Annotated in this window: 89 protein-coding genes and 2 tRNA genes; 70 read left to right on the forward strand and 21 right to left on the reverse strand. The window is 42.3% G+C overall.

The features are described from left to right. Positions 1-867 (forward strand): IS256 family transposase (locus tag EI161_RS01130; RefSeq protein ID WP_192528797.1); only part of this gene is annotated, 867 nt, incomplete at its 5' end. 7 nt (positions 868-874) lie between these two features. Here EI161_RS01130 and EI161_RS01135 read toward each other — a convergent pair. The 4 genes from EI161_RS01135 to EI161_RS01150 all read right to left on the reverse strand — a co-directional run bounded on the left by EI161_RS01135 (position 875) and on the right by EI161_RS01150 (position 5,346). Further along, the gene (locus tag EI161_RS01135) at positions 875-1,285 is read right to left on the reverse strand and encodes a hypothetical protein (RefSeq protein WP_192528798.1); all 411 of its coding nucleotides are present in this window, start codon (positions 1,283-1,285) and stop codon (positions 875-877) included. Continuing rightward, on the reverse strand, positions 1,285-3,834 hold the full coding sequence (locus EI161_RS01140; protein WP_192528799.1) for a hypothetical protein: 2,550 nt from the start codon (positions 3,832-3,834) through the stop codon (positions 1,285-1,287). Before EI161_RS01140 ends, EI161_RS01135 begins: the two co-directional genes overlap by 1 nt. Before the next feature lie 118 nt (positions 3,835-3,952). Beyond that, entirely contained in the window at positions 3,953-5,128 is a 1,176-nt protein-coding gene (locus EI161_RS01145) for an Arm DNA-binding domain-containing protein (RefSeq protein WP_192528800.1), read from the reverse strand. 2 nt (positions 5,129-5,130) lie between these two features. Then, positions 5,131-5,346, reverse strand: a complete 216-nt coding sequence (locus tag EI161_RS01150; protein WP_147221161.1) for a hypothetical protein — start codon at positions 5,344-5,346, stop codon at positions 5,131-5,133. 124 nt (positions 5,347-5,470) lie between these two features. On the opposite strand from EI161_RS01150, the gene EI161_RS01155 reads away from it, so the two are divergent. From EI161_RS01155 to EI161_RS01170, 4 genes are all read left to right on the forward strand, one after another. Beyond that, positions 5,471-5,692 (forward strand): helix-turn-helix domain-containing protein, encoded by a 222-nt coding sequence (locus EI161_RS01155; RefSeq protein ID WP_225735171.1) that lies wholly within the window; start codon positions 5,471-5,473, stop codon positions 5,690-5,692. Positions 5,693-5,917: 225 nt separating this feature from the next. Then, positions 5,918-6,196, forward strand: coding sequence for a hypothetical protein (locus tag EI161_RS01160; protein ID WP_192528801.1), 279 nt, complete (start codon positions 5,918-5,920; stop codon positions 6,194-6,196). Positions 6,197-6,227: 31 nt separating this feature from the next. Further along, a complete protein-coding gene (locus EI161_RS01165; protein WP_192528802.1) occupies positions 6,228-6,551 on the forward strand; it encodes a hypothetical protein in 324 nt (107 codons plus the stop codon). 137 nt (positions 6,552-6,688) lie between these two features. After that, the gene (locus EI161_RS01170; RefSeq protein ID WP_192528803.1) at positions 6,689-11,377 is read left to right on the forward strand and encodes a hypothetical protein; all 4,689 of its coding nucleotides are present in this window, start codon (positions 6,689-6,691) and stop codon (positions 11,375-11,377) included. Between the two features lie 297 nt (positions 11,378-11,674). Here the strand turns inward: EI161_RS01170 and EI161_RS01175 are convergent. After that, positions 11,675-11,751, reverse strand: a tRNA-Arg gene (locus tag EI161_RS01175). Between the two features lie 378 nt (positions 11,752-12,129). Here EI161_RS01175 and EI161_RS01180 point away from each other — a divergent pair. The 4 genes from EI161_RS01180 (at position 12,130) to queF (ending at position 15,900) form a co-directional block, all read left to right on the forward strand. Further along, the gene (locus EI161_RS01180; protein WP_192528804.1) at positions 12,130-12,807 is read left to right on the forward strand and encodes a c-type cytochrome; all 678 of its coding nucleotides are present in this window, start codon (positions 12,130-12,132) and stop codon (positions 12,805-12,807) included. A 317-nt stretch (positions 12,808-13,124) separates the two neighbouring features. After that, positions 13,125-14,072, forward strand: coding sequence for an ABC transporter ATP-binding protein (locus tag EI161_RS01185; protein WP_192522883.1), 948 nt, complete (start codon positions 13,125-13,127; stop codon positions 14,070-14,072). A gap of 160 nt (positions 14,073-14,232) precedes the next feature. Next, complete coding sequence (locus EI161_RS01190; protein ID WP_192522882.1) at positions 14,233-15,006, forward strand: ABC transporter permease; 774 nt, start codon at positions 14,233-14,235, stop codon at positions 15,004-15,006. Between the two features lie 27 nt (positions 15,007-15,033). After that, positions 15,034-15,900 carry an NADPH-dependent 7-cyano-7-deazaguanine reductase QueF gene (gene queF / locus EI161_RS01195; protein ID WP_192528805.1) on the forward strand — a complete coding sequence of 289 codons (867 nt, stop codon included), beginning with the start codon at positions 15,034-15,036 and terminating at the stop codon, positions 15,898-15,900. A 192-nt stretch (positions 15,901-16,092) separates the two neighbouring features. Here the strand turns inward: queF and EI161_RS01200 are convergent, their stop codons facing one another. Beyond that, the gene (locus tag EI161_RS01200) at positions 16,093-17,811 is read right to left on the reverse strand and encodes a proline--tRNA ligase (protein ID WP_192528806.1); all 1,719 of its coding nucleotides are present in this window, start codon (positions 17,809-17,811) and stop codon (positions 16,093-16,095) included. A 600-nt stretch (positions 17,812-18,411) separates the two neighbouring features. Here EI161_RS01200 and EI161_RS01205 point away from each other — a divergent pair. Then, positions 18,412-19,161 (forward strand): DUF4230 domain-containing protein, encoded by a 750-nt coding sequence (locus EI161_RS01205; protein ID WP_192528807.1) that lies wholly within the window; start codon positions 18,412-18,414, stop codon positions 19,159-19,161. Between the two features lie 64 nt (positions 19,162-19,225). Here the strand turns inward: EI161_RS01205 and EI161_RS01210 are convergent, their stop codons facing one another. Further along, entirely contained in the window at positions 19,226-20,881 is a 1,656-nt protein-coding gene (locus tag EI161_RS01210) for a cryptochrome/photolyase family protein (protein ID WP_192528808.1), read from the reverse strand. Between the two features lie 230 nt (positions 20,882-21,111). Between EI161_RS01210 and EI161_RS01215 the strand changes: the two genes are divergently transcribed. The 9 genes from EI161_RS01215 (at position 21,112) to EI161_RS01255 (ending at position 32,531) form a co-directional block, all read left to right on the forward strand. Then, the gene (locus tag EI161_RS01215) at positions 21,112-21,783 is read left to right on the forward strand and encodes a phosphoribosylanthranilate isomerase (RefSeq protein WP_192528809.1); all 672 of its coding nucleotides are present in this window, start codon (positions 21,112-21,114) and stop codon (positions 21,781-21,783) included. Between the two features lie 163 nt (positions 21,784-21,946). Continuing rightward, the gene (gene trpB, locus EI161_RS01220; RefSeq protein WP_225735172.1) at positions 21,947-23,221 is read left to right on the forward strand and encodes a tryptophan synthase subunit beta; all 1,275 of its coding nucleotides are present in this window, start codon (positions 21,947-21,949) and stop codon (positions 23,219-23,221) included. A 132-nt stretch (positions 23,222-23,353) separates the two neighbouring features. Further along, positions 23,354-24,172, forward strand: a complete 819-nt coding sequence (trpA, locus tag EI161_RS01225) for a tryptophan synthase subunit alpha (protein ID WP_192528810.1) — start codon at positions 23,354-23,356, stop codon at positions 24,170-24,172. Positions 24,173-24,435: 263 nt separating this feature from the next. Then, a complete protein-coding gene (accD, locus tag EI161_RS01230; RefSeq protein WP_192522874.1) occupies positions 24,436-25,389 on the forward strand; it encodes an acetyl-CoA carboxylase, carboxyltransferase subunit beta in 954 nt (317 codons plus the stop codon). A 357-nt stretch (positions 25,390-25,746) separates the two neighbouring features. Beyond that, positions 25,747-27,123 (forward strand): bifunctional tetrahydrofolate synthase/dihydrofolate synthase, encoded by a 1,377-nt coding sequence (folC, locus tag EI161_RS01235; protein ID WP_192523448.1) that lies wholly within the window; start codon positions 25,747-25,749, stop codon positions 27,121-27,123. A gap of 248 nt (positions 27,124-27,371) precedes the next feature. After that, entirely contained in the window at positions 27,372-28,601 is a 1,230-nt protein-coding gene (locus tag EI161_RS01240) for an SPOR and LysM peptidoglycan-binding domain-containing protein (RefSeq protein ID WP_192528811.1), read from the forward strand. Between the two features lie 297 nt (positions 28,602-28,898). After that, positions 28,899-29,429 (forward strand): DUF2726 domain-containing protein, encoded by a 531-nt coding sequence (locus EI161_RS01245; protein ID WP_192523450.1) that lies wholly within the window; start codon positions 28,899-28,901, stop codon positions 29,427-29,429. Between the two features lie 260 nt (positions 29,430-29,689). Beyond that, entirely contained in the window at positions 29,690-31,147 is a 1,458-nt protein-coding gene (locus EI161_RS01250) for a hypothetical protein (RefSeq protein WP_192528812.1), read from the forward strand. Positions 31,148-31,268: 121 nt separating this feature from the next. Beyond that, positions 31,269-32,531, forward strand: coding sequence for a hypothetical protein (locus EI161_RS01255; RefSeq protein ID WP_192528813.1), 1,263 nt, complete (start codon positions 31,269-31,271; stop codon positions 32,529-32,531). A gap of 54 nt (positions 32,532-32,585) precedes the next feature. On the opposite strand, the gene EI161_RS01260 is transcribed toward EI161_RS01255, so the two are convergent. The 5 genes from EI161_RS01260 to gatC form a co-directional block, all read right to left on the reverse strand. Further along, positions 32,586-33,554, reverse strand: coding sequence for a DUF1853 family protein (locus EI161_RS01260; RefSeq protein ID WP_192528814.1), 969 nt, complete (start codon positions 33,552-33,554; stop codon positions 32,586-32,588). 168 nt (positions 33,555-33,722) lie between these two features. Next, a tRNA-Pro gene (locus EI161_RS01265) sits at positions 33,723-33,799 on the reverse strand. 114 nt (positions 33,800-33,913) lie between these two features. Continuing rightward, on the reverse strand, positions 33,914-35,443 hold the full coding sequence (gene gatB, locus EI161_RS01270) for an Asp-tRNA(Asn)/Glu-tRNA(Gln) amidotransferase subunit GatB (protein ID WP_192528815.1): 1,530 nt from the start codon (positions 35,441-35,443) through the stop codon (positions 33,914-33,916). Next, positions 35,443-36,939, reverse strand: coding sequence for an Asp-tRNA(Asn)/Glu-tRNA(Gln) amidotransferase subunit GatA (gatA, locus tag EI161_RS01275; protein WP_192528816.1), 1,497 nt, complete (start codon positions 36,937-36,939; stop codon positions 35,443-35,445). The genes gatB and gatA overlap by 1 nt, the downstream gene beginning before the upstream one ends. A 71-nt stretch (positions 36,940-37,010) precedes the next feature. Next, entirely contained in the window at positions 37,011-37,325 is a 315-nt protein-coding gene (gene gatC / locus EI161_RS01280; protein WP_192523456.1) for an Asp-tRNA(Asn)/Glu-tRNA(Gln) amidotransferase subunit GatC, read from the reverse strand. Between the two features lie 596 nt (positions 37,326-37,921). Between gatC and EI161_RS01285 the strand changes: the two genes are divergently transcribed. The 33 genes from EI161_RS01285 to rplQ all read left to right on the forward strand — a co-directional run bounded on the left by EI161_RS01285 (position 37,922) and on the right by rplQ (position 57,862). Then, positions 37,922-38,950, forward strand: a complete 1,029-nt coding sequence (locus EI161_RS01285) for a rod shape-determining protein (RefSeq protein WP_192523478.1) — start codon at positions 37,922-37,924, stop codon at positions 38,948-38,950. Between the two features lie 174 nt (positions 38,951-39,124). Then, positions 39,125-39,985: a rod shape-determining protein MreC gene (mreC, locus tag EI161_RS01290; protein WP_192523457.1), complete on the forward strand. Its 861-nt coding sequence runs from the start codon at positions 39,125-39,127 to the stop codon at positions 39,983-39,985. A 137-nt stretch (positions 39,986-40,122) separates the two neighbouring features. Beyond that, positions 40,123-40,608 (forward strand): rod shape-determining protein MreD, encoded by a 486-nt coding sequence (gene mreD / locus EI161_RS01295; RefSeq protein WP_192523458.1) that lies wholly within the window; start codon positions 40,123-40,125, stop codon positions 40,606-40,608. 193 nt (positions 40,609-40,801) lie between these two features. Then, positions 40,802-41,485: a Maf family protein gene (locus EI161_RS01300; RefSeq protein ID WP_192528817.1), complete on the forward strand. Its 684-nt coding sequence runs from the start codon at positions 40,802-40,804 to the stop codon at positions 41,483-41,485. Positions 41,486-41,645: 160 nt separating this feature from the next. Continuing rightward, a complete protein-coding gene (locus EI161_RS01305; RefSeq protein ID WP_192523460.1) occupies positions 41,646-43,247 on the forward strand; it encodes an Rne/Rng family ribonuclease in 1,602 nt (533 codons plus the stop codon). Positions 43,248-43,692: 445 nt separating this feature from the next. Next, positions 43,693-44,004 (forward strand): 30S ribosomal protein S10, encoded by a 312-nt coding sequence (gene rpsJ, locus EI161_RS01310; protein ID WP_169393475.1) that lies wholly within the window; start codon positions 43,693-43,695, stop codon positions 44,002-44,004. A 49-nt stretch (positions 44,005-44,053) separates the two neighbouring features. Further along, positions 44,054-44,692, forward strand: coding sequence for a 50S ribosomal protein L3 (gene rplC / locus EI161_RS01315; RefSeq protein WP_192528818.1), 639 nt, complete (start codon positions 44,054-44,056; stop codon positions 44,690-44,692). Positions 44,693-44,706: 14 nt separating this feature from the next. Beyond that, positions 44,707-45,309, forward strand: coding sequence for a 50S ribosomal protein L4 (gene rplD / locus EI161_RS01320; RefSeq protein ID WP_192523462.1), 603 nt, complete (start codon positions 44,707-44,709; stop codon positions 45,307-45,309). Continuing rightward, entirely contained in the window at positions 45,306-45,656 is a 351-nt protein-coding gene (gene rplW, locus EI161_RS01325; RefSeq protein WP_192523463.1) for a 50S ribosomal protein L23, read from the forward strand. The genes rplD and rplW overlap by 4 nt, the downstream gene beginning before the upstream one ends. 11 nt (positions 45,657-45,667) lie before the next feature. After that, on the forward strand, positions 45,668-46,498 hold the full coding sequence (gene rplB, locus EI161_RS01330; protein ID WP_192523464.1) for a 50S ribosomal protein L2: 831 nt from the start codon (positions 45,668-45,670) through the stop codon (positions 46,496-46,498). 12 nt (positions 46,499-46,510) lie between these two features. Next, positions 46,511-46,786: a 30S ribosomal protein S19 gene (gene rpsS / locus EI161_RS01335; protein WP_192523465.1), complete on the forward strand. Its 276-nt coding sequence runs from the start codon at positions 46,511-46,513 to the stop codon at positions 46,784-46,786. Between the two features lie 10 nt (positions 46,787-46,796). Beyond that, positions 46,797-47,126 carry a 50S ribosomal protein L22 gene (rplV, locus tag EI161_RS01340; protein WP_192523466.1) on the forward strand — a complete coding sequence of 110 codons (330 nt, stop codon included), beginning with the start codon at positions 46,797-46,799 and terminating at the stop codon, positions 47,124-47,126. Positions 47,127-47,129: 3 nt separating this feature from the next. After that, entirely contained in the window at positions 47,130-47,858 is a 729-nt protein-coding gene (gene rpsC / locus EI161_RS01345) for a 30S ribosomal protein S3 (protein WP_192523467.1), read from the forward strand. A 3-nt stretch (positions 47,859-47,861) separates the two neighbouring features. Next, a complete protein-coding gene (rplP, locus tag EI161_RS01350) occupies positions 47,862-48,275 on the forward strand; it encodes a 50S ribosomal protein L16 (RefSeq protein ID WP_192523468.1) in 414 nt (137 codons plus the stop codon). After that, on the forward strand, positions 48,275-48,472 hold the full coding sequence (gene rpmC, locus EI161_RS01355) for a 50S ribosomal protein L29 (protein WP_110923946.1): 198 nt from the start codon (positions 48,275-48,277) through the stop codon (positions 48,470-48,472). The genes rplP and rpmC overlap by 1 nt, the downstream gene beginning before the upstream one ends. After that, a complete protein-coding gene (rpsQ, locus tag EI161_RS01360; RefSeq protein ID WP_010196699.1) occupies positions 48,469-48,741 on the forward strand; it encodes a 30S ribosomal protein S17 in 273 nt (90 codons plus the stop codon). Before rpmC ends, rpsQ begins: the two co-directional genes overlap by 4 nt. A 182-nt stretch (positions 48,742-48,923) precedes the next feature. Beyond that, positions 48,924-49,292 (forward strand): 50S ribosomal protein L14, encoded by a 369-nt coding sequence (rplN, locus tag EI161_RS01365; protein ID WP_010196702.1) that lies wholly within the window; start codon positions 48,924-48,926, stop codon positions 49,290-49,292. An 8-nt stretch (positions 49,293-49,300) separates the two neighbouring features. Continuing rightward, the gene (gene rplX / locus EI161_RS01370; RefSeq protein WP_192523469.1) at positions 49,301-49,618 is read left to right on the forward strand and encodes a 50S ribosomal protein L24; all 318 of its coding nucleotides are present in this window, start codon (positions 49,301-49,303) and stop codon (positions 49,616-49,618) included. 21 nt (positions 49,619-49,639) lie between these two features. Beyond that, entirely contained in the window at positions 49,640-50,176 is a 537-nt protein-coding gene (gene rplE, locus EI161_RS01375) for a 50S ribosomal protein L5 (protein ID WP_192523470.1), read from the forward strand. A gap of 12 nt (positions 50,177-50,188) precedes the next feature. Further along, complete coding sequence (gene rpsN / locus EI161_RS01380; RefSeq protein WP_010196705.1) at positions 50,189-50,494, forward strand: 30S ribosomal protein S14; 306 nt, start codon at positions 50,189-50,191, stop codon at positions 50,492-50,494. A gap of 11 nt (positions 50,495-50,505) precedes the next feature. Beyond that, positions 50,506-50,904 carry a 30S ribosomal protein S8 gene (gene rpsH / locus EI161_RS01385; protein ID WP_192523471.1) on the forward strand — a complete coding sequence of 133 codons (399 nt, stop codon included), beginning with the start codon at positions 50,506-50,508 and terminating at the stop codon, positions 50,902-50,904. A gap of 226 nt (positions 50,905-51,130) precedes the next feature. Beyond that, positions 51,131-51,664: a 50S ribosomal protein L6 gene (rplF, locus tag EI161_RS01390; protein WP_192523472.1), complete on the forward strand. Its 534-nt coding sequence runs from the start codon at positions 51,131-51,133 to the stop codon at positions 51,662-51,664. Positions 51,665-51,675: 11 nt separating this feature from the next. Next, on the forward strand, positions 51,676-52,026 hold the full coding sequence (rplR, locus tag EI161_RS01395; RefSeq protein ID WP_192523473.1) for a 50S ribosomal protein L18: 351 nt from the start codon (positions 51,676-51,678) through the stop codon (positions 52,024-52,026). A 2-nt stretch (positions 52,027-52,028) separates the two neighbouring features. Further along, a complete protein-coding gene (gene rpsE, locus EI161_RS01400; protein WP_192523474.1) occupies positions 52,029-52,544 on the forward strand; it encodes a 30S ribosomal protein S5 in 516 nt (171 codons plus the stop codon). Positions 52,545-52,564: 20 nt separating this feature from the next. Beyond that, the gene (gene rpmD / locus EI161_RS01405) at positions 52,565-52,744 is read left to right on the forward strand and encodes a 50S ribosomal protein L30 (protein WP_010196714.1); all 180 of its coding nucleotides are present in this window, start codon (positions 52,565-52,567) and stop codon (positions 52,742-52,744) included. Next, complete coding sequence (gene rplO, locus EI161_RS01410; RefSeq protein WP_192523475.1) at positions 52,744-53,184, forward strand: 50S ribosomal protein L15; 441 nt, start codon at positions 52,744-52,746, stop codon at positions 53,182-53,184. The genes rpmD and rplO overlap by 1 nt, the downstream gene beginning before the upstream one ends. A 19-nt stretch (positions 53,185-53,203) precedes the next feature. Next, entirely contained in the window at positions 53,204-54,535 is a 1,332-nt protein-coding gene (gene secY, locus EI161_RS01415) for a preprotein translocase subunit SecY (RefSeq protein ID WP_192523479.1), read from the forward strand. A 32-nt stretch (positions 54,536-54,567) separates the two neighbouring features. Further along, entirely contained in the window at positions 54,568-54,684 is a 117-nt protein-coding gene (gene rpmJ / locus EI161_RS01420; RefSeq protein WP_010196721.1) for a 50S ribosomal protein L36, read from the forward strand. A gap of 254 nt (positions 54,685-54,938) precedes the next feature. Beyond that, positions 54,939-55,295, forward strand: a complete 357-nt coding sequence (rpsM, locus tag EI161_RS01425) for a 30S ribosomal protein S13 (protein ID WP_021813384.1) — start codon at positions 54,939-54,941, stop codon at positions 55,293-55,295. 20 nt (positions 55,296-55,315) lie between these two features. Beyond that, positions 55,316-55,705: a 30S ribosomal protein S11 gene (gene rpsK / locus EI161_RS01430; protein WP_058368279.1), complete on the forward strand. Its 390-nt coding sequence runs from the start codon at positions 55,316-55,318 to the stop codon at positions 55,703-55,705. Between the two features lie 48 nt (positions 55,706-55,753). Next, positions 55,754-56,395 carry a 30S ribosomal protein S4 gene (gene rpsD, locus EI161_RS01435; RefSeq protein ID WP_192523476.1) on the forward strand — a complete coding sequence of 214 codons (642 nt, stop codon included), beginning with the start codon at positions 55,754-55,756 and terminating at the stop codon, positions 56,393-56,395. Positions 56,396-56,475: 80 nt separating this feature from the next. After that, complete coding sequence (locus tag EI161_RS01440) at positions 56,476-57,483, forward strand: DNA-directed RNA polymerase subunit alpha (protein ID WP_087040762.1); 1,008 nt, start codon at positions 56,476-56,478, stop codon at positions 57,481-57,483. A 19-nt stretch (positions 57,484-57,502) separates the two neighbouring features. After that, positions 57,503-57,862 (forward strand): 50S ribosomal protein L17, encoded by a 360-nt coding sequence (gene rplQ, locus EI161_RS01445; protein WP_010196736.1) that lies wholly within the window; start codon positions 57,503-57,505, stop codon positions 57,860-57,862. Between the two features lie 77 nt (positions 57,863-57,939). Here the strand turns inward: rplQ and EI161_RS01450 are convergent, their stop codons facing one another. Together EI161_RS01450 and EI161_RS01455 are read right to left on the reverse strand one after the other, a co-directional pair. Continuing rightward, on the reverse strand, positions 57,940-58,560 hold the full coding sequence (locus tag EI161_RS01450) for an L-threonylcarbamoyladenylate synthase (protein ID WP_192528819.1): 621 nt from the start codon (positions 58,558-58,560) through the stop codon (positions 57,940-57,942). 146 nt (positions 58,561-58,706) lie between these two features. Then, positions 58,707-59,423, reverse strand: coding sequence for an elongation factor P hydroxylase (locus EI161_RS01455; protein ID WP_192523671.1), 717 nt, complete (start codon positions 59,421-59,423; stop codon positions 58,707-58,709). A gap of 194 nt (positions 59,424-59,617) precedes the next feature. Between EI161_RS01455 and EI161_RS01460 the strand changes: the two genes are divergently transcribed. The 6 genes from EI161_RS01460 to lysM all read left to right on the forward strand — a co-directional run bounded on the left by EI161_RS01460 (position 59,618) and on the right by lysM (position 64,231). Continuing rightward, positions 59,618-60,211, forward strand: coding sequence for a YceD family protein (locus EI161_RS01460; protein ID WP_192528820.1), 594 nt, complete (start codon positions 59,618-59,620; stop codon positions 60,209-60,211). A gap of 330 nt (positions 60,212-60,541) precedes the next feature. After that, positions 60,542-60,724, forward strand: a complete 183-nt coding sequence (rpmF, locus tag EI161_RS01465) for a 50S ribosomal protein L32 (protein WP_010196743.1) — start codon at positions 60,542-60,544, stop codon at positions 60,722-60,724. Between the two features lie 508 nt (positions 60,725-61,232). Continuing rightward, the gene (gene fabD, locus EI161_RS01470) at positions 61,233-62,201 is read left to right on the forward strand and encodes an ACP S-malonyltransferase (protein ID WP_192528821.1); all 969 of its coding nucleotides are present in this window, start codon (positions 61,233-61,235) and stop codon (positions 62,199-62,201) included. Continuing rightward, complete coding sequence (gene fabG, locus EI161_RS01475; RefSeq protein WP_192523675.1) at positions 62,198-62,926, forward strand: 3-oxoacyl-ACP reductase FabG; 729 nt, start codon at positions 62,198-62,200, stop codon at positions 62,924-62,926. Before fabD ends, fabG begins: the two co-directional genes overlap by 4 nt. Before the next feature lie 268 nt (positions 62,927-63,194). After that, positions 63,195-63,431 carry an acyl carrier protein gene (gene acpP, locus EI161_RS01480; protein ID WP_025652201.1) on the forward strand — a complete coding sequence of 79 codons (237 nt, stop codon included), beginning with the start codon at positions 63,195-63,197 and terminating at the stop codon, positions 63,429-63,431. Positions 63,432-63,721: 290 nt separating this feature from the next. Continuing rightward, positions 63,722-64,231, forward strand: coding sequence for a peptidoglycan-binding protein LysM (gene lysM / locus EI161_RS01485; protein ID WP_192523676.1), 510 nt, complete (start codon positions 63,722-63,724; stop codon positions 64,229-64,231). A gap of 114 nt (positions 64,232-64,345) precedes the next feature. Here the strand turns inward: lysM and queG are convergent, their stop codons facing one another. Further along, complete coding sequence (queG, locus tag EI161_RS01490) at positions 64,346-65,545, reverse strand: tRNA epoxyqueuosine(34) reductase QueG (RefSeq protein WP_192528822.1); 1,200 nt, start codon at positions 65,543-65,545, stop codon at positions 64,346-64,348. Positions 65,546-65,740: 195 nt separating this feature from the next. Between queG and EI161_RS01495 the strand changes: the two genes are divergently transcribed. Continuing rightward, positions 65,741-67,501 (forward strand): NAD(P)H-hydrate dehydratase, encoded by a 1,761-nt coding sequence (locus EI161_RS01495; RefSeq protein ID WP_192528823.1) that lies wholly within the window; start codon positions 65,741-65,743, stop codon positions 67,499-67,501. Positions 67,502-67,507: 6 nt separating this feature from the next. On the opposite strand, the gene EI161_RS01500 is transcribed toward EI161_RS01495, so the two are convergent. Then, entirely contained in the window at positions 67,508-68,011 is a 504-nt protein-coding gene (locus EI161_RS01500; protein WP_192523679.1) for a DUF4124 domain-containing protein, read from the reverse strand. Between the two features lie 972 nt (positions 68,012-68,983). On the opposite strand from EI161_RS01500, the gene EI161_RS01505 reads away from it, so the two are divergent. The 8 genes from EI161_RS01505 to EI161_RS01540 all read left to right on the forward strand — a co-directional run bounded on the left by EI161_RS01505 (position 68,984) and on the right by EI161_RS01540 (position 76,868). Continuing rightward, entirely contained in the window at positions 68,984-70,696 is a 1,713-nt protein-coding gene (locus EI161_RS01505; RefSeq protein WP_225735175.1) for an acetolactate synthase 3 large subunit, read from the forward strand. Beyond that, complete coding sequence (gene ilvN / locus EI161_RS01510; protein ID WP_192523681.1) at positions 70,696-71,193, forward strand: acetolactate synthase small subunit; 498 nt, start codon at positions 70,696-70,698, stop codon at positions 71,191-71,193. The genes EI161_RS01505 and ilvN overlap by 1 nt, the downstream gene beginning before the upstream one ends. 173 nt (positions 71,194-71,366) lie before the next feature. Continuing rightward, on the forward strand, positions 71,367-72,383 hold the full coding sequence (ilvC, locus tag EI161_RS01515) for a ketol-acid reductoisomerase (RefSeq protein ID WP_192523682.1): 1,017 nt from the start codon (positions 71,367-71,369) through the stop codon (positions 72,381-72,383). A gap of 276 nt (positions 72,384-72,659) precedes the next feature. Then, entirely contained in the window at positions 72,660-73,085 is a 426-nt protein-coding gene (locus tag EI161_RS01520; protein ID WP_192523683.1) for a hypothetical protein, read from the forward strand. A gap of 376 nt (positions 73,086-73,461) precedes the next feature. After that, positions 73,462-73,674 (forward strand): cold-shock protein, encoded by a 213-nt coding sequence (locus EI161_RS01525; RefSeq protein WP_057758834.1) that lies wholly within the window; start codon positions 73,462-73,464, stop codon positions 73,672-73,674. Positions 73,675-74,008: 334 nt separating this feature from the next. Next, positions 74,009-74,569, forward strand: a complete 561-nt coding sequence (locus EI161_RS01530; RefSeq protein WP_192523684.1) for a DUF421 domain-containing protein — start codon at positions 74,009-74,011, stop codon at positions 74,567-74,569. A gap of 486 nt (positions 74,570-75,055) precedes the next feature. Continuing rightward, on the forward strand, positions 75,056-75,805 hold the full coding sequence (locus EI161_RS01535; protein WP_192523685.1) for an electron transfer flavoprotein subunit beta/FixA family protein: 750 nt from the start codon (positions 75,056-75,058) through the stop codon (positions 75,803-75,805). Between the two features lie 130 nt (positions 75,806-75,935). Then, entirely contained in the window at positions 75,936-76,868 is a 933-nt protein-coding gene (locus EI161_RS01540) for an electron transfer flavoprotein subunit alpha/FixB family protein (protein WP_192523686.1), read from the forward strand. Between the two features lie 222 nt (positions 76,869-77,090). Here the strand turns inward: EI161_RS01540 and EI161_RS01545 are convergent, their stop codons facing one another. Both EI161_RS01545 and EI161_RS01550 read right to left on the reverse strand, forming a co-directional pair. Next, positions 77,091-77,888: a TrmH family RNA methyltransferase gene (locus EI161_RS01545; RefSeq protein WP_192523687.1), complete on the reverse strand. Its 798-nt coding sequence runs from the start codon at positions 77,886-77,888 to the stop codon at positions 77,091-77,093. Between the two features lie 102 nt (positions 77,889-77,990). Continuing rightward, positions 77,991-78,974 (reverse strand): class 1 fructose-bisphosphatase, encoded by a 984-nt coding sequence (locus tag EI161_RS01550; protein WP_192528824.1) that lies wholly within the window; start codon positions 78,972-78,974, stop codon positions 77,991-77,993. Positions 78,975-79,366: 392 nt separating this feature from the next. Between EI161_RS01550 and EI161_RS01555 the strand changes: the two genes are divergently transcribed. The 3 genes from EI161_RS01555 to EI161_RS01565 all read left to right on the forward strand — a co-directional run bounded on the left by EI161_RS01555 (position 79,367) and on the right by EI161_RS01565 (position 82,262). After that, positions 79,367-80,440, forward strand: a complete 1,074-nt coding sequence (locus EI161_RS01555; RefSeq protein WP_192528825.1) for an aspartate carbamoyltransferase catalytic subunit — start codon at positions 79,367-79,369, stop codon at positions 80,438-80,440. 72 nt (positions 80,441-80,512) lie between these two features. Then, on the forward strand, positions 80,513-81,724 hold the full coding sequence (locus EI161_RS01560) for a dihydroorotase (RefSeq protein ID WP_192528826.1): 1,212 nt from the start codon (positions 80,513-80,515) through the stop codon (positions 81,722-81,724). Between the two features lie 34 nt (positions 81,725-81,758). After that, positions 81,759-82,262, forward strand: a complete 504-nt coding sequence (locus EI161_RS01565) for a DUF2127 domain-containing protein (protein ID WP_413038492.1) — start codon at positions 81,759-81,761, stop codon at positions 82,260-82,262. A gap of 246 nt (positions 82,263-82,508) precedes the next feature. Here EI161_RS01565 and EI161_RS01570 read toward each other — a convergent pair whose 3' ends face one another. The 3 genes from EI161_RS01570 to EI161_RS01580 form a co-directional block, all read right to left on the reverse strand. Beyond that, complete coding sequence (locus tag EI161_RS01570) at positions 82,509-83,783, reverse strand: cation:proton antiporter (RefSeq protein ID WP_192528828.1); 1,275 nt, start codon at positions 83,781-83,783, stop codon at positions 82,509-82,511. 136 nt (positions 83,784-83,919) lie between these two features. Further along, positions 83,920-85,530: a DUF2254 domain-containing protein gene (locus EI161_RS01575; RefSeq protein ID WP_225735174.1), complete on the reverse strand. Its 1,611-nt coding sequence runs from the start codon at positions 85,528-85,530 to the stop codon at positions 83,920-83,922. Positions 85,531-85,932: 402 nt separating this feature from the next. Further along, entirely contained in the window at positions 85,933-86,424 is a 492-nt protein-coding gene (locus EI161_RS01580) for an RICIN domain-containing protein (RefSeq protein ID WP_318779355.1), read from the reverse strand. Positions 86,425-86,502 lie beyond the last annotated feature (78 nt).

The following is an 86,502-nucleotide window of genomic DNA, read 5'->3' on the forward strand; positions in this document are numbered from 1 at the left end:
ACCACTACTGAGATTGTCGAAACCATCAAGGACATCTACGACGTCGACATCTCAAGCAGCTTGGTTTCCAGAGTCACTGACAACATCTTGGATGACATCACCGCTTGGCAGAACCGGCCACTGAGCAGCGTCTATCCTATCGTCTACTTAGACTGCATTGTCGTCAAAGTTCGTCAGGACAAGCAGATCATCAACAAAGCTATCTATCTGGCCTTAGGTGTTGCTCTTGATGGTAAAAAAGAGCTGCTTGGCATGTGGCTCTCAGAGAATGAAGGCGCCAAGTTCTGGCTTGGTGTTCTCACTGAGCTACAAAACCGCGGGGTTCAAGATATTCTTATTGCCTGTGTAGACGGCCTAAAAGGCTTCCCTGATGCCATCAATACGGTCTACCCTAACGCTCAGGTTCAGCTGTGTATCGTGCATATGGTGCGCTATTCGATGAAGTTCGTACCTTGGACGGACAAGAAGGCCGTAGCAGCTGATTTAAAGGCCATCTACGGTGCTGATACGCTTGAGATGGCAGAGGCCAACCTTGAGCACTTTGATGAAGTATGGGGCAAAGAGTACCCGCATGTCATCAAGTCTTGGCGCAATAACTGGGAGGGCTTAACGGTGTTCTTTGGTTATCCTAAAGACATCAGAAGAGTGATCTATACCACCAATGCGATAGAGTCGCTAAACAGTGTGATTCGAACGGCGGTGAATAAGCGTAAGGTATTTCCCTCTGATCAGGCAGCGTTTAAAGTGGTATATCTAGCAACACAGCAGGCATCCAAAAAGTGGTCGATGCCTATTCGTAACTGGACGTCTGCTCTGAATCGCTTTATGATTATGTTTGATGATCGTATTAGTAAGCATTTAATCTAAATGGCAGTTACACAGAATCTGGGATGGTCTCCATCCAATATAAATAAAAATCTAATATTTGTTGGTTTTCAGAAAAGCTCACTTCATTTCTAAAGGACTTTGGACGGGATGAGATAACAATAAGTTTTGGAAAACCAATATCAATGTTTTTATCTTCAATATGATCTTGACAGCAATTTACTGCTTGGTTATATCCTTCGACATAACCAAGATAGCCCTGAAAGTGTTTGTTTTCCGATAATCTCTTATCAAGCTGCTCCCACATAGCATTGAATGTTGTTTGCGGATCGTTTGAGGCAATGATTTTGTCAAAATCTATAGAATCTTTGACCATTCGTTTAGACAGTTTTTCACGCTTCAAGGTTTCTTTGATTCTATTCTCTGCACGCTGATCGATAGCTGATTTACGCTGAGCCATTATATATTCTCTAAAATTATGACTCTAAAGCCGTTATACATAAGTATTTTATCTAGCTCATCAGAGAAGCGGCGCAACTCGCTCCTTCTAAGGCCACTATGTTTATCGTAGTAGTCGAATCCAAGCTCATCAGCATGCCCCATCCATGCGCCAATCACATCATGACCGAAGCCATCAGATAGCGATGAATTACTTTTAGCAGAAAAGATTCCAACTTCTGGACTTTTATAAGATCGTATAAAGTGACGATGCCAGTTTGATGGGAGCTCTAAAATTTTAGACAGTCTTCCGTGAATAAATGTTTTGGTAAGACTGACTTCAGTAATAGTGTTGGTGTTTTCATCTAACTTTAAATAAGTAATAAGTCCGATATTACCAGTAAGAATATTCGAATAAATATCACCTAAACTATTATCAAGATTATTTAAAATAAAAACATTTGTCTTTAAATACTGGATGTACTGCATAATCTGTTGATTTGCTATATCAGGTAGATAAATAGATCTGCCTCGAGTATGTTGACGGTTTTCCTTGTCACTAATAAAATATTTTTTAGTTCTAACATCTATATGTGCAAGCCTACCAAAAGGTTCACGTACAGGACGATAACCGCTTGAGACCGAAAGTAGAATATATAAATAATCAGTAAAAGTATTATGTAGGTCAACTATAGATCTAGGATTTAGAGTGTTTTTATCCAAAAGGGCAGAGTTGATCTGAGTGATTAAATCACTGACTATAGTTTCTAATTGATCTTCTTGTACGGCTAAAACACTACCTATTTGTTTGTCCCAATATCCTGTAACCCTTTCGTCAGGTAATTCAAAAAATTGATATTCTTCATTGCATTCGGATTCATCGCTGACTGTATTGAATGCTATGCCATACAAATGCTCATTAAAATCATATAGGCATAAGAATAGATCTAGTTGGCTAACATTAAAGTAAGGAAGTGCTGAAGAATGGTGTATTGGTTTGCTAATCAGAACATTAACTAAAGCTTGATCTCGCCCGCTCTGTATGAGGTAATGTTCTAAATAGTTCTTAACTTTATTAAAAGTTAATCTAGTTTTGCTCTTCTTATTTATAGCCTTTAAATTCTTACTAGCCTTTTGTTTGATCTCCTCTAAAGCTTTTGTACTTATGTTATGTAAAAGATGAGAATATATATTGCCAACTGCAATAGGGTAGAAAAGACTAAGGATAAGACTATTGTCTGCGCATAGTTTAGAGTCCCAGCTTTCTTGAACTTTACTACGAGTAGGTGCAAATTTTAGGGGATATTGGTAGTACAAGTCACTCTTCTTCAAATTATCAGAAACAAGTAGTTCAGGTCTACCTGTCATTAAAATTATTAATAAATATAAGGAAGCTTGATGGTCGAGATCACATTCAATATTTAAATTGTCTTGGTCATCATTGTCATCATTGTCATCATCATTTATCTTTCTGAGATTTAAACTCATCAAACTACTGATTAAGTATTTCACTAAAATCTGTATTTCATCAGTATGCGCAACATGTACATCAGTTACCTGACTTAAAGTCCGTTGGTGTCTACAGTTGACTTGCTGTTCAGCTCTAATTATATCTAGATAGTAGTTTGTAGGCTGCTCGAAACTGACTTGTTCAAATGATTGCTCTTCATCGTCTTGTCGTTCTTGATCTTCAAATCCACCTTCTTCGCTAGCATTTTCTGATATGTAGGTAAGATCGCTAACGGTATTACCAGTGATATCATCTTTATCCTGTAAGATACTTATAATTTTATAAGTCTCGGTCGTCACGCGAGTAATGCCGGACTCATTTTTAAAATAATTTTCTATCGGTAGGATGTATTCATAAAGATATCTAGCTATACGCTCGTTGACTTCAAATTGAGCTTCACCAGACGATAGCGATATTTCTTTACTCAATAACCTATTCTTATACTTCTGTATCTCAAGGTCAAAAGTTAGGGGACGCTCATCAAACCATCTGGTATAGTTATCATTTTGTTGAGCTTCAATAAGGTATTCTTCAATGTCCTTTAAACTCTTCAATTCTGTTATATCAGGTAAAAACTGGACTAAAAATTCGCGAGTTTTGTTCGTTAAGAATCTGCATTCATCGAGCGTAGTTTCAATCCGGCTATCATAGTCAGTTAACTCAACCATCCTTAAGCATAGAAAAAAGTAGACAGCACGGATGGTATTTATCTTATATGAATTTGCTCTATGGACTAAAAAGGTAATAAGATATAGTTCTTTTAAATATAGATGACGCTCTCTGATACTTTCTAAAAATACTTTATAATCTATTCCATTTTCGTATATCTGTAATTCATTTAACTTCGTTAAACTACTATCTACCTCTAGTGTTTTTATCCACTCAGCCAATGCTTGATACTCATCGTTTAATCCTGATCTAAATTGCTCAGGCAAAGTATCCTTTAAAAATTTTAGCTCAATAAGTAAGCTTCCAACCTCATTGCTATTAGCGAAATCAAGAAGATTAAGCTTTAACCAATCTCTAATATTATTAGAGTTATTATTATCTTCATCAGTCATTATTCTGCCACCGTTACAAGCCATACAAATAACTGTAGCTCCATTTATCCAAAGCAGCCAGCTATAAAACAAAAAAAAGACATCTATTTGGATGTCTTTTTGTTAAACATAGGTATTTTCATGGATTTTGTATTATACCTCGCTCTATCAGTAGCTTATCTAAAGCACTCCCATCCTGACGAGTTAAATTAGGCACATAACGTGAATACACTGTGAATAACATTGTAGTGCTGCTATGCCCCATTTGCGCAGCAATCCACTCAGGAGACTCGCCTGCAGCAAGCCAAAGAGTGGCAGCCGTATGTCTACTTTGATAGGGATTACGTATATCAAGCTCCAGATATCGCAATAACGGATACCAAACTCTCTTTGTCACATTGCGATGACTCAAAGGAGTACCTGCTTTTGTACTAAAAACAAACTCACTTCGATGTTTAGTCAAGCTCTGCTGCTCAATCAACGCATCATAAACCAATTGGTTCATATGAATAATACGGTTAGAGCCGGAAGTCTTAGTATCACCTATAACACCTGCAACGACTGCTTGATCAATAATGATTTGTCGACGCCCAAAGTCAATATTTTTCCAAGGTAAACCGTCAATTTCACCTGTACGCATGCCTGTAAAAAATCGTACCGTAAAGTATGGCTTATAATCTACTCTGACGTTGTCAATGATAAGCATAACTTCCTCTAAGGTAAAAGGACTAACACTACTTTTAGGTACACTTAGTGGCTTTATGTTTTTCCAAGGGTTCTCAAAATCAAAGCGCTCAGATGCTTCTGTAATCACCATACGTAATGGCGTCATAATGTGGTTGATTCGAGATGCTGATAAAAGTCGTCCATTATTTCCTTCCTTGACTAGATTACCCCTAAAAGCCATTATTTTAGCCTTGCCAATGGTATTGAGAGGCATATTGCCAAAATGGGGGAGTAGGTAAATTCTAAATATATTCGCTACATTAGTTGTTTGAGAGTTCCGCCATTCCGGCTTTTTCTCCTCTAACCAAACTTTGCTAAAACTATCAAAGCCTGAGCTTGAGTCCTTATGACTATTCGTTGACTTCATAAGCTCTAAGCTTTGAAACTGCTCAAGCTTTTTACTTTGCGGAAAATAGTTTTCATATCGAAAACTACCTAATTGAATGTCTGCCTCCATTTTGCTAACGAAATTTTCTAGACGCTTTCGATTAGGCTTAGTGTCTGCCAGTAAGGTTTGCTCTCTACAACGTTGACCTATGTATCGGAAATCTACATACAGGTTGCCATTACGGCTATTGATACTCGCCATGATTATGCTCCCGCTACAAATGGAATGGTATCGTCGTAGCCTGTCAGCATCAGCTCTTCAATCTTTTGCCATATAAAAAGGATTTTTCTACCCCCAAATGGTTTGATGTAATGAACGCCCTCAATGAATACCGCATCTTTAAGCTGGTTGCGTATAGTCTTGCTGTCATATTTAATGCGTTGTGACAGCTCTTCGGTTGTTAAGTAGGTATAACTCATAGTAAAATCCTTACTAAAGATTAAAGTGTTATTATCTGATAGCTTTATGACCTGCTATAGAACATAATTTACGCTAAAAATAATCTTTTGCAAGACATTTTTATCTACAGTAGGTTATTTTATTATGGAGGAGGTTATGGTGAAATGTAATTTATCTAGAATTATGGGCGAAAAAAGACTTAAGATTGCCGACGTGTCTAGAGATACAGATGTCAACAGAGGCACAATCACACGTATGTATAACGAAGAAGCAACCAGAGTGGATCTAGAGGTAGTAGAAAAGCTATGCTTATATTTGGATATTGAAGTGGGCGACCTTTATGAGCTAGTTAAGGAAGAAGAATAAATTTTCCTCCTTTTAAAATTCAAGATAGTGCTGCGCTTATCAGTTATTACACCAAGTAATACGCAGCAATATAGTTTCTCAAATGAGTTAAATGTTCTATTAAGTAATAAAAAGTTCTATAGAAGGTTATTTTGAGTTGCAATAGCTCAAAATGTATGTATAATTTCAACTGTAGGAAGTCATTAAGACCAACAGAAAGAAATATTGATCTATAGGAGATTATACATGAACACATTTATTAAACCGCCGCATGCTTCAATTTGGTTAAGCGCCGAAGCGATATCGCTATCTACTAAGCTTATGGTAAACCTGCAAATACAACAGGGTTCACAGTTAGCAAAGATGCTAGGCGTTAATCCGATATTTTATAATGATGAGGCGATTAGGATATGGGTGCAACGAGAGCTAAATGAAGGATTAGCGCTGAATCGTTATACCTTAGCGAATCTTGAAACCAAATTTTTGGCCATTATGAATCATTACGAGATTTCTTATTCGTTGTGATTAACGTTAATTATTTGGTTTGGAGATAATCATGAGCTTAAAACTTATTTTTAGCGCTAATGCAGATCAGTCCGACATACAACTATGTGAAGACTATTGGGCATACAGGCATAATGGACGGTATGTAGAGCATATAGAAATACTTTGTAGACAATACTATATCGATTATCATATTCTATTTGGTGTGTTAGCGGAGTGTCAGGCTTACTTGGACGATGTGCACTGTGAGTACTGTGGACGCCCATATCAACTTGATGTACCAGCGGATGTTCCTTATATCAGAAAACAGTCATCTTGGTTCTGCGAATCATGTATCAGTTTTTCTGGCGGGCAGCTTACCGTTGGTAGGTTATAACTCGAAGAGTACTTAATAACCAGATCGCATATGCTATCTGGTTTTTTTGTGATTGAAGATTTTTATATTTATATTCTCTGAACTTTCTTTCATGCTACTATTTTCAATATATTGATATTAGTGAAGGTAGTTCAGCTATGGCATTAGAAGGTGGTGGGTTTGCAGATAAATTTGGTAATAGCTACGAAGAAATTTGGGTTGCTAAGCAATTATTGAGGCTAGCGAAAGAGGAAGTGAGGTCTGTCACTATCGAGCCTTTAGGAGAAGATGAGACAGGTGTTGATTTAATTGTCGAAGGTTTAAATGGGCAGAGAGAGTTTCATCAATGCAAATCTAGCCATAAGTATGCCGATGTATGGAGCTTATCCAGACTTGATGAAGCTGGAGTATTAGAAAAAGCATATAAACAAATTTGTAGAACAGGTTGTGTTTTTAAGATTGTATCCCCGTTCTCATTTACACAGTTATCTCAGCTCAGTTTGAGCGCCAATAATACAACAGATAGTCCTGAAGAGTTTGTAGAACATCAAATTAATCAAAGCAAAGAACGTCTTAAGTTCTTTGAAGACTTGTGCGCACGATTAATACTGTACAGTGACGAAAATTTCAACATCATAAATGCAATTAATTTTTTAAAGCATTTTGAAGTTATTAACTTTTCTTCTAATTCTGAATCACGAAGAGATATCATTGATAAGGTTAATAAAGAATTCAGTAGTAATCCTGAAGATATCATTAATTTTCTAGAAAATTATCCTATAAGCTCTAATAAACTACGTTTGCCGATCACAGCATCTCAATTACTGAATGATATGCAAATGCGTGGGTTTAATTTAAGGGTTTATGAAAATGATGAAAGAATATTTTCCAAGATACAAAGGATCAATTATGACTTTCAATCAACTATAAAACCTTTCCTCATTGAGGATAGCTTAATTAAACGCCCAGAACTTGACGAATGCCTTGAATCTATGAATAGCTATCCTATTACCTTAATCAAAGCAGAAGCAGGTATGGGTAAAAGTGCTTTTCTACTGCAGCTTTGTGATTATCTTAAAGAGCAAGAATACATATCTTTGCCTATACGGCTAGATAGAAATCGCCCCGAAAAAAACGCAGACGCCTTTGGGCATGATTTAGGATTAACTCATTCACCTGTATTTTGCTTAAATGCTTTTGCAGGTGATACAAAAGCAGTTATCATTTTAGACCAGTTGGATGCTATACGTTGGACAGCGAATCACTCTAGTAATGCGCTGCAAGTATGTCAGGAGATTGCCAGACAGGTCATTCAATTAAGAGTAAGCAATCATAATATCTCTTTGGTACTTGCCTGTAGAGACTTTGACCTAAAAGAAGACCCACAGTTGCAACATTGGATATCAGAGCTCAAGGACAAGGACAAGGTTGCTCATATAGAATTATCAGAGTTACCTGCTGAGCAAGTCAGAGAAATTTTAAATCCTTACGAGAACTATGACTCTTTATCACCCATTAAGCAGTCTATTTTGAGAATTCCAATATGGTTAAGTTTATATTTACGAATTATCAAAGATAACTATAGCAATCCAGACTTTACCAGTAAGATAGACCTTATTAGCTTATATTGGGAAGATAGAATAAGACAGTTAGATAAAACATTAACTGATACGAGTTTAGCTAATTCTATTGTTGATAATTTTGTAGAAAAAGCAAGCCAAAACATGCAGTTTTCTATACCTATAAGTTTACTTAGCAATCCTAATCCTAATGCATTAGAGGCACTAATCTCTGTAGGTATACTGCATAAGCATGAGAATCAAATCAGCTTCCAGCATCAAGCACTATTCGATTACCACTTGGGAAAACGCCTTTTTGATATTGCTCGACAGTCAAGCGACGATTTTCTTAGAGAAATTGGTTCTACATCTGAACAAACACTAACGCGAAGAGAGCATATTAAATATGCCTTAAAACTATTAGCGCAATCTAAACAATCAGTGTTTTGCCAAAATGTTTCAGCACTTTTTAATAGCACTAATATTCGATTTCACATTAAATATTTAGCTATTAATGTGATCAGAGAGATTACAGTTATTAAAGCACCTTTGCGTAATTTAATTACGAACCTCATAAATAACTCAGAACTAGGCCAACCTTTTATCGATCATGCTTGTTTTGGACATCCACAAATAGTCGAAGTGCTCTCAGAACAAGATGTAATTTCTAGATGGCTAAATGGGTCTGACTTGCAAATTGATTTATCTATTCGATTGTTAAGCTCTATAGCTGATAAATTACCTGATATTGTCATAAAGGAGATTGAGCCATTTATCGGTGTATCTGAGCAATGGAATAACAGATGCTACTCCGCTTTGAGCTGGAACATTCAAAGTGATTCAGAAAAGATGTTTGAAGTACGCAAAAAGCTTTTACAACTAGGTTGTGTAGTCAATTACATTGATTGGAATGAGTTAGCAAAAAGCTATCCGAGAAAGGCGATTGATTTAATACAGTTAATTTTAGAAAGTTATAGAGAAGAATTAACAGAGTCAAGCCTTGAGATAAGAGAATCCGAAGAGTCAACTAAGCCTTTGCATCGAAAGGTATGGCAAGAAGGTCAGATCGAAGACTTAGAAAATATTTCAGAAGCTTTGCCTCACGATGTTCTTGAGGAATTAATACCTCAGGTCTTCGAAATAATTAATAGCTCAATTGATAAAAGCTCTTATACAAGAATATGGCTCTATAGAGCAAGACATTCATTTAATGAACATAGAGATTCTTTAGTAAAAGGTGTATTAGGTATCATTTTTGAAGCAGGTAAACAACATATTGATAAACCAAATGAGCTCTTCAATTTACTGACATTATATTTAACGAATAAGCATCCTGTTGTAGAGCACATTATGGCGAATCTGCTGCTCAATCTACCCATTGGGTATTCTGATCAAATTATTAAATGGCTCCTCGATAACTCAACTACTAGGATGGCTTGTGGTAATAATTATGAAGAGCCAAGATGGGTACTGGCTGGAAAATTGATCGAGAAATTTTCACCATATTGTGAGGACGAGATTTTTAATTGCCTTGAAATTGTAATATCAGGTATCGGGCTTAGTAAAGATCTTGAGAGTATAGAGTATGCATTGGAAATGAGAAGAAAATTTGGAAACTTTTGGACAAGTTATTGGGGAGAAGCTCAATATTTCTTACTTAATAAACTTGATGATAATCGTATCAGCAAAAAATCCATAGACTTATATAATGTTTTACAAAGAAGATTTAAAGGTTGTAGCGATACTTATTTTTATTCATATGATTCTTCATATGGTGGTGCAGTTGTTTCACCTTTACCACAAGCGAATAAATTATCTGATAGAGCATGGACAAAGCTTATACTCACAAACGAAGAACGTTTCAGTACTTGGAAGATGAAACCTTTAGATAGTGGGACTATTACAGAATCCAGTATACGCGCATTTTCTAATAGTCTAAGTACAGCTGTAAAAAATGAGCCTGAGAGGTTCGCAAAACTATCATTAACACTGCCGAAAAATATCAATGAGAAGTTTATTGAGAATATTTACTATGGGCTGGCAGATAACAATTCATCTAATTTAGCGGAAGATTTTAAAGAAAGCTGGCAACCTTGCCCATTAGACCTTCGTTACAAAGTTGTTAGACATTTTGAAGGTTTTGATGAGAGTCAAGCACTGACAAGATTATTAACAGATACTCCAAAGATTATAGATCATCCTGATATGCTAGATAAGCTTATTGATATCGCTCTTCACTCATCCAATCCTAACAATAACAAGCTCAATGTATATGACCCTCAAGAGGGAGAAGGTGCTGAGCAAACTACTGCTGAGAGTCTAATGCAAAATTCTATAAACTGTTATAGAGGGATTGCATACGGTGGTATTGCCAAAATATTTTGGGATAATGAAGAGTATGCACGGGATAATCTGAGTTTGATTGACTCTGCTATAAATGATCCTCATCCAGCTGTAAAAATAGTAGCAGTCAGATTATTGACTCCTTTCTTAAATTACGACATAAATTATGCATTGCAAAGGTTTCTAGATTTATGTAAATCTGACTTAAGAATGAGCTGTGCTTATGAATCTTATCATTTTTTTAATTCAGCTTTCATAGATAAATTTAAAGATCAGTATATGGATTTAGTTAGACTTATGCTTACTTCTGAGTACGAAGAGGTTCGTAGGCAGGCTGGCACACAAATTTTCGCCCGTTACTTCTTTAACGATTTATTTGCAAAAGAAATATTATCTGTTTTAACGGCTGATGAGTCAGTTAAGCTAGGTGTTGCTCAAGTTTTAGTTCAACTTCTGACCACGGATGATTATGCAGAACAAGAACATAAACTAGTTGAAGTATATAGGTCCTTACTTAACGATGATTCACAGAAAGTAAGAGAAAATTTGCTATCTTGTATTCGAGAAAAGAACTTTTGGAATAAAGGTATTACTGAAGAACTAGTTGATATATATATGAACTCTCAAGTAGTGAACAAAAAGCTATACCATTTGTTTTACGCTTTAGAAAACCATGTTTTATGTTTAAGTGATTTTAAAAGTATGTTATTACAGTTATTTATTGAAATAGCTACAGCCAGTCTATCTGATGAAACTAAACCAATTGTTTACAGTGAAATGGACAAATTAACCAAAATATTGCAGAGAATATATGATGAAGCGGTCGATGATGAGGATGATGTTACTCTGAGTCTATGCTTAGATGTTTGGGATAATTTATTAAAGTCAGATAGCTATGAGGTGAAGCGAGCAACTAGGTATATTGAAAATGGGTTGCTAAGTTAGCGATTAACTACCTCGACAATGGAATCGATAACCATCACCAACCTTCAACAACCTTGGTCACAAAATGGTCACCGTTTGGTCACCGAGCAGGTGGTCACCAATTTTTAAAGGGTAGAGTGCATGCCCGCAAACTTATCGCGATTATGTTATTAAAGAGTAGACCGCTTCTTAAGGGTTGATGAAGACACAATAGCTAGGCTTTATAGATAAAGGTTTTAAGAGAGGTTCAGACACAAAAAAACCTCAAACAATATAATGTTTGAGGCGAAACTTGACTAAAACTTAAGTTTAAAATTATGGTGCGCTCGGCGGGAATCGAACCCACGACCCTCGGCTTCGGAGACCGATACTCTATCCAACTGAGCTACGAGCGCATAATAACGGATTGGCTTTATTTAGTGTGCAAATGAGCACAGTAAGCAGTACTACTTAACGACATGAGGTTTCGAGAAGTAAAACATCGAAAAATAAAGACCGCTTAGTCTAACAAATAAAAGCCATAATGCCAATGAATGGAGGCGGTTATTGAGGTTTTTTAAGAAAAAACACCATAGTCGACAAACAAGCATGGCAATCTACCTGCCTTTTCCCTTATAATGTCAGGGAGAATTCATATTTATATTCACCGATTACAAGTGTGCTTGCATGTGGGATGGCTGTTTGCTATTGATAACCGCTTGGTTATCAAAGGAGGACAGACAGAATGTCCAAGTCGTGCAAGCCTTTGTACATGTAATAAGAGAACGTGACGAATGAGAAAAGTAGTTATGTTATCGGCAGCTGCCATTCTAGGAATCGCTAGTATCGCGGTGAGCCAAGCTGAAGATGTCGCAGATACCCCTGTGACCGTTTCTGATGTTGCAGAAGGGCAAGAGGTTGTTGAAAACGCACCTGAAAAACTAGGTGACGACACCCAGGCTGCTGCAGATACCACCGATGGTGCTGCACCTGCTGACGAAACAGCAGACGCAGAAGCCACGGCAGAAGATGCTGAAGTCGAAGAAACGGCTTCTGCCGCGCCTGCCACTGAAGAAGAACCCATTCCAGAAGATACGCCACAAGTGCAAAAGCTGATTGCTTTGTATCCTAACTTGATTGCTCGTATTCAACCGGTTGGCAAAGTATGTTTTGAAGATGACGAAGTTTGTGACGTTACCGCCCGCTCTTCTGGTCCGTCAGCGGGTGATGGTCCTCGTGACGGTAAAGCGGTTTATAACGCAGTATGTCAAACTTGTCACGGGTCAGGTTTACTTGGCTCACCAAAATTTGGGGACGCAGCCTCTTGGGCTCCACATATTGCTAAGGGTGAAGCTACCTTATATGACCATGCTATCAACGGCTTTAACGCTATGCCAGCTAAAGGCGGTGCGGATATTCCTGATGAAGAAGTCCAAAACGCGGTAGATTACATGGTTGCTGAATCCAGTTAGTATCTGCTATTTAATCTAAAATAGTAATTGGTTAGTATGTTCATGTATCAAAAGCTTAAGAGTCGATAAAATATTTATTGGCTCTTATCTTGCTTCTAGATTAGAAAGATAAAAAGCGTCTATCTCATTAAATGTGATAGACGCTTTTTTGTGGCTGATGATTGGTATTACTAATATCGTACTTATAGCATGCTGACGTTGAAATCTCTCAGCACTAGCCTCACATTAAGACACGAGACCAACCATTATAAGAATTAATTTTTCCAAATTTGCTTTCTACATTTTTATGTAGATTCATCATTAATAAAGAGGTATTCATGTCTGAGGTGCCAGCGCTATCTATTCAGAACTTATCTAAAACCTATGGTAACGGGTTTTCGGCATTAAAAGATGTCAGCCTCACGGTGCCGCAAGGAGGATTTTTTGCGCTACTTGGGCCAAATGGTGCCGGTAAATCAACGATGATTGGTATTATTAGCTCCCTATTTAAGCCGACAGCGGGTAGTGTGCATATCTTTGGTACAGACTTGTTGGCTGAACCTTCAAAAGCGAAGCAGTTTTTGGGTATAGTGCCGCAAGAGTTTAACTTTAATCAGTTCGAAAAGGTTGAAGACATTCTTATCACCCAAGCAGGCTATTTCGGTATTGCGGCTAAGGAATCTAAACCGCGTGCAGAGAGATTGCTTAAAGCATTGGGCTTATGGGACAAGCGTGATAATAAAGCTCGTGAACTATCGGGCGGTATGAAGCGTCGACTAATGATTGCGCGCGCTCTGATTCACAAGCCTCGGCTATTAATATTAGATGAGCCGACCGCTGGGGTTGATATTGAGCTGCGCCGCTCGATGTGGGAGTTCATGCAGCAGATTAATATTGAAGAAAAAACCACTATTATCCTAACCACGCATTATCTTGAAGAGGCTGAGCAGCTCTGTAAACGTATCGCTATTTTGGATCATGGCGAAATCCGTATTAATACGGAAATGAAGGATTTACTGGCGCAGTTGTTGGTCGAAACCTTTGTTTTCGATTTGGCGACCCCGTTGACCCATCAAATAACCCTAGCGGGAGTGACCGATACGCTACAGCCAGATGATCTGACGCTTGAAGTGACACTGACAGAAGGCGAATCACTGAACGGTGTCTTTGAGCAGCTATCTAAACAAGGTATCACCGTTGCCAGTATGCGCAACAAAGCCAACCGCTTAGAAGAGCTGTTTATGCGTCTGGTAGATAAAAGCCTGCACGAACCTTTGTCCTCATAGTAGATATTTATAGGTTTTGCTCCTTATAAATAACTCACTTTTATATCTAAAAACGCTTTGAAATATTATTAACGATAAATATAGTAACTATATAGGCAACACTGGGCGCAATAGGCAGGGCTTTGACTCTGGCGCACAGAATGCTTAGGAGAGATAACGCATGAACTTCGCACAACGCTGGATTGCTTTTCGCACCCTGCTGATTAAAGAAATTCGCCGAATACTACGAATCTGGCCACAGACATTACTGCCACCAGTCATTACGATGAGCCTATATTTTGTCATCTTTGGTAAGATGATAGGCCCGCGTGTGGGAGAGATGGGCGGTGTGCCATATATGCAATTCATCGTGCCTGGCCTGATTATGATGGCGATTATTACTAATAGCTATTCTAACGTGGTATCCAGTTTCTTTAGTGCTAAGTTTCATTCGAGCATTGAGGAGCTGCTGGTTTCGCCAATCTCTAAACATGCTATTTTGACCGGTTATATCAGTGGCGGTATTTTCCGAGGATTGGCAGTTGGGGTCATTGTCTTTATCGTGGCACTGTTCTTTACCAAATTGGGTATTGAGCACTTATTCATTACTTTATTTACGGTCATTGGTACCTCAGTTCTATTCTCACTTGGTGGCTTTATCAACGCCGTATTTGCCCGCTCATTTGATGATATTTCTATCATTCCAAGCTTTGTATTGACGCCTTTAACCTATCTTGGTGGGGTGTTTTATTCGATGGAAAACTTATCATCATTTTGGCAAAATATCTCGTTATTGAATCCTATTGTTTATATGGTCAACTCGTTCCGTTATGGAATTCTCGGCTATTCTGATGTCAATGTTTGGTATTCGATGGCAGCTATATTTGCGTTCTGTGTCATATTTTACACCATTGCCTATCGCTTACTGAGTGATGGTTCGCGTATTCGTTTATAAATTCAATCTTAATATTAGGAATTACTTATGAGTATCCACGGTATTTTAGGCGAACAAACCACTGACTATCCAACCGAGTATAGCCCAGAAACCTTATATCCAATTGCCCGCAGTATGGGGCGCGATGTCATTGGCTGGCAAGATGATAAGCTAGAAGTTGGCGTCGACTGGTGGCATGCTTTTGAGTTGTCATGGTTAAATCAGCAAGGCATCTCGCAGGTTGCTATTGCGCGCTTTGGGATTCCGGCAAGCTCGCCTTTTATCGTCGAATCAAAATCACTCAAACTGTATTTAAATAGTATTAACTTTACCGAATTTGATAGCTGGGAAGTTGTGCAAACGCTGATTGCTAAAGATTTATCAACCTGCGTCCAAGCAGAAGTAACAGTTGAGTTGTTTGGCTTAGATGACGATTTTCATGACAAGGTGTCAGGATTGTTGATTGCTCAGCCTGATGGTATTTGTATTGACGATGCGCTTGCAAGTAGCAGCGAGAAGGTCGCGTTATGTGAGCACCCCGATGCGTCATTATTAAATAGCATTGAGGCGAATAGTACTAACCAACAGCAGCCCTATACTTTCTACTCTAACTTGCTACGTAGTAATTGTCCGGTGACCAACCAGCCAGACTGGGGTACGTTGGCGGTGTCGATTACTAGTGATAAAGCGATTGATGAAGAGAGTATGCTACGTTATATATTGAGCTTCCGTCAGCATAATGGCTTTCATGAGCAATGCGTCGAGCAAATATTTGCTGATTTGAGTCAGTATTATCAGCCAAGTGAGCTGATGGTTCGTGCATGGTATACGCGCCGCGGCGGTATTGACATCAATCCTTGCCGCGTTAGTGATATAAGCTTGCTACCAGAGCCAAGTCGTTTGATTCGTCAGTAGATTAATATTTATACCAAACCTAAAAAGTAAGATTAGCTGTGTCAAACTCGTTTAGTCTACAAGATGTAGTACTTGCACTCATTTTCCTTGCTACTCTAATTTTTGTGAATGGTATTATTTCGTCAGTCATAAAAAAGCGCCTATCTCATAAATGAAATAGGCGCTTTTGCTTGTAACGTCTTTTTTATAAAACTATTTTTTACTTACTTTGGCCAATACTTCTGCACGGCTAAGCATTTGTTTTTCTACTTCACGGCGATTGACGTATTCATACTTGTCTTCAGCAAGGTTGCGGTCAGAAACCACGATACGATGCGGAATACCAATCAATTCAAGATCGGCAAACTTGACGCCTGGACGTTCGTTACGGTCATCAAGTAGCACATTAACACCTTGAGCCTTTAACTCTTCATACAGGGCTGTTGCCGTCTCCATAACCGTGTCTTCTTTAGACTTCATCGGTATGATAGCCACTTCAAATGGTGCGATAGAGTCATCAACATTGGGTGTAATTGGCCACATAACGCCATTTTCATCGTTGTTCTGCTCGATAGCAGCAGCGATAATACGGCTAATACCAATACCATAACAGCCCATCATCAAGGTAACTGGTTTGCCATCTTCACCCGAAACTTTGCAGTTCATAGCTTGCGAGTATTTATCACCCAGTTGGAAGATATGACCGACTTCGATACCGCGTTTGATTTTTAAGCTACCTTTGCCATCGGGAGACGGATCGCCTTCTTGCACGTTACGCACATCGACGATACGTGTGATACGGGTATCACGTGCCCAGTTCATGCCAATGGTATGTTTATTGACTTCATTGGCACCCGTCACAAAGTCTGACAGGGTGGCTGCTGAGCGGTCAACGAAAACAGGCATGTCTAAATCAACACCGATATAGCCTTTATGCAAACCAGCAGCTTTTAGCTCTTCATCAGAAGCTAACGTCAGAGGCACATCGGCCTCTTCGATTTTTTCGGCTTTGATGGTGTTTAGCTGATGGTCGCCACGTAGTACCACTGCAATCAGTTGTGGTTCTTCGTCTTCTGTATGACCGTGGACGATTAGCGTTTTAACCGTCGTCGCCAGTGGCACGTCTAAATGCTCAGCAACCATTTTGCAACTGGTCATACCTTCGGTTAAGACGTCCTCACGCTCCATTTTTGGTGACTGACGTTCAGCGATGCTCACTGATTCAGCAAGCTCAACGTTGGCAGCATAATCAGAAGAATCAGAGAAGGCGATATCGTCTTCACCACTGTCTGCTAATACATGAAACTCGTGCGAGGCAAATCCACCAATAGAACCAGTATCTGCTTGTACCGCGCGGAAATCTAAACCCAAACGGGTAAAGATGCGGGTATAGGCGTCATACATATCATGGTAAGTCTTGGCCAAAGACGCTTGGTCAACATGGAAAGAGTAGGCATCTTTCATGGTGAATTCACGCGCACGCATCACCCCAAAACGTGGACGAATCTCATCGCGGAATTTATTTTGAATCTGAAAGAAAGTAATCGGTAGCTGTTTATAGCTACGCAGCTCACCCTGGGCGAGGTTAGTGATGACTTCTTCGTGGGTGGGACCCAGCACAAAATCACGGTCATGACGGTCTTTAAAACGTAATAGCTCAGGGCCATAGTCGTCAAAACGCCCAGTGATCTGCCAAAGCTCGGCAGGTTGGGTCATCGGCATGAGCACTTCTTGGGCTCCGACGTTTTGCATCTCTTCGCGAACGATGCGCTCAACCTTTTGTAAAATACGTAGCCCCATGGGCAGCCAAATATATAACCCAGAAGCGATTTTACGAATAAGACCGGCGCGCACCATCAATTGGCTTGAGGCGATATCGGCATCACTTGGGGTTTCTTTTAGGGTGGCAAATAAAAATTGACTGGCTTTCATAAATAAAGCGTAACCTTATCAACGATAAAAAAATAAGAAATAGTAGGATGTTGAGCGTATGGCTAATCGTTTCATTGCCGCCGCAAGCTTACCTTTATTACTTCGCATTAACCTAGGAGATATCCTAGCAACTAAACTACTTATCAACTAAAGTGCTTATAAAAAGCAGATAAACAAAACCGTTCTCTAACAAGGGAAGGGTTTTTGATTGACTTATCAATATATCGAGCGGTTAAATAGATAAGTGTCAGGGCAAAGTGCCTGATAAATATATCTATACTGACCTTTTATCAATACAATCTGTCTATGTTAGGTAAAGTTGCTCTAAGACGCAATGACTTTTTGTTTTTTCAGTCTAAAGGCGCTTGAAACCTATCAATATCACTGTAAATACTTATTCAGCTTGTTCTAAGAAGACTTTGATAAAAAAGCTGATATAAGTTAATAGCGTGTTTGTTCATTTAGGATGTAGAGGGAGCTTTGTGCAAACAGATGTGTGGATAAATGGTAGTAACTACTTGAAATTGCAGTAAAGAAATATCATTAAGTACTTAGGAAGTACGCATTTTATGCTAATAATAAAACAATAAGGTAGTTTACATGGCTAATCCTAATAACCGCCCTCCGATGAGTGATAACTCAGTTAATCGCCAGCAAGCGAAAAAACCTGTGGCCATGATGTCGTGGGTGGTATTGCTTATCGGTCTGGTTGCTATCGTCTTTGCGATTTATAGTGTGCAAAATGGTACCAAAGAAGAACCGATAGAAACCATCACTCGTGAGGGTGTGGTGATGCAGATTCAAAAGTTGAATCGCTTAGAAACGGTCGCTTTTAGCGTAGATACGGTTATTACTAGTCAGCGCCCAGGGAGCTGGATGAAGCTGTGGCAAGATGAGCAAAAAGGGTTGTTTATCGCCCGTGGGCGCGTGGAGGCGGGTATCGATTTGAGTGCATTAACGCCTGATATGGTGCAAGTGGTACAACCTGCTGAGTCTGATGTAGACAATGCCGCGACTGCTGATGCTAATAATCCCATTTCTATCATGCCGAAAATCAATATTACTTTACCGCCATCAGAGGTGTTTTCGGTTTATCTAGATGATATTGAGATTTATGATTGGCAAACGGGCGCTTTTGGTATGATGCAAGTTGATCCAAAAATTTTGCAACAAGCCCAAAGCATGGCCAAAAAAGAAGTGCTTGAGCGTGCGTGTCGTGGCGATGTAATGAATATGGCATTACAAAACGCACAAACTCAGTTGCAACAACTATTTTCATTAACTGGTGCGGTGGTTACCGTAACCACTCAAGGTGCTGGCGCGTGCCAGATGCCAACCACAAACTCATAATTCTGATGAGTATTTATACAACAGGCTTTATATCGAATCCAATCGTATAAAGCCTTTTTGATGCTTACTTTTTAAACTCAGCAATCGCCAATTGCCGTGCGACCTTATGCTCGACTATAGGGACAGGGTAGTTGAGCTTACCAAATAGATCATTGTTGGACTCATTGCTTTCAATAAGTGCTTTACGCAGTTTGTCTTCTGAGTGCAGTATTTTGCTAGGAACATCTTTTAATTCCGGAAGCCAGGTTTTAATAAACTCGCCATCAGGATCATGGCTTTTGGCTTGGCTAAAGGGGTTCATAATACGGAAGTAGGGCGCAGCATCGGTGCCAGTTGAAGCACTCCACTGCCAGCCACCATTATTTGAAGCAAAGTCACCGTCTATCAGCTGCTGCATAAAGTAACGCTCACCTAAGCGCCAATCAATCAATAAATCCTTGGTCAAAAACATCGCTGTGACCATGCGTAGGCGATTGTGCATAAATCCTGTGGCATTGAGACAGCGCATTGCCGCATCGACTAATGGCACGCCTGTCTTACCTGTACACCACGCCTCAAAGTCATCCTGATTATATGACCAATTAATTTTGGCGTCGGTTTCATGTTTATAGGCTTGATGGCGAATCAGCTCAGGTTTATTCACTAGCACATGACGATAAAAGTCTCGCCAAGCCAGCTCACTTATCCAGCGGTTGATGTCATTGTTATTAACGCTATCAGAATTATTAAGGGTGCCGCTATCATTGCTATGTGATTTTTCCAACGCTTTGGTGGCTTGTAAATAGCAAAGTCTGGGACTAATCGACCCAATAGTAAGATAAGCAGATAACTGACTGGTCGCTTGCAAGCTTGGTACATCACGACTGATATCATAGTTATTGATATCTTCAGCGATAAACTGGTCTAATCGATGACAAGCAGCCACTTCACCAGCAGGATACGTTTCTTGTGCGTGATTCAGCTGAGCATCCCTATCAATATGCTGGTAGGCTTTATTATTCTGTAGTGGTTTTTGATAGTCATTGACTACTATGTTACTGATACTTTCTATTTCTTTGATAGTGTTTGCGCTGGCTGTTGTTAATTTTATATTAACTTTATGATCCTTATTTACTACTGACGCTTTATGGGTTTGAATGCTACCAACATCCAAGGTATGACGCCATTTGTTATAAAAAGGCGTAAATACTTGATACATGCTGTCATCATTGGTAGTGATGGTTTGCGGCGGCAAGATACATTGGTCGTGGCAGCGGATAAATTCGATATCGGATCTTGCCAGTTGTTTAGTTAGTTCTTCGTCTCGTGCAATCTCATTGCCTTCATACTCATGATTGGCCATTACGCAGCTGATATTATTTGCGGTACATAATGCGCTTAGCGACTCCACGCAATCAGCAAAACGCTCGCAGACCTGTACACTCAAGGTGATATTTAATTGTTTTTGCAGAGATTTCGCTAGGATAGGTAGCGTACGCGCGATATGATCAAGCTGGGTCGACGACATGTCATGGGCTTGCCATTGCTTGGGAGTGAGAAAGAAAACAGCACTTACCAAAGCATTATTATCATTTGCGCGCTCGCACAGTGCCGCCAATGCGGTATTATCATGTAGCCTCAAGTCACGGCGAAACCACATCAGATAATGCGGTGGACTTGCGCTGGTATTTTTATTATGGCTGTTGGTATTATTAATCGCTGTCGACGTGGTTTTAGACATTCATAAGTCCCTATATTAATCAATCGCAATCATAAACAAAACTATGAATAAAAGTATGCTAGGATAAGTTTTTGGAAGCAATTGATTTGCTGTTCCATTAACAAATTATCATCATATAGAATGTTTAGCTTTGGCAATTAGCACTTGGTCTCACTCAGTTTAGCAAAGCCGATATAACCATATCATTAATTTAACCATTTCATATTAAGTATCATATCTAAGGTCATATCATGCACGTTAAGTTTTGCGGGTTTACCCAGCCTAGTGATATTAAAACTGCTGCCCAGTTGGGCGTCGATGCGGTTGGCTTAGTGTTTTACCCTCCCAGTCCGCGCGCTGTCACCATCGAGCAGGCGCAATTGCTAAGCGCTTCTTTGCCGGCATTTATAAGTGTGGTGGCTTTAGTAGTGAATATGTCACGAGCAGAGCTGATAGAGCTCGCAAACCGTGTGTCTTTTGATATCATTCAATTCCACGGTGATGAAACGCCTGAACAATGCCAGCAGTTGGCAAGTGCGGTCAATAAACGCTGGATAAAAGCGTTGCGTATTAATACTGAACAGCATACTGCTGCTAGTGTCAGTGCCCAGATTAATGAGTTTGCTGCCGCCGGAGCGAACAGTATCTTGTTGGATGCTTACCATCCCCATAAATATGGCGGCACAGGTGCGCGTTTTGATTGGAGTCTATTACCGCAAGACAGCTCGCTACCGATTATTTTAGCGGGTGGACTTGATGCCGATAATGTCGCTGCTACATTAGAGCTGCCTGTTTATGCCGTCGATGTCAGTGGCGGGATTGAGCTTGAGAAAGGTAAAAAAGATGCGGAAAAAATGCGCGCTTTTATGAAGGCTGTAAAACGTGACCGATGGCAAAACGAGACGGTCACTGACGCCCTCTAAGCTATTTGCTATATTCAGATATTATTTGGTCGTTATTCCGATATTCTGCTTAACCCTTATATTTATTGCTATCCCTGTATTGCTGTATCTATAAATTGTTATACCCATAATTTCATCCCCTTATTTATTCTAAAAAATACCACTTATTATAGTAGGAATTACCATGAGTCATGTCGCTAATAAAGATTTAACTGCCGCTGCAAAAGCGATCAACAGCTTTACCAACCCAGAAGACGTCCAAGACTTTAACCAGTATCCCGATGCTCGTGGACATTTTGGTGTGCACGGTGGACGTTTTGTTTCTGAAACGCTGATGGCAGCATTAGAAGAGCTAGAAGCGCTCTATACCAAAGTCAAAGCCGATCCAGCGTTTTGGGAAGAATATCACAATGATTTGGTCAATTATGTCGGTCGGCCAACCCCACTTTATCATGCCAAGCGTCTCAGTGATGAGATTGGCGGGGCGCAGATTTATTTTAAACGTGAAGATTTAAACCATACTGGCGCCCATAAAGTGAATAACACCATCGGCCAAGCCTTACTGGCTAAAATGTGCGGTAAAAAACGCATCATCGCCGAGACTGGCGCAGGACAGCATGGCGTAGCGACTGCAACCATTGCCGCACGTTTGGGACTTGAGTGTATCGTTTATATGGGTGCTGACGATGTCGAACGCCAAAAGATGAACGTCTATCGTATGCGCTTACTTGGTGCAACTGTCGTACCTGTCACATCGGGTTCGCGTACGCTTAAAGACGCGATGAACGAAGCGATGCGTGATTGGGTGACCAATGTCGATACTACCTATTATATTATTGGCACCGTTGCTGGCCCGCATCCTTATCCGCTACTAGTGCGTGATTTCCAAGCGATTATCGGTAAAGAAGCACGTATTCAGCATTTAGAAAAAACCGGTAAATTACCAGATGCCTTGGTCGCTTGTGTCGGCGGTGGCTCGAACGCTATTGGCTTATTCTTTGATTTCTTAAATGATACTGAGGTCAAAATGTATGGCGTTGAAGCAACCGGTGACGGCATTGAAACAGGTCGCCATTCAGCGCCATTAGCCGCTGGTCGTATCGGTGTCTTACACGGCAACCGTACTTACCTCATGGCAGACGACGAAGGTCAAATCCAAGAAACCCATTCTATTTCAGCTGGTCTTGATTACCCTGGTGTCGGTCCTGAGCACAGCTTCTTAAAAGATATGAAACGTGTCGAATATGTTGGCTGTACCGATAAAGAGTCGTTAGAAGGTTTTCATGAAGTGACGCGTAAAGAGGGCATCATCCCTGCACTCGAATCTGCTCATGCCGTTGCTTATGCATTGAAGCTGGCTAAGACAATGACCCCAGATCAGACCATTATCGTTAATATGTCAGGTCGCGGCGATAAAGATTTGCACTCGGTGATGAAGGCAGAAGGGATTGAGTTGTAATCACAACCATCTCTACCTGTTTGTTTAATGATTCCTAATAAGAAAAACGGCTTAGCGCCTTTTAATATTTAATGCAAATTATTTAATAAGGGTAGCATAAGCCAGTTTATAATAATTAATTAAGAGACCACTATGACCCGTATTGAAAGCACTTTTGAAACGCTAAAAGCACAAAATAAAAAAGCCCTGATTCCTTATGTCATGGCAGGCGATCCTAACCCTAGTAACTTCGTTGGTTTGCTGCATGATTTAGTCAAGCACGGCGCCGATATGATCGAGGTTGGCTTGCCGTTTTCTGACCCAATGGCAGACGGTCCAACTGTTGCGCTGGCAGGTGAGCGCGCATTAGCAGCCGGTACCAGTACGCGTGATGCGCTAAAGATGGTTGAAGAGTTCCGCAAACAAGACACACAAACGCCAATTATCCTCATGGGCTATCTCAACCCCGTTGAAATTATCGGCTATGATAATTTTGTCGCCTTATGTGAGCAATCAGGTGTCGATGGCATTTTGATGGTTGATTTGCCGCCAGCAGAGGCCGGTAGTTTTACTCAGCATTTGACAGACCATGCGATGAACGAGATTTTCTTATTATCGCCAACCACCTTGCCTGAGCGCCGTGAGCAAGTATTGACCCATTGCGGCGGTTATATCTACTACGTGTCTTTAAAAGGTGTGACCGGTTCGGCAACGCTTGATACCGACGATGTCGCAACCCAAGTACAAGCGATTAAAGCAGAGACAGATTTACCAGTGTGTGTGGGTTTTGGTATACGTGATGCAGCGTCAGCCAAAGCAATCGGTGCCCATGCCGACGGTATTATTGTTGGTAGTGCCTTGGTACAGAACTTTGCCGATATCGATGCCAGTGATACTACGGCAGTGGCTAACGCGCAGCAAAAAATCATGGCTAAGATGGATGAGTTACGTGGCGCACTTGATAGTTTATAATCGTCCGCCCAAATAAATCGGCAAGTTATCGTCACAATATTTAGTACCGTATTTATAACAATGTTTATAAAGACATGGGTAAATGGCTTTGCTAAAGTTAGTTTACGTGTGTAAACTAACATCACATATAAATTGTTACAGTTACGCATAACCGCTCTTTATAACTGATGATGTTATAAGGGTATGTGACTTTTAAATTGACTTTTATAAACGGACTTCTTAGGGACAGGTAACTAAGCCAACTTGTCGATAAGCCTTAGATAATGGCGAATAATATGACTGATACGATAACAAAACCAGATACGAATAACGATGGTGCTACGAGCGCTCAGCAAAGTGGCAATACGGCTGGGCAGTCGTGGTTTAATCGCCCGATACCGGGTATTAAGCAGCAATTAACGGCACCTCTGACGGCGGTAGAAACCGAGCCGTCAACGAAATGTAGCAACTGTCATTCGATGATTACCAATACCGCGCTGATTTTTAACTGCTATGTTTGCCCACATTGTGACCATCATTTACCAATGAGCGCTCGTGAGCGTTTGAACTGGCTGCTTGAGCAAGTAGATGGCGAGCTTGGGCAAGAGTTTGTTGCCAAAGACCCGTTAAAATTTGTGGACAGTAAGCCGTATCCACAGCGTATGACAGAAGCCCAAGAGAAAACAGGTGAGTCTGAGGCGCTGATTGTGATGTATGGTAAATTGCGCAATCTTGATGTGGTGGCTTGTGCCTTTGACTTCCGCTTTATGGGTGGCTCTATGGGGTCGGTGGTTGGCGACCGTTTTGTCCAAGCTGCTGAAAAAGCGCTGGAAGATAAAGTACCTTTGGTATGCTTTGCAGCCTCTGGCGGTGCGCGTATGCAAGAAGGCTTATTGTCATTGATGCAAATGGCAAGAACTGGCGCGGCGATTGAACGTTTAAGAATCGCGGGTATACCCTATATCGTGGTGCTGACCAATCCTGTATATGGCGGTGTCACCGCATCGCTTGCCATGCTCGGTGATATTCATTTAGCAGAGCCAAAAGCGATGATTGGCTTTGCTGGCAAGCGGGTGATTGAACAAACGGTACGTGAGACGTTAGAAGAACCATTCCAGCGTGCTGAGTTCTTATTAGAACATGGCGTGGTTGATGAAGTGGTACACCGTCATCAGCTAATCGATACTATTTATCGTTTGTTAGCAAAACTATGCCATGTACCTAATGTCGATGCTTAAAATTGGTAATTGAGAGATGTAATCAAAGATTAATCGGTCTCTTATTAGCTATATAACGCTTTAACAGCGTGCTAATATCTACCAATTATGCAAAACTAACGAATAGCATTTATCGTCAATCACGGTAAATGCTATTTTTGCTTTTTGGTCAGGCAGTTGTATATAGTTAAAATACTTTAAAAACGCTACGATACTGCGGGTATAGTTTTTTTGTAGCCTCTGTCTGCGTAGGCACAGCAAGCAAGAAAAAACGGTACCTGCAGTACGTGATGTATCGATTTTACGTTTCACTGACTATACTGTCTTATTTTTTAAACGTCTGCTTTCTATTCGAATATTCTAATATAGGTTCTACCCATGTCTGACTCTTTACTTGCCAACCCTAATACTCCCACTGAGCACTCTAACTTGACAGAATGGCTTGATTATATGCAGCAGATTCATGTCTCGGCGATAGATATGGGGTTGTCTAGAGTACTGCCAGTGGCTGAGGCGTTAGGCGTAGTAAAGTCAGCGAAAGACGACGCCTATGTATTTACTGTGGCGGGCACCAATGGTAAAGGCTCGACGACGGCTGTTATCGCCCAAATGTGTCAAGCAGCAGGTTATAAAACGGCTTTATATCAATCACCGCATTTAAGTGTTTTTAATGAGCGCGTGCGTATTAATGGCGAAATGGTCAGTGATGCAACCTTAATTAACGCCTTTAACAAAGTAGAAGCAGCGCGTCTAAAATGTGATTTAACGTTATCGTTTTTTGAGATGACGACGCTAGCTGCATTACTGATATTTGCGGAAGCGGATTGTGATGTTTGGGTATTAGAAGTTGGTTTGGGCGGTCGCTTGGATGTGGTCAATATTATTGATCCTGATACGGCAGTGATTACCAATATAGCTATCGATCATGTCGATTGGTTGGGTGATAATGTCGAAGCTATTGGTGCCGAAAAAGCAGGTATTTTACGTGATGATATTACCGTGGTTTATGGCGCTACTGAAATGCCATCTAGCGTACAACAGGCTATCGATTCCCATCAGGCGACTTGTTATCAAGTGGGTGTGGATTTTAGTTACCGTGAAATGAATGCAACTACTTGGCAATATAGTAATGCCGCTGTCACTATGCAGCTGCCACGACCAGCATTATCGTTAACCAATACTGCCAATGCGTTATCAGCGGTACTCGCAAGTCCGTTAAACGTTGATACCAATGCTATCGAGCAAGCTTTGCAAACCACTAAGCTCGCTGGACGATTTGATTATCGCGAGATGCATAATCGTCATTGGTTGTTTGATGTGGCGCATAACGAGCAAGGCGTTGAGTTCTTATTGGCACAATTATTACCACTTTGGCAGCAGCATTTAACCAAGCAAAACACCACTGATGCCCCAAATCAAAACAACAACCAAGCTAACAATAAACCTGCCAGTATTAAAATGCTGTTTTCCATGCTGGGCGACAAAGATATTAATAAAGTCGTCCAACGTTTGACCGCCGCAGGGTTACCCATTAGTGATTGGTTCATTGCTGAAATTGACTATCCACGCGCAGCCAGTACTGAGCAGCTGCAAGATATATTAGTAACTTATGTCGATGGTGCTCAAATACATACGTTTGAACATTTACCAGAGGCGACCCAAGCGGTTATCAAGGCTAGTCAGCCGCAAGACTTAATTGTGGTATGCGGCTCGTTTCATACCATTGGTGAGGCGCTAGCGGCATTAAGAATGTGATAATTTAGGTTAAAACAGCAACAGTTTAATGTTAATCTTAGTAATTGCGTGATGGCAGACAGCATGAAAAATATGCTTTATAATCAAGATGATTTAGAGCGCTGATATTAGAAGCTCTGCATACGATTTGAAAATCGATGAACGTAACTGGCGGCAATGTTTGTTTAGCAACGCTATCTATATTAGAGTTTTGAGACAATAGCTGCGCCGCTCAATCAACCTTATTACCAACTAAGAGACGTAAACGGATGAACTTTTCGAGACAAGCCTTATTGGGCATTGGGATGATTATCGGCGGTAGTGTGATGCTATACGCCATGGTGCAACAAATTGGGGATAGTAATAAATCACAGCCAACGTCAGTTATGGTCGATAAACCAAGTACTGAGCAAAAAGTGTCTCAGCCACTCACGACTGATATCGAAACTGAAAAACGTATCTTGGCCCAAAAACAAAAAGAGCGAGCCGCGCGTGTTGCCGAACAAGAAAAGCGTGCTAAGCAGTTCTTAACCGAACAAGAAGCCGCTGAAGCACAGGCATTGGCAAAAGCACGTGCTGAAAGTCAGCAGTATTTGGCAAGCAGTAAGCCTACTACTAACGATAAAGACAGCGAAGAGAAAAAAGACACACTTGAAACACCAACCACAAAACCTACAAGTGATAATACAGCAACGACGACTGCTGAGACTGACACTGACTCGAATGCTAGCGAGCAGAAAAAAGCGGCCGAGGCACAACAGGAAGCCCAGCGCCAAGCTGCTGTTGAAGAACAAGCGGCCGCTAAAAAGCTAGCGGAGAGTAAAAAAGAGGCGGAAGCAAAAAGGCAGGCTGAGGCTAAAAAACAAGCCGCTGCGAAAAAACAGGCTGAAGCCCAAGCTTTGGCTGAGAAAAAGAGAAAGGCCGAAGAAGCAGCTAAAAAAGAGCCACCAAAATCACCTTCTGATTATCAAGTCAAAAGAGGCGACGGGCTGATTAAGCTGGCTAGACAATACAATATGCCGGTAGAGGTGTTGGCACAGGCTAATAATATCTCACCAAAGGCATCACTACAGCTGGGTCAAAACATAACCATCCCATCTCGTAAGCAAGTACAACGTCTAGAGCGTGAAGCGGCAGCTGCCGAAAAAGCGCGTGAAGACAAGCGTCAAAAAGAAGAAGCATTGGCTAAGAAAACGGCTGATGCCAAGCGTGAAGCCCAACAAAAACTTAGTGAAGCTCGTAAAGAGGTGAAAGAGACTGATGCCAAAGGTAGCTTTGGGGTGCAAGTAGCATTGGCGAATAATCAGACCAAAGCCGACGAGATGGCAAAGACATTTCAGGAAGCTGGCTATCAAGTGAAGACCAGTCGCACCAGTCGCGGTGTCCGTGTCATAGTGGGGCCTGAGCGTGGGAAAGTAGCGGCTTTGGCATTAAAAGACAAGATTAATAGTGATCCTAAGGTCAATACTACCGGTGCTTGGGTTTTATACTGGCGCTAGGTATTTTTTAGTCTGTTTTCAGGTAATAATCTTCAACCAAACATTATTACTTGAACCAAGTTGGCTTAGATTCTCATTGCTTACTACCATTCATATTAAAACACGACACCTACTGTCGTGTTTTTTGTTTTAGTGTTTGCCGATTGCTATCAGCTTAGCTACGATGAGCGCCGTTCATCCTTTCTCTGTATAACCTGTCAGCCTATAAAGGCTGCCTTGTAGCGGTCAGATATGGTTGATGACTTGAATCATTCATCAACCATAATCGTCTGCTTTAATCATGTATAAGGTAAAACCATGTCATTTGGCGTTATATTTTTAATACTGGCGGTTGGCTTTTTAGGGCTAATTACCTTACCAAAACTGTTGTCCAAACCTCAAAGCATTGAGCCTGATCCAAAGCCTGTACGCGGTGATGAATTGGCCATTTGGCCATTCGCGCCCATGCCAATCATGACCGATACTGAAGTAATATTTTTTAATAAGTTAAAGAACGCCTTGCCTGAATATCATATCTTTGTCCAAGTCCAGCTGTCACGAATCATCGAAGCCAATAGTAATGAAACCTCCGAACGTAGTTTTTGGTTTAATCGTATTTGTCGCCAAAGCGTCGATTATGTGATTGTTGATATCGATGCTCAGACGACACTGGTTGCCATCGAGCTGGATGATTGGACGCATAGCAGCAAAGCACGGCAAAAAGCTGATGATAAAAAAGATAAGGCGCTTGCTAGTGCTGGCATTGCTATCGTGCGTTTTCACGCCGAGCGTATGCCCAGTGCTGATATGCTGAGATATGAGCTGATGCAGGTGATTGAGAGTTATTAATGCGGCAGGTGCATCACTCATCATAAAATAATTGTCATTTAACAGAGTATAAAATACATACTTAATATTTAAGTAACATATCCATAATAATTATTTACCTTATAGACTAAATTTGCTAATAAATGTATGATTCATTATTAATAAGTAGACTTAAGTTTTCTTATTCCTAAACAGACTTTTAGGCAACTAAATATTACGAATATGAATAAGTCGATTAATTTCTATTCTAAAAATATCACTACAGGGTAAAGGATTATTTTATGAAAATGTTTAAATTAACGGCATTAGCGCTAGCCAGTACATTAGTATTAGTAGGTTGTGGTGATGATAACGACAATAATGTGTCAGCTGGCAATGGGACAACGACGCCAGATGTACCCGTTAAGCCACCTGTGGATAATAATTTGTCTGAGATTGATCAAGCTAAAGAGATGATTCGTACCGCTAAGCTATTCGTTAGTGATAATTTAGCCGTGACCAATGTATATAAAGGCGCGAGTGATATTCTTACGGAGAAGCAAGAAGCGCGACTTAGTTATACTTTTGATGTGCCAAACAGCCTTTATTATTACATGCAAGAAAATGATTTATCACAATTAAAAGCGGTTGATATTGTTGCTTTGGCTAATGATCAAGAATTCAATAATATTTTAGGTGATTTAGCATTGACGCCAGAGAGTGGTTTTTTAGCGACATTGGATGCTGATGGACAATTTCAGCTTTCAGGTGCTACTAAGGTAGTCGTTAAAGAATACGATTATATATATAACCCAAGTACTGGTACATATAAAGAAACGCTTGTTAATCAAGATACTTTCAAGACTGTCTATGAAGGTTTTGAAAATGCATTAAGCTCTAATACGAGTAGTGCTAGTTTCAATGGCGGTATTGGATTTAAGAGTCTGAAAATAGGGTCTGGCTCTGATCTTGTGACTCTTAGCTCAACTAAAGGCTTCACTGTTAGTGGTCAGTTTAGTGATAAAATCGTGGTCGATGACGAGTTTGACCTTAATGATGTAAACAGAGCGGGCATCACTTTAGAAAAAGCGGTAATAAAGTTAGGCAATCTAAAGCTAACTGCTAACGATAGTGTTATCGAAGCAAAAAACTTTGAATTTGCTGCGTTAGATATCAGTAAAAAGCTGGCAGATAATAGCTTAGTGGTAAGAACCATCCCTTACAAACTTGCTATAACCGGCAATATGACTAAGAAAAAGCCTGCGACCAATGTAGAAATTACACTTAACGCTAATGCCAATGATGCTGACATTAAAAACTTCTTGATAGTGACTGACGCCGGTAATATTGAAGAAACGGCGAATAAATACGTAGGTATGGAAATAGTGTTGGCTATCAAAGGTAATGTGACCAAAAAGGGCGCAACGACTATTCCACTTGATTTTCAAGCCAACCTTAAACGTACTGCTCGTAACATCATTGAGTTAGAAGGCCTCAAAGCCAGTGTAGAAGGTAAAAGCTTATTTGTCACAGGTAAGTCCACCTTAGACAGTAATTACGATGTGGTCAGCACACAGTTTTTAGTTGAGCAAAACAAAGCGTCGATCAAATTAAATGTTGATGCCGATGGTGACTTCATTAAAGACACTGCCGGCAAGCTGGGTGATATCATGGTTAATGACAAAGACTATGGCGATTTGATGGATAATGATGGCAAAATCACAGCCAAGTTTATTGATGATAGTTTGATAATCCTATAATCGAGCCTTGTCTCATATTAACTCTCAAACGTTGTTAGTAGCGATTGAGCTATAGCAAAATAAGAAAAGAGACAGTTAATACTGTCTCTTTTTTATGCCCTCTAATAAACATGAGAAACTTATGCCTTGCTATCATTTATCTTGTTACCCTGTTTTATCTAATATTTTAGTCTCGCGTTCTTATAAGCGTTTAGTGTTTGTTATGCCAACGGTGGTTGCGATAGCAGTATCCACACCTGCTATCGCTCAAGATAATCAGATTGCTAATATTGCTGAAACAAGATTTGATCTAAACACTCAAACAATAGGCTTGCTAGACAGTCAGCCCAAACAATCAGATGCTCAGATAGATTGGTCTGTAATGGCTACGGCTCATAGTCCGACGCAGCCTATCGCGGCATTTTTGGATGATTGGAATGCACCGCTGGACTCGGGTGATCATGCTTATGCTCAAGGAAGAACATCACTTGCGATTCGTCCTGCTGGCAGCGCTATTAGCTATGGATTAGGGTGGCGTTATGATTATTTGATGACTTTTAGTGAGGAAACTGCGGAAGTTTATTGGCAATATGAAAATGAACAGCCTTCAAGTACCAGCCAGACGTACCCTTTATTTTTAGAGGCCAAGCATAATGAAAGGTTCGGTGCCAATATTGGCTTGACGCAGCAGCTTATGCCTAACTGGCAATTGACGACTCGTGCCAACGTTTGGCAGGGCTTACATGCGTTAGAAGGTAAGGTAGTAGGCAATTTAAGCACCAGAGCCTTACCAAATAATGAAATAACAAATATCCGGGACAGTTTGGACAAAACTAATGCTTATATCGACTATTATTATGACGAACCAGCGTTAGGGGAGGAAAATCTAAACTGGAATCCCGCGAAACCTTCGGGATATGGCTATTCACTCGATTTGCAGCTCATAGGTCAGTTATCTGATAGCACACAATTATCTCTTCGCGGCTACGATATTCTCGGGCGTATGCATTGGAAAGACATGCCAAGCACGCGATATGCGTTGGATTATGATGTCAATGGTCGACCTCTATATACGATAGAAGGGCAGTTAAGTACTGATGATGTCACTCAAACATTGCCGTGGCGCGTTGAAGGTAGTATCCAGCATCAACTAGACAATCAATGGCAACTTGGGATACATGGTCAGGTGAATGATATCCATGATTTGTACCAGCTATCAGCAGGCTATCAAACGACTCATGATAATTTTCCTATCATGATTACTGGTCTAGTAGAACCGCAGACGCAGGCATTGGGTTTGGCGCTAGACAGTCGCTACGTTGGCATCAAATTACTGACGGATAGTCTTGATTCAGAAAAAGCTAAGCGTAGTGAAATTAGTCTATATGGACGTTATGCTTGGTAGTTTAGTAAATATGTATCAATGAATAAGTGCAATTCTGATCTAGAGCGATAAGGGTTACTGATATTTATCATCTACTGGATCGTGCTGGGTAGGATAAATGACTATTGGTCTATCGCCTGCAAAGTACAGTCCTGTTTTTAGTGTGCCATTTTCATCGTAAGTAAAAGACGGTTGACATCCATCGTAAAAATCACGTTTACTAAACCATTCAATATAATGGGCGGATCGCAAGATGGTCATATCAATCGTAGCAAGATTAAGCTGGTCATCTTTATCACACCATTCGTGCATGGGAAAGCTTGGCGCTAGCCAATCAGGATAATCCAAGTGACCAAACTCCTTGGTATTTATCGGTAAAAAGAAACGTCCTTTTATCACGCCATAACGCTTATCAATTTTGACTTGTCCATGCTTTTCAGTATCCACCCAAACCGTACGAAATTGCTTAGTTTGCATGTGGGTCATTTTACGCTGTAAATTATCATTAGAATTAATCCCAACCCAATTTTCAGGAGCAAATGGCGCTGACCCCATAAAAAACTTAATCGCCAGCTCCCAGTGTTCGACAAGTTTCTCTTGATGATTATACAAAATCAAATCAAGCTCGCCGGTCGTCTGCTTACCATTGTATAACTGCACGTTATTAGCGAGTGTCTCGTATGGATGTAAATTGCGCGCAAAGCCATCCTCTAACCAAAATGACAATAAGCCTTCAAAGTGAAAACCTAAGCGATTAGGGCTAGGACGTTTTAACAGATAACGTGTCAGCTGCTGATATTCATTGGTGCTGTCCAGCTCTTTTAAACGCTGCTGATATGCCTCAAACTGCATTTGCCAAAATATGGCGCTATGTACCTCAACCTCATGCGTATTTTGATGCGGCACGAAGTCCAGCCATTTGGTCAAGACGTTAGGGCAGGCAAGCACATACGCCAAATCACGCACATAAGGTCGCTTGTACGCTTCCCAAGGTGCGGCATCTATAAGGTGAGTAGAGAGAGGTTGAGCAATAGGCTCGGACATAGGTGAACCAGCATAAAGTAATAGAGTAAAGTATAAGTCATTTACCCTAGCGGCTTGTGTGGTAAAAGTCTATAGGCAATCTTAATCTAGATAATATTAGAAATAATCAATCCAAAAAAAAGCCAACCATTGAAAACAATGATTGGCTTTTCTCTTTACTGCTATGTTTGGTCGGAACGGCAGGATTTGAACCTGCGACCACTACACCCCCAGTGTAGTGCGCTACCAGACTGCGCTACGCCCCGAATGACTGACTATTTTACGCAAAATTATGTATATTGCAAGGGCTATTTATTTTAGCCAAAATCTACAATAGTATTTTACCTATAATAGTCAGCATAACCAGTCAGCAATTGACCTTAACCCAATAGCTCTTTTAGAATTTGGTTGACTTGCTGCGGGTTGGCACTACCGCGACTGGCTTTCATGACTTGACCGACCAGACCGTTAAAGGCTTTTTCTTTACCGCCGCGATACTCATCAACCATGGCTTGGTTTTTCGCAATGACCTCTTCAACGATGGCTTTAATCGCACCGGTGTCGGTTTCTTGCTTCAGACCTTTTTCTTCGATGATTTTATCTGCTGCATCATCAGTATCGCCACCTTCGCGCTCATATAGCGCGCTAAAGACTTTTTTGGCTAACTTCCCAGACAGGGTGTCATCTTTAATTCGCGCCAGCATGCCAGCCAGTTGCTTAGCACTGATAGGCGAGTCGACGATATCGGTATCATCTTTATTCAGCGCACCAAGTAGGTCGCCCATGACCCAATTACCAGCCATTTTAGCATCTGCTTGCCCAACTTCTGCAACCACATCTTCAAAATAATCGGCAAGCTGACGGCTACCGGTCAAGATACGGGCGTCGTATTCTGATAGACCCAGCTCCTCTTCAAAACGAGCGCGGCGAGCAACCGGTAGCTCAGGCATCGCCGCTTTAATCTCATCAACCGTATGCTGCTCGATACGCACTGGCAGCAAGTCAGGGTCAGGGAAGTAGCGATAGTCGTTGGCGTCTTCTTTAGTACGCATAACACGAGTTTCGTCTTTATCAGGATCATAAAGCATGGTTGCTTGGATGACTTTACCACCGTCCTCGATGATATCGATTTGACGCTCGATTTCGCGATTGATGGCGCGTTCGATAAAGCGGAACGAGTTGAGGTTTTTTAGCTCAGTACGTGTACCCAGTTCTGCGCCAGGCTCACGCACAGAGACGTTACAATCACAGCGGAATGACCCTTCTGCCATCACCGCATCTGAGATGCCCAGCCAAGTAACCAGCTGATGAATAGCCTTGATATAAGCAAGTGCTTCATGAGCGGAGCGCATATCAGGCTCGGAGACGATTTCGATTAGCGGCGTACCAGCACGGTTCAAATCCACGCCAGTCATACCATCGACAGCATCATGAACCGATTTACCAGCGTCTTCTTCTAAATGCGCGCGGGTGATACCCATACGTTTGGGGTATTCGTTTTTTTCGCCTTCATTGACCACGACATCGATATAGCCTTCGCCTACGATAGGGTTGGCCATCTGAGTAATTTGATAGCCTTTAGGCAAATCAGGATAGAAGTAGTTTTTACGATCAAAGGTATTGAATAAACCCAGTTCGGCATTGACGCCGATACCAAATTTTAGCGCACGCTCTACCACGCCGCTATTCAGCACTGGCAACACGCCAGGCAAACCCAAGTCAACGATACTGGCTTGGCTGTTTGGCTCGTGTCCAAAGTCAGTCGGTGCACTGGAGAATATTTTGCTTTCTGTATTGAGCTGGCAATGAATCTCGATACCGATGACCACTTCATAACCATCGACGAACAGCTCTTTACGAACAGCGTGCTGGCGGACGGCATTATTATCAGTAGTAATTTCTGTGTTCATTATACCGTCTCCTTCGCGATGGTAGAGTGTTGCAAGTGGTGATCTGTCTGTTGCTGAAATAGATGCGCGGTCGATAATAGCTTGCTTTCTTGCCAATATTGACCAATTAATTGCAAGCCAATAGGTAGACCTTCTGATGTTAAACCAACAGGCTGACTGAGCGCAGGTAGACCTGCTAAGTTAACCGCGATGGTATAAACGTCACCCAAATACATAGTCGCGGGGTCAAGGTTTTCACTCAGCTTATAAGCAGCTGTTGGTGCCGTTGGACTAGCAATCACATCACAATTGGCAAAGGCTTCCTCGAAGTCTTTAATGATTAAGCGGCGTATTTTTTGTGCTTTGGTATAATAGGCATCGAAGTAACCCGCAGATAGCGCATAAGTACCTGTCAAGATACGGCGCTGTACTTCAGGGCCAAAGCCTTCAGAGCGTGAGCGGGTGTACAAGTCGATTAAGTCTTTTGGGTCTTCACAGCGATACCCAAAGCGCACGCCATCGAAGCGAGATAGGTTCGAAGAGGCTTCTGCTGGTGCCAACATATAGTAAGTGGCAAGGGTAATCTCAGGGTCGGTGATATTGACTTCTACAATCGTCGCACCAAGCTCTTGATATTTTTTCAAAGCAGCACGTACGGCTTGTTCTACCTCAGCATCAAGCCCAATGCTAAAGTACTCTTTGGCAACACCAATACGTAAGCCAGCAAATGGCTTATCGCCAGCCGCCGCTTCTGCATCGTTTAGGTCTTGTACATAGTCAGGCATATCATGGTTGATAGAGGTTGCATCACGTGGGTCATGGCCGATCATTGGCTGCAACAGATAAGCGCAGTCTTTGGCGCTACGACCCATACTACCAGCCTGATCAAGGCTTGACGCATAAGCAATCATACCAAAGCGCGAGACGCGACCATAGGTTGGCTTGATACCGGTTAAGCCACAAAATGAGGCAGGTTGACGAATAGAGCCACCTGTATCACTACCCGTTGCAACTGGTATGAACCCTGCAGCGACGGCTGCTGCACTACCACCTGATGAGCCACCGGGGACGCGTTCTAGATTCCAAGGGTTCTGTACCGTGCCATAGTAAGAGCTGCTATTGTCTGAACCCATCGCAAACTCATCCATATTGAGTTTACCAAGACTAATCATGCCCGCTTTATCGATGTTAGAGACGATAGTAGCGCTATAGGGTGAGACAAAATTGTGTAGCATTTTGGAGCCACAAGTCGTCAACACACCTTGGGTACAAAAAATATCTTTGTGCGCCATAGGTACACCAAGTAATGGGCGTTTATCGCCTTGCGCGCGCATCTCGTCTGCCGCTTGTGCTTGTGCTAATGCCGTCTCAGAAGTGTGAGTGATAAAGCTGTTAACCTTGCTGTCTAGCGCGTTGATACGCTTGATGTAGTGTTCGGTTAATTCCGCGCTGCTAAATTGTTGGTCTTGCAAGCCTGTAATAAGCTGCTGGGTACTCAATAAATGAAGTTCAGACATAAGGTGTCGTCCGTCAAAATGTTAATAGCATAAAATAAAATGAGATAAAGTTAAAAGATAGCGTCGGCAGCCTATTCAATCACTTGTGGTACTAGATACAGTCCTTCTTCAACAGCAGGCGCGACCGATTGATTGCGCTCACGATTGATATCGTGCTTGGCAATATCAGCACGCAATTCTTGGCAAGCTTCATGAATATTGGCTAACGGTTTGATATCGGTGGTATCCACATTGCCAAGGGTATGCATCAGTTTTAATACTTTACTGATGTCATCGGCATAGCTATCGGCAGTGCTTTCATCGACACCCAAACGCGCAAGGTTGGCAACTTCTAGGATTTCTTCGCGGCTGACGTTGCTGTCAGACGTTGATGGTTGCTGAGACATGATTTCTCCAGTGCAGGACAGTTTTTGTTAGAGTGGAATATGGTCAAAATAGGCAAATATTAAAATAAACCAAAATAAGATGTGTATACAGTGGCTTTATTATAAAGCATCTCACTGAAGATTACAGAGCATGACGCTGGATTGCTGCACAATCTTTACTCGAAGCGGCTTTGCAAAGTTGACCAGACAGTTATGGGTTAACCATCAATTGCGCCCCGTTGAGTGACAAAATACGTTACAGTGGGCATTCGCTGCTAAGCAAAAATATCGCCTGGCTGTAACGCCTTGTTAGTTGTTGAATTAAATGATGTTTCGTTAAATGAATTGAGATTGTTTACCATTTTAAATTTTGTAACAACTTTTAGCGCTTAAGCGTAAAATTCTAGCTAACTGGTGCAAATATCTGTGTTTTTTTTGAGCCAAATCGGTATAATTTAGCTCAGTTTTTTCATTTCATCATTATTGCTTCGGTTTGACTTGTTGCGATGATAAACTCTCGCCACAGGTAATGTCTAACGACGACCTGCTCAACACTGATGAGTAACCCCTCAGTCACTCTCATTCGCCTCATTCGTAAGACGCTGGATATATTAGTCATGAACCTGTTTGGATTTTTATCAAATAATATCGCAATCGACCTCGGTACTGCGAACACCCTTATTTTTATTCCTGGTAAAGGCGTGGTGCTCGACGAGCCTACGGTAGTCGCGCTACGAAGCAATCGTACCCAGAACCCTACCGTTGCAGCTGTAGGTGTGGATGCCAAGCAAATGCTAGGCCGTACACCTGCCAATATCACCGCTATTCGTCCCTTAAAAGACGGCGTGATTGCGGATTTTGAAGTGACGCAAAAAATGCTGAAACACTTCATTGCTAAGGTAAAAGCCAAGCGTTTTATGGCGCAGCCTAACGTGGTGGTTTGTGTGCCTTGCAAGTCTACTTTGGTTGAGCGCAAAGCGATTCGTGAAGCGGTGTCGTCAGCAGGCGCAAGCAAAGTACTACTATTAGAGGAACCGATGGCAGCAGCGATTGGTGCTGGCATGCCCGTCCATGAAGCCAGTGGCTCGATGGTGGTTGATATCGGTGGTGGTACGACTGAAATAGCGGTTATTGCGTTGTCAGGTTGCGTTTATGCCGAGTCGATTCGTATCGGTGGCGATATGTTTGACGAAGCCATCATTACTCATGTCCGCCGTACCCATGGTTGCGTGATTGGTGAAACCACCGCTGAACGTATCAAACAAGAAGTCGGTTCTGCATTAAATGAGGACAGTCAACTAGAAGTCGAAGTTCGTGGTCGTAGTATGGCAGAAGGCGTGCCAAAAACCTTTACTGTCAATTCAGAAGAAGTACAAAAAGCCTTGAGTGACCCACTAAGCGGGATTGTTAGTGCCGTAAAAGCCGCCCTTGAGCAGACGCCGCCAGAATTGTCATCAGACATCGCTGAGCGCGGTATCGTATTGACCGGCGGCGGGGCATTATTACGCGATTTAGACAAGCTGGTTTCAAGAGAAACGGGTTTGCCTGTGACTGTGGCAGAAGAGCCATTAACGTGTGTGAGCCGCGGCGGTGGTATTGCCCTTGATTTTATCAATAACAAGAGTTTGAACATGATTTTTGTTTAATTGATTTTGGTTAAGCATTTTCAATGTGATGGTGCTTAATTATTATTGGTATCAACGATTAAGCGAAAAATATAAAGTTAAAGGTAGCCGGTTGCGCTGCCTTTAATTGCCTTAATAAATGCCAAAATCTATTACTGGTTACCGCTTATTTTATCATCCCTGAGTTGACGACTTATGACCCCAAGTATTTTTGCGCGCCAGCCATTAGCACTACGCAAGGCCGCTATTGTATTGATAGTAGCTTTGATACTGATGTGGTTCGATAGCAAAAACTCAGAGTGGTTTAAGCCAATACGTAATACCAGTCATGCCGCCATGCAGCCTATTTATGAGCTGTCGTTGTTACCGAGTTACGCCACGCATTGGGCCAGTGGTAGCATGCAGTCCAAAGAAGCGCTACGCCGTGAAAACATGCAGCTAAAGTCGCAACTTATCCACGCTCAAGCCAAGCTGCAGCAGCAGGATTATATCTTGGCACAAAACGCCCGCCTACAAGGTATCTTATCAACGACCAAGCCTGAACAGTTTGATTTAAATTTGGCACAGGTAATTGGTACAGATACCAATTTACTGAGACAGATTGTGGTGCTGAATAAAGGCGCACAAGATGGGGCGCAAGTCGGACAGACGGTTATCGATGAGGACGGTATTTTAGGACAGATTATCAATGTCTATCCCAATACCAGTCGTTTATTATTGATTACCGATGAACAGCAATCCGTGGCGGTTACCGTCAAGCGTACGGGGCAGCGCGCTATTGTTACCGGTCAAGGTATACCTACCTTACTTAGCCTCAATTATGTCTTTAAAACCTCAGACGTGCGCGTGGGTGATGAGCTGGTGTCATCGGGTTTGGGTGGACGCATACCAGCAGGCTATCGCGTTGGTCAAATCGCTCATATTGAGGACACGCAAGCCGATAACTTTAGAAGTATCGAAGTGACGCCAGCCGCGAACTTTATTGATAACGCTTATGTGCTGATACTACAAGATAAGCTGGTCAATAAAAACAACAGTGTTATCAATGAACGTTGATGGCGTGGCAGCTCGCTTAAATTTATACTTATGAGCTAGCTGTTTATCAATACCTTTTCCGCTACGACGTTCAAATCTATCGAACCCCAATCAACACGTTAATAGCTCTCGCTAAACACTTCCTAAGGTAAGTACTCATGTCGCATCCTGATTCTGACAATATAACGGTACTGTTGGTTGTTGCGATTATTCTTAGCTTCGTCGCCGCTTCATCGCTCAATGTCTATCCATTAAGCCCTAGTATGGCAACACTACGGCCTATGGTTATGATAATGGTGCTGATTTTTTGGTTGCTATTTCAGCCACGCTACGTTGGTATCTTTACCGCATTCACCATTGGTCTTATTGCGGATCTACTGATGGATACCCATTTAGGGCAGCAAGCCTTTGCTGCGGTGGTCGTGGCACTGGTTATCAGGATAGCCAGTATCTATATTAAGCAATTAAATACGATTAGTGCATGGTTGATAGCGAGTTTGGGTTTGATAGTTTTTCAGTTGAATCTGTGGATATTACAGATGTTTGTTCAAAATGTCTTTTTTGCAAAATCCGCATTATCATTAGTAATGAGTATCATAAGCTGGCCATTGGTATTACTGGCTTTACGCAAGTTTGCACGTTAATAATTTGCACGTTAATAAAAAGTACCATTACCCGTCGTAGATTCAATCTCAAGAAGATATTAGGCAGCTCTACATAAAACTGATACGTTGGTAGCACTTGTATCGGTTTTAAAGAGAGTCAATTATAGTACGATTGCTTATAAAAGCTCTCAGAGAGAAGCACACTATAAATTTACACAATAAGAGAGTAACGATGGATATCCTTTTAGCCTCTGGTTCACCGCGTCGTCGTGAATTGCTAACAAGAGCGCAGTTAGATTTTAGTACCCTAAGCGTAGACATCGATGAAACGCCACACGACAACGAATCGCCCAAAAACTATATTGAACGCATGGTCGCTGCCAAAGCAGATGCGGCGGTACAACACATCAATCAAACCCTCAAAACTGACCAAGACAATTTTGCCCAACCGCTTATCATTTTGACCTCTGATACCATTGGCGTGCTACCAGATGGTAAGACGGTGCTGGTAAAACCAACCAACCGCGAGCATGCGTATAGCATGTGGCAGCAAATGTCTGATAGTGTCCATGAAGTATGGACGGCAGTGCAAGCCACGCAAGTATCATTATTCCCTAAGCCTTCTAATAACTCAACGCTGGCTAACGGCTCAAATGATGAGCAAGCGTTTCAAGTGGTTAATCAGCAGAAAATTACTGAGCGCACAGAAGTGACCTTTATTCCATTAACTATGGAGATGATGAGTGATTATTGGGATAGCGGCGAGCCTGCTGATAAAGCGGGCGGTTACGGTATCCAAGGCTTAGGTGCTGCATGGGTTAGCTGTATCAATGGCAGTTATACCAATGTCGTTGGTTTACCGCTTTCGCAAACACTAGCACTCATTAAAAAAGTCACAGAAAATAGGGTGTGTTGAACATTGCTTAAAGGTTACTGGCTACGTTATTGCACATTAAGTTGCTGCACATAATGACACGGTAGGGTGATGGGCAAGAGCAAGTCGCATTTGTTACACTGTCATAATAATAGGCAATGACCGTCTAACCAAAAAAGCTGAGAGATAAGAGAAAAATATTATGTCCGAAGAGCTGCTGATTAATATTAGTCCAATGGAATCCCGTGTTGCAGTTTTAGACAATGGTATCTTGGGTGAGATTTATATTGAACGTCACCATAAATTGGGGCTGGTTGGTAATATCTACTTAGGTACAGTCGTACGTGTCCTTCCTGGGATGCAGGCCGCCTTCGTTGATATCGGTCAATCGCGTACCGCATTCTTACACGTCAATGATATGCAGCGCCAGCCTCGTCCAGTCGCAGAAAACAAAACCGTGGCAAATACCAGTAAAGAAGCGGATGCAGATAACCATAAAGCGGGCACTATTATAGAAGATAGTTTGGCAGTGACGCCACCCGTTATCAGTACCCAGAGTACGGACGTTATCCCTGTTTCTAAGACCCTCATTCAACACCGCTTGCACGAGAGCCAACGCATTTTGGTGCAGGTTACCAAGGATCAGTTGGGTAGCAAAGGGGCGCGCTTAACCACCAATATATCGCTGCCATCTCGCTATTTGGTTTATTTGCCATCCAGTGAGCATATCGGTATCTCGCAGCGTATTGATGGCGACGAGGAACGTACTCGTTTAAAAAGTGAGCTTAGTAGCTTGATGCAAACCGTTAACCTAAAAGGTGGGCTTATTGCCCGTACCGCTGCTGAGCGTGTCCCTGTGAATAAGCTGGAAGAAGATATTTATTATCTATTGCAGCTGTGGCGTACCATTTGCGCGCGCCGCCAAGAGATTAACCACCATCAAAGCTCAGAGCTTATTTATCAAGAGTTATCACTACCACTGCGCTCTATTCGTGACTTGGTGCATGCCGATACCGAAAAAGTCGTGATCGATAATACCCAAATCTATGAGCAAGTCAGATATTTCGCCAAAGAATTTGTCCCTTTTATCTATGATCGCATCGTGCATTACACCGCTGAGCAATCCTTGTTTGATGTACACCGCGTCGAGGACGATTTACGTGATGCCCTAAAACGCCGTGTAGATTTAAAATCAGGGGGTTACCTGATTATTGATCAAACTGAGGCGATGACGACTATTGATGTCAACACAGGCTCTTTCGTCGGGGGGCGTTCATTAGAGGATACGGTTTATAAGACCAATCTTGAGGCCACTCATGCCATCGCCCGTCAGTTACGTCTGCGCAATCTGGGTGGCATTATTATCCTAGATTTTATTGATATGCTGGAGCAGCAGCATAAAGATGATGTGCTCGAGAGCCTGCAATCGCAGCTGACCCAAGATTATGCTAAGACTAAGATTACCCAAGTCAGTGAGCTGGGCTTGGTAGAGATGACCCGCAAACGTACACGTGAATCGCTCGGGCAGCAACTTTGTGAGCCGTGCTCAACTTGCCAAGGACGCGGTTTCGTCAAAACAGCTGAAACGGTTTGCTTTGAGATATTCCGTGAAATCATGCGCTGCGCCCGTACTTATAACTCTCCCAAGAAGTTTACCGTCGTCGCTCATGCAGCGGTCATTGATTTACTGTTGACGACAGAATCGGATACGGTGGCAGACTTAGAGTACTTATTAGGTAGGGTGATTACTTTTGATGTAGAAAACTTATATACCCAAGAGCAGTACGACATTGTTTTGGATTAATGTTGTTTTAGACTGATGTTCTCATTATTATTTATGGCTATAGACTCAGTTATCGCAAATAACACAAATAAATAGCGTCATTCAACCATGATGTTTATAAAGAGTAATATCTTGAATCACCATAGATATTACTCTTGCAATGAATGAAATTCTATGTATAATATACACCACTGAATTATATATGCGCAGCCAATCAAACAGCTGGCGCTATGACAGCTAGAGCATCGTTTCTAGCACTATTTCATTATGCCTTTGCTGACATCCTATAATGGAAGGGTCGGCGGGGCTTTAAACTATTTTGCTTTTGGCACGCTATAAGTTCCGATAAAGAACTCATTCTGGTTAAGAACAGAAGGCCGCTTAAAGTGAATATTTAACCAAACGGCTTTTGCTCATATCTTTGCGAAGCAAAGATGACAAAGGCCCATATTAGGAGCTTGCTGGCATGGCTAACCAGAGAATCCGTATCCGTCTTAAGTCTTTTGATCATCGTCTAATCGATCAATCTGCACAAGAGATCGTTGATACTGCAAAGCGCACTGGTGCGCAAATTTGTGGTCCTGTACCGTTGCCGACTCGCATTGAGCGCTTCAACGTTCTAACCTCACCACACGTTAATAAAGACGCTCGTGACCAGTACGAAATCCGTACTCACAAGCGTATGGTTGATATCGTTCAGCCTACTGACAAGACTGTGGATGCGCTAATGAAGCTAGATTTAGCGGCGGGTGTTGACGTTCAAATTGCTTTGGGTTAATGCACATCACACACCCAACCCATTAATATAAGATATAAAGAGGTCTAAAATGGCGATCGGTTTAGTCGGTAAAAAATGCGGCATGACCCGTGTCTTCACTGAAACAGGCGAATCTATCCCTGTGACAGTGGTTGAGGTCGATGCAAACCGCATTACTCAAGTAAAAAATACTGATGTAGATGGTTATCAAGCCATCCAAATTACCACAGGCACCCGTCGTGACAGCCGCGTAACAGCCGCACAAAAAGGTCACTTCGCTAAAGCTGGCGTTGCCGCTGGTCGTGGTGTTTGGGAATTTCGTGCCAATGAAAGCGATCTTGAAGGTCGTGAGATTGGTGGTGAAATCCTAGCTGACTTGTTCGAACAAGGTCAGATAGTTGATGTCACAGGACAAAGTAAAGGTAAAGGCTTTCAAGGCGGCGTAAAGCGTCACAACTTTAGCATGCAAGATGCCACCCATGGTAACTCAGTATCTCACCGTGCCCTTGGTTCAACTGGTCAGAACCAGTCACCAGGTAAAGTCTTCAAAGGCAAAAAAATGCCAGGTCAGATGGGTAACAAACGCGTTACCGTTCAAGGCCTAGAAGTGATATCGGTTGATGTTGAAAAAGGGTTAATTGTCATCAAGGGTGCTATCCCTGGTGCCACCGGTGGCGATGTCATCGTACGTCCGTCAGTCAAAGCCTAAGCAAGGGGATTAACGTGGATTTAAAAACAGTTACAGGTGCGGCGGTTGAGCTTTCTGATACGGCTTTCGGTCGTGAATTCAACGAAGCATTAGTGCATCAAGTCGTCACCGCATATCTTGCTGGTGCTCGCCAAGGTACACGTGCGCAAAAAACCCGTGCCGAAGTTTCTGGCGGTGGCATCAAGCCATGGCGCCAAAAAGGTACTGGTCGCGCTCGTGCAGGCTCTATTCGTAGCCCAATCTGGCGTTCTGGTGGTCGTGCATTCGCTGCAAAACCACAGGATTGGTCACAGAAAGTTAACCGCAAGATGTATCGCGGTGCAATGCAGTGTATCCTCGCCGAATTGATTCGCCAAGAGCGTTTGGTTTTGGTTGAAGAGTTGAGCGTTTCTGGACCAAAGACTAAAGAGCTGATTGCAAAGCTAAATGAGCTTAATGCACCTCGTGCACTAATCGTCACCAAAGAAGTTGACGAAAACTTATACTTAGCCGCTCGCAACATTCCACACGTCAATGTACTTGGTACAAACGAAGTGGATCCAGTGAGTTTGATCGCATATGATAAAGTGATCATGTCAGTTGAAGCTGCGAAACAATTTGAGGAAGCACTAGCATGAATAACGCAAGACTTTATCAGGTCTTAAGAGGACCTGTATTCTCAGAAAAATCTCAAATGCTTGGCGACTCACTTGGTGTGCAGGTATTTAAAATTGATTCTAATGCTACTAAGCTTGAAGTCAAAAAAGCAGTTGAGTTGATGTTTGAAGGTGTTGAAGTCATTAAAGTGAACACTTTGAATGTTAAAGGTAAGACAAAGCGTTTTGGTAAAAGCATCGGCCGTCGTAACGACTATAAGAAAGCCTATGTTACCTTAAAAGCTGGTCAAGATGTACAAATGGCTGATGCTGGTGAAGACGTAGTGAACACTACGGATTCTACTAGTGAAACAGCGAACAACGAATAAGGATTACACTCATGCCTATCGTAAAAGCAAAGCCAACATCACCAGGCCGTCGTTTTGTTGAAAAAGTGGTGCATCCACACCTTTACAAAGGTCGTCCTTATGCAGCGCTTCTCGAATCAAAAAGTAAGTCAGGTGGTCGTAATAATAATGGTCGCATAACTACCCGTCATGTTGGTGGTGGTCATAAGCATCATTATCGTATCATCGATTTCAAACGTACTAAAGACAATATCCCAGCAACGGTAGAGCGTATCGAATACGATCCTAACCGTACCGCTCATATTGCTTTACTTAAGTACGCTGACGGCGAGCGTCGCTATATCATTGCTGCTAAAAAGCAAGCAGTTGGCGATACCGTAATGTCAGGTGAAACCTCACCAATCCGTCCAGGTAACTGTTTACCGCTTAAAAACATCCCACTGGGTACTGTGATTCACAATATCGAACTTAAAATCGGTAAAGGTGCACAGATGGCTCGTTCTGCGGGTGCTAGTGTTCAGTTGTTAGGTCGTGAAGGTATTTATGCTATTCTACGTTTGCGCTCTGGCGAAACTCGCCGCGTACACGTAAATTGCCGAGCTGTTATTGGTGAAGTATCTAATACTGAAAACAACTTGAAATCACTTGGTAAAGCCGGTGCTTCACGTTGGCGCGGTATTCGTCCTTCTGTTCGTGGTGTCGCTATGAACCCGATTGATCACCCACATGGTGGTGGTGAAGGTCGTAACAAAGGTCGCCATCCAACCAGCCCTTGGGGTCAGAAGTCTAAAGGACTTAAAACGCGTCATAATAAGCGTACTGACAGTATGATTATCCGTCGCCGTCGCGCCAAGAAGAAATAAAGGAAGAATTTCATGCCTCGTTCATTGAAAAAAGGTCCATTCATAGACGCGCATTTGTTTGCCAAAGTTGAGAATGCATTAGACACCAACTCACGCAAGCCCATTAAAACTTGGTCGCGCCGCTCGATGATTCTGCCCCAAATGGTTGGCCTAACTTTGTCTGTTCACAACGGCCGTACTCATGTACCGGTTATCGTAAGTGAGCAGATGGTTGGTCATAAACTAGGTGAATTTGCCCCGACTCGTACGTATCGTGGTCATGGCATTGACAGAAAAGCTAAGAGATAAGGTGCTTACCATGGAAGTAACTGCAAAATTACGCGGTGCCGCCATTTCGGCACAAAAAGTTAGACTCGTCGCTGATGAAGTTCGTGGCAAATCTATTGAGCGTGCTTTGGATATCCTAACGTATAGTAATAAAAAAGGCGCTGTATTTGTTAAGAAATGCCTTAACTCAGCCATCGCCAATGCCGAGCATAACGACGGTTTAGATATTGATACCCTTAAAGTATCAACCATCTACGTTGATGAAGGCATTACGCTAAAACGTATCCTACCACGTGCCAAAGGTCGCGCTGATCGTATCAGCAAGCGTACTTGTCACATCACTATAAAGGTAGGAGAATAAGTTATGGGACAAAAAGTACATCCAATCGGAATTCGTCTTGGTGTTGTCAAAAAGCATAACGCAAACTGGTATGCTAACCCTAAACAATACTCAGAATACCTCATCAACGACATTCAAGTTCGTGAGTATCTACGCAAAAAACTAGATAAAGCTATGATCAGCAACATCATGATCGAGCGTCCTACTGGTGCTGCTAAGATTACCATCGCCACTGCGCGTCCTGGTATTGTTATCGGTAAAAAAGGCGAAGATATCGAAAGACTTCAAAAAGAATTGACCAAAATTATGGGCGTACCTGCTCAGGTCAACATTGAAGAAATTACATCACCGGATCTTGATGCACGTTTAGTAGCAGACGGTATCGGTAGCCAGCTTGAGCGTCGTGTTATGTTCCGTCGTGCGATGAAGCGCGCGGTACAGAACAGCATGCGTTCTGGTGCTAAAGGTATCAAAGTTGAGCTGTCTGGCCGTCTTGGCGGTGCTGAGATTGCTCGTACTGAATGGTACCGTGAAGGTCGTGTGCCATTGCATACACTCCGCGCTGATATTGACTATGCGTCAATACGTGCAGAGACAACTTACGGCACTATCGGTGTAAAAGTTTGGATTTTCCGTGGCGAAATCCTTGACGGTATGAACAGTGTTTATAATCCCGTGAAGGAAGATAAGCCTCGTGCGCCAAAACGCCGTGGTCGTGGAAACGGAAACCGTCGAAACTCAGACAGAGGTTAAACTATGTTACAGCCAAAACGTACCAAGTTTCGTAAAATGCACAAGGGTCGTAACACTGGGCTAGCTCATCGTGGAAGCACCGTTGCATTCGGACAAATTGGTCTAAAATCGTTGACTCGTGGTCGTATGACTGCCCGTCAAATTGAAGCAGCACGTCGTACCATCACTCGTAAAATTAAGCGTGGCGGTAAGATTTGGATTCGTGTATTCCCAGACAAACCAATTACTAATAAACCACTCGAAGTACGTATGGGTAAAGGTAAGGGTCCTGTAGAATATTGGGTATGCGAAGTCAAACCTGGTAAAGTGCTATATGAAATCGAAGGGGTCTCAGAAGAGCTTGCTCGCGAAGCCTTAACGCTTGCTGCAGCAAAACTGCCCTTTAAAACTACCATTGTTAAGCGGACGATAATGTAATGAAGATCAGTGAATTACGTGATAAATCATTAGAAGAACTGACTCAGTTACTTGATGAAAAGCAACTTGATGCTTTCCGTATTCGTATGGCTAAAGCAACTGGTCAGTTGGGTAATACCCATGAAGTACGTGGCAATCGTCGTACGATTGCTCAGCTTCAGACTTTGATTAACGAGAAACAACGAGGCGACTCATGAGCGATAACAATCAAACAGCTAATGCTAGCGTATTGACAGGACGAGTTGTCAGCGACAAGATGGACAAGTCCATCACAGTTTTGATTGAGCGTCTGGTTCGTCATCCTTTGTATGGCAAGCAGCTTCGTCGTTCTACAAAAATCAAAGCTCATGATGAGAATAATGTTTGCCAACAAGGCGACCTTGTCCGCATCAAAGAAACGCGTCCAATCTCAAAAACCAAGTCTTGGACTTTGGTTGATGTGGTTGAAAAAGTAGAAAAAATCTAAGTAAATTGCATTAAAAGCCAGAAGCTGTTAAAATAGCCGCCTTTTTAAGGATGCTGATTGCGCCGAGCGTATATCACTCACATTAAGAGTTAGGTGCGGTTATTTATATTAAAATGCCGTCTACTCATACTGTGCTAGCGGCAGCAACTGGTTTTTATTGCTCATACGTGTGGAGTAACGCTATGATTCAGGTTGAGTCAATGCTGGAAGTTGCAGATAATAGCGGTGCAAGGCGAGTTCAGTGCATTAAAGTACTGGGTGGTTCTCATCGTCGTTATGCATCAGTTGGCGACATTATTAAAGTAACGGTTAAAGAAGCCATTCCGCGTGGTCGTGTTAAAAAAGGCGACGTGATGAATGCAGTAGTTGTACGTACCAAAAAAGGCGTTCGTCGCCCTGATGGTTCGGTATTACGTTTTGATGACAATGCTGCGGTATTGTTGAACCAAAACAAAGCACCGATTGCAACTCGTATTTTTGGACCGGTAACTCGTGAACTACGTGGTGATCAGTTTATGAAAATTGTATCACTAGCACCAGAAGTATTGTGAGGTAATCCATGTCAAAATTACGTAAAGGCGATACAGTTATCGTGATTGCTGGTAAAGATAAAGGCAAACAAGGTACTGTGCAAGCTGTAAAAAACGATCGTATTAAAGTAGAAGGCATTAACATTGTTACTAAACATCAGAAGCCAAATCAGGCGACTGGCGTTGAAGGTGGCATTATTAAGCAAGAAGCTTTTCTGCATATCTCAAATGTCGCAATCTTAAATGCGCAAACCCAAAAAGCAGACCGTATTACTTATCAATTCGGCGAAGACGGCAACAAACAACGCGTCTATCGTTCGAACGGTGAAGTAGTGGCGACTGCGTAAGACACTAAGGGTGTAATGGTAATGGCAAGATTAAAATCTTTATATAACGATGAACTAAAGCAGCAAATCAAAGAAGAGCTTGGTTTGGCGAATGTGATGCAAGTGCCTAAAATCACTAAAGTCACACTTAATATGGGTGTAGGCGGTGCGTCTCAAGACAAGAAATTGCTTGAAGGTGCAGTGGCTGATATGACTGCAATTGCTGGTCAAAAACCTGTCGTCACCAAAGCGCGTAAATCAGTTGCTGGCTTTAAGATTCGTGAAGAATGGCCAATTGGCTGTAAAGTAACGCTACGCGGTGAGCAAATGTACGAATTTTTAGATCGTCTCATTGCCATTGCAATTCCTCGTATTCGTGATTTCCGCGGTTTTTCACCTAAAGCCTTTGACGGACGTGGTAACTACTCATTGGGTATCAAAGAACAAATTGTATTCCCAGAAGTAGATTTTGACAAGATTGATCGTATCCGCGGTATGGATGTGACGATCACCACGTCAGCTGGTACTGATGAAGAAGGTCGTGCGTTGCTTAAAGCATTCGGCTTCCCATTTAAATAAGGTAAAGACGTTATGGCAAAGAAGAGCATGATTAACCGCGAATTAAAACGCGAAAAAATGGTTGCTAAATATGCTGAAAAGCGTATCAAGCTAAAAGAAACTATCAGTGATATGACTGCAAGTGACGAAACACGTATGGAAGCGATGCTAGAGCTACAAGCCCTACCACGCAACTCATCGCCAGTACGTCTGCGCAATCGTTGTGCTATCACAGGTCGTCCTCACGGTTACTTCCGCAAGTTTGGCTTATCACGCAATATGCTGCGTGAGCGTGTCATGCAAGGCGATGTGCCTGGTGTTCGTAAAGCAAGCTGGTAAGGAGTAACTATATGAGTATGCAAGATACCGTTGGGGATATGCTAACCCGTATTCGTAACGCACAAATGGCTAACAAAGTATCGGTAGCAATGCCGAGCTCTAAACTACGTAAATCAATCGCTGACTTATTGGTTAGTGAAGGTTATGTGGCTAGCGCTGTTGTGACTGAAGAAGACAACAACAAAGCAACCTTATCTATCGAACTAAAATACTTCGAAGGCAAAGCTGTCATCGAAACGATCCAACGTTTTAGCCGTCCTGGTTTACGCCAGCATCGCGGTAAAGACGCTATCCCTACTGTTAAGCAAGGTATGGGTGTTGCTATTGTATCAACCAGTCAAGGCATCATGAGTGATCGTGCTGCACGCGCTGCTGGTATCGGTGGTGAAATCGTCGCATTCGTTGCCTAATATCCGCAGTTATTGCGTTAGGTAATGAGACGATAAAGTCTATTTGAACCCCTTTGAGCTTAATTAAATCTATTATGATTTATAGTCAGTTCAAAGAAAGCTGAACACCTGAGATTGATTAGATTGGATGGTGTTTATTGGGGACAATTATGCTAAACTAGCAGGCTTTTTAGCCTGTTAGTTTTTTCGCTAATAAAAGCAAGTTAATTTTTTAAGGAATACTCCTATGTCTCGTGTGGCTAAAGCCCCAGTGACGCTGCCAAACGGCGTAAGCGTTACTTTGAACGATCGGCAGGTCGAAGTTAAAGGCAAGAATGGCAATATGTCTTTACGCCTGCATGAATTGGTCGAGCTGAAACAGGAAGATGATGCAATCGTTTTCTCACCTACAGTCGATTCAAAAGATGCCATGATGCACACTGGCACCATGCGCGCCCTGCTTAACAATTATGTTATCGGCGTGAGTGAAGGCTTTGAAAAACGTCTTCAGTTAATTGGTGTTGGTTATCGCGCTCAAGCTACTGGTAATAAAGTAACGTTGAACGTTGGTTACTCACATCCAGTAGAATATACGCTACCTGAAGGTGTATCAGCTGAAACCCCAACGCAAACTGAAATTGTTTTGAAATCAAACAATAAACAGCAGCTTGGTCAAGCAGCGGCTAATATCCGTGGTTTCCGCCCACCTGAGCCTTATAAAGGTAAAGGTATTCGTTATAGTGACGAGCATGTGATTCGCAAAGAAGCCAAGAAAAAATAAGGTGAGTTGAAATGTTTGATAAAAAAGCAGCTCGTCTACGTCGAGCTAAGAAAACCCGTGCACACATCCGTGTTTTAGGCGCTAATCGTCTAACGGTTAACCGCACACCGAAACACATCTATGCCCAGATTATCTCTCCGAACGGTGGTGAAGTGATTGCTCAGGCATCTACCTTAGACAGCAGCTTGCGCTCAGGCGCGACTGGTAACGCTGATGCAGCGACGTCTGTGGGCCAATTGATCGCAGAACGCGCAAAAGCAGCTGGTATTACAAAAGTTGCCTTTGACCGTAGTGGTTTTAAATATCATGGTCGAGTGAAAGCTTTAGCTGAAGCTGCTCGCGAAAACGGATTGGAGTTTTAATCATGGCTAGAAATGATAAAAATGATAAAAATGAACAGACTGACGGTCTAGTAGAACGCTTAGTTACCGTTGATCGCGTTGCAAAAGTTGTTAAAGGTGGTCGTATCTTCTCTTTCACTGCGTTGACCGTAGTGGGCGATGGCAATGGTCGTGTTGGTTTTGGTCGTGGTAAAGCGCGTGAAGTGCCAGCTGCTATCCAAAAAGCACTAGAAGCTGCCAAACGTAATATGATTACTGTTGAGCTAAATGATGCAACTTTGTATCATCCGATCAAAGCACGTCATGGTGCTAGTAAAGTTCTTATGCAGCCTGCATCTGAAGGTACTGGCGTAATCGCCGGTGGCGCAATGCGTGCGGTATTAGAAGTTGCTGGTGTCAAAGATGTTTTGACTAAATGTTATGGTTCTACCAATACTGCTAACGTTGTTCGTGCAACGTTTAACGGTTTACGTGATATGTCAACTCCAGAGAAGATGGCAGCGAAACGTGGTAAATCTGTAGACGAAATCTTGGGTTAACTTAAACTAGGTGAGTTACGATGAAAAAAATGAAAGTCACTCAATTTAAATCAGGTGCCCATCGCCTAAAGAGCCACAAAGCGAGCTTGAAAGGATTGGGTTTACGCCGTATTAATCATACTGTTGAAGTAGAAGATACTCCTTCAACCCGTGGTATGGTCAATCGCGTCAACTACATGGTAAAAGTGGAGGAAGCGTAATGGGACTTAGATTAAATGAATTATCACCAGGTGTTGGCGCAAAGAAAACTGCCCAACGTCGTGGTCGTGGTATCGGTTCAGGTCTTGGTAAGACTGGTGGTCGTGGTGTAAAAGGTCAGAAATCTCGTTCAGGTTCTAGCGTTCGCTCAGGATTTGAAGGCGGTCAAATGCCTTTATATCGTCGTCTACCAAAATTTGGTTTTACCAGTAAAATGGCGATGAAGACTGCTGAAGTCCGTTTGTCTGAACTGAATAAAATTGAAGGCGACGTGGTTAGCATTGAAACACTTAAAGCTGCTAATCTTATCCGTCATGATATGAAGCGTGCGCGTGTTATGCTATCTGGCGAAGTTACTAAAGCTTATACCTTTAAAGGTATCAAAGTGACTAAAGGTGCCAAGCAAGCAATCGAAGCTGCTGGTGGTAGCATCGAGGAGTAGTAACGTGTCAAAACAATCAATGTCATCGACTGGTATACCGCTCAATCCATTTGCATTCATCCGTAAATACGATGAATTATGGACGCGTTTATTATTTTTAATCGGCGCATTGATTGTTTATCGTTTAGGGTCACATATTCCAGTACCGGGTATAAATCCGGTTAACTTGGCTGATCTGTTTTCGCGCAACGAAAACACCATTCTAAGCATGTTTAACATGTTTTCGGGTGGTGCACTAGAGCGTATGTCCATCATGGCGCTTGGCATCATGCCATATATATCAGCATCCATTATCGTACAGATGATGTCTGCGGTATTACCATCGCTTGAAGCACTCAAAAAAGAGGGCGAAGCGGGACGACGTAAGCTAAATAAATATACCCGTCAAGGGACACTTGGTTTAGCGCTAGTGCAGTCATTAGGGATGTGTGCTGGTCTTATCAGTCAAAACCTTACCTTATCTTCTGGTCTGACCTTTTATATTCCAGCTGTTACTTCATTAGTAGCAGGCGCAATGTTCTTAATGTGGCTTGGTGAGCAAATTACAGAACGTGGCGTCGGTAATGGTATCTCAATGCTTATTTTTGCAAGCATTGTGGCTGGTACGCCAGGTATGATTTCGCAGTCTATCGAGCAGGTCAATCAAGGTCAGATGAACTTGATTGTATTGTTTATTTTTGTGCTACTAGGTATCGCGGTTACCGCAGGCATTGTTTATATTGAACGTGCTCAGCGCCGAGTCCCCGTAAACTATGCGCAAAAGCAACAACAAGGTCGCAAAATATATGCTCAGCAGCAGTCACATCTGCCGTTGAAGCTGAACATGGCAGGGGTTATCCCAGCCATTTTTGCCAGCTCGTTATTGTTGTTTCCAGCAAGTTTAGGGCAGTGGGTTGGTCAATCAACTGATCCTACCTTTACACAGAAAATCTTACAAAATATGGCGTTGGTACTGTCACCAGGGCAACCGCTATATTTAGTACTGTTTGGCGCAATGATTATTTTCTTCTGTTACTTTTATACGGCATTGGTATTTAGTCCGCGCGAAGTAGCTGAGAACCTTAAACGTAGTGGTGCGTATATCCCAGGTATCCGCCCCGGACAACAAACTCAGCGTTACCTCGATCATGTATTAAACCGACTGACCTTTATTGGCGCGATGTATATGACGGTTATTTGTTTAATGCCAATGGTCGTCCAGTCATCGTTTGGTGTACCGTTTCAACTTGGTGGTACGTCGTTACTGATTATGGTGGTTGTGGTGATGGACTTCATCTCGCAAATTCAAGCGCATTTGATGACCCATCAATATCATGATCAGACGTTAATTCAATCGCCCACTCAACCTTAAATGAGCGGTACGATATCTCAAAGGAGCATGCTATGAAAGTTCAAGCATCAGTTAAAAAGATTTGTGGTAGCTGTAAAGTTGTGCGCCGTAAAGGCCGTGTACATATTATTTGTACTGCAGAACCTCGCCACAAGCAACGTCAAGGTTAATATTTAGTATCAAAAAATCTTAAGGTTTTTACTGCTATCTAATTTAACACTTGAAAAATGACGGCGGATGCGATATCATCCGCCACTTGCCGTAGTTTATACAAAATATTTTATAATAGCGTCAACGAATAGGCTTGCTACCAAGTCAAAGCAGAGATTTTAATTATAAAAGCTTTAGTATTGACAGCAACAAATCTGAAGAATAATGCTTTATCGATAGATAACGCTTATTTTTCTTTAATGGAGAGAAATCAATGGCTCGTATTGCCGGCGTAAACATTCCGGATAATAAGCATGCTGTTATTTCACTAACTTACATCTTTGGTGTAGGTCGTACCACTGCTCAGAAAATCTTAGAAGCAGTTGGCATTGCCCCTACTACTAAAGTTAGTCAGTTAGATGACACACAGTTAGATGCTATCCGTGCACAAGTTGCAAATTACATGACTGAGGGTGACCTTCGTCGTGAAGTATCAATGAATATTAAGCGTTTGGTTGATCTTGGTTGTTACCGTGGCATCCGCCATCGTCGTAACCTACCAGTTAGAGGTCAGAACACCAAGAACAACGCTCGTACTCGTAAGGGTCCGACACGCCCTCTCAAAAGATAATTAACTTAGGAAGCTAAAAGATGGCTAAAGACACTCGTAGTCGCAAGAAAGTGACTCGTCGTTCAGTATCGGAGGGCGTTGCCCATATCCATGCGTCTTTTAATAACACCATTGTTACGATTACCGATCGTCAAGGTAATGCACTGGCTTGGGCCACTTCAGGTGGACAAGGCTTCCGTGGTTCACGTAAATCTACACCATTTGCAGCTCAGGTTGCAGCTGAAGTCGCTGGTAAAGCGGCTCAAGAGTATGGTGTTAAGAATATCGATGTTTTGGTCAAAGGACCAGGACCGGGTCGTGAGTCTGCGGTAAGAGCACTAGGTGCATTGGGTTATAAAGTTAACAGCATCTCTGATGTAACCCCAATCCCACACAATGGTTGCCGTGCGCCGAAAAAGCGCCGCGTCTAATATTAAAGACGAAGCTTTTTATCCCAAAAGCTTATAGGAGACATAACAATGGCCCGCTATATTGGACCAAAACTCAAATTATCACGTCGTGAAGGTACAGACTTAGGCCTTAAGTCTGGTGTTAAACCATACGACGTAAAAACGAAAAAAGCGGCTCGTCCACCTGGTCAACATGGTGTCAGTCGTAATAAAAGCTCAGAGTACTCTCTACAGTTACGTGAAAAACAAAAAGTTAAGCGTATCTATGGTGTATTAGAGCGTCAATTTGCCAACTACTACAAAGAAGCTGCTCGTAAGCGCGGTGCTACTGGTGAGAACCTATTAGCAATGCTTGAGAGTCGTCTTGATAACGTAGTATATCGTATGGGCTTTGGCTCAACTCGTGCTGAAGCACGCCAGTTGGTTAGTCATCGTACCGTTATGGTAAAAAAAGCTGGCCGTGACGAGTTTGTTCGTGTGAACATTCCATCAATCCAGTTGCAAGATGGTGATGTCATCGCTATCCAAGAGAAGTCTCGCGAACAACTACGTATTAAAAACGCTATTGAACTAGCGTCACAACGTGGTATTCCAGAATGGCTAGATGTTGATCACAGCAAACTACAAGGCACGTTCAAACAAGCGCCTGATCGTATTGATCTACCTGCTGAAATCAACGAAAGCTTGATCGTTGAGCTATACTCTAAGTAATGACGTACTGCTCGATGCCATGGAAGTGGCATTGAGCAATCAACGTTAATTAAACCAGTTTAATAAATCGAGGTGACATCATGATGCTAAATGCAACTGAGTTTCTAACGCCGAACGCCATTAATGTGGATACGGTTAATGAAACGATTGCGAAAGTCACGCTCGAACCGTTAGAACGCGGCTTTGGGCATACCCTTGGTAATGCCTTACGTCGCATCTTGTTATCTTCATTACCTGGTGCTGCAGTCATTGAAGCTGAGATTGATGGTGTTGACCATGAATACTCAACGCTTGAGGGATTGCAAGAAGATGTGCTTGATTTGCTTTTGAATCTAAAAGGCTTAGCAATCACGCTTCATGACCAAAATGAAGTATTTTTGACCTTGGATAAACAAGGTCCAGGCACTATTACTGCTGCAGACATCGCGTTACCGCACAATGTGGATATTATCAATCCAGAATTGGTATTGGGTACATTGAGCGACCGTGGTCATCTTAAGATGCGTTTGCGTGTAGTAATGGGTCGTGGATATGAGCCAGCAAACCAGCGCCGTGAAGATGGTGATACCAAAGCAATTGGACGCTTAAAGCTTGATGCAAGTTTTAGTCCTGTGCTTCGTGTTGCTTATCAAGTTGAGAACGCTCGTGTAGAGCAGCGTACTGACCTTGATCGTCTTATCGTTGAGCTTGAAACTAATGGCACTATAGATCCAGAAGAAGCAATTCGTAAAGCAGCCACTATATTACAACAACAGATTTCTATCTTTGTTGACCTAGAAGCTGAAGAAGCGCCTGAGCCTGTGAAAGAAAAAGAAGAGGTTGACCCGGTGCTATTACGCCCTGTGGACGATCTTGAACTAACGGTTCGCTCAGCCAACTGCTTGAAAGCTGAAAACATTTACTATATCGGTGATTTGGTACAGCGTTCAGAGACTGAACTACTAAAAACCCCAAATCTTGGTAAGAAATCATTAACGGAAATCAAAGACGTATTAGCGTCTAAAGATTTAGAGCTCGGTATGCGCCTAGATAACTGGCCGCCAGCTGATTTACGTGTTGATGATCGCTTTTCTTATCGTAGCCGTTAAACTTTAAGGATTTTTGACTATGCGCCATCGTAAGAGTGGAGTCAAGCTGGGTCGTACCGGCAGTCATCGTAAGGCAATGTTTCAGAACATGACCAACTCATTATTTGAGCATGAACTGATCAAAACAACTTTACCAAAAGCTAAAGAATTACGTCGCGTTGCCGAGCCGTTGATCACTATGGCTAAAGAAGACAGCGTTGCTAATCGTCGTTTAGCATTCAGCCGTATGCGTAGCAAAGCTATGGTAGGCAAATTGTTTGGCACGTTAGGTCCTCGTTACCAAACGCGTCCAGGTGGTTATTTGCGTATCGTAAAATGCGGTCATCGTGATGGTGACAATGCGCCAATGGCTTATGTAGAATTGGTTGATCGCGACTAATTTTATATTGATGATATAATTTATAAAAAAAGCTCCAATTAATTGGAGCTTTTTTTATGCGTAATGCTTTTGGTCAATTACAATAATAACGATTCGACATCCGCAGCACCCTGCCTAATAATTTCAGGTTGGCTGCTGGTCATATCTACAATAGTGGTCAGTTTGGTGGTCTTAATTCCAGCGTTGATTAATCCATCTATTTGATTGGTTAATAAATCTTCAATTTCAAACGGGTCATCAAGGATGTCATCGCAGTTCGGCAATATCAATGAGCTGGTTAGGATAGGTTCATCCATGGCCTCTAACAGTGCCTGAGCGATAGGGTTGCTTGGTACTCGAATGCCAATCGTCTTTTTCTTTGCGTGAGCCAACTTCTTAGGCACATCTTTGGTGGCATTTAAAATAAAAGTAATAGGTGCTGGCGTATGCGCTTTTATCTGTTTGAACTGCACATTGTCCACGGTGGCGTAGCTGGCAATCTCACTTAGATCACGGCATAGTAAGGTGAACTGGTGTTTGTCATCAAGCTCACGAATTTGTTTGAGTTTTTCTAGCGCGTCTTTTGCCCCTAAACGGCAACCAAAAGCATAGCTGGTATCGGTAGGATAGATAATCAACTGATCTTTGCGTAATAGATCCGCTGCTTGCTCGATAAGACGTGGCTGCGGGTTGTCTGGATGAATGTAGAATACTTGCATAATAGATCCTTACTTTATAATTATTGGTTTATTCATTAGTATAGCGTAAAGCAAATATAAGTTTAGTAGCAAGGCGTTACGATCCGTAGAAAAAGGTTAATAGAAAATGATAATAACGTTTGATTGATACTTTATCGCCAGATTACTTAACGAGTAGAGCAAATCCTGAGCAGGGTTGTCAATAAAGTCTTCGCATCCCGTGGTAAAGTACACGGCTTAGCAATATATTCTGCAACTTGCAAATAAACATCATGAGCAAAGGTGCTGCTGCTGGTATCAAAATCAGCAAATAAATTGTCTTGTGAGACCTGAAAAGGTCGCCTGCATGCCAGAGTGAATAAACATTCTAGTGCTTGCGGCTTAATCTCAACGCGCTCAAAAGCCTGCTGTTGAGCCTCTGATCGGCCGTCTGCTGCATACCAGTAGCCAAAGTCAGCCAACTGTCTACGGCGCTCACCGGCAATACACCAATGACTAATTTCATGTAAGGCACTTTGGAAAAATCCATGAGCAAACTCAATACGTGCTGGTTGGTTATTGTTAGCAGGAAAATATTCTGGCTCGCTATCACCGCGTACTAGTATGACTTGTTGATTGGCGAACAGTGTATTAAACAGCTTTATGAGCCAGTCGGTTATTGCTTGTTCGCTGTCATCAACCAAGATATTTTTGGTTTGAGAAGTAAAAAATCTTTGCCATTGTATCGATAGCTGCTCCAACGGCTCACTTTTTTCAACCATTAGTCTATCATCAGGGTTTTTTATTCTGTTATTTTCTAATTCCTGTAGATGTTTGAGTAACACCTCTGCATCAATGGCAGACAATAAGTTGGAAAAATCAGGATTAACAGCAGGCGATATCATAATTAAAATATTGACCCATTAAAAGATAAGTGACTGATGTGCTGTATAGATATAAGTAAATGATAAAATATAAGCACAAAATATAGTAACAAATAAGCGCCAAAAATAGTAACATACTCGCGCTAGTACCGCTCGGCGCTTTCCGTTAGTATGGCAGGCAATATTATACACCGTTTTGATGAATGAGGCCGCGCATGTCAAGCACTCCAGAAAATAAACCGTCAGCACTCGATGTTGATAATAAAATAGCGCCTATCTCTACCAGCATGCCTGAGTCTATTTCTTTAGATAAATGGGCAGACACTGGTTATCAATGGGTAGGAGAGGTAGAGCCGCGCTCTTTTCAACGTCTCGCTGCTATATTGACCACAGAACATGAGCAAGAAAAAATATCGCTCAATGCTGATTTGTATCGCCGCAACAATGTGTTGCACTTAGCGTTTACATTGACGGGTGATGTTTGGTTAACTTGTCAACGCTGTTTGCAACCAGTGGCAGTCGACTTGTCTGACGATTATGATATTGCGCTGTTAGAGGATGATAGCCAAGCGCGCTTAATCGATGATGAACAAGATTACTTATTACTCGATGAAATTATTACTGAGTCATCACCAGAAAGCTTATTGCCATTTAAAAAATTGGTAGAGGACGAGATATTGCTCAAAACGCCAATGGCGCCGAAGCACGATGATTGTGAAATGAGTGTTGAGCAATTTGGCGAGATTCCAGAAGAAGAAGAAAGCGAAAATCCTTTTGCCGCTTTAGCCTCACTCAAAGGCAAGCTATAATATAACAAGCTACAGCGTAATAGACACGCTATGGAGTATATTTATAGTGTCTTTTATCAGCTTTGTGCAGAAGAGTGAAGGCAGGGCTTTATTAATGCATGAAACATGCGTATAATGTCCGATTTATTGCATTCTAGCAACAAGTTACTTGCTGATAGAAGCTGACTGAGCAAATCTTTATAGGTTTTAGACATGGTCAGTACTTTATGTAGGTGGCAATCTATTTAACTAATGATGCTTAAGACTTAGGTTGTTGTGATTTATAGCCTCTGTCAGTATCGATGAAAGCTGAATTTTAAGCTTATCCCTTTTAAGTATAGGAGCTATATCATGGCTGTTCAAAAAAGTCGTAAAAGCCGTTCTCGTCGTGACATGCGCCGTTCACACCATCGTATGGAAGTGGCTGAGCTAAGCGTAGATGCTACCACTGGTGAAAAACATCGTCGTCATCATATGACTAAAGATGGTTTCTACCGTGGCCGCCAGTTATTCAAGGTCAGTCAAGACGCTTAAGTTACTGGCTAGATAATGGCTAATGTAAAATAATGATAGTACTAGTGACTATCGTTATTTTTGCATCGCTGTTATTAGACGGTAAGCTTTGAGTTAAAAAAAGCCAAGTTATTTCGCTATCATATATTATGTGGCTGGATAACTTGGCTTTTTGTTATTGGCTTTTATGGTAGATATTGCCATCACTTTTAACGCTCGTTTTTAGTCGCTATAAAAGTGAGGCGATATGACTTCTTGATTTATGCATCGCTTTAACGCGAATAGCGTTTTACTATAGGTGTTTAAGTTTCAGGCGCTATGATAATGCTGTGTGTCAGTGTATAGTTTACTGACCGTCCGTTTCTATAGATAATCTATTTCTTTAGATGAATAATCAAAGTCACGGTTTTACCTATTATCTAGCATTAATTGCACTTAATACTCATCGTATTTAACAACTATTGTATCTAACAATATAATAAACCCCATTATTTTAGGGATATTTCCAATTAAATAAGGAATATTGGTTATGGCCTCTGCACCCGATATGGCAAAAAAACAGCCTACACGTATTGCAGTAATTTTTCCTGGACAAGGCTCTCAAGTAGTCGGGATGACTAGCGAGCTTGCCGAAATTTATCCAGAGATTCGCGATACTTTTACTGAAGCCAGCGCGGCACTTGGTGAAGACTTATGGGCAATCTGTCAGGACGAAGAGAAACTCAATCAAACAAAATATACTCAGCCTGCATTACTGACGGCGAGCATTGCAATTTGGCGTGTTTTAAAACAAAAAATAGATAATACGCCTTGTTATTTGGCTGGTCATTCTTTGGGTGAGTATAGCGCCCTGTGTGCGGCTGGGGTGATATCGCTTGCTGATGCCGTCACCTTGGTACATAAGCGCGGTCAGTTGATGCAAGAAGCCGTTGTGGGCGTGGATACCGCTATGGCTGCAGTACTAGGACTTGAAGATCAGCGGGTTGAAAACCTCTGTGAGCAAGCGGCTGAACACGTGGATGATGCAGTGGTGGGTGCCGCCAACTTTAATAGCCCAGGACAAGTGGTCATATCCGGTAATGCGGCTGGGGTGAATGCGGTCATTGATAAAGTCCAAAATACAGGTAAAAAGTCTATTCCACTCAAGGTAAGTGTACCGTCACACTGTGCGCTTATGGCGCCTGCTAGCGATGCATTGGCTGAGATACTGGCTGAGATTCAGTTCGATCAAGCGACCATTCCTGTGATTCAAAATCGCCATGCGCGTGTTGAGACCAGTGCGGTAGGTATCAAACAGGCGTTGACCGAGCAATTAAGTGAGCCAGTATTATGGTCAAAAACCATGCAAGAGCTGGCTGACAAACAAGTTAATATTTTAATCGAATGTGGCAGTGGTAATGTATTAAGCAATTTGGCAAAGCGTCAAGCACAGCCAATTACTAGCTATCCTACTGATAAGCCTGCCCGTCTTGATAAGTTAATAGAGGTGTTATCATGAGCCGTACGATTACATTAGTGAGCGGTGCTAGCCGTGGCATCGGTAAAGCCGTCGCCAAACGTTTTGCTAAAGAAGGACATTTTGTCATTGGCACAGCGACCACTGAAAAAGGTGCTGAACTTATCGAAGACTATCTCCACGATAGCGGGGGTATCGGGCGCGTTTTAGATGTACGTGATACCGCACAGATTGATAAGTTGTTCGAAGAGATTGAGAGTGTCTACGGGGCGGTGCAAGTATTGGTCAATAATGCTGGTATCACCCAAGACGGCCTACTAATGCGCATGAAAGATGACGATTGGGATAATGTCATTGATACCAATTTGACGTCGGTTTATCGCATGAGTAAGCGCGCTGTACGCGGTATGATGAAAGCGCGCCGCGGTCGCATCATTAGCATCACCTCTGTGGTTGCTCAAATGGGCAATGCAGGTCAATCTAACTATGCGGCGACCAAAGCAGGTATAGAAGGGTTCAGTCGCACTTTGGCCCGTGAAATTGGCTCACGACAAGTGACCATTAACTGTGTAGCGCCAGGCTTGATTGAGACTGATATGACAGATGAGCTCGATGAGCGCCTCCTAAATTCTATGTTAGATGCCGTACCAATCAGCCGCCTTGGTCAACCAGAAGACATTGCCGCAGCCGTACATTTTTTAGCCAGCGATGAAGCCAGTTACATCACTGGTGCCGTTATTCCAGTCAATGGTGGCATGTATATGTAAGTAACAAATCAGCGTTACATACTTATAATAAAAAACTGTGTGAACGAGTGTAAACTATAATAAAGGGTGCTATAATGACGGACACTTTTATGTCAAAGCCCTGTATGATAGCGAGGCTTTACTAGACATTAGTCAAAACGTATGACTGGTTATGAAGCACTCAAACGGCATGCTAATCTGAAAATCCCATTTTATATACTATGCCATAGCGTCTAATGACAGGGTTATGGTAATTCGTAAAATAATAGATCAAAAAGGAGAAATCTACATGAGTAATGATACCGAGCTAAGAGTTAAAGCTGCAGTAGCTGAGCAATTAGGTATGAATGTTGAAGACATCAACAACGACGCTTCATTTATGGAAGACTTAGGCGCTGATTCATTAGACCTAGTTGAATTGGTAATGTCATTCGAGAGCGATTTTGGCATCACTATTCCTGATGAAGATTCAGCAGAGCTGACCACGGTTCAAAAAGCAATCGACTATGTACAAGCGCAGCTATAACTAGCAACTTGCTCGACAGGTTCGATATAACCGCTTATCTTAGTAGATAGGCGGTTTTTTTATACCTATTTTTAACCAGGTTAACGTATATTTATACGATTAATAATTGCGTTAACAGAAGCTACGCCAAGTCAACATTACTCAACATACTATTACTATCTACCTTATCTGCCTTTGTTTATACTAATAATGGTCAGTAAAAACAACGATGGTAAGTACGGTAAATAAAGACAATTACCATTGTATAACAATGATCGATAATAAATAACAATAGTTTAAGGAGCAATTATATGGGTATGTTTAGCTTTGCAAAAGACATCGGTGAGAAAATTTTCAATCGTGATGATGCCAAACATGATGCAAAATCAGAGACGAAAGCAGATGCCAATACGCCAGCACCAAGTAGTGAGCCTTCAGCGCAGTCAGTAGCCAATATCTTACTTCGCCGCATTCAGCAGCAAAATTTGGATATTAGTGAGCTAAAAATCAAATACAACGGCTCAACAGATACCGCAGAAATTAGCGGTAAGGCTAAAACCCAGGCAGATCGCGAAAAAGCGATTATCGCAATTGGTAACGTGCAGAACGTTGCTAAAGTAATCGATAATATCGATATTGAAGAAGATGCACCTGAATCTACCATGTATACGGTAAAGTCTGGTGACAACTTGTCTAAGATCGCTCAGGAAGTTTATGGGTCAGCAAATGATTATACAAAAATATTTGAGGCCAATAAACCAATGCTATCAAGCCCCGATAAGATCTATCCTGGTCAAGTATTACGTATTCCTAAGCCATAGTATTGCTTTTGAACGTATAGAAATATAAGCCTCTAAACCCCTCATTATTTAAAATATGCATTGATAAAAAAGCCTCTTATATATAAGAGGCTTTTTTATTTTATAAACATCATGCTATGACTTAAGAATCTTTAGTTTATCGAGCTGCTCCGTTATTGCCCAGTTAATATGCTCATCAAGCATCTCGTTATGTATGCCTAGTTTTAATCGCAGTTGGTCAATTGTTTCCTCACTAGCACTGGCGTTGCCAAGTCCAATGGCAATATTGCGTAAAAAATTCACATAACCGGTGCGTCTGAGTGGGCTGCCTTCGGTTTTTTTCATAAATTCAACTTCTTGCCATTGCCATAATTCTAGCAAACTGCTGTTATCAAGGTTATGCCGTGGGGAAAAGTCTTCTACAGGCGTGATATTGGCATAGCGATTCCACGGACAGATGAGTTGGCAGTCGTCACAACCAAAGATACGATTGCCAATCGCACGGCGGTATTTGGTATCAATACTGCCATCGTGTTCGATAGTGAGGTAAGAGATACAGGCCGACGCATCGAGCTCATAGGGTGCGATAATTGCTTGAGTAGGGCAGATATCGATACAAGCGCTGCAACTGCCACAATGTTCCTTAACGGGCTCATCATCTGGTAGCTCAAGACTCATAAATAGCTCGCCAAGGACAAAAAATGAACCCGCTTGCTTGTTTATTAGCAATGTGTGCTTTCCTGTCCAGCCAAGACCAGCCGCATCAGCAATAGGCCGCTCAAAGATAGGCGCTGAGTCACTGAACGGTCTAAAGATAAAGTCCGTTTCAGTGCCAATATCTAGATGTTGCCACTCAGGAAGCATGGCTTCGATTGTTAATGCCAGTTTCTTCAGGCGACTGCGCATGGTTTTATGATAATCACGCCCTCTGGCATATCGCGCAATGATGCCTTGGTTAGGGTAATCATTATCTGTAACAGCGCGCGGTGTTGGTGCTTGGGTTAAATAGTCCATGCGTACGCTGATGATGGTTTTTGCGCCTTCTACCAGTTGTTCAGGGTTGGCGCGCAGATGGTGATTGTTGTGCATAAATTGCAATTGCCCTTCATAACCTTTGGCTAACCATTTTTTTAAGTGTTCTGTTTGCTTAATAAATAAAGGGTGATGTACGGATAAGAAACCACAGTCAGCAAACCCTAAGGCTTGTGCTTGGTTCTTAATCCATTGCTTGACGTCTGCTGTGGTTGCAAACGTTAGGATGCCATTAACGGCAATCTTATTTTGATGCACGCCGTCTGGTGAATTGGGTAAGTTTGTTTGAGAATTATTATTCATGTATGACAGTAAGCGTTAATGAGAATACCGTTATGATAAGCCAGTGAGCCAAGAGCGCAAGGGTCAAATCCAATAAAACTGCATTCATATTGATACATAAGTCAAAGTAAGCTTTTGCTAAGCTAATATGATTGAGAAATAATCAGATTTTAAAATTATATATAACACGCCAATAAAAATACTAAAGGATTAGCCATGCAAGTACCAGCCTATTTATTAGCGAAACCAACCATACCTGTCGCGCTGTATAGCAGCGAGCAGCTCTATACGATGGAGCAGACGTGGTTTGCTCAAGGTAATGACAGCTTTAGCTTAATGAAGCAAGCGGCTTGGCACATGTCGCGATATATTGAGCAGTTTTCTGAGCAACCACACACCAATGCCTCTTTTAAAAACAACGTTTATCGTCGTCATATTTGTCAACGTCGAGCTAGTGTTTGGGTTGCTAAAGGTAATAATGGCGGTGATGGTTGGCTGATTGCTTATTATTTGCAGCAAATGGGCTGGCAGGTGGAAATAGTTACTGTCGGTTTTGATAATCGCGATTTTGAGATAGGTAATAGCACGAATGATGCTCATAAAAACGGGCCTACATCTGATGCAGAAAAGGCTTTACAAGTAGCGCTATCTGCTGACTGCGACTATCAACGTTTTGAAGATAGTGCTTATAGTCAGGACAAACAAGTAGATAACTACTCGCAAGTTGATATCTATATCGATGCATTATTCGGTATTGGACTAGATCGCGCCCCTGTTGGTATTTATAAATTAGCAATTTGCGCGTTTAATAAGGTATCTCAACAACGTCATTCATTGGCCATTGCCGTTGATATTCCGAGTGGGTTGGTTGCTTCAACTGGAGAGGTGTTCGATCGTGTGGCAATACAGGCTGACGTGACTTTGTGCTTGATTGCTCGTAAATTCGGACTGCATACGAAGGATGGCATGGATTATAGCGGTGCGGTGATTGATATACCGCTGATACCTTATCAGGTAAATAGTAAGCCGTTACTACCAGTTGCTACCCTGATTAATACAGCGCATGGTTTAAACCCGCGTCGCCAAAACAGCTATAAAGGCAGCTATGGTCATGTGTTGGTCATCGGGGGCAATCGTGTCGATGGCTCACAAGGTATGGGCGGCGCAGCGATACTCTCTGCATCAAGTGCGATGGCAGCAGGAGCGGGTAAAATCACCGTTGCTTGCCATGAAGCTTTTCATGGAGCGCTATTAACTTCACTACCGGATGCAATGACCATCAATTTACATGACCAGAATGGCGTAAAGAATTTGATTAGGGAAGCCAGTGTGGTGGCTATCGGCATGGGGCTTGGACGTGACAAAAAGGCAGAAGCATTATTTATCAGCTATGTACAAACTGCCATAGCAGAGAAAAAACCAATAGTTATCGATGCCGATGGTCTCTATCATTTGGCGTCATTGCAGAGGGCTGGTCATAAACTAATAGCACAACTAAAAGAATACAGTGCTGAGTATCAGGTTCGTTTGACACCGCATAGTGGTGAGGCCGCTAGGTTGCTCGATAAAAAAGTACAAGAGGTGGAAGCCGACAGGTTGGCAGCGATAAAGCAGTGTGCGACTACTTATGGCGGTGATTGGGTATTAAAGGGTGCAGGGTCGCTAATTTTGGAGCAGAAAACAGCACAGCAGCATATCTATGTATGCGGAGTGGGCAATGCTGGCATGGCGACGGCTGGCATGGGCGACGTGTTATCGGGTGTGGTTGCTGGCTTATTGGCTCAGCAGGATTTAGAACAACAACCGCGCAGTTTGCACCAAGCGGTTGTTGTTCATGGATTGGCTGGAGATACGCTAGTCAATCAAATCAATAATAGCGACAATGACACGCTTTTAATCGGTCAACGCGGGCTACAAGCTCAGGATATGCCAGTAGCCATACGTCATGTGTTGCAACTAATCACTGATGACGGTTAGGTCGGGCTAGGTCGTAGTGCCATTACAGTATTGATTGATGGCTTGCTGCACACGCTCACGCTTAAGCTCAATTTCGCGGCCATCCAGATACTCACGTTTGCCATTGGCATCCATTTCATAGATACGGCCACCAACATTCAAGTTGGTCAGGTTATTACGTAGTGACTGGCAACGTTGGGCGTTTGCTTGTGTTTCTTGATCTTTAATACGTGCTTCTAGCTGTGCGACCCGCTGTTCTTCGGCACTTGGCGCATTGCTGTTTTGATTGGGGTCGGTTTTACCCGCCAGTTGTCCTGCGCTGCTCTGTCTGCCATCACTACGGAATTCTATCAGCTCAATATTTCTGCCATTTTGCGGAGAATGTTGGCTATATTTCACTTCGCCGTGCGCACCGATAGACTTATAAACTTGAACAGCATGGCTGGCATTCATTGATAGCATTAGCATACACGCAGTACCCATACTAATAAGTAATTTGGCAGCGGTGTTTATTGTAGACGCATATGCCATGGTAAAAATCCTCTTAATGAGTAAAAAAATATGTGTATAAATAGGTTAAGGATAATGGTTAATGCACTCGATTACAATATAAATACATTGTTGTTTGATTCTAGCAAATAAACCTTATGAATGCATATTGTTTAATAACCAATAGTTAGGGGTGGGCTTTAGAAGTTTTTCTTGACAATAGCTCACAAACCATCGAATATAATAGCAGTTGATTGGTCAGTGAGCGGCTTTTATGATATTGCCGTGGCACTTGAAAATGAGGACTACGGGTTGCTTATCAGTAGCTTGCTTAGTTTTATTTTCTTTGTGACAATAATCTAGATTAAATAGTCATTACTACGTTAGCTATAAAATCTGCATTTATTGTCTCCGGACTTATCCGTCTACAATGACTAATATAAACTTATTATTAATGTGTTTCGTAAGACTTTGCTGTTATAAGATAGAGTGTCATGGGTGTTGGTAACATTTGCTCGTTAAGCAGGTTATGTGATTTTGCGATCAAATAACGTGATATTAGCTTTGAGATTTTGTTTTAACATTCTGTGCTTTTCTATTTATTTTATTATAGCCGCAAGCTGGTATTCACTACAAATAATAAGCTTCTTTTAAAGATGCATTCGCATCTTGTCACTGTATATCGATAAACTCCTGTCACAAAGCTGACCTTGCATATATTTGCTATGTTTGAGTGGTATGCTGTCTGATAAAGCAGCACGGCTCAGATATAGTGGGCACACATTCTTGATAGGGACAAGGATTAGCAGTCATTTTGATGAGACAAACAACTATGCATGAATACCGTTGTTTTCTTTTATCAGATAGTGCGATTCCTTGCCATAAAAAAAGGTGATGACAGTGACGCAAACCACGCAAAGTCCAAACATGACTGGACATACCCAAACGGGTAATGCCGCCAAAAATTTTGAAGAAAAGCAACAACGCCTTGCTGAAGGTAATGAGCAACCGGTGATGCTATCGGGTGCTGAGATGTTGGTGCAATCACTGACTGATGAAGGGGTCAAATATATTTTTGGCTACCCAGGCGGTGCCGTTCTTCATATCTATGATGCTTTGTTTCAGCAAGAAAATATTGAGCACATTCTCGTGCGCCACGAACAAGCTGCGGGTCATATGGCAGATGCTTATTCACGCGTGACGGGTAATACCGGTGTTGTTTTGGCAACATCAGGTCCTGGAGCAACCAATACCGTGACTGCTATCGCCACGGCATTTATGGACTCAGTACCGATGGTGGTAATCTCGGGTCAGGTGCCGAGTAGCCTAATCGGTGAAGATGCTTTCCAAGAAACGGATATGGTCGGCGTATCACGGCCTATCGTTAAACACAGTTTTCAAGTTCGCCATGCCAGCGAAATCCCTGCAATCGTCAAAAAAGCCTTCTCTATTGCCCAATCTGGACGCCCAGGCCCTGTGGTTATCGATATACCAAAAGATATGACTGCGCCAAGCGAAAAATTCGCTTATGAGTATCCTGAAGAGGTGTTTATACGCTCATATCAGCCGTCATTAAAAGGTCATAGCGGTCAAATTAAAAAAGCGGTGGAGACTTTATTGGCCGCTCAACGTCCTGTGATCTACGCTGGTGGCGGTGTGATTTGGAGTAAGGCGCATGAAGAGCTTACTGAGCTTGCCCATCGCTTGAACTTGCCAGTGACCAACACCCTAATGGGATTAGGTACCTTCCCTGGTTCTGATGGCCAGTTCTTGGGTATGCTCGGTATGCATGGCACCTATGAAGCCAATATGAGTATGCACCATGCCGACGTTATTTTGGCAGTCGGTGCGCGTTTTGATGACCGCGTGACCAATAACGTCAAAAAATTCTGTCCTAATGCGACCATTATCCATATCGATATTGACCCTACCTCTATCTCAAAAACTGTTTTTGCCCATATTCCTATCGTAGGCGATGTGAAGTCAGTATTGACAGACATGTTAGATATTATCAGTACCGATAAAGCGCTCGATCAACATGCACTGCTTGATTGGTGGTCGCAGATTGAAGAGTGGCGTAAGCGTCATGGCCTGCGTTATGATACCAGTACCGACAATGGCATCAAGCCACAAGCGGTCGTACAAGCCTTAGATAAAGTGACTAATAGTAATGCTATCATCACCAGCGACGTCGGTCAGCATCAGATGTTTGCCGCTCTTTATTATACTTATAATGAGCCGGGTCAATGGTTGAACTCAGGTGGTTTGGGCACTATGGGTGTTGGCTTGCCGTATGCAATGGCAGCAAAACTTGCCAATCCTGAGCGCGATGTGGTTTGTATTACCGGTGAAGGCTCTATTCAGATGAATATTCAAGAGCTGTCAACGTGCTTGCAATATAATTTGCCTGTCAAGATTTTGAACCTCAACAACGCGCAGTTGGGTATGGTCAAGCAGTGGCAAGATATGCTGTATGAAGGTCGTCATGCCCAGTCTTATATGAATTCTTTACCAGACTTTGTAAAATTGGCCGAAAGCTATGGTCATGTTGGCATCAAGATTACTGATCCTGCAACCATGGAAGCACAGTTGGCTGAAGCCATGGCGATGAAAGATAAGCTAGTATTTATCGATGTTTATGTCGATCGTAACGAGCATGTGTATCCAATGCAAATCGCTGGACAAGCAATGCGTGATATGTGGTTAACAAAAGGGGAGCGTACCTAATGCAACAACAACATCTGATTTCGGTATTGATGGAAAACGAAGCGGGTTCGTTGTCGCGGCTAGTCGGCTTGTTCTCACAGCGTGGCTACAATATCGAAACCTTAAACGTCGCACCTACCGATGATCCAAGCATTTCACGTTTGACGGTAACCACCATTACCTCGCCTGAAAGGATTGAGCAAATCACCAAGCAATTGCATAAATTGATTGAAGTGGTTAAAGTGCTAAACCTAACAGAGAACGTACACGTCGAGCGTGAACTGATGCTTATAAAAGTACGGGCTACCGGTGGCGTACGTGAAGAGATTAAACGTAGTGCAGATATTTTCCGTGCACAAATCGTTGACGTAAATTCTAATTTATATACCATCCAAATCGTTGGTGACAAAGCCAAGCTTGATGGATTTATCGATGTGATTGGTCGTGAACGTATTATGGAAGTAGTACGCTCAGGCGTGATTGGTATCGCCCGCGGTGATAAAACGCTAAGCTTATAACAGCGTTCATTACACAGTTATTTGTATATCAAGTATTTGCACATATTGTATTCAAAACTATTTATTCAAAACTTAACATAGCGCTTATTTTGCCAGTCACTTTAGTACAGTGACTGTAATCTGAGTGTTTATTTATCCATGGCACGCCATGATTCAGGAAAAGGACTCTATTTATGAACGTTTTTTATGATAAAGATTGTGATCTATCAATTATCCAAGGCAAAAAAGTTGCTATTATCGGTTATGGTTCACAAGGCCATGCGCACGCGCTGAACCTACAAGATTCAGACGTCGACGTCACCGTTGGTCTACGTGCCAACTCAGGCTCATGGAAGAAAGCTGAAAACGCTGGTCTAAAAGTTGCTGAAGTAGAAGAAGCGGTAAAAGCCGCTGATGTCATCATGATTTTAACGCCTGATGAGTTCCAAAAAGAGCTTTATAGTGACGTGATTGAGCCGAATATCAAGCAAGGTGCTACCTTGGCTTTCGCTCATGGTTTTGCCATTCACTACAACCAAGTAGAGCCGCGTAGCGACCTTGACGTCATCATGGTTGCCCCAAAAGCACCGGGTCACACGGTTCGCTCAGAGTTCACTAAAGGCGGTGGTATTCCAGATTTGATCGCCATCTATCAAGATGCATCAGGTCAAGCCAAGCAATTGGCGCTATCGTATGCGGCTGGTGTTGGTGGTGGTCGTTCAGGTATTATCGAAACTACCTTTAAAGATGAAACAGAAACGGATCTATTTGGTGAGCAAGCAGTTCTTTGTGGCGGCGCAGTAGAGCTGGTAAAAATGGGCTTTGAGACGCTAACAGAAGCAGGCTATGCCCCAGAAATGGCTTACTTTGAGTGCCTACATGAGCTAAAGCTTATTGTTGACTTGATGTATGAAGGCGGTATCGCTGACATGAACTACTCAATCAGTAACAACGCTGAGTACGGCGAATATGTGACTGGTCCTGAGGTCATCAACGAGCAGTCACGCGAAGCCATGCGCAATGCCCTAAAACGTATTCAATCTGGTGAGTACGCGAAGATGTTCATCTCTGAAGGCGCAACCAACTATCCATCAATGACGGCGCGTCGTCGTAACAACGCTGAGCATGACATCGAACTGACTGGTGCCAAGCTACGTGGCATGATGCCTTGGATTGGTGGTAACAAAATCATCGATAAAGACAAAAACTAAGTCGATATTGAACCATATAAACTTAGTTAGTCCAAAAAAATCCCGCGTTATCATACGATAGCGTGGGATTTTTCATGGACGATATTTGATAAGTGTTTTCGTCATTGGCTGTCTATTCGGGTTGAAAATCAATAATAGCTACCCAATATAGGCAGGCGTCATTGTATTCATTAACGGTTTACGCAAAAAAGCAGTTGGCGTTATTCTCGCGTATTGTTAAACCATCAGTACAAATGATGCTCCCATCTTCTTTTTTTAGATTACAGGTTGTGTGTTGTGCAAATATCTTATCCTGACTGGCTAACGCCGCAATTCGTGTATATTACTCTTAGCGCTGTGGTGGCCGTTTTAATATGGATAGAAGGGGAGATGCTCAAAAAAACCGATGGCAAACTACCCCAATCTAAATTCTTCAAAGTCAGCTCTCTTCTAGATACGCTCTGGTTCTTTATTTCTGTCGTCATGTTATATGTGCTTGACCTGACACCGCTGGCGGTCACAGTACCTGCTGCCTATGGTATTTACACCACTTTTGGTTGGATATATGGCACGCGACTGTTAAAACGCAAAGGTATTCCAGACTCTCCTAAAGATTTGGTGATACCCCCTAAATATATTGCCTATAGCCAGTCATTTTCGTTGATATTTTTTGCGCTGTGTTTATTGGTATTAAGTGCACCGTGGTTACCAATCGCTCAATAAGCAGTTTGTAAGTAATAGCTAATTAGAGTTATTTAGTAGCATTGTTTATTAGCTAGACCCTTCTCTTTATATTTAGAAAAAATCTAAGCTGATAAAAACATCTTTTATATCAATGTATTGACGGCTTATTTGTTTACTTTGTCCACTTATAAAAATACTTTTAACTGTTTACAAAAATCATCAATTTACCCTGTTGCACTTATCAAAAGCTGCTATAATCAGCTTGTACCCGAAAGATTTAGGTCAAAATATTAAGGATTCCGCAAGGTAATTTAACAATTTTGATTGTTGCTTTTAGCAGAAGTTTATTTGGGTATATATCAATTAATCGGTGATGACACACGTCTCGCCAACAGTTAAAGAGTTAGGAAAATTTATGTCAGATAAAGTTGAAGGCACTGTAAAGTGGTTTAATGAAGCTAAAGGTTTTGGTTTTATCGCTCAAGACAATGGCGGACAAGACGTATTTGCTCACTACAGCGCTATCCAAGGTAACGGTTTCAAAACCCTAGCCGAAGGCCAAAAAGTGTCTTTCATCTTAGGTGATGGCAAAAAAGGCCCACAAGCTGAGCAAATCGAAGCTATCTAATCTCACTTAATATTAAGGAAGCTGATTTTTCAGTTAACTTAATAATAGTCAGATTATTAATACGCATTGATTACTTTGTTTGTTAAAACAATAAAAATACTGTTTCGACTTTAAAAAAAAGCAACCTCTCATCAGGTTGCTTTTTTTATGCCCTTTCATCTTTCGTTGAGAGAAGGAAGCATATAATACTATTCACAAAAATTAGAGTGGCAAGGAAAACGAGTGTAAGTACTACGCTTTGTAGACTAAACGAGTTTGACGCAGCTAATCTTACTTTTTGGGTTTGGTATAAGTTTATTCATTCAATAAAGACGTAGCAAAGTAAGGTCACTTTATGCAGTGGGAGACATGGTTTTCGATTGATTCGCAGCAAGTGCTAGGGATTTCTTTATCTGCCATAGGGTTTTATCTGGGTTTGATGGTGTTCACACGCCTGATGGGGTTGCGCAGCTTCTCTAAGCTCTCAAGTCATGACTTTGCGATGACTGTCGGTATTGGTAGCATACTGGCTTCCACGGTACTGTCAGATACCCCTTCCTTATCTCAAGGTTTATTTGCTGTTGCTGTGCTGTTTGTGATTCAGGGTGTTATTTCGATTATTAGACGTAAAGTTAAGCCATTTAAGTCTTTGATAGACAATCAGGCCATAATACTGATGGCACACGGTGAGTATCTTTGGGATAATTTAAAAGAGGCTAATTTGAGTACCAGTGATGTGCAAGAAGTGCTGCGCAAGAACGGTATCAAATCTAAAGCTGAAGTGTTTGCCGTAATTATGGAAACCACTGGTGATATGAGCGTTCTAAAAAGTGACGGCGTAACGCCAGACTGGTCTTTATTCGATGATATACGGGATAGCGAGCTGCTGATTACGCCCAATAACAGCGCATCATAGTATTATAATATGGCTCAAACACTTTACTTAAATATACTCAAAGAGATAAATAATAACAAGGTATTAAGTGCGCAAAGGGCTAAGCGTGCTATAAAAGAGTAGAAGGTCAGTAATAATAGTAAGCGTAAAGTGCAAAATTGCGCGCTTATAAACTATTTATTATGGAATGGTGACAAATTTATGACGCATTATTCACGGCGTTGTCTTGACCTTATGTCTGTGCTCACGCAAGATATATGGGTCTGATAATAACGGTTGGCTTAGCTTTAGCAGGTAGTATTAATAGAGCATATAATATCACTATGTTTTTGGTGTTATTTTATTTTGCTTGATATTAACGATTTTCTGCTGCTGCAGTAACAACCCTAAGTAGCATTTTGAACGACAATTTGAACCACAACTTGAGAAACAATAAACCTTTGGTTCTTAATCGATAATTTCTTAACTGACAATTTTTAATTCATAACATTAATAAACGAGGAACGTATGAAAGCATTAGTAGCGGTCAAGCGTGTCATTGATTACAACGTAAAAGTTCGTGTAAAAGCTGATAACTCTGGCGTAGACTTATCTAACACTAAAATGTCAATCAACCCTTTTGATGAGATCGCCGTAGAAGAAGCGGTTCGTCTAAAAGAGGCGGGCGTGATTGATGAAATCATCGTCGCATCAATTGGTCCAAAAGAGTCGCAAGAACAAATTCGTGCGGCGTTAGCATTGGGCGCTGATCGCGGTGTATTAGTATTGACTGACGATAAGCCTTATCCATTACAAGTCGCTAAAATACTTAAGAATGTCGCTGAAGCTGAGTCTACCGATATTATCTTATTAGGTAAGCAAGCGATTGATGACGATAATAACCAAACCGGTCAAATGCTAGCAGCATTGATGGGTATCGGTCAGGGCACGTTTGCATCAGAAGTGAAAGTTGAAGGCGATAAAGTCAATGTGACTCGCGAAATCGATGGCGGCTTACAAACTGTTGCCCTTGATTTACCAGCGGTTATCACGACTGATTTACGTCTGAATGAGCCACGTTATGCTAAATTGCCTAACATCATGAAAGCGAAGAAGAAACCGCTTGATGAAAAAACGCCAGCTGATTTTGGTGTTGATATGGCCTCTAAGCAAGAGATTATTAAAGTTATGCCACCTGCTGAACGCAAAGCTGGTATTACAGTAGGTTCAGTGGACGAGTTGGTTGATAAGCTAAAGAACGAAGCAAAAGTAATCTAATACTTCGCTATGGCATATCATGTACAAGGTTATATATCTCAGTCGGTTGATTCAATGTTGGCTGAAAAATTGACCTTGTACACAAACAACCGCATGAATAGATAATACGAACAAATAAAGGATTAAAACAATGGCAATTTTGGTATATGCAGAACACGACAATGCCAGTCTAAAAAAGGCAACTTTGAACACCATCGCTGCTGCGAAACAAATGGGTGATGACGTCCATGTGTTAGTCGCTGGTAGTGGTAACCAAGCAGTCGCTGATGAAGCAGCAAAAGCGGAAGGCGTGAGCAAAGTACTGTTAGCAGACAATGCTGCTTATGAGCATCAGTTGGCAGGCAACGTGGCATTATTGGTCGCTGATATTGCGGGTGACTATAGCCATATCATCGCTGCCGCAACGACCACTGGTAAAAACTTTATGCCACGTGTCGCCGCTTTGCTTGATGTCAGTATGCTGTCAGAAATCTCTGCTGTAGTAGACACTCAAACGTTTGAGCGTCCTATCTATGCGGGTAATGCGACCGCAACGGTAAAAACATCAGAAGATAAAGTGGTACTAACCGTACGTACTACTGCTTTTGATCCAGTAGCAAGCGAGGGTGGTTCAGCCACTGTCGAAACAATCGACAATGTGCAAGAGCTTGGCAAATCAAGCTTTGTTAATGAAGAGATGGCCAAATCTGACCGTCCTGAATTAACCTCAGCGTCAATCGTTATATCTGGTGGCCGCGCTTTAGCAAACGGTGAGAACTTTACTAAATATATCGATCCACTAGCTGATAAATTGGGTGCAGCAGTTGGTGCATCACGCGCGGCAGTGGATGCTGGCTATGTGCCAAACGATATGCAAGTCGGACAAACAGGTAAGATCGTAGCGCCAGATTTGTATATCGCTGCTGGTATCTCAGGTGCCATTCAGCATTTAGCGGGCATGAAAGATTCTAAAGTCATCGTTGCTATCAACAATGACCCAGAAGCACCAATCGCTAGTGTTGCGGATTACTTCTTAGAAGCTGATTTGTTTGAAGCGCTGCCTGAGCTAACCAGCAAGGTTTAATTGCTTTTATTAAAATGAAATAGAAAAAGCCCGCTATTGTTGATAGCGGGCTTTTTTATATAAAAATAGTGCTGATTTAGTTGGCGGTATTAGCTATATAGTTAAAATACTTTAAAAACGCTACGATACTGCGGGTATAGTTTTTTTGCAGCCTCTGTCTGCATAGGCACAACAAGCAAGAAAAAACGGTACCTGCAGTACATGATGTAGCGATATTACTTCTCACTGACTATAGCTTCTTTGGCGTAGCGTCTCATATAAGCATAGCGAGCCTGCAATCGCGACATTAAGGCTTTCTTGACCATTTGGTTGTGGCAGGGCGATAGGGGTAGCGCATTGCATTAGCTCGTCACAAACTCCTTGACCTTCATGACCCATAATCCAAGCGACTGGCTGCTTCAGATCATGCTGATAAATGACCGTATCGGTATGTGAGCTGGTCGCAAATAGCGGCGTTTGCACATGGTTTAAAATATCTTGTACCTCTAAACCTTCATATATAGTTAACGCAAACTGCGCTCCCATGCCCGCACGCAATGTCTTCGGTGACCAAGCTTGCGCCGTGGCACTGGTACAAAGTATGTTTTGGATACCAACGGCTGCGGCGGTACGTAATAGCGTACCGACATTGCCACTGTCTTGCACATCATTGAGAATCAGGCAGTCATTATTTATCATTGATAAACTAGGCGTTGGCACCTTAAGGATTGCCATGATATCAATACCAGTTCCCAAACTACGGATGCTTGCATAAAGCGCGTCGGTCAAAATCAAAATCGGTGTATAAGTTGGCAGGCGAGATAAGATTTGCTGAACTTCGGGATGCTGCTGAGCTGCCTCTGCAAGCAGTATCTGCACGAACGGATAATCACTACGTAGCGCTGCATCGATAAGATGGACGCCCTCGATTACCGTTTGTTCGTGTTTTTTGCGCTGGCGGGCTTGCGTCAATAGTGCTTTGACTAGCTTGACCGTTGTATTCTTATCTGAGGTAATAAGCTCGGTGGGATTTGCTACCATAATGGATCGCTTAGAGAAAAATATTAAGAGTTTAAATGACCCACATAAAGCTTATTATATACTTGGCGTTGTGCGGGTCATTATCACAGTAGATAGGAGGGTTTATTTTTCAGCGTGAGCTAAATGTAGTTTTTTAACATAATCGACTTCGTTTCTGCTACCCAGCACCACAGGCACACGTTGATGAATATCGGTTGGCTCTATATCTAAGATACGATTGACCGCATCCGTTGCGCCGCCGCTCGCGCGCTCGATGAGTAAACTCATGGGGTTGGCTTCATACATCAGGCGAAGCTTGCCCGCTTTATTGGCATACTTGGTATCAAACGGATAAGTGAAGAGGCCACCGCGACATAAAATGCGATGCACGTCACCGACCATTGCAGCTACCCAGCGAGTATTGAAGTCTCGACCACGCACCCCTGTCTCGCCTGCGATGAGCTCGTCGATATACTGTTGCATTGGCGCGCGCCAGTAGCGATAATTTGAGGCATTGATGGCATATTCGCTGGTATCGGCGTCGATTTGCACATTGTCTTTTATCAGCACATACTCGTTCGTATCTGGGTCTAAGCTGAACATAACCACGCTATCAGTGATGGTCAGTGCTAGTACGGTAGAGGTGCCGTATAATAAATAGCCCGCTGCTTGTTGTTGATTGCCCGCCTGTAAAAAATCACTGTTTTCACTAACTTGACCTTGGCGCTGATACGGTAGAATGGAGAAGATAGTGCCAACGGCCATGTTGATATCGATATTGGATGAGCCATCAAGGGGATCAAATAACACCAAGAGACTGCCATCAGCATTGGCTGGGGTCGCATTATCGAGTTCTTCTGAAGCAACACCTGCACAATGCGTATTGTTTGCTAAAGCCTCTAATAGTAAGTCATTAGACAGCACGTCTAGTTTTTTTTGGTCTTCACCTTGTACATTTTGATTGCCCGCTTCGCCAAGGATATCTGCTAGAGCCCCTTTTCTGAGTAGTTGTGAGATGGTTTTACCGACGTCAGTGACGGTCGTAATGACATCGTTGAGCGCAGGACTGGTTGCATGGCTATTTAGATAATTTGCTAAGGTCGTCATAGTGCTTCCTAATAAATGACATGGATAGATAAATGGTACTGAAAGTAGAGGAATAGGTAATAATCAGAGAAAAGGAGTAAAGAGCATTAAACCATCTTAAACGGGCAAATTTTTAAATAGCCTGTATGGCATCTTTGTCCTGACCATAAAATCAGCTACACTATCGCTATTATTATTCATTGATGTTTTAAAGGGCTGATTTTTGATGGTGGTGCTCAAAATGGATGGGTATTATCCAACAGGACTACCGAGTCTATTTGGCATGGGGTAAATTGTAGCAAATAAGCGCCAAAATGTCCTCGTATCTGTGCGCATCTGCTATAAATGCTCGAATAAAGATGAATAAATGATTAATATAGACTCATACAAACTTAAAATACAGACAGGTCATTATGTCAAAACCTATCGATAGCCGTTCAACAGATACAATCTCACCGACTGATTATACAAAACTTGATCCCAATGTTATTCATCAAAAGCTCGATACATCGTTAAGTCGTCCACAGCTCAATAATGATGGTACGATTCGTCATTTTCTGGGCGTAGAAGGCCTTAACAAAGCACAGCTGCAAGCGATTATTGCCAAAGCCGAGACATTTTTTGATGAGAATGGCCAGCTTATCAACCGCCCTGAACTTGAAGGCTACACGGTGATGAATTTGTTTTTTGAGCCGTCGACTCGTACGCGTACCACATTCGAAGTAGCAGAAAAGCGTTTGGGCGCCAATGTACTCAATATCGATATCGAACGCTCCAGTACCAAAAAAGGGGAGAGCTTGCGCGATACGTTATGGAATTTGCAAGCCATGACCGCAGATATTTTTGTGGTGCGGCATTCCGCATCAGGCGCGGCTCATTTTATGGCAACAGAAGTTACCCCTGACATTGCTATTATTAATGGCGGTGATGGCTGGCACGCACATCCGACTCAGGGTATGCTGGATATGCTGACCATTCACCGTGAAGCACCGCGTCCTTTTGAGGAGTTATCGGTAGCTATCATTGGCGATATCAAGCACTCTCGGGTAGCTCGTTCTGATATCAGTGCGCTGCAAACATTAGGGGTTAAAGACATTCGTGTCTGTGCGCCGCGCACGTTATTACCTAAAGGTATTGAGCGCTTTGGTGTGCAAGTTTATGAAAATATGAATGAATGTGTGACTGACTGTGATGTCATTATGGGGTTAAGAATACAAAACGAGCGTATCGGCTCACCACTATTGGCATCATCGAGTGAATATTATAAACACTATGGCATTACGCCAGAGCGCGTGGCATTGGCGAAGCCTGATGCGCTAATTATGCATCCAGGGCCGATGAACCGTGGGGTTGAGATTGCCTCCAGCGTTGCCGATGGCACCCAATCTGTGATTTTAAAACAAGTAAATAACGGCATTGCTATTCGTATGGCGGTGCTGGCACTGGCAATGGAAGGTCAACGCGCGCATCAAGCAGCTGGTCATTAATAGCTGAGCTAATATTTTGCTAGCCTACTTCATTCTTATTTATCCCATTTTATTAATACGGTAACAACGCTCATGACCACTCTGATAAACACTGACGCCACGCTACTTAACTGCCTACCAAAAATATTTCAAAATGCATTGCCAAGTACAGTAACTGACAAACTGGCTAATCTCGAAGCAGGGCGAGAGAGGTGGTTGCTGCCCCCATTGATTGACTTGTGCGCCCGCTTGCGTGAACCGGGACAACAGCAGCATGGTACGTTGGAGTCAGAAGGGCGTGCTGCTCGTGCCAATGGCTTTTTGCATGTGGTGACGCCACCTGACACCAATCCTATCTTGGAAAATGGCTCATTATTAAAAGGCTTGCGTGAGCGCGCGCTTGATGATGGCGGTATTTATCTGCATATTTTAGGCGCATTGACTGCTGGGCTAGAAGGCGAGTGCCCATCTAATATTGCAGGGCTTAAAAAAGGCGGCTGTATCGCTGTCTCTAACGCTCGTAGACCTTTTAAGAATGATTTGGTACTCCTGCGCACACTAGAGTACGCCGCGACTTTTGGCATGAAAGTATTCTTTTATCCTGATGAGCCAAGTTTGTCTGGAGATGGGGTAGCGCACGAAGGCTATATTGCCTCCTATCATGGCTTGCAAGGTATTCCTTGGATTGCCGAAACGGTCGCTTTATCTACCCAGTTGTTAATGGTAGAAGAGACGGGTATCGCTGCTCATTTTAGTCAATTATCGTGCAAGTCTTCAATCGAGCTGATGCGCTGGGCCAAAGATAAAGGTTTGCCCGTGACTTGTGATGTGGCGATGCATCAGTTGTATTTGACCGATGACAACCTAGAAGGCTTTGATGCCCAAGCTTATGTGTTACCGCCACTACGTAGTAATACTGATCAGCAAGCGATTCGCCGTGGTCTAAAAGACGGCACTATCGATGCGATTTGCAGTCATCATGAGCCACTAAATAGCACGGCTAAAAAAGCACCGTTTGCTGAGAGTACTCCCGGTATCTCAAACTTTGATACCTTTATGGCGCTGGCGTGTCAGCTGGTGCAAGATGAGGTATTAACCTTAGAGCAGCTGGTTGATAAAATCTGCCTTAACCCTGCAAAAATCGCTGGTATTGACGAGCAATACGAAAGTATCGGTGGTGCAATATTGGTTGATCCCAACCTTGAATGGCAGGTGACCACCGAAACAATGCTGTCGAATGGCAAAAACACGCCGTTCTTTAACCAGCAACTACAGGGTCGCGTTGTGGAGACGTTCTTTGGCTAAATTGCCCAAACAGGATGACAGTCTGCCGTCAGATATGCAGGATAATAGTGCTGACATAAGCCAAAAAGACAAACTGCACAGTACTTCCAGTGAGTCTATCAAAGCGGTAGCAATCTATGAGGTGGTCAAAGGGCTAGGCGCGGTATTAGGGGCAGTGGCTTTGTGGTCGTGGCATGGCGATCTTGAGCACTGGATCGCTACTGCCACCGCCTCTTGGCAACAATACTTCAGTCAGCTGTTGGCAGCGCAAGTTGATAGCGCAGTACGCATCGCCCAGCAGGCAAGCAGAAACTGGCCAGTATTTTTATTATTAATATGCGCTTATGCCAGTCTACGCTTTCTTGAAGCCTATGGCTTGTGGCAAGATAAAACATGGGCCTATTGGTTTGGTGTGCTGGGTTATGGGGTGTTTATCCCTATCGAGCTCTATTATCTTTTTGCTAGCCCGTTTGACTGGTTTAAACTTGGAATACTGGTCTCGAACATTTTTATCGTCATTGTGGTTTATCGTAATATGAAACGGAAGGGTCTGATATAACGATTATTAAAAGAATTGAATATACATGAAAAAGCCAGCGTAAGAATACTATCTTATGCAGGCTTTTCTTTTAATAAAACGACTTGATTTAAACTATAATTAGGACACGCCCAAGTCCTAAATAAAAGAAATATAAATATTATGACGTACTGCTGCAATACATTTTTCTTGCTTGCGGTGCCTATGCAGACAAAGGCTACAAAAAATCTATTCTAGCAGCACTGTATCCTTTTTAAGATATATTAACTATAGCTTTGCTGTATTTTCATCAGTGCGAATACTTTTGGCCACTTTGCCAACGCTTAAACCTTGTACCAAGATAGAGAATATTACCACAGCATAAGTCAATGCCAATAAAATATCGCGCTCGGTGCCTATTGGTAATTGTAATACCAGGGCAACCGAGATGCCACCGCGTAATCCGCCCCATGTCAGCACTTTCCATGCGCCTGTTGGCAAATCAAGCTGGCGATGGAAGGTTTTGGTGGTCATACCGACGACAATAAATCGAGCGAGTAAGGCGATAACAATCGTTAAGCCAGCGGCGATAAATAAATTGCCTGAGTAAGCAATCATCACCACTTCTAGGCCGATTAATACAAATAAAATGGCGTTTAAGATTTCATCGATTAATTCCCAAAATAAATCAATATAGTGGCGAGTTTTATCGCTCATCGCCAGCTCCCGCCCGCGATTACCTACCATCAAGCCCATCATCACCATCGCCAGTGGACCTGATAAATGCCAATGGCTGGCCAGCGCATAACCACCTATCACGCCTGCTAGGGTTAAGAGTACCTCTTCTTGATAACTGTCGATACTTTTTAGCATGTAATATAAAATCGCACCGAGTACAAAACCAAAAACAATGCCGCCACCGGCTTCGACCGCTAGCGTATGCGCCACATAATTGGCAGTCGGGATATCACCACTCGATAAAATACCAAGTAAGATTACAAAAATAACCACACCGATACCATCGTTGAATAAAGACTCTCCGGCGATGACGGTTTCGATACTTTTTGGGGCACCTGCGGATGAGAGAATGCCCATCACAGCAATGGGGTCAGTCGGTGATATCAGAGCCCCAAACAATAAGCACCACAGAAATGGCAAACCAAAGCCGAACAATGGCAGCATAAAATAAATTGCGGTCGCGATAAGCAACGCAGAGACAATGGTGCCAATGCAGGCAAGAATACCTATGGGCAGCTGATAACGTTTTAGATCACCAATGTTGACGTGTAAAGCACCAGCAAACAGCAACATAGAAAGCATGCCGTCTAATAATACTTCAGTGAAATCAAGCTGCGCCAACAAGCTAACTTCATAATCAATAAGCTCATCGAACCCTAAAAAACCCAGAAATATGGCGCCAATAGACAATAAAATGGAGATAACCATTACGCCAATCGTGGTCGGTAGACCAATAAAACGATGGTTAATATAAGTCAGTAAGGCAGTGATAGATAAAAATATGGCGCTGATTTCGAGTATAGTCAGGCTGCTTGTAGGGGTCATGAAAAGGGTCTCAGGTGAGTATGGGAAATTGCTCTAAGCTTAGCGCTTATAGAGACTAAATAGGTTTGATTTTAGTTATTTTTTGGTCTTTATAAGATATACCTATATCAAATAATGGGTGTAATAGGGTTTATGTTTATTGGGTTTGTAATGCTTGAGCGATATGAGCGTCAAACTCACTAACGTAATTAAAATATCGATGCTGAGCGTCATTACTGAGAATAAATTTCTGTGCTTGTTGGCACATGGCTACTAAATCATCGACCAATTCTTGATAGCTTAGATTGTCTTCCCCAGCACGCTCAATCAGTTTTAATTCATGCAACAGCGTTTGCTGCTGTGCACTATTTATGTGGGCATAATTGAGATCGACTATTGCCTGACATAAAGCCTTTAACACCATCAAATCAGCCGCTGCATAACGACGTATTTCGCCAAGTGATGTGTTGAGAAAATCAGATATTTTAGGTGTGTGGGTGACCACGGCCAATATGGCCAGTCGCTGCTGTTTCGACTCAAGTTTGGGTGTAACATCATTATCTTGTGCTGGTATATAGAAATGATAGGGGCTGGGAGGCTGACGACGCATCATGATACTTAAGCAGCTGGTCAGTGACTGTACGCAGTTGACCGCTGTTTTTGGGTCATTAATACCAGGAGACAAGGCTCGCACGGCAATCTCAGTCATTTGTCCTAAGCTATAGGCAATATCATCAGAATGCGCCAATCGTTGCTCGATACGTATGCAGCCAGCAAAGCGCTGCCAAAACATGCCATCAGGTGCGCGTGGTATCACAGCTAAATGTGGCGTGGCTGTTTTTTGCTGATTGGTTGGATGAACTACTGGGCGCTGGTAAAAATAACCAATGACGTTTTTGTCCGTAACGTAGTTACCGAGGTTGATACGCATCTGCACCACACCGCCATAATCTTGTGTCAGTGTCGCCAGAGATTCGAGATAAATTTGCTGTAAGTAGCCTGATTTTGGGGGATAAATGGGCGTCGCAGGCCAATTCTGAAACTGCTCGATATCATGATGTTCAATATCACGTTGATGTTGAATATCGCAATGATCCTTATACCAGTAGTGAATGTTTTTGATAGCATCATTGCTGGCACCTTGAATCACATGTGATGCCTGTATGGCATGCACCATATGCTGTACAAAGTAGACCAGCAAAAGCGCACAGACAATGGCCATTATAATAGCAAAAGTCACTGCGAGCTGCGGTACACCGAAAGCGACGTCATATTTATGGATGGATTTTAAAACCAATAAACTATAGCTAAAAGTACCAATGAACGCGCCCAATACAAATTGGTTTGGGGTGTCGGTCAAAAAATTGCGCAATAATCGTGGGCCAAATTGTGAGGAGGCCATCGACAGTACAGCGATAGTAATAGAAAAGGTGGTACCAGCGACGCCGAGTACTGCGCCTGCAATCGAGGTCATAATGGCGCGGGCAGCCTCGTCATCACCCGTAAAAGCAAAGGTAATCTCTCTGACTGTTTCACGGTCAAAGTGTTGATCGATAGTGACCAATAAAGGCGCGAGCAATATACCGGCGATGACACAAGTTGTTGGAATAAACCAATAAGAACCAATGAGCTGCTGCCACAAATTCCTCAGACGGTCGGGCAGGTCTGTCAGTGTCTGTAGCGACCATAACTGAATAAACTGCTTCATTCCTTGCGCAATGACTGTAAATAGTCGTTTAATTAAGCCATTTTCAGGGGAATTATCCAACGTTATGTGCTCCAAAAATAACCTAAGTTTTATTATATGGTTCTATAGTTAAAATACTTTAAAAACGCTACGATACTGCGGGTATAGTTTTTTTGCAGCCTCTGTCTGCACAGGCACAGCAAGCAAGAAAAAACGGTACCTGCAGTACGTGATGTAGCGATATTACTTCTCACTGACTATAGTGAACTGATAATGAAAAGCATCGATGCGCTTTGACTAATAAAGCCCTTAATAGTAAATTACCTTAGCATATAATTTGCAGCGATTAAAAATTTAGCAAAAAATAAGCCCCTATTAATAGGGGCTTATTTATACAGTTGTTTTTTTATAGTAGATTGTCAGATAACTATTTTGCCAAGATTTTATTAAAATAGTAAGTAATCAAGCTTCCGCGACTATCTGTTAACTGACCAGATCCTCAATCCAAGTACTTATCGCGGTGCTTACTTTCTCTAGTACTGACGGCTCTTCTGTACTGTCCATACTTAATGACCGCGTTTGCAAATTATCCATCGTTACTGGTTCTTTTTGCAGACTATCCACAATTAAAGGTAGATTGTTACCAGCAGTTGCTAAGATAAAGCTTGGATTTTTAGTCAGCGTCGTCCATTTCTGATTCCAACCACCGTTACAGTTGTAAGTAATCAAGCTTCCGCGGTTATTGACTAAATGACCCGTTCGCAAATCAAAGCATTTGCCGCCTTGTTTTATTTGGTCGGCACCGTGCATCTCCCAAACTTGCGCTGGTGAGTCCATACTACAAGCACCCAAAACCACCCAAGCGCTCTGCTGCGTTAAGCACTGATCCAATGCCATTTTACTATGGATTTTACCTTTAACATCATAAACCCACTGTTCAGAGTCATCACCAGTACAACCACTTGGACCGCTAATAAAGCTATTTAGCTTGCCATCTTCTAGGGCGTGTCATCAATTAGCAGAGATATTTTAAAATAAGCTATACTAATTCTA

It is taken from the genome of Psychrobacter sp. FME5 (assembly GCF_014861375.1).
In the GTDB taxonomy this organism is placed as follows: Bacteria; Pseudomonadota; Gammaproteobacteria; order Pseudomonadales; family Moraxellaceae; genus Psychrobacter.

What these genes read in the sequence shown, in the direction of transcription:
- EI161_RS01185 (WP_192522883.1), top strand. Translation starts at nt 13,125, where the DNA reads ATGTCTGAGGTGCCAGCGCTATCTATTCAGAACTTATCTAAAACCTAT.
- EI161_RS01205 (WP_192528807.1), top strand. Translation starts at nt 18,412, where the DNA reads ATGGCTAATCCTAATAACCGCCCTCCGATGAGTGATAACTCAGTTAAT.
- EI161_RS01255 (WP_192528813.1), top strand. Translation starts at nt 31,269, where the DNA reads ATGCCTTGCTATCATTTATCTTGTTACCCTGTTTTATCTAATATTTTA.
- EI161_RS01565 (WP_413038492.1), top strand. Translation starts at nt 81,759, where the DNA reads ATGCAGGATAATAGTGCTGACATAAGCCAAAAAGACAAACTGCACAGT.
- EI161_RS01160 (WP_192528801.1), top strand. Translation starts at nt 5,918, where the DNA reads ATGAACACATTTATTAAACCGCCGCATGCTTCAATTTGGTTAAGCGCC.
- rpmF (WP_010196743.1), top strand. Translation starts at nt 60,542, where the DNA reads ATGGCTGTTCAAAAAAGTCGTAAAAGCCGTTCTCGTCGTGACATGCGC.
- rpsS (WP_192523465.1), top strand. Translation starts at nt 46,511, where the DNA reads ATGCCTCGTTCATTGAAAAAAGGTCCATTCATAGACGCGCATTTGTTT.
- EI161_RS01525 (WP_057758834.1), top strand. Translation starts at nt 73,462, where the DNA reads ATGTCAGATAAAGTTGAAGGCACTGTAAAGTGGTTTAATGAAGCTAAA.
- EI161_RS01555 (WP_192528825.1), top strand. Translation starts at nt 79,367, where the DNA reads ATGTCAAAACCTATCGATAGCCGTTCAACAGATACAATCTCACCGACT.
- rplF (WP_192523472.1), top strand. Translation starts at nt 51,131, where the DNA reads ATGTCTCGTGTGGCTAAAGCCCCAGTGACGCTGCCAAACGGCGTAAGC.
- EI161_RS01300 (WP_192528817.1), top strand. Translation starts at nt 40,802, where the DNA reads ATGGATATCCTTTTAGCCTCTGGTTCACCGCGTCGTCGTGAATTGCTA.
- rpsQ (WP_010196699.1), top strand. Translation starts at nt 48,469, where the DNA reads ATGAGCGATAACAATCAAACAGCTAATGCTAGCGTATTGACAGGACGA.
- EI161_RS01495 (WP_192528823.1), top strand. Translation starts at nt 65,741, where the DNA reads ATGCAAGTACCAGCCTATTTATTAGCGAAACCAACCATACCTGTCGCG.
- EI161_RS01500 (WP_192523679.1), bottom strand. Translation starts at nt 68,011, where the DNA reads ATGGCATATGCGTCTACAATAAACACCGCTGCCAAATTACTTATTAGT.
- EI161_RS01250 (WP_192528812.1), top strand. Translation starts at nt 29,690, where the DNA reads ATGAAAATGTTTAAATTAACGGCATTAGCGCTAGCCAGTACATTAGTA.
- rplR (WP_192523473.1), top strand. Translation starts at nt 51,676, where the DNA reads ATGTTTGATAAAAAAGCAGCTCGTCTACGTCGAGCTAAGAAAACCCGT.
- gatA (WP_192528816.1), bottom strand. Translation starts at nt 36,939, where the DNA reads ATGTCTGAACTTCATTTATTGAGTACCCAGCAGCTTATTACAGGCTTG.
- EI161_RS01460 (WP_192528820.1), top strand. Translation starts at nt 59,618, where the DNA reads ATGTCAAGCACTCCAGAAAATAAACCGTCAGCACTCGATGTTGATAAT.
- rplW (WP_192523463.1), top strand. Translation starts at nt 45,306, where the DNA reads ATGAATAACGCAAGACTTTATCAGGTCTTAAGAGGACCTGTATTCTCA.
- rpmD (WP_010196714.1), top strand. Translation starts at nt 52,565, where the DNA reads ATGAAAAAAATGAAAGTCACTCAATTTAAATCAGGTGCCCATCGCCTA.
- EI161_RS01530 (WP_192523684.1), top strand. Translation starts at nt 74,009, where the DNA reads ATGCAGTGGGAGACATGGTTTTCGATTGATTCGCAGCAAGTGCTAGGG.
- EI161_RS01245 (WP_192523450.1), top strand. Translation starts at nt 28,899, where the DNA reads ATGTCATTTGGCGTTATATTTTTAATACTGGCGGTTGGCTTTTTAGGG.
- rplN (WP_010196702.1), top strand. Translation starts at nt 48,924, where the DNA reads ATGATTCAGGTTGAGTCAATGCTGGAAGTTGCAGATAATAGCGGTGCA.
- ilvN (WP_192523681.1), top strand. Translation starts at nt 70,696, where the DNA reads ATGCAACAACAACATCTGATTTCGGTATTGATGGAAAACGAAGCGGGT.
- queG (WP_192528822.1), bottom strand. Translation starts at nt 65,545, where the DNA reads ATGAATAATAATTCTCAAACAAACTTACCCAATTCACCAGACGGCGTG.
- gatB (WP_192528815.1), bottom strand. Translation starts at nt 35,443, where the DNA reads ATGAACACAGAAATTACTACTGATAATAATGCCGTCCGCCAGCACGCT.
- EI161_RS01170 (WP_192528803.1), top strand. Translation starts at nt 6,689, where the DNA reads ATGGCATTAGAAGGTGGTGGGTTTGCAGATAAATTTGGTAATAGCTAC.
- EI161_RS01145 (WP_192528800.1), bottom strand. Translation starts at nt 5,128, where the DNA reads ATGGCGAGTATCAATAGCCGTAATGGCAACCTGTATGTAGATTTCCGA.
- rplV (WP_192523466.1), top strand. Translation starts at nt 46,797, where the DNA reads ATGGAAGTAACTGCAAAATTACGCGGTGCCGCCATTTCGGCACAAAAA.
- rplO (WP_192523475.1), top strand. Translation starts at nt 52,744, where the DNA reads ATGGGACTTAGATTAAATGAATTATCACCAGGTGTTGGCGCAAAGAAA.
- EI161_RS01285 (WP_192523478.1), top strand. Translation starts at nt 37,922, where the DNA reads ATGAACCTGTTTGGATTTTTATCAAATAATATCGCAATCGACCTCGGT.
- fabD (WP_192528821.1), top strand. Translation starts at nt 61,233, where the DNA reads ATGGCCTCTGCACCCGATATGGCAAAAAAACAGCCTACACGTATTGCA.
- ilvC (WP_192523682.1), top strand. Translation starts at nt 71,367, where the DNA reads ATGAACGTTTTTTATGATAAAGATTGTGATCTATCAATTATCCAAGGC.
- EI161_RS01440 (WP_087040762.1), top strand. Translation starts at nt 56,476, where the DNA reads ATGATGCTAAATGCAACTGAGTTTCTAACGCCGAACGCCATTAATGTG.
- EI161_RS01190 (WP_192522882.1), top strand. Translation starts at nt 14,233, where the DNA reads ATGAACTTCGCACAACGCTGGATTGCTTTTCGCACCCTGCTGATTAAA.
- EI161_RS01215 (WP_192528809.1), top strand. Translation starts at nt 21,112, where the DNA reads ATGCACGTTAAGTTTTGCGGGTTTACCCAGCCTAGTGATATTAAAACT.
- EI161_RS01535 (WP_192523685.1), top strand. Translation starts at nt 75,056, where the DNA reads ATGAAAGCATTAGTAGCGGTCAAGCGTGTCATTGATTACAACGTAAAA.
- EI161_RS01455 (WP_192523671.1), bottom strand. Translation starts at nt 59,423, where the DNA reads ATGATATCGCCTGCTGTTAATCCTGATTTTTCCAACTTATTGTCTGCC.
- accD (WP_192522874.1), top strand. Translation starts at nt 24,436, where the DNA reads ATGGCGAATAATATGACTGATACGATAACAAAACCAGATACGAATAAC.
- rpsM (WP_021813384.1), top strand. Translation starts at nt 54,939, where the DNA reads ATGGCTCGTATTGCCGGCGTAAACATTCCGGATAATAAGCATGCTGTT.
- rplC (WP_192528818.1), top strand. Translation starts at nt 44,054, where the DNA reads ATGGCGATCGGTTTAGTCGGTAAAAAATGCGGCATGACCCGTGTCTTC.
- lysM (WP_192523676.1), top strand. Translation starts at nt 63,722, where the DNA reads ATGGGTATGTTTAGCTTTGCAAAAGACATCGGTGAGAAAATTTTCAAT.
- trpB (WP_225735172.1), top strand. Translation starts at nt 21,947, where the DNA reads ATGAGTCATGTCGCTAATAAAGATTTAACTGCCGCTGCAAAAGCGATC.
- rpsE (WP_192523474.1), top strand. Translation starts at nt 52,029, where the DNA reads ATGGCTAGAAATGATAAAAATGATAAAAATGAACAGACTGACGGTCTA.
- rpsN (WP_010196705.1), top strand. Translation starts at nt 50,189, where the DNA reads ATGGCAAAGAAGAGCATGATTAACCGCGAATTAAAACGCGAAAAAATG.
- queF (WP_192528805.1), top strand. Translation starts at nt 15,034, where the DNA reads ATGAGTATCCACGGTATTTTAGGCGAACAAACCACTGACTATCCAACC.
- EI161_RS01450 (WP_192528819.1), bottom strand. Translation starts at nt 58,560, where the DNA reads ATGCAAGTATTCTACATTCATCCAGACAACCCGCAGCCACGTCTTATC.
- EI161_RS01550 (WP_192528824.1), bottom strand. Translation starts at nt 78,974, where the DNA reads ATGACGACCTTAGCAAATTATCTAAATAGCCATGCAACCAGTCCTGCG.
- EI161_RS01545 (WP_192523687.1), bottom strand. Translation starts at nt 77,888, where the DNA reads ATGGTAGCAAATCCCACCGAGCTTATTACCTCAGATAAGAATACAACG.
- EI161_RS01165 (WP_192528802.1), top strand. Translation starts at nt 6,228, where the DNA reads ATGAGCTTAAAACTTATTTTTAGCGCTAATGCAGATCAGTCCGACATA.
- fabG (WP_192523675.1), top strand. Translation starts at nt 62,198, where the DNA reads ATGAGCCGTACGATTACATTAGTGAGCGGTGCTAGCCGTGGCATCGGT.
- rpmJ (WP_010196721.1), top strand. Translation starts at nt 54,568, where the DNA reads ATGAAAGTTCAAGCATCAGTTAAAAAGATTTGTGGTAGCTGTAAAGTT.
- rplX (WP_192523469.1), top strand. Translation starts at nt 49,301, where the DNA reads ATGTCAAAATTACGTAAAGGCGATACAGTTATCGTGATTGCTGGTAAA.
- rplE (WP_192523470.1), top strand. Translation starts at nt 49,640, where the DNA reads ATGGCAAGATTAAAATCTTTATATAACGATGAACTAAAGCAGCAAATC.
- mreC (WP_192523457.1), top strand. Translation starts at nt 39,125, where the DNA reads ATGACCCCAAGTATTTTTGCGCGCCAGCCATTAGCACTACGCAAGGCC.
- EI161_RS01570 (WP_192528828.1), bottom strand. Translation starts at nt 83,783, where the DNA reads ATGACCCCTACAAGCAGCCTGACTATACTCGAAATCAGCGCCATATTT.
- EI161_RS01140 (WP_192528799.1), bottom strand. Translation starts at nt 3,834, where the DNA reads ATGACTGATGAAGATAATAATAACTCTAATAATATTAGAGATTGGTTA.
- EI161_RS01505 (WP_225735175.1), top strand. Translation starts at nt 68,984, where the DNA reads ATGCTATCGGGTGCTGAGATGTTGGTGCAATCACTGACTGATGAAGGG.
- EI161_RS01135 (WP_192528798.1), bottom strand. Translation starts at nt 1,285, where the DNA reads ATGGCTCAGCGTAAATCAGCTATCGATCAGCGTGCAGAGAATAGAATC.
- rplB (WP_192523464.1), top strand. Translation starts at nt 45,668, where the DNA reads ATGCCTATCGTAAAAGCAAAGCCAACATCACCAGGCCGTCGTTTTGTT.
- rpsD (WP_192523476.1), top strand. Translation starts at nt 55,754, where the DNA reads ATGGCCCGCTATATTGGACCAAAACTCAAATTATCACGTCGTGAAGGT.
- mreD (WP_192523458.1), top strand. Translation starts at nt 40,123, where the DNA reads ATGTCGCATCCTGATTCTGACAATATAACGGTACTGTTGGTTGTTGCG.
- EI161_RS01305 (WP_192523460.1), top strand. Translation starts at nt 41,646, where the DNA reads ATGTCCGAAGAGCTGCTGATTAATATTAGTCCAATGGAATCCCGTGTT.
- rpsJ (WP_169393475.1), top strand. Translation starts at nt 43,693, where the DNA reads ATGGCTAACCAGAGAATCCGTATCCGTCTTAAGTCTTTTGATCATCGT.
- EI161_RS01260 (WP_192528814.1), bottom strand. Translation starts at nt 33,554, where the DNA reads ATGTCCGAGCCTATTGCTCAACCTCTCTCTACTCACCTTATAGATGCC.
- EI161_RS01560 (WP_192528826.1), top strand. Translation starts at nt 80,513, where the DNA reads ATGACCACTCTGATAAACACTGACGCCACGCTACTTAACTGCCTACCA.
- rplQ (WP_010196736.1), top strand. Translation starts at nt 57,503, where the DNA reads ATGCGCCATCGTAAGAGTGGAGTCAAGCTGGGTCGTACCGGCAGTCAT.
- EI161_RS01155 (WP_225735171.1), top strand. Translation starts at nt 5,471, where the DNA reads ATGGAGGAGGTTATGGTGAAATGTAATTTATCTAGAATTATGGGCGAA.
- EI161_RS01200 (WP_192528806.1), bottom strand. Translation starts at nt 17,811, where the DNA reads ATGAAAGCCAGTCAATTTTTATTTGCCACCCTAAAAGAAACCCCAAGT.
- gatC (WP_192523456.1), bottom strand. Translation starts at nt 37,325, where the DNA reads ATGTCTCAGCAACCATCAACGTCTGACAGCAACGTCAGCCGCGAAGAA.
- EI161_RS01180 (WP_192528804.1), top strand. Translation starts at nt 12,130, where the DNA reads ATGAGAAAAGTAGTTATGTTATCGGCAGCTGCCATTCTAGGAATCGCT.
- trpA (WP_192528810.1), top strand. Translation starts at nt 23,354, where the DNA reads ATGACCCGTATTGAAAGCACTTTTGAAACGCTAAAAGCACAAAATAAA.
- rpsK (WP_058368279.1), top strand. Translation starts at nt 55,316, where the DNA reads ATGGCTAAAGACACTCGTAGTCGCAAGAAAGTGACTCGTCGTTCAGTA.
- EI161_RS01540 (WP_192523686.1), top strand. Translation starts at nt 75,936, where the DNA reads ATGGCAATTTTGGTATATGCAGAACACGACAATGCCAGTCTAAAAAAG.
- secY (WP_192523479.1), top strand. Translation starts at nt 53,204, where the DNA reads ATGTCATCGACTGGTATACCGCTCAATCCATTTGCATTCATCCGTAAA.
- acpP (WP_025652201.1), top strand. Translation starts at nt 63,195, where the DNA reads ATGAGTAATGATACCGAGCTAAGAGTTAAAGCTGCAGTAGCTGAGCAA.
- EI161_RS01240 (WP_192528811.1), top strand. Translation starts at nt 27,372, where the DNA reads ATGAACTTTTCGAGACAAGCCTTATTGGGCATTGGGATGATTATCGGC.
- rplP (WP_192523468.1), top strand. Translation starts at nt 47,862, where the DNA reads ATGTTACAGCCAAAACGTACCAAGTTTCGTAAAATGCACAAGGGTCGT.
- EI161_RS01150 (WP_147221161.1), bottom strand. Translation starts at nt 5,346, where the DNA reads ATGAGTTATACCTACTTAACAACCGAAGAGCTGTCACAACGCATTAAA.
- rpmC (WP_110923946.1), top strand. Translation starts at nt 48,275, where the DNA reads ATGAAGATCAGTGAATTACGTGATAAATCATTAGAAGAACTGACTCAG.
- EI161_RS01210 (WP_192528808.1), bottom strand. Translation starts at nt 20,881, where the DNA reads ATGTCTAAAACCACGTCGACAGCGATTAATAATACCAACAGCCATAAT.
- rpsH (WP_192523471.1), top strand. Translation starts at nt 50,506, where the DNA reads ATGAGTATGCAAGATACCGTTGGGGATATGCTAACCCGTATTCGTAAC.
- folC (WP_192523448.1), top strand. Translation starts at nt 25,747, where the DNA reads ATGTCTGACTCTTTACTTGCCAACCCTAATACTCCCACTGAGCACTCT.
- rpsC (WP_192523467.1), top strand. Translation starts at nt 47,130, where the DNA reads ATGGGACAAAAAGTACATCCAATCGGAATTCGTCTTGGTGTTGTCAAA.